Origin of the sequence: Nostoc sp. JL23 (assembly GCF_017115065.1) — a bacterium.
Taxonomy (GTDB): domain Bacteria; phylum Cyanobacteriota; class Cyanobacteriia; order Cyanobacteriales; family Nostocaceae; genus Nostoc; species Nostoc punctiforme_A.
Map to the genome: position 1 here is coordinate 1 of NZ_JABXKN010000026.1, position 114,868 is coordinate 114,868.

Genomic DNA, 114,868 nt, shown 5'->3' on the forward strand with positions numbered 1-114,868 from the left:
TTTCATTTTGAGTAGCAAGTAATGGCAACAGAAGACGGAACTCTAGGATGGAACTATCGAAGCCGTGTAGCAGCAGAATTGGTGTGCCTTTACTATCTTTGTGAATATAGGTTGTGGAGATTGGGTGTTGGCTCAAGCTGGTTGCAAGGGCAATTCTCTCAATACTTTGGACAAAAGCGATCGCTGTTGGGTCTATTAGTTGATTAACTTGTGATGGTAGAAAATTAGGAAACACTGGTGTTCAAAGCTTTAATCAAATTTGGAACTGAAACGAAACCAGAAATATTATAAGAATTACTGTAGGAAAAAAATAGCTAATCTAAAAGTCGTGTTGAGTATTTATTATTGTTGGTTGTTTGTTGAATTACTGATGGAATACCTTCTCAACTCTTAAAGAGGCTGTGCCCTAAGCGTACTCCTAAGTCGAAGCAAGCGGGAGCGTAGCGTCTCTAAGAGTTGCTATGCCGCAGGCTTTACGAGATACTGCGCGAATGACTTGGACTTGGCACAAAGGATTGTGATTACCATTCGGCACAGTGCTTAGGGCAATAGCTTTTGTAACGAATGCTAGCATTGTATTAAGTGATACATTTTTTGCTATCCATTGGATATGGTTATAGACTGGGATCGCTTGTAGATAGGTGCTGTTTTTCTGGTTTGTAGAACAAAGCCAGGAATATACTGAGTTGTTCAAGTATGTAGCTATCTATTTAAAATGCAGTTAAATTGCACTCCCATTTGTGAAATGCTGTAATAAGTGCGATATGTAGGGAGAGGATCTCCATGACATCAAAAGGCAGGAAGAAGACCTCACGACGTGGTTTTCTTCAAGGGGTAGCTATTAGTACAGCTGCTGTAAGTGCAGCAGAGTTACTAAAAAAAGAAGTGGCAGATGCTGCAAGTATTGGGGACGATCGGGCAATCCCTCTCCAAAGTACTGAATTTGATTTTATTCAGAAATCGGCTGCCTTAGAGCCAGACAAGATTGTAAATAGTGCTTGCCAATTCTGCAATTGTCTGTGCCGATTGAAAGTTCATCTTAAAGACGGGCGGATTATAGATGTTTCAGGTGAAGCCAATGACCCAGTACAGGCTGGTGGCTTTTGTATTAAGGGGCCAATGATGACCCAGCTAGTTTACAATCGTTTTCGCTTGAAAAACCCAATGAAGCGGGTTGGTGGAAACAAAGGTGAAGCTGATTCTAAATTTGAGCCAATTTCTTGGGATGAAGCACTTTCGATTATAGCTAGCAAGTTTTTGGCACTCAGGGATACAGGTGAAGCCAGAGCGATCGCGAACAAAACCTCTGGCAGACTCCCACGGGGGACAGGTTCTCTGGTCGGGCGCTACTTCAGTCTGCTGGGCAGTCCTAATAATACTGATGTTGGACCTGTATGCAACGATGCTGGTGGCAATGCTTTGGCATGGACGTTTGGCTTGGGTAATTTTACAAACGGTTACGGAATCGATGATGTGACCAAAAAAGAAGACTTGGGAAGTGCCAAATTCTTTCTATTTTTAGGTACGAATCAAGCGGAAACGCATCCTGTAACCTTTGCCTATCTTCTCAGAAGTCGTGTTCAGACCAAAGCCAAACTAGTAGTTATTGACCCGCGCTTGACTCCTACAGGAGCGCAAGCTGATGAGTGGATTGCACCGAAACCACACACTGACTTGGCTTTGGTTTTGGCAATGCTTTATCACATCGTAACTAACAACTTATACGATGCTGCTTTTGTAAAAGAGTGGGTACTGGGTTTTGATGAACTGAAAAATCACCTCCAGAGCAAGGGCTACACACCAGAGTGGGCAGCAATTGTAACGGATGTTCCAGCATTAAAGATTAGGCTTCTAGCTGAGGCTTATGCCAAAACTAAGCCTGCTGCTATTTTCTGCAACGCTGGGATTTCTCATCAATTAGGGGCTTTTGACACTTACCGTTGTTTGACATTCCTAGCTGCAATTACAGGCAATATTGGGATTAATGGCGGTGGTTGCAATTTCATGCACAATACTTGGCCAGGGGAATTGAATTTGCCAGCTATTATTGGTAAAACACCTAGCAAAGATATTGCACTACCAGTTGGGCCAGATTATTTTGCCCAATCGATTATTTCAGGTAAACCTTATCAGCTTAAAGCGATCGTTACTCAGGGGAATCCTCTGTTAGCTTGTTCAGACACAATTAAAGTACAACAGGCTTATCGGCAATTAGAATTTTATGTTTACACTGGATTGTTTATGGAAGAGTCAGCGTACTATGCTGATATTATTTTGCCCGTAACCAGTGGTTTTGAAATGGAAACCGTTTATATGCGACGGGACGATCGAGCAATCCGTTGGCAAGAACAAGTGGTTACTCCGGTAGGTGAGTCCAAACCAGATTGGCATATCTGGATTGATTTAGCACACGCCACAGCGAAATTAGACAAACGCAATCCGCCAGAATACTGGACAGATAACTTTCCTGATTCTTGGAAAGACTATAGCAATCTGTGGGCAACTTTTTTAAGGAATACTCCAGGAATGGGAGGCATGACTCAACAAAGGCTATCTCAAAGAACAGAACCTTTGCGCTGGCCTTGCCCAACAGTGAATCATCCTGGTGTCAGCACACTTTACTTGGATCATCCCTCTTGGTATGAAGCCGCATCAGCTCTTAATCCTAATAATATTGGTAAGCGATTCCTGACTCTTAGTGGCAAAGTAGAAATTTACACTCCCGAATTGCAAACTCGGCTAGCTGAAGCTGGGCACTCTGCTCTGCCAAGCTTTTATACCCATCCAGAGGTAACAGGTAAGCATCCTACTATTGAGTATGCATCTGAGTTGGTAAAAAATCCAGTGAATCCGCAGGCTCTAACTCAAAACGTCAAATTAGGAAAAATCTCTTCTGGTGAGGTACACAAGCAGTACCCACTGATGGGAATGACTGGTAGATCGAGTGTAGTTCATTTTCACTCTGTAACCCACTGGACTTATACAGGCAAGCAAATAAATGGTGTTCGCCTAGTACAAATCCATCCACAGGCAGCAAAAAAAGCAGGTATTAAAAATGGTGATGAAATCATAGTTGAAAGCCCCAGAGGCTCAATCATTGGCACTGCATTGATTTGGTCAGGAATTCGAGAGGACACTATTTTTGTTCCTAATTGGTTTGGACCTGGGCAAAAAATGGCAGAAGAGTTGGGAACACCTTATTATGAAGGAGCTAATACTTTGATAGATCAGCAGTACTACGATAATCTTTCTGGACAGCAAGCTTTTAAATGCTTTGCCTGTCGGCTAAAAAAGGTTAATTAGAAATATCTAGGTGAAACGTTCATACTTTTTTAAACTAGCTTTTAGCAGAGTGCGTCACGGTTTCCGTGCGCCCAACTTTTCAAGACAAGACTTCAGGGTGATTTATGAACAAAGGCGAATTAGTGGATGCTGTAGCAGCAAAGACCAACATCATAAAAAAGCAAGCAAGCTGATGAAGTCATCAGTGCTTTTTTGTCAGTAATTATTGAAGCTGTAGCCAATGGAGAGAAGATAACGCTGGTAGGGTTTGGCTCATTTGAGCGGCGCGATCGTTCCGAACGCGAAGGGCGTAATCCCAAAACCAATAAACCAATGACTATCCCAGCTACCATTGTGCCTGCGTTTTCTGCTGGGAAACAGTTTAAAGAAAAAGTAGCGCCATAGATAAATTGCTTTACCACTAGCAATCCAATCACTGCAAAGCCGTAGCCCTCGCTCTTATAAAGACAGGGTATGGCAACGGCAGGGAGAATGTGAGTGTTGAATTGCAGATGTAAAAAAAGCGCGATCGCTGCACCAACACCTGCCTTCGTGATGCCTTTTCTTGGAGCATCTCCTGTTGTTTATCAAAATGATCCAAACCTTACTATTAACTTCTTTCTTATTTATTTCACAATTGCCTACTTTCGAACCAAAATTTATTAATTTAAAAAACCAATTAGAAAATCAAGGGTTCCAGATAATAATTGAGCTACCACCAAAGCGAGGAGCTTATGGATTATTGAGAGAGGCTGACAAAAAAATTTGGATTAGCCCAGTAGTTTTTGAGCTACATATTGGTACTCAGACTCTAATTCATGAAGCAGTTCATGCTGCACAAGTATGTGCAGGGAAAGGGAAAATAAAAACTTTAGGTCTAAATCTTCAGCCGAGTAATTATGCTCGACCTTTTTTATCGCTACTCTTAGCCATAGCCCAACACAGCGTGTTATGACAAAAATTGCTAAAGATATCCTTAACTCCAAGGCAACAAATGCACAGTCAAAACCTTTTGGACAGGGGAAAAGAGCCTTCTGGGGAGTCATAAATCCGTCTCATTATTTACCCGGTACTAGTTCTAACAAAGGCACTGTATTTATTGTTGATCCAGCTAATTCCGACGCAGGTACAATGTTTGTACCTTCAAATGGATTGCAATACTACAATAACTTAAGGTAAGAAGCAAATTTATTTAACTCAGTAAAAAGACCGAGCTTGTTGAGCTAAATAATTTATCTACTTCATTGCATCAATGATTTTCCCTATTTGGAAAAGTAACTTCTCCACATTTGCCCTTGACGCACCTATTCGAGTCGAAAACTCGTTCAGATATAATCCGTTGCATACCTCATTTAAAGCATTGTTTATAATTACCACTTCTTCTTGACTCAAACGAATCGTGGTTATCTCTTTTTCTACCTGCTCTATCTGCATAAAGTTACATTTCTTAGGTGTATGGACAGTATCTCTTAGAGGATGATGTACTTTTAATTTTAAGCTGTCGCTGCCCTCACTTACGGTAGAATTCGTGCAGAATTATTCGCAAAAGGTACTCCAATAGGCCCTAATGATTTCCAAATAGCTGCGATCGCGTCCCATCAAATGGGAACCATGTTATGTAATTGCGTTCCTGGGCACCATGAAATTATTGAATTTTCTCAAATCCAGACCAGTCATTATAGTTTTAGCAATTGCAGTAAACATCACTGTTATTGATATACATTCTTCTAGTTCAAATCTTCCTATAGACATGAGTAAAATTACTCAGTCCCAACCACAGATTCAACTTGTTCACACACTGACTGGGCATAAAAAAGTGACTTTTGGTGTTCGAGCAGTCGTGATTAGTTCTTCGGGGCAAACCCTGATCAGTGGAGGTAGAGATGATACAATTAAAGTCTGGAATTTACGTACTGGAAAATTGTTGCGTAGTTTAAACGCTCACTCAGATGGTGTTACTTCAATTGCGATTAGTCCAGATGACAAGAGGATTGTAACTGGTGGGATAAGCACCCCAACAATGAAGGTTTGGGATTTACGCACTTTCCTTATGCTAAAGGGCGACAGTGGGCATACCCAACCAGTAGAAACCATTGCGATTAGTTCAGATGGTAAATTGATTGCTAGTGGCAATGACGATGGCACAATCAAGCTTTGGGATTTACACACGCTTAAGCTGCTTGATAGTATTGCTGCACACTCAGGATTTGTGAGTAAAGTTGCATTTAGCCCTGATATGCAAACCCTTGTAAGTGCTGGGGGTGGCGATGATAATACAATTAGGCTGATTGATTTGCAAACTAAAAAAACACGCCATATTCTCAAAGGGCACAAAACCGGAGTTGATGCTATTGCCATTACTCCAGATAGCAAAAAGCTTGTTACTGGTAGTTTTGGTCAGCTAGTTTCTCGAAATCGTGCAATCAGTACCCTGAAGTTATGGAATCTTCAAAGTGGAAAACTGCTGCATGAGTTTACTGATAATTTTAGTTCAGTTGAATCGCTTGCCATCAGCCCCGATGGGAAAATTCTGATTTGCGGCAATTATGATGGCACTATTAAACTGTGGAGCTTAGAGACTTTAAAACTATTGCACACATGGAGAGATGGTTCCAGTTCGGTTTTAGGGCTTGCTCTGAGCCGGGATGGTAAAACCCTTGCTAGTAGCAATGAGGATAGTACTATACATATTTGGCAATTTAAATAACTGCATTGTTTAACTACAATATAAAACTTAAGAAAAGTGTCAAATCTGAATTCCTGTTTTCCGGTCTAGTTTTTTAAAAGCGCTCGCATGGTGGCGGATATGATCTTCAATAAAACTGGCGATGAAATAATAACTGTGGTCATAGCCTTCTTGGTAACGCAAGTTTAGCGGCTGGTTAACATCTGTACAAACTTGCTTAAACACCTCTGGCAGTAATTGTTTAGCTAAAAATTTATCACAAGTCCCTTGATCAATAAGAATTGAACTGTGATAACCTACTTGCTTGACTAATTCACTAGCATCATAAGCACGCCAATTTTCTTGATTGCTGCCAAGATAACCACTAAAAGCCTTTTGACCCCAAGGACAACGCATAGGTGCAGTGATTGGTGCAAAGGCTGATACTGATTTGTAGAGTTCTGGGTTTCTCATTGCACAGACAAGTGCCCCATGTCCGCCCATCGAATGACCGAAAATGCCTTGTTTATTAGGTTGGGTGGGGAAATTTGCAGTAATTAAAGCAGGTAATTCCTGGACGATATAACTATACATTTGGTAGTTTTGACGCCACGGTTCTTCTGTAGCATCAACATAAAAACCTGTACCAGTGCCAAAGTCCCAGTCATCATCCTCACCTGCAATGCCAGTATTACGCGGACTGGTATCTGGTGCGACCAATATCAAACCGTACTCAGCGGCAAAGCGTTGCACTCCTCCCGCCTTCGCCATAAAATTCTCTTCCGTGCAAGTTAATCCAGAGAGGAAATAGAGAATCGGTACAGGATTTTGAGTTGCTTGTGGTGGTTGATAGATGCTAAAGCGCATTTCAGCGTTACAGGTGGAGGAGTGATGACTGTAGAAACCGAGTTTGCCACCAAAGCTTTTATGTTCTGAAATCAGGTTGAGGTTAGCCATTAGTTATATTCTGCTTTCCTGAGCGGCTGCGGAGAATGGTTATTTTAGCGTAGTAGTTCGCTTTCGTGACGAAAGCGGGGAAAAGGGTAAGGGGGAAGGTGGGGCCCCCACGAAGTAAAGGATTTGGGGCAGGGGAAAAGGGGAAGGGGGAAGAGGTAAAGGGATAGAATTTTCCCTTCCCCTTTAACATGCACCCCAACCGGAAAGCAAAAGTAACTTTTGCCAAGATGTCTTTTTAACTAGGCAATCCCGATGCCCCCTGTTACACCATAAACTTCTCCGGTGATGTAGCTGCCTTCTTGGGAAGCAAGCAACACATACACAGGAGCAATTTCCACGGGTTGCCCAGGTCTTCCGAGGGGAACTTCAGAACCAAATTTCTCGATCTTATCCTGGGTCTGACCACCACTCGGCTGTAGCGGTGTCCAGAATGGACCAGGTGCGACTGCATTAACGCGCACTCCCTTGTGGATCATCTGTTTGGCGAGAGATTTACTGAAATTCTCAATGCCAGCTTTGGTCATCGCATAGTCAAGCAGACTCGCTGAAGGTTGATATGCCTGAATCGAAGTGGTGTTAATAATTGATGCTCCAGGCAAAAGATGTGGAATGGCAGCTTTGGTAATCCAAAATAGCGCATAGAGGTTTGTCTTCATCACTTTATCGAAATGCTCAGTCGTGATATCGCTAATTGATGGGTAAGATGTCTGTGCGCCAGCATTGTTCACCAGAATATCTAAACCGTTCAAAGATTGCACTGCATCTGTCACCAGCTTTTGGCAAAAATGCTCGTCGGTGATGTCACCCGGAAGCGCAACCGCTTTGCGCCCTGATTGTTCAATCAATTGGATCACCTCTTGAGCATCAGCCTCTTCGCTCTTAAGATAGCCGATAGCGACATCAGCACCTTCCCGCGCAAATGCGATCGCAACAGCACGCCCGATACCAGAATCAGCTCCAGTGACCAATGCCTTCCGACCTGCAAGCTTTCCACATCCAATGTAGCTCTGCTCACCGTGATCCGGTTGGAGCTGCATCTTTTGAGCAAGTCCTGGTACGGGCTGCGGTTGTTGAGGAAAGGGCGGAGCGGGATATTGCTGCCGGGGGTCTTGCATCTCTAATCGATCGGATTTCATCACTTAGTTGTTTTAATAGTTTTTGCTATTCTTGACTCAAGTATCAAGCATTCGGGAAAACGATTCCTCACCCTTTGAGCAGAATAATGTTCACGCCAAGCCTGTGAACAAAAGGCTCGTGAATTGCGTGAGCGCCAAGCTCGTCCACTAAAATTTGAATTTTTACTCGCTCTGCGGTAAGCGAACGCGAGTAGCGTCTCGTAGAGTAGAGAGGAAATCCAAGCGACACCAATCGTCTTAGACATCGCATACAAAAAAGCCCAGTCATCTCATAACTGGGCTTTTAGCTATTTCAATGAATCATTGGAGGTAGAGTAGTTTCACTCTATGCAGCAGGTTGTTCAAGATTAACCTTGACAACTTTGTTCTTTTCTTGCTCAGTTTTAGGCAATATTAGATTCAAGATACCATTTTTATAATCTGCCGTAACCTTAGTGTTTTGAACCCGAACTGATAGAGGAATTACGCGTTTAAATTTCCCGTAATTAAACTCACTTCTAGTAACACCTTTTTCCTCTGTTTTTGTTTCAGACTTGCGCTCACCGCTAATGTGAACAGCGTCTTCGGTGACTTGAATATCTAAATCTTTAGCTTCCAGCCCTGGTAGTTCTAGCTTCAAATGAATAGCATCATCAGTTTCTTGTAGTTCAGCCGCAGGAACTCTGATAAAATCTCTGTTAAATCGTGCAGATGGTACTCTGGTATCTCCAAATAAGCCGTTGATGTGACGTTCAAAAGCGTTCAATTCTTGCCAGGGGTTGTAACGAACTAGTGCCATAACTCTTTCTCAGAAAAATTCAGTTCTTGTTTTATCGTTTTTGCACTTGCTTTGGTGCTTATGTATTCATAATAAATATGCTTAAAACTCCTGTACATTCGGTTTTTATCACCAAATAATTGATGATTGCCGTACCATTGTAGGCATTAAAAAAGATTACGGTTTCCTCTAATTTTTTGGTTCGGCAAACCCGAATAATAACTATTAATACCAATAATAATCAACTAATTATTCTGCTATTGAAGGGGATAGTACAGTTAGGTAGGCGAGCTGATAATGGCCAAGGTGGGGCAGAGAGTTCAGCTTCTGTGTCTCGAACACGAGTAATCAACAATAGTGTTCCATTTGGAGCAATGACAGAGGTAACTGAAGAAATAACTGGAGAACGCACATCTGACAATTCACCATTGGGTACAGTTGTGAATCTAGCTTCTAGCGTGCAATAAAAAACTGCCATAGACGTAAGCTGGAGGAGTTTAATTATTTCATATTAACTTGACATAAAGATGACAAACTTATAACAAAAGTATGACTAAAATTTTGAACTGAAAAGCTTGTTTAAAGTCAGGAAATGAAAGAAATTTATCGAGACAAAGGTGATAAAATTTTGACAATCAAGACTCATAAATGAGAATGAGGAAATTTATTATATGAATCGGATTTTTTCTCACAGCTTACTAGGGTTAGCAGGTGTATCATTTTTGCTTTGTTCGTCTCAATTAGCAATGGCACTTGTACCCTTAAACGTTGCAATTATCGTCAATAGTGGTTCTACAAATACGATTGGATACCGGATTTACGTATCACCGACTGGAGAAGTTAATTATGTTGATGGGAAAGGCTCTCATCAAGGTAAATTGTCCCAAAAACTCACAAAAAAGTTCTTTCGTGACGTGAAGATTGCTGAACCTTTATCTAATTTACCAGTTCAACAAAGTTGCGTAAAATCTGTTTCTTTTGGTACAATAACTACCATTAAGTTAGCCGATCAGCAGTCGCAAGACATCAGTTGTCCTGGCAATCCTAAAGCTCAAATATTAGATAATGACGTTATTGCAATTGCCAAAGCTTTAAACGTAGTTAATGTTCCAAAGAGCCAAGGGCAGCCACTCCCACCGCAGAATTTTTAGGTAGTCTTAGATACAAGATAGCCAGGAGAGCAACGCGAAAAAGTGAGATCCTCGTGAAATAGGCAGTTCTTGCTGGGGAAGTAAAGAGATAAATAAGCGTATTTTTTACTACTGAAATAGATTACTTATACACTTATTTATTTCTCTTCCCTTACCTCAAGAGCCTCCCTGCTTGTGCGAGGAATTATATACAACCGAAAATAACAGAAACTTGTACTCTATAAATAGACTGCTGAGGATGCTATTAAAGAAAGTACAATCACATGGCTTCATTTGATAAATTTCTGTACCATCGGAGTGTGCGCCCTCTCGATATGGTGCAAGGTGTAGTTACTTCTATCCTGCTACACTCTATTTTTTTAGTGGGGAGCAAATATTGGTACAGAGCTTTGATGCATGAGCCGAAGCAAGAAATTAGCCAAGAGATTCCAATCGAGATAGTTGAAGTTCCTCCTCAGAAAACAGACATAACTTCTCCTTCCTCATTGAGGGCTACCAAAAATTCTCTTGCTGGCGGTAAAGCTTTGCCAAAAAGACCTATTTCTGTGGTGAAGTCAGCGAATCTGGTAGGACAGAAAGCCGATAACGAGCGTTCTTTTGACTTAACAGTCTCATCTCCTCTCAAGGTATTCCAGACAGGACGGCAGCAGCAGAAAACGGAATTACCAAATCGATCTGGTCAACAACCGCAATTCAAATCTCCAAAAACGGCATCAGCATCTGCAAGCAAGACACAAGTATCTAACTCTCAAAAAATTGCAGTAGTACCAATGACCACACCACTGCCAGTTCCATTTTTTAAAACAGCACCCAATCCAAAGCAAATACCTTCAGCATCTGCAACTACAGCGCAAGTATCTAACTCTCAAAAAATTGCAGTAGCACCGATTACTACGGCACAGCCAGTTCCGCATCTGAAAACAGCACCTTTGACAACACCTTTAGTACTTAACCCAAAACAAATACCTTCAGCACCTTCAACCACGGCACAACTACCTAATTCTAAGAAAATTGCAGTAGCACCCGTGACTAGACCACAGCCAGCCCAGTTGGGAAAAACAGCATTTGAAAGAGCTACGACACTACCAGTACCCAAGAATCCGAAAAAGTTAAGGCAGTCGAGAGTTGGATTCAGTGGGCAAACACCGACTCAAGCTCAGTCATCTCTAAAAACAGGTGCGGCAAGTTTGTTGGGTGGTACTGTGGGTGTATCTAGTCAGAATTATCGCGGCGATCAACTTGCAGCTGTGCCTAATTCCAACCGCGATCGCATTGGGACTTCTGGTGTTGATGCCAGCAGTCAAGATGTAGACCTCACCTCTTACTTAAACAAATTAAAGAAACGCGTTCAGCAGCAGTGGCTACCAGGAATGAGCCAGTCTAATCGGCGAACGGTGCTTAACTTCACTATTAATCGTTCAGGTGAAGTTAACAATCTCAATATTGTACAAACCTCTGGATTTCGTGTGACTGATGAAGTAGCAATGAATGCGATACAACGAGCTGCACCTTTTGCACCTTTGCCCACAGGATATCGCAAGAACTACATTGATATTGAATTTACATTTGATATCAATGTTTATGGCGAACTAAATTTATGGAGGGATGGTGGCTAACAACAGGAAAACAAAGGCAGCAGCACAAAATATCGGGGGGGGGAGCAATGCTCTAACAGTGAAATGGGTAAGCTGGCGTTGCAAAGGAGGCAGGGGAATCAAACTTTAATTAGGAATTATGAATGATAAATTAATAATTATTTTGAATTCCGCCTTGTGGTACTAGTGGTATCTAGCGGTTCCTCTGAGCGCTAAAGTCTGATATGACTGTAATTGTCCAAACAGGGGAGTACGGATAAATCCTGATGTTTTTTGAGTCGTCAAAATGGCTTCAGTAATGAAGGAAGTTTCTTTTTTGCCGATAGCTAGATTGATAATTGGTAACAAGAAGCTCAGTTTGACTATATTTCCTCCAATGTCAGGGTTTGGTGGTTTGCTAATAATTACCGTCAGTAGTGTACCAATATCAGTATCTAATGTCTGAATTTGCTCGCCACTAAAATGCTGGTAAATGTTTTGTGTTCTGTAATCAAGCTGTGAAACTTCATTGAGAATTGAATACTTTATCTGAGTGCTTTTGCCCTCAAGCTCAAACTCATTTGGTCGTTGCACAACAATTGCTTGTGCTGGTTTTGTGGATTTAGGCATCAAAAAAGAAACCAATGATGTCGTGCTTCCGCCAGTCACAAAGGTAAGAGCAGTTTTGAGAATTTGACGGCGGGGAGAATTTGGGGGTATATCTTTGAGGTTAGGGTTAAGGTTCATAATTGAGAAATACTAGAAGTAAAATTCAAATGATTATTTTTTTCCGACTCAACTGTGTGTAATTAAGTCAGTTAAGTTTTTGACTTATTCGAATTCCAATAGATTAGTTCATTAATTAAGAGTTCTTTCTTTTTTAAGATTTTATTTACACTTATGTCAATGTTGTGTGATAAATATGTCAAAACTGTATAGTTTTACAAATTGATGCCTTTGGATTTGTGAGGGGGTTGGATTGGCTCAGTGCCTAATTAAGACATCTTGCAAAAGGAACTTTTGCAAAATGTCAGGGTGCAGTATTTAATAAACTCTCTGTAAATAAAGCCCTGGATTTTTCTCAGGGCTTTTGAAATCGAACAGCAATTGTCCAGTTAAAAATATACAAAGAATTTTTTTTAAGTGTATCATTTTACTGACTATTGCTCTAACCAGTTAAGCAGCCCAAGGGAAGTAGCGCCTCCGACAAAGTGAGCGCCAATCAGATTGACATTTGCCAAAACCACAAAAATATCTAGAGACCGAATGACATTTTCAGGTCTATAGACTGCTATTGTTTGAGGCAGAGCTAGGGTTTTCGCTAATACAGCAATAACAGTCACTTCAGATGCTAAAAAAGCTAACAATAGCCCTATAAAACTGACAATTAACCCAATTTGTAATACTTGAATTACATCCTGTTTACTTGGATGTAATTCCCGATTAGGCGACTGTAAAAGCTTGTCTAAACGTCTGTAGCGGTTCATCCAGTAAAGTCGGAAACACAGCACTAAAATTCCAATAATTCCCAAAAATACTCAGATAAATCTTGAACAAGTATCTAATTGCTGAGATGAAAGGAGTAAAGCATATTCATATATGGGTATATTCAAAGATATACTCTTACTGAATCTGCTAATACAAATAACACTGTTTACTCGGACTATATACTGCAAAACCGTAGCGCTTGCTGTTCTTAAGGCAGGATATGGCAACGGTAGGGGGAAGGTAAATATTGAGTTATAAATATTACACAAATAACGTGCTTTACTGGCAACAAGATGAAGAAACTGGACATTCAGTAATTAGCTTGGCTGAGTTAGGAGAACAGTGGTTATGGTGTTTTTTGGATGAGCAGGCAAAAAACTATTAAAGTGAAGCGCGTTCGCCTCACTGCCCTTTGAGCGTGATTGCTGTCTTCCCAACGTCTCAGTCAATAGCCCTTTTAGGGAGACAGCTTTGACTTGTCGCCCAAAAACAGTATCATCTGAAATTTTATGCGAAAAATTATTATTGGGGTTATGGGGAGAGGAGAAAATGCGACAGCAAATGATTTACAAAATGCTTATATATTGGGTCAAGTAATTGCCAAACAAGGATGGGTTTTGCTCACTGGTGGTAGAAATGTAGGGGTAATGGATGCAGTAAGTAAAGGTGCAAAATCTGCTGATGGTTTAACTATTGGTATTCTTCCGGGTGAGAATCAGGATGGTATGTCCTCTTGGGTGGATATTGCTATTTTCACAGACATGGGTAATTCTAGAAACAATATTAACGTTCTCACCAGTGATTTGGTAATTGCTTGCGGAATGGGTGCAGGAACCGCTTCAGAAATTGCTCTAGCTTTGAAAGCAAATAAGCAAGTAATTTTGTTGAATAATGATGAAGAAAGTCAACTTTTCTTTAAAAAACTGTCGCCAGAAAATATTTATATTGTGGAGAGTGTGGAGCAGGCGATCGCCACTGCCAAAACAATTTTATCTTAGTTACGAATTACTGAATCAGTAAAGTCTTCTCAAATTGGAAGGCTCTCGAATTGATTGGGTTTGAATCCCCATCTGTTGCGTTAGCTTCCCGAAATTTAAATTATATTCCGGATCAGACTGCTCCAAGAGAGTGTATGTATAAAAAAGAGAACTACATTCCCAGATGATTAACCAAATTACCGCCTTAGAATCCTGTTGGCATATTTCTCCTTGGTGGGGTAAGGAAATGCATCCACTAGCAGTGAGAATGTTAGAAAAAGTTTTGTTGCCAATCTCAGACTTATCAGGTTATTGCTGTGGTGTTGAGTGGTCAGGACAAGAATGGATTTATGCAATTGTTTGCCAGAATGAAACTCTCTACTTAGCTGAACAAGAATTTCATACAACAAATGTACTAGAAAAGTCCACTGTTTCTACTCCAGCTTTTAGATTGGGGGACATAGTTGAGGTTGATTTCGGTGAACGACCGACACGCCGTATTATTCAAGGAATTTTTAGTCTCAAAGATAATTGGCTTTATGGGGTAGAGTGGCGCTCCCCAACTTTAGAAGAAGTGTCTACCCAAAGCAGAACAATATGGCTTGCTGATGTTGATTTAGTTAATGTTAGTGTATAACTATTGTCATTTGATATTCAAGAGTAAGGCTATAGGTTACTATCACCCGATCGTCATGGTTTTGAGTGAGTTTAAGATGTCATCACTATCCAGGGAATTTTCCATTGGTTGAGCCACATCTTCAGCATTTCCTACGAGTTGGGGTTCTGCTGCATCTGAAAGTGGCGATACTACAATGGTAGATGTTTCCGATTTTACCTCGTTTTTCTTAGGCATTAGACCGACCATTAACTACATCAGAACAAGCATATATAAGTAGTTTATCGAGCCGTGTACAACTGAGTGCAACAAACGCAATTTTTACCTACAGCTATGGAGACTTTCGAGGTGAACCCAAGGAAGTTCTAGAAAAGTATTTCGACATCATGTTATAGATGGCGAATTGGGGGACGCGACAATTAATGTTTCGTTTCCTTAAAACTGTAGTTGCTCCATCAGTTTTTGAGCCTTATTGTTTAGCTGATAAAATTACAGTATCAAGTAGCACAAACTATGTAATTGTGGATATCAGTATCCAGGATGAAGAATATGGAAATTGGATGGAGTTAATGAGCAACTACAAAAGCAGTTAGAACATCTCAGCCAACAGTTTTTCGCGCAGGATGTAGAAACCAAACTGAAGATTCGTATGGCTCTTGGTGGTAAAGCATGGCGGGGATATTTCCCCGTGGGTAATGAGTTGACATCAGGTAGACCGGACTTAAAAGAAGGTATTTACTTTGGTACAGAACTAGAATCAGACCACCCACTTGTGAAAACTGGTGTACCAATGCACGGTCAAAATCTTTTTCCATCTAATATTCCCCAATTTCGGGAAACAGTGCTGGATTATATAGACTCAATGACCAGACTTGGACACGCCCTAATGGCTGGTATTGCTCTAAGTTTGGGGTTAGAAAAGTCCTACTTTGCAGACCTTTATACGAAAAACCCATTGATATTATTTCGGATTTTCAATTACCCTCCTAATTCATCATTATCTGAATCTAAATGGGGCGTTGGCGAACATACAGATTATGGAGTATTGACTATACTAAAACAAGATGATGTCGGTGGATTACAAGTCAAATTAAAGTCTGGTTGGATAGATGCACCTCCTATTCCTGGTTCATTCGTATGCAACATTGGGGATATGCTCGATCGTATGACACAAGGACTGTATCGCTCAACACCCCACCGCGTTCAGAACCGATCAACAAGTAATCGCTTGTCATTTCCATTCTTCTTTGATCCCAATTTCAACATTGAAGTCAAACCCATTGAACTCAACGGCATAGTAGTGAATGACGATCAAAACGATCGCTGGGATAAAGCTAGTGTCCATGAATTTCACGGAACTTATGGCGATTATCTTCTGAATAAAGTCTCCAAAGTATTTCCAGAACTGCGCCAAACAGCGTTTTAGAGTGCTGTACATGGATAGCACGACGTTGAGCCAATGCTGAGTAAAAGTTACTGCTCAAAAGAAACTCTAATTACGTCAAAAAGTTTGTTAGCAACATCTAAGGAAGGTGACTGCGGGGGTTGTCTGTTTCATTCGATGTTACGTTGATGTGAAAGCTCTGCCAGTCAAGCCAAATCGCAATTAAAGAAGTCGCAAGTCAGAAGTACAGTTTTGTAACGGGGATAAAGACAAGAGCCACAAGTTTTGTGGCTTGTTAGAAGCCGGGGACAAAAAAGCGCCGAATTTGGTTAACGCTATCGCAAGTTTACCCTGACTGAAGTCGGGGGCTTGTCACAAGGACGTTTTATGTCTGGCACGGAGTGTCTCGACATAATTCTTTAAAGTGGGTAACAGACGGGAGCAATGCGATTTTGTGAGGTGCTAAAATCAAGAACGGAAATAGGGTATTTCGGGATGCGATCGCGACGAAATAAACCTGTTTTTATTGAGAATATGGCGATGAGGCTGAGTTGCAGCGTTTGGGAATTCCGGTCGTGCAGCACCTTCCCGGTGTGGGGCAAAATTTTCAAGACCATGTGGCATTTGATTGTGTTTGGGAATATCAGGAGAAGCGATCACACCCCGAAACAACCTGTCCGAAGCCATCTTTTTCAAGGGCGACCAGTCCGGGCTGGACAGTCCAAATCTATTTGTCTGTCAGGCTGAAGTGCCAAAATCCACTGCCGAGAATGTCGCCCGGTTTGGCTTACCCGATGCAGGCTGGACGTTATTCGGGGCAGTCGCCCATCCCAAAAACCGAGGTCGCTTGCGCCTCACGGGTTCCAATCCGTCCGACCCGATCATGATTGATGCCAACACGCTATCTGATCCGGATGATCTCAAGGCTGCGATCGCGCCTTGCAAGGGCGGTCACTTTGCGGACTGGGAACAGCCGAAACTCTTTGCCGAAGAGATCCGCGTGGCATTTAGGTCACTGCGTTAGTGTGGAGAGAGAAGCCGATTTAATTAAAGCCAGTCGTACTCGACAAACTGTAATGACCAACTATCAACCGAGGTAACAATGGAAACAGCAGATGTGATTGTGATTGGCAGCGGTCAGGGCGGAGTTCCCCTCGCAGCTGACTTTGCCAAAGCAGGGAAGAACGTCGTTCTGTTTGAGCGCGATGCGTTGGGCGGCAGTTGCATCAACTATGGCTGTACACCTTCTAAAGCCTTTCTAGCTGCTGCCCACGCCGCAGGTCGCGCTCGACAAGCCGCAAAGCTAGGCATACACGCGCTCCTTGAAGTCAATTTTTCTACAGTGATGGAGCGTGTGCGTAGCATTCGCAGCCAGTTTAACCAGGGTGTCAAACGGCGACTAGACAGTGCAGGAGTTAGAGTTGTCTGCGCTGAAGCTGCTTTCACCGGAGAGCGAACTGTAAGCGGAGGAGGTGTGGCTGTGGAGGCTCCGATCATTGTTATCAACACAGGAACATCCTCTACTATTCCTGATATTCCTGGTTTAGCTGGAACGCCTTATCTGACCAACCGAAATTTCTTTGATTTGCAGCAGATTCCGCCCCGCTTGCTCGTAGTCGGCGGTGGCTATATTGCCCTAGAGTTAGGGCAAGGAATGGCGCGTTTAGGGAGCCAAACCGAATTGATTGTGCGGGGCGATCGGCTGCTGGCTCAAGAAGAATCCGATGTCAGTGCTGTGCTTGCTGATGCCTTTGAGCAAGACGGAATTGGACTGCATTTCAATGTGACGGTTCAGCAAGTTGCTTATACCAACGGTGTGTTTACCCTAACGCTGAATAATGGCGAAGTACTCGATGGAGAAGCATTGCTGATTGCGACTGGACGCAAACCGAATACTCAGGCATTAAATTCTGTGGTGACAGGCGTTGAATTAGATGCACAGGGTTTTATTAAAATCGATGATCAGTTTCAAACGACTTGCCCTGGAATTTATGCGATCGGGGACGCTGCCAAGCAGCCTGCTTTTACCCATGTTTCTTGGGAAGACTATCGTCGCTTGAAAGCCATTCTGTGTGGCGAACATCGGACACGCAACGATCGGGTGTTAGGCTATGCCGTTTACACAGAGCCACAAGTGGGCCGGGTAGGGATGACGCTAGAGCAGGCTCACAAACAGGGCATTGCTGCCCGCGAAGTCACCCTACCAATGGCTTACATCGCCCGTAGCATTGAGTGGGGGCACGATCTGGGTTTCTACCGCATGGTCATCGACACCGATACAAATTTGATTTTAGGAGCAACGCTGGTTGGATACGAAACGGCTGAACTCGTGCATGTCTTTTTGTCGCTGATGGAAGCTAAAGCAACGTGGCAGGTACTCGAACAATCGGTTCACATTCACCCAACTTACGGTGAGGCGTTGCCCAGTCTCGCAAGGCTACTCGTTGGAGATGATATGCCAACCTGTCCCAATATGTAACAAAGGAGCAACCAATAACTACTAACTTGAATATGAGCGAGCGCTTCAAGATATCTGCAAGGGGTCGCTTTTCCCCATGCTGAACTATCCAATCAGGAAAAAGAACTGATCGAGTTTTCTATACTCATGCGGAGGCACTAAAAATCACACAATCATCTCCATTGCCTAGCTAACTTTAAATCTAAAAATGATGAAATTTTGTGCAATCAGCTATATATCAAGTTGAATCTTTGCTGATTCAAAATGAACAAGCACATGCCTTCGTTGCATCCAACTTGTCACCAAGCTCCCCCGGTGTGCATTCCTCTGCCTGAAGCTGTTGTTCGTATTGAAACTTGCGGGATACATCGGTTTCAATAACCAACGCTGTTCGTCGATTTGCAACTTTCTGGCTTTGAAGGGTGTAGGCTTTTTCGAGTGAGTCTCTTTTAGAAAGCGATCGCTGGCGTTGATTCTGGGATTGGACTGAATTACCTGATACCGCCGTCTGCTGCCCAAGGTGAATGTTGTAGATGTCGCCGCCAATTTGCCCAGCATTCACTGTGTCAGTGTTAATCAACCCACCGCCAAACTGGGAATTGCGTAAGTCGTTGCTGGAGACTTGCTTTGGGTCTTCTGAATCGGGCATGGGTTTGACTTGAGAGCCATAGAAAGGCTTTGACTGTTTTCGGAGATGTCTTTTGAATTAGAGCGAAGCGACATATTCATCGACTATAAGCACGCTTTGATCGAATCCAGTTTTTTTGAGTGTTTCTAATACCATTTCCTGGGGAGCAACTATGTAAATATCCGCAGCCGCATCTATTGTTTGTTTGGCAAAAATAAGTACCCGCAGACCCCCACTGGCCATATATTCTAAGTCTTCCATCAACAACACGAGGTGTTTTGGATGTTCAGCTACTGCTTTCTCTACCTCTATCTTGAAAATCGGTGCAGTCATGGCATCCAATTCTCCAGACAAAGTGATTTTAGCGACATCATTGCTAATTTTTAGTGTGGCACTGAAAGCCATAATCTTTTCCTTATATCAATTCTACAACTGCAAATTCTGAATCACTCGCGATCGATATTGTTCCAGCACTGAAAGACTGCCTTCTAATATGACACTTAGGGGTGTAGTTAGTTCGCAGAACTGACTTTCGTCATTAGCATCAAAGGAAGTATCTCCTAATTTATTGGTTAAAAGCACCACTGCAAACACTCGATTTCTGCTATTGAACATCGGCAAACAAAGGATATTACGAGTATGATATCCAGTGACTCGATCGATTTCTCGATAGAACCGAGGATCGTTCTGAGCATCAGTTACATTCATACTTTCACCCTTTGTGGCAACATAACCAGTAATGCTACCATTCATCGGTAGGAAAATTTCTAATGCTTCTTCGTTTTCATTGGGGACAACCTTAGCCCAGAGCTGATTTTTTACCTCATCAACGACAAAGATAGTAGCTCGATCCGCAGCCATAATTTGGGCGATTTTCAAGGCTAAAGCCCTAATCACTTCCTCAATATTTGCTTCTAGCATTTGCTCGCTGAGAATATCCATTGCTTGCAAAACTTGTTCAAATTCTTCTTTGAGCTTTTGAAGCAAACTCAAAAATTGAGGGATGGTTAATTCTTGGATCTTGCGGCTCAATTCCTCTTTCTTTGCTTTAACTAATGAGGTCGTTGTACTCTCAATGTCTAGAATTGCTTGCTCTGTAGGCGATGCTAAACGGCCATCTTCTAGATGAACAATCCGATCGGCAATATCTAAAATCCGATTGTCATGGGTTACTAGCAAAATTGTACAATTCTGCTGCTTTGCCAGTTTTTGCATCAATTCCACCACATCTCGACCACTGGCTTTGTCTAGCGCTGCTGTTGGTTCATCTGCCAAAATCAGTTGGGGTCGATTTACCAAAGCCCGTGCGATCGCCACTCGTTGTTTTTGTCCACCCGATAACTGGTGCGGATAAGAATGAATCCGCTTTTGCAGTCCCACTTGCTCTAATATTGCTTGCGATCGCTCTTGCGCTTCTTCCATTGCGATCGCATCATTCAGCACCAAAGACATTTGCACATTTTGGTTTGCGGTTAGGGAACCTAACAAATTATGAGCTTGAAAAATGAACCCTATCTGCTTGCGGACATTTTCCAGCAACCGATTACTCACTCCGCTTAACTCGTGTCCTAGTACTTGAAGGCTACCTTCCTGAACAGAACGCAATCCCCCAATTAAAGTCAGCAGTGTTGTCTTCCCAGACCCGGAGGGGCCGGACATAATCACAATTTCTCCAGGATAAATCTTCAAAGAAATATCAAATAATATTTGTTTGCGTAATTGACCCTTTCCATAATAGTGATTGATGTTTTCGATTTGAATAATTGGTTTGGTAGACATCAGTTTAAATCAACATCTATTTAAAAATTTTATTAATAAATATCAGCCGGATCTATCTTTTGTAGCTTTCTGGTTGCTATCAGTCCAGAAACAACACACATTAAAACTGTTAAACATAGTACGAAGCTGATAACGTTAAAATTCATCTCTAATTGCAGCCCTGTAGCCGTAGAAATTAACTGATAAAAAAGAAAGCTTAAGCAAAAACCCGGAAAAAAACCAAAAAATGAAAGAATGATGGATTGGAGAAAAACAATACCAACAAGATAAAAATTAGAATGGCCAATAGCTTTCAAAGTGCCATATTGAGGTAGATTATCTGCAACATTACTATAGATAATGTTGTAAACTACGACAATACCAACCACAAAACCGATGATTGTTCCTAGTCCAAAAATAGCCCCAATTCCAGATGATTGCGTCCAATAATCTAGTTCTTTGGCAATAAAATGTTGTTTCGTATAAACAACTATATCAGATGGTAAAGATTGATTCAAAAACTTTTCTAGGCGATCGCTATTCGTTTCTGGAGTCACTTTGATTAGACCAATATCAACGTCGTTGAGCGATGAACGAAGCTTGGAATCAATGCCAGAAGGTCTAGTTGCAAAGATTCTCAGAAAATTAAGATCGCTGACAATTAAATTACCATCAGTTACAAAGTCAGCACCCAGTTCAAAGGTTCCAATTACTTTGACTTGGACACCAGAAAGCTCAGTTGTCACACCCGGTTGCATAGAACCATAATCTTTGCGAGACCTGCTATCGGCCAATAGAGTGTTAGGCATTTGGAGGGCAAATTCAGCCGCTTGGATCTCAGGTAAGAGAAAAACAGGATCGTCTAGATTAAATCCAAACACTCGGATAGACCTTTCCTCAGCAGTTCCATAACGTCTCCAACTACCAAGAGTGATATAAAGTGGATAAGCTGCTGCAACGCCTTCAAATTGTCTAACTTGATATAATCGACTTCGATTAAAAGTTTCGTCAATAACGGTAACATAGCGCCGCTGACTGAGCATGATTAAATCAGCATTGAATGCCTGAATAAACGCAACGTTACTATTCAACATTGCATTCTGAAATCCGAGTTGGGAAAACATGAGAAAAACTGCAAACGCGATCGCGGCTAATGCTGTGAAAAACTGCGATCGTTGCTGGAGTAGGTTGCGCCAAGAAAGGGACAACTTAAAGAGGGCAAATCGAACCTTTTTCCTAGAAAACATCGGCGGGATCTGCAACTAACACTTTCCGAGCAACAACAAATCCAGATGCACTACATGTCAAAATCGTCAGACCAAATACTAATAACATCCGACTAACAGTCATAGCGACCGGTAGTCTTGTGGCAATAAAAATGGCATGATACATCCCCAAAGCCAGAAGGCAACCAGGAATAAACCCCAGCGTCGCCAGCACGAGCGCTTCTTGGATAACGACCGTCAACAAACGCAAATTAGTATATCCAATGGCTTTTAAGGTTGCGTACTCATGCAAGCGTTCATTGACATCAGAACTCAGGACTTGATACACAATCACAGTCGCAACTAGAAAAGCCATGATCACAGCAACACCAATGATATAACCGAGCGAAGTAGACTTAACCCAATATTCCCGATCTCTGGACATCGCTTCTTGACGACTGAATACTTTAATCGTTGCTGGCATGATTTGGCGTAAGTTTTGCACTACTTCATCAACCTTTACACCAGGCTCAACTGTAATCAACCCCAGACTTATATCATCCAGCGATCGCCCCGGATTCAGACGAATAAAATTTTGATCGCTAACAATTGCAGTGCCATCAGCACGGATAGTGTTATTTAAGCTAAACAGCCCTACAATCTCAACTTGTCGCCTGTTCAGTTCAGTTTTCAGACCCACTTCTCTCGGGCCAAATTCGGAGCGTGAGAGGCTATTCATTAACAAGGTATCTTGACGTTGTAGGGCTGATAAAGACTGATAAACTTCTGGCACGCGCAACACAGGATCTCGATAATTAAACCCCAAAAGCAAAAGCGCTCGTATTCGCGTCGTTTCTACATTGCGCCACGAGCGAAACGCGAGGTAAAGTGGTCTGGCAGCAGCAACGCCATTCGTCCCTCCCGCCTGATACAAATAACGTCGGGGAAAGGGTGGAACATAGGTGGACTCCGGCGACTTGGATGAAATCAATACAATGTCAAAATTGAGGCTGTCGTAGAGCAGCGTTGCTCCCTTCATCACTCCGCTAAAGAGTCCTAGTTGCATAAATACTAAGGAAACCGCAAAGCTGATGGCTGATACTCCCGCCCCTAAGCGAGCTTTACTCTGAATTAAGTTTTGCCATGCTAATGGGGGTCCTTTCCAGTGTTTGCGGTGCTGACGGTTAGTCACATTACCTAACTCCTGATAATTTAGATACGAATGGCACTAAGAAAAGCCCAAAGGCTTGTGTCGTCTTGTTCCCAGAGTATTGGGGCGGGTTCTATGTGATTTCGATACCTAAGAAAAGCCCAAAGGCTTGTGTCGTCTTGTTCCCAGCCTCCAGGCTGGGAATGTATTTAAAGTGGGCTTCTGCCTCAATTCAAGCTACTGGAGGGCGGCAGCCCTCCCAGAATGGGTTCCCTGCCTATAGGCTGGGAACCAGTCAGAGCAAGGGCTGTATCTTTTCTTAGTGCCATTCAGTTTAGATACCTTTAAAAATTGTTCAAGTCCAAGTTCCCTATTCCCTTTTCAAAAACCTTTAGCGAATTAATTTAAATCAATCTCGGTATCTACTTGCAGATTACTTAGATCGGAGACAAGTTCGCTTCGATCTAAGCGGATTTTCACTTCTACCACTCGGACATCTGATTTTGCTGTCGGATCGTCCCCAATAATGTCGTTTTTGAACACCAATTGACCAATTTTGGTGACAGTGCCAGTCATTTTTTCTGAAAAAACCGGACTGCTAATTGTTGCTCGCTGTCCGACCTTAATCAACTTAACGTCTGTTTCAAACACCTCTGTCACTACATACATATTACGTGTGTTGCCCAGAGCCAGAAGCCCGCGATCGGAAATCACTTCCCCAGCCTGGGTATAAATCTTCAGGACTTGACCGTTTTTGGGCGCACGGATAATAGTTTGCTCTAACTGTGCCTGGGCCAGTTTTAAATTTTGGATGGCTGAAATCAACCCACTATGGCTAGCGACTCGCTTTAAATTCATCTCTGAGCGTTTGAGGTTCTCTTGAGCTACTTTGATATCTGCTTGACGGGTGTTGGTTAATTGCTGTAACTTTGCTCTGGCTTGACTTAAATTCTCCTGGGTTTGTACAACCAGTAACTTCCTAATCTCATAATCTTCTTTAGGAACTGCACCTTCAGCATAAAGTTTTGCATAGCGATCGCGTATGATAATTGCCTGTTGTAATTCTGCTTGCGATCGGCGAACAGCAGCCTCTTGAGAGCTAATTTCTTGCAAACGAGGAGTAGAAATCTGACTAATCTGTGCTTGTGCCTGACTAATCTCAATCTGATTGACGGAGCTATCTGTTTGTATCTGTTTTTGTACCTCCTTTACCTGGCTAGCAACCAAATTTCGTTTAGCCAGCATTTCTTGGTGACTTTTTAGATAAGCCAAAACTTGCCCTGTTTTTACCCAATCACCCTCAGAAACTTTTAATTCATCAATCTGTGCCCCCACTGGAACTGCAACCTTGCTAATCTCCCCCTCTGGTTCCAACCGCCCCAATGCCAGGACTTTTGTTTTTTCAGGCGGCAACGATAACGAAGATGATGAGGCGTTGTTGGCGGGTGACGGGCTAGATACTTTAAACAGGAAAACGTATCCAGCCCCGATACTTAAGGCAAGTAGACCAGCAAAGATACTAAGATTGCGAGCAGTAACATTAGGGGTCATCATAAGTAGTAAAAGTTACTAGTACAACACGGCGGAAATAAACCAATCATTCCAAATCAACAAAACCCTTATGTTGTATTCATTTTTAATTTTTAATTTTTAATTTTTAATTCCGCCTTGCGGTACTAGTTCTTATTCGTTCTTCAAGTTCAGCCCCGATCGCTGAATTTCACTTTTAAGTTCGTCTAGAGATTGTTTGAGACTACGAATTTCTTCAGATGTCTGTTCTTGAACTCCCCGTATTTGTTCTTCGGTAGTCATCACAATCCCAGCTTCCTGTTCCTGAAGCATTTCTTGTAAAAAGATGCTGAGAATTCCTCTAATCGGTTGCCACAACTGATGCCACCGTTTTTTGTCTTCTTCTAGCAGTTGAATGTAGGTATCGAAGCTGTGAGGGAAAGGAACACCTCCCATAAATTCTGCCGCTCCCCCAAAATTCAGAGAGACACCGTGATTTCCCAGCCCAATTACGTGATGAACTTCTCCCGCATGTTCGTAATTGCCTAAGTAAAGTTCCCCCAATCTCAAGCCATTGCCAGCAACCATACTTAAAGGGAAAGGAAGGCTAAAGGGTACCAGGGTAAACAGATCCAGTTGATTTTCGATGCGGTAACTAAATCCTTCTCCTAATTGTTCGTTGTAGTAATTGGCAAAATGCCGATTGCCAACTTTCACAGATCCAAAGGTGTATACTTTGACTCGTAAAGCTGACTCTCCTAAAGAACTAAAACGGCGTTTTAAGAACAGAGCGCCGAGTTGAGCTAAACCACCGCCCAAACTATGGCCCCCTAGGTAAACCTCAAGACGGCTGGTATTTTTAGGTATCTTAGATATAGAATTTAAGCTAGCACCAGCCCTGCGACTATTCGATAACTCACTCATTTCTCTAGAGATGTCTTCAAAGTTCAAGAGTTCATCGCGAGCAAAACTCCAGGCTCGATTCAGGTTGCCGATCGCATCATAAGAGAAGACTTCCGAAATTAGTTTTTTTAATCGGCGCTCAAAGGCCAGTCCGAATCGGATTCCTCCAGCTGCCGCAATGGCATGGGCAATAGCAATTTGTTTGCCAGAATTCAAGGTTTGAAATATCTCAAAATCTTGAGCATTAATTTGACCTAAGAGAACCTGAAAAAAGGCAGCCAGTTCATCTTTAACGGCTTCAAATCCTTCAAAAAATCCCCGTGCGACTTTGACTCGCGTATCTGGTAAAGAACCATAGTTAATTAATGACCAATTGAGATCGGTCAAAATATCCGTTAATTCAATTTGACCGCGATCGGTAACAATAGAGCCTCGAAAAATCACCGCAAATTGATTACTTCCTTCTCGTTTAAAAATGAAACCTCGGATATTAGTTTCATTATTCTGCAAGCTATGAACTAATTTCCAGCCCTCATTCTTATACAGAGAGTTATAAATATCTTGGACTTCGGCATCCTCAACAGAGCCTCCTCCAACTTGAAATATCTCATAACTCCGTTTGGAGAACTTAGCCATTAAAATCGCTTCGTCAAAGCTAAAACCACTGCGAAGCTTTAAAGGTATACTCATAAAAAGTAGGTCGGTGTGAATATTGATTATTGGGATAAAGCAGAAAGCAGAAGGAAAAAGGGTTTAAGCCTATTTCATTTTTCTTTACATAGTTTGGTTTTTTGAAGTCGTTCTACTTATGTTTGACTTTTATCCTCTGAATATAGATGGGGACTTGATAGGATAATATCAGTTAGTGCTGTTTTATAACTATCAGTAATCAAAGCGAACATTTTGGTTATTATTTATTTTTATAAATCTCCTTATAGTCTTATCAAGCTAATACAACCCTCCTAGAAAAGGTAAATCTACAACACCTCCATCTTTTGAACCTGCACGCGATCGAGACAAGCTTTTAGCTTTTCGGCAAGTACCTCTACATGAGGTGGGAGAACTAAATTCAGATGGTTTCCTGGAATTTGATGAATCTCAACTCCGCCGATTGCGAGATCGCCCCAGCCAAGGGTTGCATCTTGGGGATTTTTTCCAGTTTGTTTGCTCGTCCGAAAGAGAGTAACTTTACCTGGATAAGGCTGTGGCTTGTATTTGAGGAGGGCTGAGTTGTTAGCTTGTATGACTTGAAATAGCCGTCGCGCAGCTGGTTGGAAAAGCTTACTCAGTTTAGACTGGTGGGCGACAACCTTAGCTATGCTTCCTGGCTCAACCAAAAAATGCAATGGCTTCGAGGTCTTAGTTCCAATCTGTTGGGTAAGTTGTCGTTCTTCGACAGCAGTCAGAAAATGGTCTACTGTTTCATCCAGATAAGGGCCAAGATTGCGAAGCACGGAATTCACCAGAAATTTAGCCATCTGGAAGAAATTCTGAGTGCGATTGTCGCAAAAGGCGGGAGTATCAATTAGTGCCAGTAATACAATGGTCTGTCCTGCTTGCTGTAGCTGTTGGGCCATTTCAAATGCCACCAGCGCACCAAAAGACCAACCTCCTAGACAATAGGGACCTTCTGGCTGCACCTGTTGGATACCGTGGATGTACTCAGCAGCAATGTCTTCTATACAATCTTTTGATTTGCCTTCGCCAGTAATCCCCGCAGATTGTAGTCCATAGAAAGGTTGTTCTTGACCCAATAACTCTGCTAGGTCGGAATAAACGGAAGCGACACCCATCACCGGATGAATGCAGAAAAAGGGTAGCTTTTCGCCTTGCTGCTGAGAATTTACTCCAGTCAATTGTCTGAGAATTTGAGCAGCGAGATTTGCGATCGTCACACCTTCGAGAAACTTGACCACAGGAACATTCACTTCTAGATCGACTTCGATTTGATGTTTAATCTCGATTGCCGTCAAGGAATCGAGGCCTAGCTGATGCAAGGGTTGTTGGGGATGGAGTTTCGCCAAGTCAACTTTCAGTCCCCTTGCTAGTTTTGCTTGAATGTAAGACTCTAAGTGCTGCTGTCTTTCTGTGGGAGCGATCGCTAACAGTTCTGCTACTGTGAGTTTATATTCGCTATCTCTGCCATCCCATTGAGGCAAGATGTCAGCAGCAATAATGTCCAAACTCTCTGTTTGAAATCGATTGCGGCAAGCAGTACGGGAAATCTTACCACTGGAAGTTTTGGGAATGCTGGCAGTTTTGAGCAGCAACACGGCATAAACTGATAACTCATGAACCTGTGACACCGCTTGGCGAATCGCCGCGATCGCTTCATCTGCATTAAGCTTTCTTAAGTAGGTTCGCTCGATTTCTTGAGCAACGACGATTCTTTCTTCCCCTTCTATCTCAATGGCAAACACTGCTCCACAGCCGTGCCGGAGAGCTGAATGACTTTCCTGCACCGTCAGTTCAATGTCTTGAGGATAGTAGTTGCGACCTCGAATCACAATTAAATCCTTGAGTCGCCCGGTAACAAATAATTCACCATTATGCAGAAATCCCAGGTCGCCCGTTCGCAGAAACGAACCCCCGCCTGTATCGTCTAAACAGGCATAGAATGTTTCTTGCGTCTCTTGGGGTTTCTGCCAGTAGCCTTGAGCAATACTCGCTCCTGTTACCCAAATTTCTCCGACTGTACTATCTGGACATCTCTTGAAAGATTGCGGATTGGCGATCGCAATTGTTTGACCTAACCCCGTCCTCCCCTGCCCAACAATCTTTATACTATTCTGCTGTTGCTCTGCACACAGCACAACTTGGTTTTGTTCGAGAGCAGAACTTTCTACATTACACACCGTTGGGTAGCACTCTTTTATCCCCCCGGAAATCAACAATGTGCCTTCAGCCATCCCATAGCAAGGATAAAAAGCTTCAGGGCGAAAGCCGTAAGGCTCAAACTTGGTAACAAATCGCTCTAGGGTCTGGGCACGAACTGGTTCGGCACCATTGAAAGCAACTTTCCAACTGCTCAGATCAAGACCTACTAATTGTTCTGGCTGAATTTTCTGCACGCACAAGTCATAGGCAAAATTCGGCCCGCCGCTAATCGTCGCTTGATAGCGGGAAATTGCTTCTAACCAACGATAAGGCTTCTGCAAAAACGCAACGGGCGACATCAAAATTATTGAGGAGCCGACGTAGAGAGGTTGGAGGATGCCGCCGATTAAGCCCATATCATGATAAGGGGGCAGCCAGGATACGTCTAATTGGTTGGGAGCAGTTTGGAAAAACTGATGAATCAGTTCTAAATTGTGTAGTAAGTTGCCATGACTGACCATAACCCCCTTGGGTGTCCCGGTTGAGCCAGAGGTGTATTGCAGAAATGCGATCGCGTTTGCATCGAGTAAAGGTTCGTGCCATAACTCTGCTTGCTGATTAGTGATGGTGTCTGTAGTTAAAATCTGTTTTGTAGCCAGGTCTGGATGATGCGTAAACTGAGTAGCGATGGTAGTGAGTAGGGAGGTTGTAGTTAGGGCAACCCTAGCCTGGGCATCTGCCATAATTGCCATCAGCCTAGAGATGGACTGATTTTGTCGAGGCGGATAAGCAGGAACGGCGATCGCACCAGCGTATAAGCAGCCAAAGAAGGCGGTAATGAAATCGAGACCAGGCGGGTAGAGAAGCAGGACACGCTCATGCTTGGCACTGACAGTTTGCAGTTGCACCGCGATCGCTCGTGCCGATAGATCCAGTTCTCGATATGTGAGACTGATTACTTCCTTTTCTCCATCCACCACAAAACTATAGGCGAGGCTATCGGGCTGTTGTTCGGCGCGATAACGCGTCAACTCTACTAAATTTTTGATTGACAAACTGGATGTTAACAATTCATTGAATACCATATTTATACCAATTCACGAAATCACTGATACAAATCACTTCCTCTGCTTCCTCTGCTTCCTCTGCTTCCTCTGCTCCCTCTGCTCCCTCTGCTTGCCCATCTGTATCATTTTTAAAGTGAAACGGTATTAGCCCTCTCCAAAACCCGATCTGCTTCTGTTTTTTTACCCGTCTCAATTATCAACTGAGGCTAAAGTGTTAACTCCTCTATTTCCTCAACAACATTAGCAATCTGAATAGTTGGTATCAAATTTTTCAAAATTAATTGTTCGTGGCAAGCTTGAGCTAATTCCGCAATGCTAGGACTAGCAATAAACTGTTCGATTGGCAGTTCAATCTTTAAATTGGTGACAATGTGATTTCTGAGACTCACAGCCATCAGAGAATCGATGCCCATACTATTAAGTGGCTTTTGGACATCAAGTTGAACAGGCTCACACTCTAAGGCTTGGATAATTTGTGCTTGAATGTAAGTGCTTAATAAATCGGTGCGTTGGCTATTTACCGCTACTGACCATTGCTCTACAATATCAATCTGTTCGGCAATCTTAGAGCCAACCACACTAGAGGCTTCAACATTATTAGATTCTCCTAATCTATCTTGCCGTGAGGCTTCTGATTCCTGCCAGTAACGCTGTCGTTGCCACGGATAGGATGGCAAACGCACAAAACAACCACCATGAGGATAAAGAGCATTCCAATCAATGGAATCTTCTAGGGTATAGCACTCTGCTAAGGAATTCAGCATTTGAGCGTATTCAGTAGCAGGATTTTCCTCTACTCTACTGTTTTTGTGTTGCTCTATATAGCCTGAAAACATTGAGGGACGGCTTTCTTGTGCGAGAAAACCCACCAAATACTCGACGAGTTGTTTCTTAGAATCAACTACCATTGCTAAACGGTAGGAATGATGGCTACGGCACAGACTAGTTGTATAGCAAATGTCTGCCAATGAAATTGCCGCGTTATCCTGGGCAGTAAAAAACTCAAAATAGGCTTTAGCAAAGGCTTTCAAAGCCTCTGGACTACGAGCCGACATTAAAAAAATTTGTGGTTGATTGGCGATCGCCGCGTCAATTGGCAAGGATTCTACACCTTGCAGAATCACATGAACATTCGTGCCCCCCAGTCCAAAACCATTCACACTGACGATCGGTGGTTGATTATCCTTATTTGTTAGTGGTTCCAAAGATTGTGGCACGCGCAACCGTAGTTCTTGCCAAGGAATTTTGGGATTGGGGGTTTGAAAATGCAGATTGGGTGGAATTTGACGATGGCTAACTGCTAGCGCAGCTTTAATGAGTCCGCCAATGCCGGCAGCCGCTTCCATGTGTCCAATATTTGTTTTTACAGATCCGATGGCGCATTCATTGCCCAAAGAGCGATCGCTGCCGATGACAGCCCCGATCGCTTTAGCTTCAATCTCATCCCCCATCGGCGAACCGGAGCCTTGAGTTTCTACATACTGCACCTGCTGAGGGAGAATTCCTGCCCGCTGATAGGCTTTTTGCATGACTGTCTGCTGCGCCAAAGCTTCGGGGGCTGTAAAACTGCTGCCGCGACCATTCTGGCTGACAGCACTGCTGCGGATCGTTGCATAAATAGCATCACCGTCAGCGAGGGCATCGGATAGCGGCTTCAGAACAACAACCCCCACTCCTTCAGCCCGAACAAAACCATCTGCTGCTGCATCAAAACTCTTGCAACGACCATCCGCAGACAGCAAAAATGCCTTACTCATGGCGATGCTGACTTCTGGCTTGAAGATGACATTGACCCCACCTGCTAGGGCAAGGCTACATTCCCCATTCCAGAGACTAGAACAAGCAAAGTGAACGGCGACTAATGACGAGGCACAGCCAGCGTCAATCGGCAAACTGGGGCCTGTGAAGTCAAAGCAATAGGAAATGCGATTTGGTACCAAGTTGAGGTTTGAGCTAACTATGGTATGGGCATTAATCGCATCGCGATTGCGCTCATCCATTTGAATGTAACTGTAATCCCGGTTAAGTACCCCAATAAAAACCCCGGTATCGCTGCCAGCCAGATGTTCCGGCACAAGTCCTGCATCCTCCAGTGACTCCCACGCCGTTTCTAACAAGAGTCGTTGTTGAGGATCAATCCGAGCCGCTTCCGCGCTGGAAATCCCAAAGAATTTGGCATCAAACTGATCTATTCGGTCGAGAAACCCACCCCAACGGCTGTACATTTTACCTGGTTCTACTGGATCGGGATGATAAAATTTGTTGACATTCCAGCGATCGCTAGGGATTTCTGTAATTGCATCCCTGCCATTTTGCAACAGGTTCCAGAAGCTAACTGGACTGTGGACACCACCAGGAAAGCGACAACCAATACCAACAATTGCAATGGGTTCTGAAATCATAAGCTATTAACTCTTCTGTGAATCTCAGGTAAAACCTGAACGCCTGCTTCAAAGTCAACAGCTCTAGCAGTCAGGTAAAACATGTACATTGTTGTCAGCCAGTTGGTAAACTCCTGCTTAGAACCTAAGTGCCGCTCCATATTCAGCATAATCCAGCCAATCTGTGACCAGGTTTGGTAACAGGTTGAGCAATCGGGATGTTCACTGGTGCAGCATGTCCTAGTTGATTTGGCATCAGGATTGTAAGCACGAAAGTGAAGATTATAGGGTTTACCATTTTGGAATCGGGCTGCATTCTCTAGGCGATTTTCACTGATGCAAGGACAGACATCATAGCCCCAGGTTTCATCATACATTTGCCCTGTAGTAAACACTTGATTCATGTATGAGGTCATCAAGATGCGATCGGGATAGCGGGCAATCATCCGGTCGATTTCATGACGCACATCTGCAAACCCGCGATCATCATCATAAACACCCCCTAACCCCGCTTTATCACCGTAAAAGTTAAATATTATAAAGTTGCCGTTTTCCACACATTGTTCAACAACTCGTTCTATTTCATGGGCGTTACCAGCAGTGGTAGTGTAGTACCAAAAGACTCGGCGATCGTCTTTGTAATTTTTGAGAGCCTTGCTGAAAACATCTAACTTCCCTCCTCCGCGTAGCTTTTTATCGGTTTCGCGATCGCCCCAAAGAGAAACACTGATTGTTATATTTTCAAACCCCTCATAAGGGATTTTGATCATCCCGTTTGTGACGACAATCATCCAAAAATTTTGCGCCAGCTTTCGCAATCGATCCAGCATTAGAGTAGGCTCACCCCCAACTGCCGTAATGTAGTTAGTGCCTCTAGCTTTTTCTTGTGCAATTAATGCCTCAAATTCAGCATCGTCTTTGGGTGCTGCATTTTGATCCAGGTCGTCGGTGAAAAAACAACAACCCTCACACCGCAGATTACATAGATGAGTTAAGTCTACAGAGATTCCTTTAATAGCGCCCGCTTTTCTAACCTGGGTGAACAGGTGATGTAGAAAGGGGTCTTCTAAATACTCCATCAAGGGATCTTGTACCTCGGTTTCTATTACCTGAGTAGCCATAGCAATTTATTTCCTTTGCGAAAAACCGAGCAATATAGAAACGAATTGATCGTCAGTGATTAACAATTTACTCGTTGATGAATTTCCGGCAAAAGTTGCACACCGGATTCAAAGTCAACCATGCGGCACATCAGGTAAAACAGGTATGTCGTAGTCAGCCAGTTAGTAAATTCTTGTTTGGAGCCGAGGTGTCGTTCTAGATTGATCATGATCCAACCAACCTGCGCCCAAGTTTGGTAACAGGTTGAGCAATCTTGATTATCACCTGTGCAACAACGCCGAGTTGATTTCAGATCGGGATTGTAAGCGCGATAATGGGGGTTATAACGTTTACCATTTTTAATCCGGTTTTGATTAATTTCATGATCTACAGTGAGGCTGGTGCAAACCTCATAACCCCAAGTTTCATCGTAAAGTTGGCGTGTGGTAAACACGTTGCTCATGTACGAAGTCATTAAAATTTTGTCAGGGTAGCGGGCGATCGCTTTGTCAATTTCACCTCGCACATCTGCAAACCCCAGATTGTGATCGTAAACTCCTCCTAAGTCAATGCGATCGCTGTAAAAGTTAAACAAGACGCGATTACCGTTGGCTACGCACTGCTCGACAACGCTAGCGATTTCATGGGCGTTACCCGGTGTGGTAGTGTAATGCCAAATAGCACGCGGATCGTCTTTGTAATTTTTTAAAGCTTTGCTGAAAACATCGAGTTTGCCACCTCCTCGGAGTGTCTTGTCAGTTTCATGATCGCCCCAAAGAGAAATAGCGATCGGCATTGTTTCAAACCCCTCATAAGGGATTTTGATCAGGGCGTTGGTAACAACCATTAACCGAAAATTCTGGTAAAGCTTCTGCAATCGCTCTAGCATCAGGCTGGGTTCTCCCCCAACCACTGTAATAAAATTTGTTCCTCTGCTCTTTTCGTGGGCAATAAATGTATCAAATTCGGCTTCATCTTTGGGTGCTTTGAATTGATCCAATTCATCTAAAAAGAAATAGCATCCTTGACACCGAAGATTGCACGCATGGGTTAAATCAACTGATATCCCTCTAATTTGTTCAGCTTTTTTGATTTGTTTAAAAAGGTAATTTAAAAACGGATCTTCCAAGTATTCAATTAATGAATCTTGGACATCGGACTTGACAACTTGAGTAACCATTTCCACCTGCTTTTATAAAAAGGATTGGGGACTTTGTAAAGAGCAGAAAATCGTCCTTGCTTCAATCCCACGTTTTTAAGGGTGGGTTCCTCCTGCCTTCTGCCTGGTTGTTGAGCGTAGTCGAAACACTGCCTCCTGGCTCCTTCACCGATCGCCCTTTTATTGCGTAACTTTAACTTCTTGAGAAGCTTCGTCTTTAAACTTGGCGAACAATTCCACCAAGTCATTGATTGTCTTAAAGCTAGAAACTTCTGTTCTGGGAATTTTTATTTTGAGTTCTCGCATACAAGCAGAAACAATTTCTACGCCGTCAAGACTACTGGCTCCATATTCTCCGATGGTTTTATGCGGATCTATTTCAACATTTTCCAGTCCATCTACGTTGAGCTTGATATGTTTAATTACGACATTTAATACTTGCTCTCGATCCATGATGTCTTGTCTCCTATATTGAAAATCAAAAAACAAAATCTAGGCTAAATAAGCCGCTTCTATGTGTGCTAATGTCCCTGGAACCCCAAAACAGATTTTGTGCATTAGGTGTTCGCGGGACAATGCTGCTTGGAGAGCTTGACGCCGGGGTAATGACAAGGTGTCTTTTACCATCTCCAAAACATGTCTGGGTTTTTCAGCGATTCTCCGTGCCATATCCAAGGCTAAAGTCATAACTTCCTCAGATGGAACTATGTAGTTAAATAAACCTCGTCCCTTGAGTTCTTTGCCTTTGTAGAGCTTGGCGGTGAGGAGCATCTCGCTAGCAAAGTGATGTCCAACCATTGCTGGTAAGACAGATAAGATACCCATTCCAGGAGTAAATCCCAAATCTGTAAAATTAACTCCGTACCGACTGTTTTCGGATGCGATCGCCATATCGCAGTAGAGCGCTAACGCTATGCCACCTCCCACAGCATGACCCTGCAAAGCTGCAATAATTGGTACGGGAAAGCTAAGTAGTTGGTTGGGCAGTGATAAATCTTTGACATCTGCATTGCCACTCACAACTTGTTTGATGGTGTCCAAGCTTGCTCCGGCACAGAAGACATCCGATCGCCCACTCAAAATCAAGACTTTCAGACTCGGTTCTGTTGCTAGATGAGTGAGAGTTGTCATTAATTCATCACACAGTTCTTCGCTCAAACGATTTTCGTTTTCAGGGTCATCGATTTGCAGTTGGAAGATGCCGTCTTCTAGATTGGTGAGCAAAATTTTAGACATGGGTTTTTCCCCTGTACTTTTGAAACCAAGGTGGCGAGAATCCCTCGGTGAAACTTTGAATTCCTTCTAAGACCTCCGGTTGGGCTAACCATGAAACAAGTTGATTAAGGGCAATATTGGTTTGTCGCTGTAAATCTGACCCATAGAGTTGTTCAAAATATTGTTTACTGGCAGCGATCGCTTCTGGAGAAGAACGAAACAGCCGTTGTAATTGTCGGTTCAAGGTGTTAGCCATACCTTCAGTCGCCACTTCATCTACTAACCCAAAGGTCTTGGCTTCTAGGCTGTCAATTCCCCGACTGCTGAGGGTTAAATACTTGAGCTGTGCTATGGTCAGACGACGCAGTAAGAAGGGTGCAATCAGAGCTGGAATCATGCCAATGATCACTTCTGGCAACATAAATTTTGTGTTCTCGTTGGCAATGACGAGATCGCAAGCCGCAACTAAACCTAGTCCTCCACCTGTAACATTACCTTCAACGCAGGCGATTACAGGCAAGTGGGAATGACAAATTAATTGCAGACAATTTATAAAAGCTTGAAACAGTTCTATTTGAGGTTTTCCTCCCTGCTGTAATATCCATTCCAAGTCAAGTCCTTTGCAGAAGTCAGTTCCCTCAGCCCGAAGCACGATCGCCCGACAAGATGAATCAGCGATCGCAGCTTGTAAGGCTTGACTAAGTTGATTAATTAAAGATGGATTGAGCGCATTACCTGTTTGGGGCTGCACCAAGGCAATCTGGGCAACTCCTGAATCGATTTTATAGCGGACGGCCTCTACTATTAACTCCATTTATATTGCCTATAGTAATTTTCAACATTACTTAATACAAGTAAACCTTGGCCTCGATAGCGTTTTTCATAGCGTTCATCTAAATAGTTTTCTAAGTTAAAGTCGCGGCGATCGCTATATTTTTCACGCGTCAATTCACTAGCTTCATAATCTGCAACAGACAAACGAAGTCGCTGATTAAGATGTTCGTCAATGTTGAGCGATCGGACAATTTCAGTTGCAGCCTTTCCAATGGTGGCGCTGTAGAATTCTGCTTGGCAGCCACCACCATAAGCAAACAGGGAAATGCGATCGCCCGGATTAAGATCCTTGGTATAATTTAAAAGACTTAACAAACAAATAAAATTGGAACCCCCATAGGAACTACCAATTTGTTGAGCAAAATGTATACTCTCTGCAACTTTTGATTGAAAACTTAACTTAGCAGCCGCTTTCCCTACCGCCTCAAATCGGTTGAGTATGGTGCGATGTGCCTGAAATGTCATTGCTGGAAAGGGTGCATGATAAATGTGTTTTTTGAAATCAGCATCATAGTCTACAGAACCCACGATTTTCTCGTAGTGACTGAATGCTCCCTCCAAAGCATCTAAATAAGAGTAAAGACTCGTTTCACTTTTGATCACTTCGGTGTTGAAAGTGGGGCGCAGGTAGTCAGAAATCTCCTTTGTCCAGTAACCCGCCTTATCCAGTTCAATTTCGAGAATTTGTGGATTATTGCTAACGAGCATCGCCACTGCACCACCTCCGCAGATAAACTCCTGGTCAGTATTGAGCGTGACGCTGCTGAAGTCCGTGTTAATTACCAATGCCTTTTTCCCAGGTCTAGCCCCTGAAGCTACCCACGAAGCTGCCATTTTGAATGCCGCAGTGCCACCGTAACAAGCATGTTTCACCTCGAAATTACGGCAATTAGGAGACAAATTACAAAACCGATGTACCCAGGTGGACAAGGATTTGCCACAATCAACCGCAGATTCTGTACCAACAATTAGTAGTTCAATGTCTTCTAGGTCTTGAGGTGATAAGAGTTGTTTGGCTGCATTCACCGCCAGAGTAATAGCATCTTCATAGACTGGATAAACCGATCGCGTTTTGCACATTAAACTATCGGCAATCTGCTGGAAGTTTTTACCACGCGCTGCGGCAAGATCGGCAATATCTAGATAGAACTGCCCTGAGTACAGATTGAGTTTCTCGATTCCTATAGGCATAGAATGTTGGCTAATTGCTGACTGGGAACAGTGGGATATTTTTTATTTGAAAGTCCCTCAAAGGGAGTCAATCCAACAGCGTTGGCGCTGGAAAGGATAAGTGGGCAGAGCAACTCGTTGTCTGGGAGAATCTCTATGAAATTCTGACCAATTAATGTTTATACCCTTCATGTATAAGGTAGCTAGGCTGTCTAGGAGCGATCGCCAGTCATCGTGCCCTTGTCTTAAAGAAGACAACCAAGTAGCAGTGTTTTTAGGTAGACAGCGCTTACCCATACTTGCCAGAGTATCTGTTGGCCCAATTTCCAGGAAAATTTCATACCCCGCCTCTGCTAAGGTCTGGATACCTCCATCGAAACGCACGGGCGATCGCAGTTGAGAGCGCCAGTAGTTAGCATCTAATATCCCTGCCTCGAATTCTCCCGAAAGATGAGAGATAAACGGCAGACTTGGGCGATGAAACTGCATTTTCCTCAAAGTCTGTTCAAAGGCATTTTGGATGGGGTCTACTAAGGGTGAGTGAAAGGCGTGGGCAACATTTAGCTCGCGAGTCATAATGAAATCCGATTCCAGACGAGCGATCGCTGCTGAAACCGCTTGTTTATCCCCCGCAATCACAGTTTGGCTAGGGCCGTTAAAGGCAGCAATGGCAACTGCATCCTGGTAAGATGCGATCGCCTCCTCTACAATCTCCTTAGCTGCAAACACCGCCACCATTTGCCCTTCTCTGGGCTGCGTTGCCATCAGTCGTCCCGGTTCGGCACTCAAGTACAGTCCTTCCTCCAAGCTGAATACACCTGTCACACAAGCAGCTACATACTCTCCGACGCTATGACCCATCACCGCATCAGGTTCAATGCCCCATGACTGCCACAATTTCACTAAGGCATACTCTATGGCAAATAGAGCAGGTTGGGCGTAGGCAGTTTCATCTAAAAGATAAGGCGCTGAGTTTCTTTCCCCTAATGGATACAGTACTTCCAGCAGTGGCCGATCCAAATAAGAGCGTAAGATGCGATCGCAATCGTTTAAGGCGGCACGGAAAATAGGTTGGCTGTTGTAAAGTTCCCATCCCATACCAATGTATTGCGAGCCCTGTCCAGCAAACAAAAATGCAATCTTCGGCCTATTCTCCGGCTGTAGCCGTCCTGTTGTCTGTTTGCTAGTGGCGAATGTCCTCAGTTGGTCGGTTAAATCAGGTAAATCGCCTGATGAAATGATGGTATAACGATGGTTAAAATGTGACCGACCGATATTAGTTGTAAAACAGATATCGGGAATCGATTGAGCGCCGTAGTTTTCTAAACTATCTGCATAGCAACTTGCTAGTTCCCGTAACGCTGTCTCAGTTTTTGCTGAAAGCGTCAACAGCGATTTGATATGTGAAGCTACTCCCTGCCCCTCTGCCCCCCTGCCCCTCTGCCCCCCTGCCCCTCCGCTCTCCTCTGCTGCTTCCAGTACTACATGAGCATTGGTGCCGCCAAAGCCAAAGGAATTAACGCCAGCAAACCGAGGCTTGATATCTATCGGACGATCTATTGTAGGAATCAAGAATGGTGTTGACTTGATGTCAATATGGGGATTGATGGTTTTGAAATGGGGATGAGGGGGAATTTCTCCCTGTTGCAAACACAGGACAGTTTTGATAAATGCGGCAATTCCACCAGCAGCTTCGAGGTTGCCAATATTAGTTTTCACAGAACCGAGTCCGCAGGGTTGGTAAAGGGTTCGCCCCTGTCCTAGCACCCCCAAGATTGCTTGTAGCTCAATGGCATCCCCCATTGGAGTACCCGTACCATGTGCCTCAACATAGTCAATTTCATGGGGTGCTACCCTGGCATTTGTCAGTGCTTGCCGAATCACTGCTTGTTGAGCCAATCCATTTGGTGCAGTTAGTCCAACACTGCGGCCGTTATGATTTACGGCGGTTCCCCGCAGTAACGCTAAAATGCGATCGCCATCTTTGACTGCATCTGAAAGACGCTTCAGGATAACTACCCCACATCCTTCTCCTCGGACGTAGCCATCAGCTGTAGCATCAAAGCTTTTGCAACGTCCATCAGATGACATCATACCAGCCTGAGAAAAGGTAATATTCACCTCCGGTAACAACATAATATTCACGCCGCCCACCAATGCGAGATTTGACTCTCGATGCCGCAGACTTTGGCAAGCGGTATGTATGGCAACCAGGGACGACGAACAAGCAGTGTCGATTGTGACGCTAGGGCCTCGCACATCCAAAAAGTAGGACAGGCGATTTGCCGCCATACTATTGGCAATACCGGTGCCGGCTCTCGTGGGAATTGCGGTCATGGCTTTGTAATAATCACAAGTGGCAATTCCCACAAACACGCCAGTCTGAGAACCAGCCAATTGTAAGGGGTCGTATCCAGCGTTTTCTAATGCCTCCCAACTTACTTCCAATAGCAGCCGTTGCTGGGGGTCAATAGTAGCTGCTTCGCTCGTGGAAATTCCGAAAAAACCGGGATCGAATTGATTGATATTTGCTAAAAAGCCACCCCAACGGGTGTTAGTTTTGTCATAACTACTTAAATCAGGATCGTAGTAAGCATCTACATCCCAGCGATCGCTAGGAACTTCTGCGATCGCATCACCACCATTTTTGCATAACAGCCATAACTCCTCTGGAGAGTTAACTCCTCCAGGAAAGCGGCAACCAATACCGATGACTGCAATGGGTTCATTTGCAGCATGTTCGAGGGTATTGAGCTTTACTTGTAGGGCTGATAGCTCCAGCAATGCGTTCTGCATCAATTGTCCATAATCTCTGGTTTCTGAAGGACGACTCATAGCAGTTTTCCCTCTCTGATTGATGCTAGTTTTGCAGCCAGCAAATCTGCAATTTCGTCAAGCGATTGGTCGGGTGATGACAATTTCACTCTCTTTTCTAATGATGATTCTTCCAGTAAGGCTTGTTGCTGGAAAGTCTCAGAATTAGAGTTAGCCTTGTGGACTGATTCTTGTGGATCTAAGAGCGACAACACTTGCGTTTCCAGATAATTCGCCAACGCTGCTACCGTCGGATAATCAAATAATGTGGTTGGGGAAAGGGAACAGCCTAAACTATTTTGCAATTGCTCTTTCAACTCCGTAGCAGTTAATGAATCCATCCCTAATTCAAAGAAACCTTGCTGCAAACCGATGGACTGTGGTTGCTTTAAGCCTAAAACTTTGGCTACTAATGAGCGGACATGAGCGATTAATTCCTCCTGTCGCACTCGTACAGGCTTGGCTATTAGCGATTGGAGAAATGTTGATTGTTTCGTATTGATGGTGGCAGCAATGGGCGATGGAAGATGATTGTGGTTAACTGGGTTATTGGTACTGATGCTTTGAGCCAGGATGACAACTTGTTGGAACGAATCGCCGATCGCCTCGCAATCTGGTGCCAGATACACAGCCTCTTGAAACCCACAATCAGACAACAATTCCAGCCAGTCAGTCACTGCTAACAAAGGGTAGAATGGTCGCAACTCGTAGTCTGAGAATTTCCACCACCCTGGCGTTAATCCAAAGACCAAATCTAACCAGCGTCGGGGACTTGTTCCCTCCAGCAACACTAATAATCCTCCTGGCGCTAACAGGCTGCGAACGTGACGTAAGGTTTGCTGTAAATCCTCGGTTGCGTGCAGGACATTTGCTGCCACAATGATGTCGTATTGATGGTTAGTAAATCCCTGAGATTGGGGGTCTTGTTCAATGTCTAAAGACTGATAGCGGATAAATGGGTAATCCCGGAATTTCTCTTGAGCCTTGGAAGTGAACCACGTTCCTAAGTCTGTGAAGACATATTCAGTTCGATCTGCTGGGAGATGAGGTAGGAGGTAAGCAGTTGTGCCGCCAGTTCCGGCTCCAATTTCCAAAATGCTGACTGTAGCGGTGGAAATCGCGGTTGAGATTGCTTTTTGGACTAGCGCGTTCATCAGCTTTGCGCCGGGGGAATCCTGGTAAAGCTGGGTTAATGCTGTCAAATCGCCTTGGGGAAATAGCAACTCCAGTGGGCGAGTTTCACCTTGGAGTACTTGAGCCAGGTGCGAACCGCAACGCTCTAGCAGCGTCAGTTCTGCATTTGCTTGAGGATATTGCGATCGCAAATTATGTAGTTGCGCTTCTGGTGTGGGTAACTCTAGTATTCGAGTTACTTCCCACTGATTACCAATTCGCTGAAGAATCCCTTCTTCAACCAGCATTTCCAACAGGCGCAAAGCGAGTTTCTGATGTTGCTCAATGACTCCTAGTTTGGTGAGTTGGGGGATGGAATAGCGATCGCCTAGCTGCAAATTCCACCCCATTTCCCGAAATGCCGCCACCACATAAAGGATACTTAGTGATTCCAAAGTACTTAGGGCTTCCCCATAGTGTTTGAGACTGAGTTGGGCTGTCAATTCAGTCAACTGGGGTACGAGCAAACGCTTGATTTCTGCTGGTGAACAGAGCGATTCTCTAGCAGTCACGCCACTAGATGCAGTTTCCATCCAGAAGCGCGATCGCTCAAAGGGATAATTGGGCAATATGACCCGACGATGTTGAGAGCCATGATGAAAGCCTACCCAATCGATGGATATTCCAGACTCGTACAAAGTTGCCAAACTGGACAACATCTGCTGTGAATTTGATTCCTTTTTGAGGCTGGGAAGCCACACATACTCGTTACCCGATAAGCACTGGCGACCCATTCCCAACAAAATCGGTTGCGGTCCTACTTCCAAATACGCTAAGGCTCCTAGTTCTGCTAGAGTTGCCATTCCATCAGCAAACCGGACTGGCTGCATCACATGTTTTACCCAATATTCAGGCGTGGCGATCTCTGCTTTTGCCAGTTGACCTGTGAGATTAGAAATAAAGCGAATATCGGGGTTTGGCGGACAGTAGTTTACTTGCTGGACAATTTGTTCAAACTCCGCCAGCATGGGTTGCATCAATGGCGAATGAAAAGCATGGGAAACCTCAAGCGGTTTTGTCTTCACTCCCTTTGCTTCTAACCTGGCCACAGCCGATGTGATAGATTGAGATCCACCTGAGATGATCAGATGTGCGCCGTTCATTGCTGCGATCGCCACATCTGAATATTCATCAATGATGGTCGATACTTCTTGCGACTGGGCAAATACCGCTACCATTGCTCCTACAGACGGTAACGCTTGCATCAGTTTCCCCCGTGCGGCAATCAACTTCAGTCCATCTTCCAGACTGAACACTCCTGCTACACAAGCAGCAACATACTCGCCGATACTGTGTCCCATCACCACACTCGGTTTGATTCCCCAGGACTGCCATAGCTCAGACAATGCATATTCCAATGCAAATAAAGCAGGTTGAGTATAAGCAGTTTCATTAATAGAGGCTTGAGTTGGGTTGTCTAACTCACTCGTTGGATATAGAACCTCTAACAGAGGTTGATTTAAGTATGGCTGCAAGATTTCAGCGCAGCGTTCTATAGCTTGCCGGAAAACGGGTTGCGTGTTGTAAAGTTCCCGTCCCATACCAATATATTGCGAACCTTGACCAGTGAACAGGAAAGCAACCCCCTGACAACGATCGCCTATTCTGGAAGGTGAGTTATAAATGAAGGCTGCTAGTTGTTCGCAAAATTCCTCAGAGGATTCTGCAACCAGAGCTAGTCGATGATCAAAATGCGATCGCCCGACATTGCTCGTATAACAAATATCCCCCAGAGATACTTCTGAATGAAACTCCAGAAACGCCACATATCGCCGAACTAATTCCCGTAACGCTATTTCACTTTTTGCCGAAAGCGTCAACAGCGATTTGACGTGTGAGGCTACTCCCCTGCTCCCCTGCTCCCCTGCTTCCCCTGCCCCCCCTGCTCCCACTGCCCCCCTTCCCTCTTCCGGCGCTTCCTCCAGAACAACATGGGCATTCGTACCGCCGAAGCCAAAGGAACTTACTCCTGCAAAACGTTGCTTCCCAAAACCAGACCACTTCTGAGTCTCGCGGGGAATTGAAAAAGGCGTGTCTTGGATGGTAATCTTCGGATTTAGCTCCTTGAGATGAAGCGTACCGGGAATCTCTTGATGTTGCAAAGCCAGTACAACTTTAATTAACCCTGCAATTCCCGCCGCTGATTCTAAATGACCGATATTTGTCTTTACTGAACCGATCGCACAAGGTTGGTTTGGGAAACGACCTGACATCAGCACTGATTGCAAGGAATTAACTTCAATCGGGTCGCCCAAGGCTGTACCTGTCCCGTGAGCTTCAACATAACTAATCGCTGCGGGTGCGACTCCAGCATTCACAAGCGCCTGATGGATGACGGCTTGTTGGGCAATTCCTCTAGGAGCAGTCAGCCCATTGCTATGACCATCCTGATTGACTGCCGAGCCGCGAATCAGCGCCAGGATATTATCCCCATCTTTGATAGCATCAGTAAAACGCTTCAGCACTACGATTCCACAACCTTCTCCCCGGACATAACCATCTGCATCCGCATCAAAGGTTTTGCAGCGACCATCCCCTGACATGAATCTTGCTTGGGAGAGGGCAATTGTCATTTGGGGGGTGAGAATTAAATTAACACCACCTGCCAAAGCCAAGTCACATTCACCTAACCGTAAACTCTGACAAGCCTGGTGAACTGCAACCAGAGATGAAGAACAGGCAGTATCGACTGCCCAACTGGGCCCGTGCCAATCGAACTGATAGGATAGGCGGTTAGCAGCAATGCTCAGAGCGTTGCCTGTGCTGGCATAGACATCAATATCAGATAAGCGATCGAACTGGAAGCGAGCATAGTCATTGGTACTGATGCCGATAAATACACCACTGTTGCTTCCTGTCAAGCGATCGCTTGCTAATCCAGCATTTTCTAATGCCTGCCAACTCACTTCTAATAACAGCCTTTGCTGCGGGTCCATCCGCTCGGCTTCACGAGGAGAAATGCGGAAAAATTGGGTATCGAATTGGTCAACTTGCTCAATAAATCCACCCCAACGAGTACTCATTTTCCCTGGTTGGGCGGGGATGGGGTTATAGAAAAGATGAGAATCCCAACGATTGCCTGGAATTTGGTCTATGGCACTTTTACCATTTCGTAGTAATTGCCAAAAGGCTTCTGGGTTATTAGCTCCGGGAAAGCGGCAGTCAAGACCAATAATTGCGATCGCCTCGACAGATTTGAAATTTTGTCTGGGTTCTGGAGATTCTCGCCGTTGCGATAAAGTTTCTGTGAGATAGGCTGATAGAGTTGCGATCGTTGGGTAATCGTAAGCCAAAGTAGGCAACAACTGACAACCTAACCAATCCTCTAAATCTGCCGACAGGCTGACTGCGGCAATGGAATCTAACCCGTAGTAGGCAAATGATTCATGCGGATCTATCGAATGCGGTGCAATGTTTTGTCGTTGAGCAATCTTATTTATCAACCAAGCTTGAATTTCCGCCCGTCCCTTTTCTCCAGACTTGCGACTTATCAATTCTCCCTGCTCCCTTGCTCCCCTGCTCCCCTGCTCCCCTGCTCCCCTGCTCCTCTGCTCCCCTGCTCCCCTGCTCCCCTGCTCCCCTGCCTTCCTCCACTGTCCCACCACTTCCAAAGTCCCCGACAAAAATTCTGCGCGAGTGGCATAGCGCTGAATCTTCCCACTGGAAGTTTTGGGGATACTGGCTGGTTTCAACAGCAAGACGGCATAAACTTCTAATTCGTGCTGTGTTGTGACTGCTTGTCGGATGGAGCCAATTACCTCACTTGCATCAAGCTTCCGCATAGCAGTTCGCTCGACTTCACATGCCACAACGAGTTGTTCTTCACCGTCTACTTCAATAGTAAATGCGGCTACTCCCTGCGTTCCCAAAGCCGAATGACTATTTGTAACTGTGAGTTCAATGTCTTGAGGATAATGATTGTGTCCTCGAATAATAATTAAATCCTTAAGTCGTCCGGTGATAAATAGCTCGTCATTTTGCAAAAAGCCTAAGTCTCCTGTGCGGAGAAACGGCCCTTCCCCAGTGTCAGCTAAATAAGCTGCAAATGTATGTTTTGTTTCCTCTGGTCGCTGCCAATAGCCTTGGGTGATACTTGCTCCTGCGACCCAAATTTCGCCGACTTCATCCGGTAAACATCGCGTCAACAATTCAGGATGAACGATCGCTATTTGTGTATCGCTTTGCCTGTGATTGCCACATCCAACCAAAAGCCGCACATTGGGATGGTCTGCTGTTGCTGGCACTACTCGATTTTGTGCCAGCGCGGTTGCCTCAACCTTGCTAATAATTGGCTCGGCTTGTGTTTGCACGGCAGTTACTTTCAGTGTTGCCTCAGCTAGTCCGTAACCCGGACAGAAAGCAGTTGCTTGAAACCCACAACAAGCAAATGCTTTGGCAAACCGTTCCAACGTTTCTGCTTTGACTGGTTCAGCAGCATTTAAAGCCATCTGCCAACGACTGAGATTCAGGCTGGCACGTTGTTCTGGGGTAATTTTACGGATGCACAGATCGTAGGCGAAGTTTGGCGCACTAGTATGTGTTGCTTGATAGTGAGAAATAGCTTGGAGCCAGCGAATTGGACGCGCAATAAAGGCTACAGGTGGCATGATGTAACAAGGAAATCCCTTGTACAAGGGTTGGAGTACTCCATAAATCAGCCCCATATCGTGAAAGAATGGAATCCACGTCACCATCACACTATCGGATGTGTGTTCCCAGCCGCGATCCAGATAAGCTAAATTGTGCAACAGATTACTGTGACTTACCATCACTCCTTTGGGCGTTCCCGTGGAACCGGAGGTGTATTGCAGAAACGCTAAAGTATTTCCATCAATATTAGGTGCTTTCCATTCCTGTGCTGCATCTACGCCCGTCGTAGACATCGCCTCAGAAATCGCATCGCTGGCCAACAGTTTTAGAGATGCTAGTTCTGGATTGTCTGCAAAGTAGTTCTTAACGATCGGTAATAGTGCTGTTGTTGTCAGGATGGCAGTTGCTTGGGCGTCGGAAACGATCGCACCCAACCTAGCAATCGACTGATTTTGCCGAGGCGGATAAGCAGGAATCGCGATCAAACCAGCATATAAGCAGCCGAAAAAGGCAGTAATAAATTCTAAACCAGGTGGGTAGAGCAGGAGTACGCGATCGCCTGGCTTTGCAAATGTTTGCAAGTAGGTAGCGATCGCTCTTGCCAGTTTGTCCAATGCTCCATACGTGAGTTTACTTCCCTCAGATTCACCATCCACCAAAAAGGTATAGCCTAGCGTCTGAGGTTGCTGAATAGCTCTGTAGCGCAATACGTCTACTAGCGTCTCACTAGTATGTTGTTTTTCCATGCATGGCTACTCCTAAAACCTGGAAATTATTCAGACCGCTAATCTCTAGCACATTGACAAGCAAAGCCAACATCTGCGAGTAAATGAAGGTATTAAAGATTTATCAGACTGATGAAGCCATCAGTTTGATAAATTTTGGTGTTCTCCGAGAAAATCTTGGTATTGTTTAGAATACCAAGATTTCACTCTTCACGCACAAATTTTATAAATTCTCAACTGTTTAAGGGATGACTTTTATATCAAAATAACTTAATAGTTATCGCGGGAGACTTGTGGAATTTCTATCTAATTAGCAGATGCATTCAATCAGTTAAGGATTGCCATGCTGAATCTTACCCCTATAATAAAGCGACAGGTCTATTTATGATCCAAAAATCTTATGAAGAGAATGGCATAGCAGAGAATCAACAGCTAATTGAGGAACTGAAGTCCCTGCGGCGAGAGGTAGCTGAATTAAAAACAGAAAAAGCTGCTTTCCAAGCTCAAAAAAAGCTGCTGGAGCATTCAGTAGCGACAATCATCCGCGCTTCACCCGAAGAAGAGATGCTGAAAGCTACTTTACAAGACACGTTAGATGTTTGTAGTCAGCTTACTGGTGCCCAGAAAGGCAGTCTGTTTTTACTCGATCGCCAGGGTGCTGTCACCGATAGTATTCTCACGCAAAGGGAGACAGCACTCAAGGAGCGCGATCGCCTGATTGGTTGTGTTTTAGCACAGGGGCTTGCTGGTTGGGTATACAGACAGCGCCAGATCGGATTGATCGTAGACACTGAAACTGACGATCGTTGGTTGCAGTTGCCCAATCAGCCTTACACTGTACGTTCAGCATTAGCTGTTCCCATTCTCAGGAATGAAGAGGTCTTAGGTATTCTTACCTTGCTACACCAAGAACCAGGACACTTTAGCCCAGAAATTGCCCATCTGATGCAGCTCACTGCTGACCAAATCGCTATAGTTTTAGAAAATGCCCAGCTCTATGGGAAAATTGAAACCTATTCCAAAGCGCTCAACTACGAATTAGAAAAAGGCCGACAAATCCAGAGAGATTTTCTACCCAACGAAATCCCACAGCTACCTAATTTAGAGATTGCCACGTTTTTCTCTCCTGCCCGTCAAGTAGCTGGCGACTTCTACGATGTTTTTATGCTACCTGGCGATTACTTGGGGCTAGTTATTGCTGATGTCGCCGACAAAGGTGTAGGCGCTGCGTTATTTATGGCTTTGTTCCGAAGCTTAATCCGTATTTTCTCAGGACAAATTAGTTTGGGTGGACTCTCTATTATTGCCAATGAGGCAGAATTATCGATTTTACTTGAGTCAGAGATGGCAACCAATTTATACCAAATTAATCCCCTGAAAGCGGTAGCGCTCACGAATAACTATATCGCCCAGCAGCACGCGCAGATGAGTATGTTTGCCACGCTGTTTTTTGGCGTGCTAGATCCGGCAACTGGCATTCTCACCTACATCAATGGTGGACACGAAACTCTGTTTGTTGTCGGCGACACTGGTATCAAAGCCAGTCTCAACTCAACCGGGCCAGCGGTAGGGATGATGCCTAATATGAAATTTAAAATTCAACAAGTACAGTTGGAACCAGGCGATATCTTAATTGGCTATACCGATGGGGTAACTGAGGCACGTAGCCCCAGCGGTAAGTTTTTTACTGAAAAGCGACTGCGATCGCTCCTAGATCAATCTGCACTTTTGCCATCTCCCCTGCTAGAGCGCATTACAACTGATTTGTTCGCTCACATCAGCAACGCACCTCAGTATGATGACATCACAATGCTGATTGTGCAGAGAAAGGCATCAGACTAAAATTTCATCCTTTCACTCACCCCCAATCCGTAAAATATGGAACCTTTAACTGTGCCTGGAACACTGGACTCTTTAAAGGCGATCGCAGAATATGTGATGGCAGCAGCAATGGTAGCAGGTTTGAATAAAAAAACCTCCTACAGACTGCGTTTGGCGGTCGATGAAATTGCTACAAACATCATTAATTACGGTTATAAGGCAGCAAATCGCGAAGGCATATTGATTTTAAAAGCCGATCTTGACGATCACTCCTTGACGATTGCGATTAAAGATACTGGTGTTCCCTTCAATCCTACCCAGAAGTTAACTCCAGATGATTTGAACAAGTCGCTACAGGAACGACAGATTGGCGGTTTGGGAGTTTATCTAGCTCTTAACAGCGTAGATCGGTTTATTTACAAACAAGACGGAAACCAAAATTGTAATATTTTAATTGTAAATCGTGACAACGGATTGGGAACCAGTTAAGTAAATTCGCAGGAATATTAATTATTAAAAACAAAGAATAATGAATTTAACAGGATACAACAACAAGAGTTACAAGTTAATTTATTTTTATTTACATAGTTTTGTTTTTCGACACCGTTGCACTTAAAACCGAGTGAATTTTGTCCAAAAATCTTCCTAAAACTTGCTAGCAAATATTTACAAACCTTTAAGTCCAATCCTTCCAGATTCTCTTTTTACGTCACTTGTTACAAATGGTCACGAAGTTAGTAACTACGAAAAAATTTCATGTATTCTCAATATTCACAAGGTAGCGACCTTAAACAGCAAATATGTCAAAAACGGCCAAAAAACGCATATATAGCAGTTGCCTTCGTAGGTTAGGACATCAACGAAGAGGCAGCGGGAAGGGGGCAGGGAGCAGGGGGAAATGACCCCTGACTCCTACTGTGTAGCGGAGCGGAACATGGGTCTGAGTCCCCCACTTCTCCACCAGTGGTTCTTGTACCCCTACGGGGAAGCAAGAACCACTGGTGGGGTTGAATACCTACCTGAATTATCCCCCTTGCTCCCTGCTCCCCTGCCTCTTTTTCAACCGATCGTCAAACCCCGACACCAAGGACTTTTAAGCCTGTTGCCTATTAGCTGTTGCCTGTTATATAAAACCACCAACTAATAGGGTTGCTTGTAGAAGTAAAGACATCCCGCAACAGCAAACGTGTCTAAGTTAGTTTGGAGCTTATGAATGTTGGAGAAAATTAGTACCCTCAATGGTTTTCAGGCAAACTTAGCAGACCAAGCAGCTCTGCAAGCAGCACTGGAAACTGCACTCCTGACCCATCCAGAAATTGAAGAGTGTCGGGTATTAATCCGAGAAACAGAAACCGCAGATATGTGGTTAGTTGCCTACATAATTGCATCAGGAAAATGTTCGTTGGCACAACTAAATGCATATTTGCAGGTTCATTTGCCAAACACTATCCTGCCTCAATCCTACATTTGGTTATCCAGATTGCCGCTTACCAGTGAGGGACTGATTGACGATCGCCGTCTAACTGATTTGGTGGCGATCGATATGGATTTGGTTAATCGATGGGAATCGTCTTTGCGATCGCTCCCCTCGATTAACCAAGTCGCAGTTATCGTACAAGACCAGACGAAACAACTACCACCATTACACGTTTGGGATTTGCTAGGGAATCCACAAGCAACAAAACTCAATTTTCAATTAGAGGATTCTGGAGAAAAACTAAAATCAGATGGCGTAAATCAACAATTTGAGTGTTCAAAATTTCAAATTTCTCACCCAAAAGCCAAAGCAATTAGTCATGGTGAACCTCTACAACTGGAAATAGACGCAACGACTAACTTAGCGAAACTACTTCAAAGGGCAGCGTTACAAAGCTCAAAAGGAATTAGTTACATCCAATCCGATGATACTTGCCAAAACCAATCCTATGAAAATTTATTAGACGCAGCTCAACGCATTTTGGCGGGTTTAAGAAAGTTGGGGCTTGTGCCTCAAGATAGAATTATCTTTCAATTTGACCAACCTCAAGATTTCATTCCTGCCTTCTGGGGCTGTATTTTAGGCGGATTCATCCCAATTCCTTTATCCGTTCCTCACGCCTACGATCGCTCTGATGGTTTCGCTAATAAATTAGCTCAAATCTGGCAAAGACTAGAACCCAGTTTGATGCTGACTAGCAAGCGATTAGCACCTGAACTCAAACTTTCCCTGGCAGATTTACCACTTGACAATTTGGCGATCGCTACCCTCAATGAGTTGCAATCTCACCATCCCGATCCTAACTGCTATGTTGCTGCCCCAGATGATTTGGCAGTACTGTTTCTTACTTCGGGTAGTACAGGTACGCCGAAAGCAGTTATGCAAAGCCATCGCAGTCTCATCTGTCGGTCGGCTGCCAGTGTCCAAATGAACGGGTTTACCCAAGAAGATGTTTCCTTAAACTGGATGCCACTCGATCACGTTGCCGGATTAGTATATTTCCATATTCGGGATGTGTATGTGGGTTGCCAACAAATTCATGCCGTCACCGATTGGGTGTTGCAACAACCCCTGAAATGGCTTGATTGGATGTCTGATTATCGTGTGAGTGTTACCTTTGCACCGAATTTTGCGTATGGGCTAATCAACGCCGCCGAAGCAGAACTTTCTCAGGGGCATTGGGATTTATCATCAGTGCGATACATCTTCAACGGAGCCGAAGCCATTGTCGGCAAAACTGCGAGAAGATTTCTAGAATTGCTGACAGCGCACGGACTCCCGACTACGGCAATACATCCGGCTTGGGGAATGGCTGAAACTTGTTCGGGAGTGACTTACTCTCACAACTTTTCTGGAGAATCAACTACTGATGAAGATGCATTCGTAGAAGTTGGAGCGCCCATTCCCGGATTTTCTCTGCGGATAGTTGATGCTCAAGACCAGCTCGTTGAGGAAGAAGCCATCGGACGACTGCAAGTCAAAGGATTGACAGTAACATCAGGTTATTTTGGTCAACCGGAACTGAATTCGGAGATGTTTACAGAAGATGGCTGGTTGAAGACGGGAGATTTAGCTTTCTTACGACAAGGACGTTTAACAATTACAGGCAGAGAGAAAGACGTTATTATCATCAATGGCCTGAATTACTATAGTCATGAAATCGAAGCAGTTGTGGAAGAAATTGCAGGCGTAGTTGTTTCCTACACTGCCGCAGTGGCCGTACATGATGGAGAAACTTCAGAACAACTAGCTATCTTCTTCCATGCAGGTGGCGCGAATGAAATGCAAATTTCAACGTTGATGCAAACCATTCGCCAAAAAGTTGTCCAACGTTGTGGCATCAATCCTAGCTATGTGATTCCAGTTGAGAAAGCTGTGATTCCGAAAACGGCCATTGGCAAGATCCAGCGTTCGCAACTGGTTAAACGCTTTGAATCAGGTGAATTTAAACCTATCCTCCGTCAGTTTGATATCCTCAGTGGCAATGCCAACACAATACCTGACTGGTTTTATCGCCGAATTTGGTGTGTTAAGCAGTTAAGTCACAAACATCGGGAGCCAGTTAAACTTCCGACTCAGAAATTCCTCGTGTTTCTCGATGGTCTAGGTTTAGAAAATTACCTGTGTACAGAACTCGAACGCCATAACCAATCTTATATCTGCGTTGTAGCAGGTACGGATTTTATCAAATCTGAGCGGGGCGATCGCTTTACCATCAACCCCGAAAATCCCGATCACTATCGGCGGTTGCTAGAGTCTTTGGCATCGGATATTCCCACTCAGATTTTGCATTTGTGGACATATAACGAGTTTAGGGGTCAAGTGTCTAGTCTAGAGGAACTAGAAGATGCCCAATACTTAGGATTATATAGCATTCTATTTTTAGTCCAAGCCTTAGCAAATGCCAAGGAAAAACACCAACTACTAGATATAGACATTCAGTTACAAGTCATTTCTAACAACGTCCAGTTAACTAAGAGCGATGATGCGATCGCTTATGAAAAATCTACACTTATCGGATTACTGAAAACAATTCCTTTAGAACTATCTTGGTTGCACTGTCGACACATTGACTTAGAAATTGGGTCACTGGAAACAAATGCCAACTATGTTTTTAAAGAACTAAATATTACTAAAGGTGATAGTGAAATTGCTTATCGTCAAGGTCAACGGCTAGTCTCGTCACTCGCCAAAGTCGATATGCTTGCTAGTCCAACCCAAGAAATACCAATTAAACCAGGTCAGACTTATCTGGTAACAGGCGGATTGGGTGGAATTGGGACTTCAGTTTGCCAATATTTACTTAAGCAATGTGGTGTGCGATTGCTGATTGTTGGCAGAACAAACTTACCACCAGCAACAGAATGGTCGCAGCATCTCGATCAGAATACAGCGATCGCCAAGCGATTGAAAAATTATCAAACGCTCTTGGCTGCTGGTAGTAATTTATTATACAAATCTGTTGATATCTGCAATCTAACTTGCTTGCAGCAGGCTGTCACTGAGGCAGAGTTGAGATGGAATCAACCCTTGGCAGGAATTATTCATCTCGCAGGTGAAGGCGATCTCAAACACCACTGGACGGTGATGGAAAATCACTGGATAGCGGTGGCTACATTAGAAAGCTTTCGTACTATGCTGCGCCCGAAAGTTCAGGGCACTTGGACGCTTTTTCAACTGATTCAGAATCGACCAGATGCCCTTTTCATCGGCTTTTCTTCTGTAAATAGTGTGTTTGGGGGAGCAACCTTTAGTGCCTATGCTGCTGCCAACAGTTTTTTAGATGGTTGTTGTCAGTATCAGCAATACCATTACCATCCTGATACTTACTGCTTTGACTGGAGCCAGTGGGATGATGTTGGTATGAGCGAAGGAAACCCCATCCACAGCCGGGAAGCAGCTCATCGCTTGGGGTATCAGAGTATTACTCAGGAACAGGGTTGGCGTTCCTTACTGGCAGGTTTATCGCGTCATCAATCGCAGCTGATTGTCGGTTTAGATGGCAGTAATCCCCATATTCGTCGATATCTGAAGACAGAAGTCGATAATGCCCAGAAATTAACCGCTTATGTCACCACTGTGGATGGTGCAGAGGTGCATGGTTGGGAGCAAACTTTGAGGGTTAGCGATCGCTTTGGGACTCCTAGCCATTGTGAAATTGTACAGCTTGCGGAAATGCCCTTAACACAAACGGGTACGATAGACATTGCCAAAATTATTGGCAGCAATCAGAAGCACAACCAACCTTGGCAAGTCGTTTTACCCCAAACTGACATTCAACGCCAGATAGCTCAAATATGGCAAGACGTGCTGGGCATTTCTTCAGTGAGTATCGATCGCAACTTTTTTGAACTGGGTGGCAGTTCGCTTACCTTGGTTCGGGTTCACGATCGGTTACAAAAACAATTTGGGCAACATCTGTCACTGATTGACTTATTCCAATATCCAACTATTCAGACGCTAGCAGAGTTCCTGAATCAAGCTCAAATGCCATTGCCGGAGCGATCGCAATTATCACCATCGGATCGTTTGGGTAAGATGAAAAGTACCCAGCAATTAGAAATTGCCATCATCGGCATGTCCGGGCGTTTTCCAGGAGCCAAAACACTCGATGAATTCTGGCAAAACTGCTGTAATGGCGTGGAATCGATTTCATTTTTCAGTGATGAAGAACTGGAGTTAGCCGGAATCGATCCCTCATCCTTTAATGATGCCAATTATGTTAAAGCTAGTGGTATCTTATCTGACATTGATTTATTTGATGCCGCGTTTTTCGATATCTCTCCCAAAGAAGCCCAAATCATCGACCCACAGCATCGCCTATTCCTAGAGTGTGCTTGGGAAACACTCGAAAATGCTGGTTACGACCCTGCAACTTATACAGGATTAATTGGGGTTTATGCAGGCATGGGCATGAATCTTTATGCAGGTCGAACCTACTGGAATCACAATCTTTACCCAAATCGGGAGCGACTAGAATACGTTGATGACTCGCAACTGGCGATCGCTAATGGTGCGGATTTTCTCCCTACGCGGGTTTCATACAAATTCAACTTGCAAGGGCCCAGCGTCAACGTGCAAACCGCTTGCTCAACTTCCTTAGTTGCCGTTCATCAGGCGTGTCGGAGTTTGATTCAGGGAGAATGCGATATGGCTCTGGCTGGTGCTGCGGCGATCGCAGTACCCCAAAAATCTGGTTATCGGTATCAGCCAGGAATGATTCTTTCACCCGACGGTCACTGCCGAGCATTTGACGCTAACTCCCAAGGAACAGTTGGCGGAAATGGCGTTGGCATTGTGATGTTGAAACGATTGGTAGATGCGATCGCCGATGGAGATAATATTTACGCCGTCATTAAGGGTTCTGCGATTAATAACGATGGCTCCCAAAAAATCAGCTATACGGCTCCCAGCGTTCAGAGACAGGCAGCAATGATTGCCCAAGCCCAAGCGATCGCAGATATTAATAATCCAGAAACCATTACTTACATCGAAACCCACGGAACCGGAACGACTCTCGGCGATCCGATTGAAATTGCAGCTTTAACCCAAGCATTTCGTAGCAAAACACAGAAGCAACAATTTTGCGCCATCGGTTCTGTGAAGACTAATATCGGACATTTAGATACGGCTTCAGGCATAGCAGGATTGATTAAAACAGTTTTGGCACTCAAACACCGATTGCTACCGCCTAGCCTAAATTTTAAACATCCCAATCCCAAGATTGATTTTGCTAACAGTCCATTTTATGTAAATACAACTCTATCAGACTGGCAAACAGACCAAACGCCTCGGCGGGCTGGCGTAACTTCTTTGGGTGTTGGCGGTACAAATGTCCATGTCATTTTGGAGGAAGCGCCGGAAGAGAGTAGGGGGGCAGGGGGGCAGGGGGGCAGAGGGGCAGGGGAGCAGGGGAGCAAAGAAGTAAATTTCCAACTCAAATCGCTGTTGACGCTTTCGGCAAAAAGTGAAATAGCGTTACGGGAATTAGCTGGGCGATATGTGGGGTTTTTGGAGTCTCATTCAGAAGTATCTTTGACGGATATTTGCTATACGAGTAATGTGGGGCGATCGCATTTTGACTATCGGCTGGCCTTGGTTGCCGATTCACCCGCACAACTCAGACATCAACTCACAACATTTATTGCCGAAAATCAGCGCACTCGCTCTCAGGCTCTAGGGGTAGCTTTCCTGTTCACCGGACAAGGTTCGCAGTATATTGGCATGGGACGAGAACTTTACGAAACCCAACCTGTTTTTCGGCAAGCCCTCGAACGTTGTGCTGAAATTCTGGACTCATTATTAGAGCAACCATTACTAGAAGTGCTGTATCCAGAGTTCGGGGAAAGGGAAAAGAATTTAGGGCATCACATTCTGGATGAGACTGGCTATACTCAACCTGTCTTATTTGCCTTGGAATATGCATTGTCTGAGCTATGGCAATCTTGGGGTATTAAGCCTAGTGTTGTTATGGGTCATAGTGTGGGCGAATATGTTGCTGCAACAGTTGCAGGTGTATTCAGTCTGGAAGATGGATTGAAACTCATCGCCGCACGGGGTAAATTGATGCAAGTATTACCGCAGATAGGGACGATGGTAGCGGTATTTACTGATTTGGCACAAGTCTGTGCAGCGATCGATTCATTGCCGGAGGTGGCGATCGCTGGAATCAACGCACCAAGGCAAATCGTTATCTCTGGTGCAGCTGCGGCGATCGCATCGGCTGTGGCTATCTTAGAAGCCAGAGGAGTGCAAACAAAGTCACTGAAAGTTTCCCATGCTTTTCATTCGCCGTTGATGCAACCAATGGTGGCAGAGTTTGAGCAGATTGCCCAGCAAGTGAGCTACCGTACACCAAATCCGAATATTCGCTTTATTTCCAATATCACAGGGCAATTGGCAGGAGTGGAGATTAGCACGCCTGAATATTGGGTGCAGCATATTTTGCAGCCAGTGCAATTTGCCAACAGTATTGTCAGCCTGTCAGCGTTAGGAAATTTGGCTTGTTTGGAAGTGGGACCACACCCAATTTTAGTAAGCATGGGTCGTCAGTGTATGCCAGAATCGGGACATCTGTGGCTAGGGAGCCTCAAATCCCAGGAATCGGATTGGCAGCAGATGTTGGGCAGTTTAGCGGCGTTGTATGAACAGGGAATATCGGTGAACTGGTCGGAGTTTCATCAGGGATCTGGGCATCGGCGCGTGGCGTTGCCGAATTATCCCTTTGAGCGATCGCGTTTTTGGCTTGAACCAAACAAAGATAGTAGCCAAAAAAATGTTCAACTCTCCTCTGCAAATCTTAAATCTTCTCATCCTCTGCTCGGTTCTAGATTGCACTTGGCAGACTCGAAAGAGATTCGTTTCCAGACGCAAATTAATTCTCATTTCCCCACTTTTTTAGCTGACCATCGCGTTTACGGAAAAGTAATCTTGCCAGGAACGGCCTATCTAGAGATGGTTTTAGGGGCAGCAGCGAAGGTTTTGAAATCCAAAAATTTAATTTTAGAAAATGTCCTCTATAAACGGGCATTAGTTCTATCAGAAAATGAAGTTAAAACACTCCAGCTAATTCTTCACCCAACGGAACAACAGGGATATTCCTTTGAAATTTTTAGTTGTGAATTAGATGAGGAAGATTCTTCACCCTCTTGGATGCTGCATGTTTCTGGAAATGTCACCGCATCCAATCTCAAACCATCAATGGAACTTTCTGCAACGCACTGGCTCCCCAAAGAAGTAGCTTCCCACAACCAAGCCGAACATTACCAACAGTTTCTTCAACGGGGAGTTGATTATGGTGCTAGTTTTCGGGGAGTTAAAAACTTGTGGTTGGATTCAGAAGTAGTGACAGGGGAAATTGAGTTACCCCAAATATGCGTTTTAGAAACAGACGTTTATCAGTTTCATCCAGCATTCTTGGATGCCTGTTTTCAAGTTTTGCAAGCTAAATTCCCACAAGATGGTAGCAAAGAGGCTTATGTGCCGATCGCCATCAAGCGATTGCAAGTTTGTGATCGCCCCAGCAACCGACTATGGAGTTATGCCAAAGTACATCCTAGCCAGAACAGTAACAAAACACTCATTAGCGATTTGCAATTAGTTACAGATGATAGTGAGATTCTAGCCGTTGTTGAAGGTCTGCAACTTCAAAGGGTCGCTTCGGCAACATTGACAGTCTCTCCTCAAGTTCCGCCAGACTGGTTTTATCAAATTGAGTGGCGACCTCAAGCCCGAATGGGGCGATCGCTCTCACCTGATTACCTGCTCAATCCCAAGGACATCAGCCAAAACCTGATTCCTCAATTGGCTGAACTCCTAACAACAACCTCATTAAACGACGAATTTTTACCCCAACTTGAAGCCCTCAGCTTGTCTTATGTAATCAGTGCTTTGCAACAACTAGGATGGGACTTTCAACTCGGATTGCAGTTCTCCTTTACAGAAATAGCAGAACAGTTGGGGGTGATTAGCCAGTATCACCAACTGCTACATCGGTTTCTGGATATTTTGACTGAAGCAGAGTGGCTCAGACCTCTTGATTGTGCCAACGGTAGACATCATTGGGAAGTAATTAGCGCCCTCGATCGCCAAACGCCGCAACCAGACCGACTGTTAGTCCAATTCCCTACCGGAGACACTGAGATCGCCCTAGTAGAACGCTGTGGTGCTAGCTTACCAGAGGTACTTCAGGGAAAACTTGATCCGCTACAATTACTGTTTCCCAATGGTGATTTCACCCTGCTGACGCAACTGTATCAAGATGCCCCAGCTGCTAGAGTGATGAATACATTGGTGCAAAAGGCAGTTTCCACAGCACTACTGCGAGTACCACAGGGGAGCAAGATCCGCTTGCTAGAAATTGGGGCGGGGACTGGCAGCACAACCGCTTACATTCTGCCGCAATTGAATAATTACCAAGCTGAATACACCTTCACAGACATTTCACCGCTGTTTGCAGCTAAAGCACGGGAGAAGTTTCGGGATTACCCATTTGTCCGCTATCAGGCTTTAGATATCAGCCAAGATCCAGCGACTCAAGGCTTGGAAGGCCAAAAATATGATGTGATTCTGGCAGCAAATGTGTTACATGCTACACCAGATTTACAACAAACATTGGCCCATGTCCACAGCTTATTAGCACCAGGTGGAATTCTGGTGTTGTTAGAAGTCACCGATCGCCATTGTTGGCTAGATTTGAGCTTCGGTTTGACCCCAGGTTGGTGGTTGTTTGCCGATCGCTGGTTGCGACCGAATTACCCGCTCTTAAGTAGTGCCAAGTGGCAAGATGTGTTGCAAGCGAATGGATTTACGTCGGCGGTGGCGATCGCACCTAAAAATCAAGTCATCGGTTCCCTGGCTCAGGCTGTGATTGTTGCCCAAAAAGGAACTGAGAACCACGTACAACAAAACTGGCTAATTCTAGCAGATAGTCAAGGTATCAGTCAGAAACTTGCTCGACGGTTTCAAGAACGAGGAGATACCTGTACTCTAGTTTTTCCCGGACAGGAATACGAACTGTTGAGTGAGTTCGAGTTTAGAATTAATCCTCAGAAACCGGAAGATTTTCAGCGGTTGCTTTCGCACATACTTAGCAAGCGATCGCGTCTCTCAGGGGTGGTACATTTGTGGAGCCTGGAGACTGGAGAAACCGCACCAACCTTAAGCGTCGAAGATTTGCAAACAGCAACCCGTATTGGCTGTGGCAGTACTCTGTACTTGGTGCAAGCGCTAGTTAAAAAGATGGGTATAACGCCACCTCAGTTATGGGTAATAACTAGAGGAGCAGTTGCCGATGGAGCTGGATTAGTTCAATCGCCCCTATGGGGAATGGGGAAGGCAATCGTCAAAGAACATCCAGAATTACAGCTTCGTTTGATAGATTTAGACCTCCAAGAAAATTATCGGCTAACTCAAAACCCCCTTGATGGACTATTTGCAGAGTTGACATCACCAGATCAAGAGAATCAAATTGCATTCCGTAATGGGATGCGTCAGGTGACAAGACTGGTTCCTTACCGTGGAAAACAAAATCCCAATCAAGCAGATATCCCCATCCACCCAGATAGTACCTACTTAATTACTGGTGGATTAGGGGGACTGGGACTGCTAATTGCCCATTGGTTAGTAGAACGTGGGGCAAAGCACTTAGTTCTCATGGGACGCAGGGGGACAAACGAACAGAGCGATCGCCAAATTCAGCAACTTCAGGCACAAGGTGTATCGGTGATGGTAATGCAAGCTGACGTGTCTGTGCAGTCACAAGTGGCGGAGGTATTGGCAGAAATTGACCGCAGCCACCCGCCTCTGCACGGCATTATCCATGCAGCCGGAGTTTTGGATGACGGTGTTTTACTCCAACAAACTTGGGAGCGCTTTCATCGAGTCATGGCACCGAAAGTACATGGTGCTTGGAATCTGCACGCATTAACCCAAGCTTTACCGCTCGATTTTTTCATCTTGTTTTCTTCTGCTGCTTCTGTTTTGGGTTCTGCCGGTCAAGCTAACCACTGCGCTGCCAATGCATTTTTAGACGCTCTAGCACATTATCGTCATCAATTGGGGTTATCGGGATTGAGTATTAACTGGGGAGCTTGGGCTGAAATTGGTGCAGCAGCCGAGCGTCAATTCGGTAAGCAACTCCAACATCAGGGAATGGAAATGATGTCGCCATCCCAAGGTTTACAGGCTTTGGAGCAGAGCTTTTCTTGGGAGGTTGCTCAAGTAGGTGTGATGCCACTCAACTGGCTGACATTTATGCAGCAATTCTCACCGGGGACTTGTCCGGCATATTTGGCAGAGTTTTCTCAGGTGGGGATTGCTCAATCGGCATCACCACCGCCGATGGAAATTCAGCAACAATTGCAAACTCATGACTTTGGCGATCGCTTACAGATTTTAACCATCTACCTGAAAGAAAAGATTGCCAAAGTGTTGGGTTGTTCTGTGGAGCGAGTCGATGCCAGTCAAGCACTGAGCAAAGCCGGACTAGATTCTTTGATGGCGATCGAAATCCGCAATCGCATCATCACAGAACTGGGAATTGACCTTTCTTTGGAGAAGTTTGTTGAAGGTTCCAGCATCAACCAACTAGCAGACCTGTTATTAAAACAGCTAGCCTTACAGGGACTCAACGAAAATTCGGCAACTGAAATTACTGAGGATGTAGAAGAAATAATACTATGAACCTAAATGCCCTTTTAGCCGAGCTTTCAGACCGGGGAGTAAAATTATTAGTTGATGGAGAACAACTCCGCATTCAAGCACCTAAAGGAGTTATCACTCCCGATCTACGGAATGCTTTAGCTAACAATAAAGTAGAGCTAATCCGGTTACTACACCAGAACAAAATCGGCGCTGCTTCCATCCCTTTGGTTCCGGTTTCACAAACGCAAAATGTGCCGGTATCCTTCCAGCAGGAACGCCTGTGGATTTTGGCCCAGTTAGCTGCTGTAGAATCTGCTCATAATATTGCTCAAGCCTTGCGGTTGAATGGGGATCTAGATTTAAACTGCCTGGAAAAAAGTATTAATGAAATTTTCCGTCGCCACGATGTCTTTCGGACAACGTTTGGGGTGTGGGAAGGGAATCCCGTGCAAAATATCGCTGCACCAGAACCTTTTACATTATCTGTTTTCAGTCTTGAGCATTTAGATGCAACCGAACAATTAAAAACTTTCTGGCAAATTGCCGATGAAGCAGCCGAAGCTCCCTTTGATTTAACAATCGCTCCTTTATGGCGGATTAAACTTATTCGCTTAAATGCACGCGAGCATATTCTCTTGCTCGTTATTCACCACATTATCAGCGATATGATCTCGATGGGTTTATGGATTCGAGAACTGGCGACAGCCTACAGTCATTTCTACAAGGGGCAACCTTCCCCATTACCAGAACCTGCGATCCAATATCGAGACTTTGCCGTATGGCAACGCCAGTGGCTCAACAATGATGCACTCAAAAGCGAACTAGCTTACTGGAAACAGCAACTAGAGGGGGCATCGTTTGAATTAAAATTACCCATCGACCATCCCCGACCGCCACTCCAGAATTTCCAGGGTCGGCGAAAGTTTTTTAAACTCGATCCTGTTCTGTGGGCTGCAATCAAACAACGAAGTCACGAACAAATGGGAATTACTTCCTTTATGACTTTCGTAGCGGCGTTTAAAGCTTTGATTTACCTGTGTTCTCAGCAGGAAGATATTTTAATTGGCTTTACCGCCTCTGGTCGAGTTCATCCGCAAGTGGAGTCGTTAATTGGTTTTTTTGGCTACCCTTTGTTGCTGCGTACAGATTTGTCTGGCAATCCCACTTTTGCGGAAGTACTCAGCCGAGTGCGATCGGTGTTGTTATCTGCCTATGCTCACCAAAATGTCCCCTTTGGTAAAGTCGTTGAAGTCATGGGGTCGAGTCGGGTTGCACAAGATACTCCCTTTTTTCAAACATTCCGCACCGGATTAAGCTATGTTAACAGTCAATTACCGAGCGACTTGACAAATTTACCCAATCTGACGTTTTCATTAATTGACGAAGGGATTTGGGGGCCTACTGATTTAGATTTATATACCTATATTTACGAAGTCGGAGCAGATTTACAAATAGGAATTGCATATAACACTGACATATTTGAAAGTGAAACAATCGACGCTTTTGGTAATACTTTATTCCAAATTTTAGAACAATGGGTGAAGTCAAAAGATATTCGCCTCAATGAATTTAGACTACCAACAGACCTTGATAGAAAAGCAAAATTAGCCAGGAGTCGATACCAAAAACAAAAGCTGGCGATCGCAGCTACTTTTACCGCCGATTTAGTTGCAGATTCTCTAAATTTCTGGATGCAGCAACTCAATTTACCCTCAGAAATAACCTTTGCCCCCTATAACCAGGTTTTCCAACAACTGCTGACTCCTAGTAGTCTGTTATCGCAAAATGAAACAGGAGTCAATATTGTTCTAGTGCGGTTAGAAGATTGGGTTAGGTCTGAGGATTCACAAGAGTTATCTAGTAATGAACAAAAGAATTCCATTGAGCGCAATGCTAAGGATTTAGTTATAGCATTACGTCAATCCTGCGAACAGACTCAAATTCCCCATTTGCTTTGTTTATTGCCAAGTAATTCAATAATTACTGATGCAAAAATAGCAACTTTTTTACAACAAATAGAAGCAAATTTATTAACAGAACTTGCCGATATTATTGGACTGCATATTATTAATTATCAGGAGTTAGCAACAAGCTACCCAGTAACTAACTTCTATGATTCTTATAGCGATGAAATCGGACATATTCCATTTACGCCAGCATTTTTCACAGCATTAGGAACAATGTTGGCGAGAAAAATTCACTGCCTACATAGACCGCCTTATAAAGTAATTGTCTTAGACTGCGATCAAACCTTATGGCAAGGTGTTTGTGGCGAGGATGGAGTTGAGGGCATTGTCATAGATTCATCCTATCAAGCATTGCAAGAATTTATGATTCAGCAGTGCGATCGCGGGATGTTGCTATGTCTGTGCAGTAAAAATAATCAAGCAGATGTCTTTGCTGTATTAGACCAACGTTCCGATATGCGGCTAAAGCGTCACCATTTGGCAGCTTGGCGAATTAATTGGCAGACTAAATCAGAGAACTTGAAATCACTGTCTCAAGAACTAGGGCTGAGTTTAGATAGCTTCATATTTATTGATGACAACCCCATCGAATGCGCTGAAGTCCGGCATCACTGTCCAGAAGCCTTAACCCTGCAATTGCCGACAAATGCTCCTGAAATTCCCCAATTCCTGGCTCATATCTGGGCATTCGATCGTCTAAACATCACTGTAGAGGATCGACAGCGAACGATTGTTTACCAGCAAAATCGCCAACGTCAGCAAGCGGCAAACGAATCTCTCACGTTGCGAGATTTCCTCAATAGCCTCAATCTGCAAGTGGATATTATGGAAATGCAGCCCTCCCAGCTAGATCGTGTTGCTCAACTAACGCAGCGAACAAATCAATTTAACACCACCACCTTACGCAGAACGTCGGCTGAAATCAAAGCCTTTTGCCTGTTAGACACTCATACTTGCTATGTTGTGGATGTGAAAGACCGCTTTGGGAATTATGGTTTGGTGGGAATGATGATGGTACAAACCACAGCGTCTGCACTGGTGGTAGATACCCTATTACTCAGCTGTCGAGTGTTGGGCAGAGGAGTTGAGTATCAAATGCTCAATTTCCTGGGTAAAATTGCCCTGGCACGCGGTCTGAAGCAGATCGATATTATTTACAAGCCCAGTTCTAAAAACCAGCCTATTGGGGATTTTCTAGAACAGTTGGTAGCCATTGACAAGGAACGTTTAGCAGAAAGCTACTGCTATAAGTTATCAGCAGATGTTTGTCGGGCGATCGCTATTGCTTCTGAAGGATTAGACAAAAAAGCAAAACATTCGGCATCTGAAGGGAATTTAACGCAAAGCGATCGGGCAATATCCCAGCAATCTGCCAATTACACCGCCTTATTCCAAAAAATTGCTTCAGATTGGCATACATCAGAGCAGATTCTCCAGTATATGGAGGAGTCTCAAGTTCAATACCAACAGCATCAGACATTTGTTGCACCCCACACCGAAACCGAGAAACACTTAGCTGACCTGTGGCAAAACTTACTTCACAGATCCCCACTCAGCATCTACGATAACTTCTTCGATTTGGGAGGCAATTCTTTGTTAGCAGTGCAACTGCTGTCTCGGTTGCGAGAAACCTTCCATGTAACCATACCCATTCATCAATTATTGGAAGTCCCAACAATTGCGGGAGTGGCTCAAGTAATTGAAGCGATCGCTCAGACTGGAGTGGCTGCCAATTTAGCGATCAATTTGGCAGCAGAGGCTATCTTAGATCCGGCAATTCGTCCAACGACAGCATTCAATTTTATCGCCCAACCCCAGGCGATTTTCTTAACTGGAGCAACCGGTTTTCTCGGTGCGTATTTAGTAGACGAACTCTTGCAACAGACCACGGCTAATGTTTATTGCTTAGTGCGAGCGCAGAATCTAGAACAGGGCATCCAACGTATTCAAAGCCATTTGCAAGCACATGGACTTTGGCAAGAAGAATTTCGCTCTCGCATCATTCCAGTCATTGGCGATTTGGCGTTGCCGAACTTAGGCCTGAATGAGTCACAATTCCATCAACTTAGCCATCAAATTGATGTCATCTATCACAATGGTGCTGTCGTCAATTTTCTTTATCCTTACAGCAAACTCAAAGCAGCCAATGTCCTGGGAACTCAGGCGATTTTGCGTCTAGCAGCTCAAACGAAAGTCAAACCCGTGCATTTTGTTTCGACGCTGGGCATCTTTTCTGCTCCTGCCTATGCAAATGCTAACTCCATTCAAGAATCCGATGGATTGGCAGAATTTGAAGGGTTGCAAGGGGGTTATTTACAGAGTAAATGGGTGGCAGAAAAGCTAATCATGCAGGCACGCGATCGCGGGCTTCCTGTATGCATCTACAGACCAGGTGCAATCTCCGGACACAGCCAAACGGGAATCGCCAATGTGGATGACTTCTTTTGCAGCCTGACTAAAGGCTGTATCCAACTAGGTATGGTCCCGGATTTGGAATTCCCTCTCGATTTGACCCCCGTTGATTATGGTAGCAGGGCGATCGTCCACCTCTCTCAAAACCCTGACTCCTTCGGCAAGGCATTTCACCTTGTTTCTCCTGATTGTCTGTCTTGGCGTAATTGGTGTGACTTAGTTCGGTCTTTGGGCTATTCGCTAGAGCAAGTTTCTTACCATGAGTGGTATGCTAAATTGCTACACAATGGGGAACACAATATTCCAAATGCTTTACATGCTTTCCTGCCATTGTTAGACGAACAATTATTAAAGAACGTGCAGTTACCAGCATTTGATTGCCAAAATACATTGACTGGACTTGCTGACACCAATATTATTTATCCAACTATAAACACCAAATTACTCAATATCTACTTTGCATACTTCAAAAAAAGTGGCTTTTTGATTGGAGTTTAGCTTTCTCTTGCCTCCTGCCTTATCCCAACGACAAATATTTACGCTTACCTACTTAAATCTTACTAAGAATTACTTTTATCTCAGAACTTTTAGTAGTAAAGCAAATATAAAATACCCCATCTTCTATTGGTTTTTCTAAAACTTTAGCATAAATATCAACGCTTAATTCTTTTGAAGAATTTAGTGATAAAACTAATTTAATATTACTGAATAAAGAAGGGATGATATCCTTTTCTATATCATTGGGACGTACCTCGGCTCCCTTCGTGGAAAGTTTAACTAAACTGCCTTGAAAAAGGGTTTTTTCAATGTGCTTTTCATCTAGAATTGTATATTCTATTGGTATTGCTTCAGCTAAGGCTAGTAATCTTTCTTCTTCTTGAGTTAGAAAGAGATTGTATTCTCCAATAATCCCCCTAACTTCATAAATATTTATCGGTAGTTTGATTCCTTTTACTTGTACTTGCTTTTGTCCACCGACTTTAACAATTGACTCTACTTCTCTAAATGTCGATTCTGAAATAACAATTTGTCCTCCAATTGTATAGGATTCAATACGATAGGTGAGATTCACCTGACTACCGACTACACCATATTTTGTTCGGATATAAGAACCAATATTTCCAACAACAACTTCGCCTGTGTTGACAGCTATTCCCATTTCTAATGGCGGCAGATTCCACTGTTGCATCTTTTCATTTATACTCGTCATTGCTAACTGCATAGCAATGGCACAAGCAATAGCCCTTGTAGTGTCGTCTTCTTTGGCAGTAGGCGCACCAAACAACACTAAAATACCATCACCCGTAAACTCATCAATGGTTCCTTGATACTGGGTAATGATATCTGCCATTGATGATAAATAAAAGTTGAGAACTTGAACAACCTTTTCCGGGGGTAATTGTTCAGAAATACTGGTAAATCCTCTTAAATCAGAGACGAGTATGGTGATTTTGCGCCGTTCGCCCCCAAGCTGTAAACCTTTTGGACTTTCTAATAAGGTAGTGACTACTTCTTTGCTTAAGTAACGCCCAAATGTATAACGAATTTCTCCAGCAGTACGGGCGATGTGGACTGTAATAGCGATCGCAGATCCCAACAGAGCTAATAATGGTGGTACTACAGGTATCCACCAACTGGCGATAAAGGCTGTATATGTACTAGCCAATAGCACACCTGCTGCCAAAATTGGGCTAGTTATTTTCTGGAGGGACAAAAATTTTACCCCGCCTGCATATCGCCACTGCCAAGTTAGACTTGCACCCACAAAAGACCACAGAAAAATCCATCCTATTTCTATTGGCTGCGACCAACTGTTAATTAGTGGGCGACCTACTGTAGCTGCACTGATAATTTGGCTAGCAATATTCGCGTGAATTTCTACCCCAGGCATAGGTTCTGGGGAAGTCAACAAACCACTACTATAGGGAGTGAAGAATAAATCCTCAAAACTCTCGCTGACGTTACCAATCAAAATAATGCGATCGCGTCCCCATTCTGGTGGTACTTTGTCTTCCAAAATATCTGTCATCGTGACTGTAGAAAAGCGTCTGGCTGGCCCCCTGTAATTAATTAAAATTTGGTAGCCACGGTCATCAGCTCGCACATAGCCACCATCATTAGCGGCAAAGGGGATAAATCTTGTCTTTCCTAACTGCCAATTTTTTGTCTGTCCAGAAGTTTGGGGTGCAATACCTTCGGCATCAAGATAAAGTAAAGCTAAATATAATGCAAAACTGTAAATAGTCTCTCCATTTTTATCTGTTAAGTAGAGCAAACTGCGTCTTACCTTTTTATCTGGATCTAAAACCAAATCATTTGCACCTACTTGCCCTTTATCTTTGAGTGCTGGTGGCGGGTCAATTGGCTCGCGTTGGTTATCCCCTACCACTCTTTGAATCCCGACTAAATTGGGGGTAGATGTAAATACTTTGGTTAATTCTTGATGTCCTGGTTCTACAGGTAAATCGCGGTAGATATCTAAACCAATAGCTCGTGGTTTCCTGGCTTTTAATTTTTGCAACAATTGAGCATACAGACCATCTGGAACGATTGGCTGACGAATTTTTTTCATGTCTGCAAGATTTACTCCCACAATGACAATCCGGTCATCAGGTGCTTCTTGGGGTCGCAGACGCATATATTGATCAAAAATCGCCAACTCCCAAGGCTGCATTAAACCAGCAAAGCGTAATAAGATGACTACACCAGCCACACTAGGAGTAGTAATCAAAACACCGCGCCATTGCCACAGCAGCTTTTTCCACTTTCTCCACATCATCTTTTTTGCACCAAAATTAATTTTTCAGGGTAGCAAAGTAGCCGTTTTAACTTTGCCGATATTTAACTGTACTGAGGTTAGCGATCGCTCGTGCAGCAGTCAAGGAAAGGTTCTTTGGCGATCGCCCCTAGACCGACTGATTGTAAAAGTTCTTCCCATTCAGTTGGCTTCTCGCGGCGCAATTGAGCAACGGTATTCAGTGCTTCTTGCCAAATTTGAGACTCTGCATAAATTTTTGCCTGTTCTAGAATTCCTACCCCAGCTAGCTGACTTTTCAGGGATGAACTGACTTCGGTACGCTGGAGTAATCCCTTGACAGATTGATCCTGAGCGCGATCTTGAAAATCGCAAATCATCGTGAAGTACCATCGATAATACTTGCCAATTTGGAGAGAAATATTTGCTGGTAAGTCCAGTTTAATGATGCCAGGAGTACTAGGCAGTTTAAAAGTTGTCAGATAAACCTGATTTCCGGCTTCATCTGTCAAAGCCAATTCTCCAGATTGGGCAGTATTTTGAGGAATGTACCAATATAGCGTTGGATTGGCTGCAACCGTTTTCCCAAAATTATTTTTTGACGGCATCAAAGGCGTTATCGGTATTCCGCTGCCATCGATACAAGAAGAGCCACGCGTTCCTCCACCCAATGTTTGAGAGGGCGCTCCTCGGTCATCTACAGGTGGGAATTTGAGACTAACTTTCCACTCCAAGTCCGATGCCGATCGCTGTGATGGCAAGCTAGCAAAAGTGACAATGGTGGGAGAAAGTGCGCTAACAAGGATCGCTAAAAACAGAAAAGATTTTGGTAAATTCATGATCCGCGTAAGGACTTCTATTGAATGTAAATCTTTGAAGGAGTAAATCAGTCTTTTCAGAAGTATCTGAAAAATGCACTCTCTTAGGGACTTCCAATTAAAGAATATCCCGTTGCTGTGTAGGCAGAGTGCAGGGGGGAGACAGAAAAATATGATTCCAGCAAATTGGATAATTTATTTTCTGGAAGTCTCTTACCAGGGATTGCCGACGATCGTGAAACCGCTCCAATAATAAGGATGAGCAAATTCTTTGTCTCCTATCTGTGCTAACTCCGGCGGTAAAGGAAAGCTCTTACTCGCTGTTACCAACCGACCCTTCTCTAGTCGCACCTGACCCTTAAGCATCGCTACCTGTGCTTGCCGGAGAGCCTCGGCTTTAATCGGAGTTTCTTTCAATTTCTCGTAGAAACTTGTCATTAGTCCCATTGTGCTTTCATCGTTGACAGACCATAGACTGCCCATCGCTGATTTCACTCCTGCTAACACCGCCAAGCCTGCAAATCCCAACTCCGCTTCTGGGTTCCCTAATGCTGTACGACAGGCACTCAAAACCAATAGTTCCACTGGTGGCTGACTTAACTTCAACTGCTGTAATTGGCTAATTAGTAATTTGCTATACCAAAACTCAATATAGGATTTATTGATATTACCAGGCTGAAAGTTGGCATGGGTAGAGAAATGGACAATACCAAACGTCTGTAAAGCGCGGGCTTGTTTAAGCTTTTCCACGGTGAAGTTTTCGTTGAGGAAAGACTTGCCAGACCACAATTGACTAACGATTAAAGACAACTCTACTGAAGCTGCTGGTAAGGGCTTTTGATCGGGGAAGCGATCGGCTCCCATTGCTAAGACTTGCTGATTTCTCACATCCGCATAGCGAGTATCAGTAAGTGATAGGCTGGGCATGAGACCAACACTGTATCTTTCCACAATAAACCCTTGCCCGTCATGCAGAGCGGCGATCGGCAGGGAGCGTAAACCTGCGTCCATCAAAAAGCTGAGATTCGTGATTTTTTGAGCTTGTAAATCCTTCTCCAAAGGTTCAAGCAGCCACTTATAGAGCTTTTGAGCCAAAGGCAGGTAAGGGGGAGAGCGTTGAATGTTAGTGATAGCTGCTTGGAATTCTTGAGCGTTTTTGAGGACTTGCTCTCGTGTCGCTCCCTTAATCTGCCGTCTGATTGGTGTTCCAGAGGAAGTGACCATCACTAGTTCGAGCTGGTAGTTATCTTGAGCTTGTTGCTGAGTGGATTGTACTTGCTGTCGGCGCTGCTCCAAACCTTGAGAATGGAATTCCCAAATAGGTTTCGGTTGCTTGGCAGTCTCATCTTGTTGAGATTTGGAGTCTTGCTCGGCTTGGGGTTGAAACAAGACATAAATCAAGGCAGGTTTAACGCCAGTGGCTTGTTCAATTCGGCGCAGTATAGCCTGGGCTTCTTTTAAGGTTTTGATGCGGACATTGCTGATACCCAAATGATTCTCAAAGGTCTTGGTGAAGACTTCCTCCAGTTCTGGCATGTTAGTGTCAGTTGCTTTTGTGGAGGCGAAGGTTACTTCTGGTTGCTGGGTAAGAGCAAAGGGATTGGTGAGATCAACGGGATTAAAATTAATAAGTGGAGTCTCAGTTGGAGGTGGAGAGGGGATAATAGAAATTTTCCCGCCAACGATCGCACCAGCTGTACCATTTACCGAGGCATTGCCAATCTGAAATGGATTTAAGCTGCCTCCTCCATGCCGGATCGTGATGTCTCCGCCACTGTTACCGCCAAGGCTGGAAATGCTAGCCAGACCGCTGTTGCTGTCGGTGAAGGTGTCTGTGACTCGGAAAAATTGTCTAGCGGTGATATCTATGTCACCACCTCTACCGTTTTTCCCACCTTGGACGTTAATCTGGGTAGCTTGAATGTCACGGCTGGAGTCAAGGGTGACATTGCCACCGTTGCCGAAACTACTGCTGGAATCAATTGCGCCAGTGGTAATATTGGTGGCAGCTTTGGCGATGATGGCACCACCGTTAACTCCTGAACTGTTAAGGTTGCCCGTGGAGATGGCATCGCCGCTTTCTAGAGCGATCGCTCCCCCATTCCCAGTTGTAGAACTAGTGTTGAGAGTTCCCGCACTGGTATTGATATTGCCACTGGTGCTGGTTATTCTAATCTCTCGACCTTGATTTACCACATCGCCAGTGGTAATGTTTTGGTTGGCTTGCAGGTTAAGGGTGGCATTGTCAGCTCCAGTGAGTTGAAATCCACTAGTGTTGATGGAACCTGAGCCAAAGGGCGATCGCAAAGTAACCGGGTCATTGAAAGTCACATCACCAGCTAAGGTAATTGCACCGCTGCTGTTATCTCGCCCGATCAATATTTGAGAAAAGCCATTTTGCCAGGTGTTTAATTTACTGGCATTTAGATTTAAACGGGCATCGTTAATGTTGCCACCCAAGGTAATGCCTAAGCTAGGAGTACGAGGCTGCAACTGAAGGATACCAGTACCTTTGATTTGGGTAGAGCCAAGGAAGTTCATTTCATCAGCAGTGAGGGCGATCGTACCACTACCTGTTCCAGTGGGGTTAATCGAACTGTTCTTAATGCTAATTCCTTCTGTACTGTTACTACTAGCGCCTTCTAAGGTTATATTTCCTGTTCCCGTCGATTCCATCTCTGCGCCGTCTTCCAGTAAAATACCGAAGTTACGATTTCCCTCTCCATTACCGCCAGTACCCATGAGGCTGATATTTCCATTGGCTGAACGGACTCTGGAATTGCGACCGATATATATCCCCTCACTAATATCAGTTCCGACTCCGGCAATCCCCTTTAGAGTAATTGTCCCCGTTTTAGTCGCGGTGATGATGCTACTGTTTACTTCAATGCCGTCGTTGTCCCTACCTCCCCTGGCGTTACTAGTACCTTGGAGTGTAATCCTTCCAGTGCCACTGGAACTCACCAGGCTATTGTTAAGCTGAATCCCGTTGTTGTTGTTTCCATTCCCGTAGCCTATGCCTGTTAAGCTGATATCTCCATTTACGGTCATGATGCTGCTATTATTCAGCCAAATGCCCTTCTGCTCGTTAGCATCAGCATTGTTTCCCTGACCTTTAATTGAAATATTGCCAGTACCAGAATTGAGAGTAGCTCCATTAAGGTTGACTCCAATGGGATTTGCTGCTGTTCCTTGTGCTGGCTCGTTTAAAGGGTTACTACTACCACCCAGAACTATATTGCCTCCATTAGAATTGATCGCAGCACCGCTTTTGAGGGCGATCGCTCCTCCATTGATCCCGTCTCGATTTGCATTGAGGGTGACATTCAACTTCCCCGCGCCACTGGCTGTTAGCTTGGCATTTGAGTTGATAAAAATACTGTTATTAGCTTCTAGCGTTAGATTTGCATTGCCAGCAGCCGTTGTACCGATGTTGGCATTGATGTTGAGATTGCGATCGGCAGCTAATTTCAAGAAAGAACCACTGTTCCATGAGATCGGATTGCTGAGTGTAATATCTCCTTTACCAGCCAAACCCGATGTTGTCGAAACGGTAACATTACTTAAAGCTAGTTGATTTTGTAGCGTAGTCGAGTTGAGATTAGAAGAAGTTGTAGTGGTGTCAGCAAATATCCCCCTACCGAAGGTCATACTAGCTGTATCCATCGCGCTGCTGATGGTGATATCAGTCGGATCTAGCAGGAGCGTGCCGACTTCACCCGCAGGCGACACGCTACGTGATCGCAAATCAACCAAGCCTTGAAATAAGAGCAATCCTTTGCTAGATACTTCTACTAACCCGCCATTCCCAGCATTAAGCCCCCCGATGGCATCGATCTTACCAAAGAACTGAGTGTTATTATCTGACCAAACGATCGCCCGACCGCCATCACCGTTTAGCAGCGCGTTAGCATTAATTACCGAATCACTGCTAACAAACGTCTGTGAGGCATTGGGCAAGATACCTTGACCTTTGTAATCTCCCCCAATCCGAACGATGCCGCCACCAGCTGTGCCAGAGGCATTAATGTTAGCACCAATCAATCCGACGCGATCGCCCAAGACGTTTACTGTACCACCTGTCTGCATAACTCCTGTATTGGAAACATCTAGGGTTCCAGAAGCGATGGTAGTTCCTGCGGCAGTTGGGATAGTTGTACCATTTGTTAACTGCACTGTGCCAGCATCTAAATTAGCTCTCACACCAAGATTTAGTCCCTTAGCCCCTTGGGTTAACAGGGTTGGCAAATCCAGAGGGTTAATTGCTAGGTGTTGGTCTGTTGTATTTCTTGGCAGTTCTAGCTCTAAACTCAGCAGGTTTCCCGCTTGAGAGATCCGAATCAGGTTTGTCCCCAGCACTGCTGCAAGAGTGATATTTCCGCCGGGTGCGCTCAATGTAGCCGTATTGATGATACTCCCACCGATTAAAGTCAGATTGTGTCCTTCTAAAACTGACAAACTACCAGCATTGATAATAGTCCCAGGATTGGCGAAATCAAAGGCAAACCCAGAGGGATTACTATTTAAATTTGAGTAATCATTTTTACCGACTGCATTAAACCAAAGGCGATTGTCAAAGCCAATTGCTGTAGCAGTCGTTACCGTAAAGTCAGCTGGAAGGTTAATTTGGGCATTCGGCCCAAAGATGACTCCGGCTGGATTCATGATGAATAAGTTGGGATTTCCTCCAGTTACCTGAATCAGTCCATTGATGGTTGAAGGATCTCCGCCGACAACTCGTGTGAGAATATTATGAATATTGGGATTCGAGAGAAAATTGGCAATCTGCTCCTGATTGAGTCCAAATTTCTCCAAGCTGTGAAATAGGTTCGCCCGATCGCCAGAAAGCTGACCCCCTTGGATATCAATGCGATTGCCCTCTTGAGTGACAACTGTCCCTGTCCCATCATTAGCTGGAACGATGGATTGTCCAAGTACGGGTTTGGCAGCAATGCTCCCTAACCATAAACATAGGGTAAGCACGATTGGCAATGAAGCATCCTGACTTTTAAACACCAGTTGCTTCTGCTGGCAAAGACGCTGTAAGAAGAAGTGCGCAACTGCCTTGCCAACGTACTGCCTTGCCAACGTACTATTTCTTTTTGACTTTTGATTTTTGCTGTTCACTGCCAATTCCCCAAGCTTAAAGTTGATAATTCACTTGGAAATAAAAGCCATCATTTTGAGCCTTACTGCTATGTGCGATCGCCATAATTCTAGTGGTGCGCCACACAAACTTTGCCTCGTAGCGAGCAGAGGGGAAAGAACACTTGCGAACTATCTTCTTTTTGTCCAAAGTCCAAACAGTAGATATCTCTAGAATAGTATCATTTTGTGATAGAAGAACATTATAGAGCTTTTTTTACACAGAAATATGAGCGACATACTTAATTATATTGAAGACAATCCTAAAAAACAAAGCCTTTGATTGGTTTGGAATATGAACAATTACAACAATTAATCTTAAATACACAGCGATTGTATCATGAGAAACAAGCTTTATTAGAATTGAAAAAAGTGAAAATTATTGTTATATGAGGAGGTCGTAAACCAAAACTATCTATTAAAGAACAAATCATTTTAAGAGGCTCGACCTTAACCTCTTACGAATACATACTGCGTCGTCTTGTAGTTTAAAGATTTACTTTATAAATGGTCTCTAGGCAGAAATATAGAAGACTATTTAACCAATAATAAGATTTCTAGCTCGAAAGTAAGGATCGCATTTTAGGAACAGTTGATGGGGCGATCGCTCTCAGTCGTTGGTTCAACTATTTAAGCACTCAATTGCCCACATATTAACATTGTATTTGAGTAATTTATAATGCAGATAAATTCTTCCACTTTGAATGTAAATAGAATACTGTCTCCTGACGAACGCGTGTTTGAAATTGCAAATCAGCTTGGGGGCGCATTAACTAACGTTGTCATTAACCGTATTAGAGGACCCCTGAGTGCAGCCATTGTGAGACAGGCAATTGACTTGACCCAACGTCGCCACCCACGTCTAAATTGTCGGATCGTTGGTTCTACCGATTCCCCACGCTTTGAAGAGGGAGGCGTGACGATCCCGTTGCAACTAGTAAATAGCCAAGATGATAATCAGTGGCAAAATATTGTTTTGCAAGAACTAAATCAAAAAATTGAAAGCGACAAATATCTCATGCGTGCTGTGTTGGTTCAACCTGTCGGCGAACCCAAGGAATCAACAGTCAGCTTTTTGATTGTCACCTTACATCATGGTGTTGCAGATGGTACATTCTGCATCCGACTGCAAGCAGATATCTTGACGTACTGTCAAAAGATAGCAGCAGGCGAACCTGTCGAAGCAGTGGTGCGTTTGCCTGTGCTGCCTGCATTGCCAAAGCTTTTCCCTCCCTCAATGCAAGGATATAGTGGTGTGGTAAATACGATCGGTTGTCTGTTGCGGCTTGTCAGCCAATATGTCGCCCATCGTCCCGAAACTTTAGGTTTTGAGCAGTATCAAACACCGGAATTACGTCGTGCTAACGTGGTTTATCGCCAGCTTGATGAAACTTTCACCCAACGGTTCAATGAAGTTTACAGAAAGGAAAAAGCGAGCGAACAGAGTGCTTTGTGTGCTGCTATGATGCTTGCAGCCGCAAATAAAATAACAGGTGGAAAAAAGCGAGATATCTGTTTGAGTTGTCAGTCATTTGCAGACCTGCGTCGCCGCATCCAACCAATAATTAGTGATGAGCAGATGGGGTCCTTAGCTTCATCCACTGTTACATTTCACACCTTAAAACCAAGTATGTCCTTTTGGGATTTAGCACGCGATGTGAAACAAGAAATCGCTACGAATATCCAGCGCAACGATCTATTTAGCATGATGCTAGCATCTGGACTGGCAGTGGCAACGAAGGGGATACTCCTAAATCAAGTAATGGCTAGCGTTGGAGTCACTAAGCTTGGTTTAGTTAATATTTCTCATCAGTATGGGGTATTTGAACTTGAAGAAATTAATGCTGTAGCTTCAGCATCGGCGTTTCCAGGTGTTTTTGTGGTTGAGGCATTAAGGTTTCAGAAAAAGATGTTTTTGAATTTTCTATTTTCTGAGCCTTCACTCAGTCAGGAAACGATCGCCGCACTCGCTGACGATGCTACTGCCTACCTAGCTGATGCTTGTTCGGATTAAAGTTTTTGCCAGTGTGCCCCCTTCGGGAATTAAAAATTAAAAATTAATATCCCTAAAAATCAATAAGGTTCAGTTAAAGCTCAAAAGCTTATGAATGAGGTTAAATTTCGGAGCTTCGACTCGTTGTCTAGTACCTCTGTGTTTTGGCTTTTTAGAGTCTGATGCTAATTCTATTTTAGTTTTATTTTTATCTCCTTCTTTTAGCGTCCCTTTTGGTTACAAAATCCCTAACAATCTGATACTACGATTCTCCAAGTCGATTGACTCAAACAGGTTTTGTCTTGCGGTAACTTTATCCTTTAAGCTACATATATTGATTACCCTTGTGGAGGTCTAGATGGCGATAGTCAAGCGTCGTATCGGTCTGGAGCAAGAATTTTTTCTGGTAGACGAAGCTGGTAGCTTAAGCGATCGCGCCGATGAGTTTTTAAAGAGTTGTCACTTCAAAGCTCAAGCACAAGGTTTAAACCCCAATTACTTTGTCGCAGAGTTCGTTAAAAGTATGGTAGAAATTAACACACCTCCTGCCGACACTGCCAAGGAACTAGCGAGAGTTTATCTCAAGAATCTCAAATTGGCGATCTCTGTAGCGCAACAGATGGGTTTACGCCTTTACCCTCTGTCTAGCTATCCTTTGCCTACTATGCCAATTATGCGAGATCACCCTAATTACCATATCCAAGCGCGGACTGTCGGCATTTCAAAATTTTTGCACGCCGGAAAATGTACAGGTACACACCTGCATTTGGAAGTCCCGCCTGGGGTAATTGACGCTCGTGTTGCAGTATCTTACAACTCAACATCAATTGAGCGAGAAGAACTATTAAATATCTATAATTTAGCTACAGCTTGCGACTCGGCACTTATTTCTCTGACGCGGGCGTGTCCCTTTTATGAAGGACAGGCGTTAGGACTAGCCGCACATACAATTCGTTATCGAGGTAGCGAAACCTTCGGTTGGGAGGGAGTTTATACTAATTTACAAGCTGTCGGTGGACTCATGCCTTATGCCGAAAGTGTTGAGGGTTTAGTTGAGCAGCAGTTCGCTCGTTATTATGCTTGGCTGCAAGCGATGGAAAAAGCCGAAATTCAACCGAACCTGTTCAAGGAATCGGGAGTTAGCTTACTCAAGTCAGCTTGGAATCCAGTTCGACTCAACAAACTCGGCACAGTAGAAATTAGGTGTATAGATAGCAACTTTCCCTCTGTAATTTTACTTGTAATGACTTTGCTGGAAAAATTGGCTGATCGAGTCAGGCACGAGAAGTTAACAGTAAGACCATCTAAAGGAATGCAGATATTTGAACTAGTTGGCAATCGCTTGTATATACCAGATTTTGAATATCTTAATGGGGAATTGCTCTTAGCCTCAGCTACAGAAGGAATTAAAAACCCCAAAGTTAGAGCTTACGTCGATTCCATTTTGCAGTTTGCCAGCGCTGTTGGTGGGGAAGGAGCAAATTTTCTGGCAAAACTCAGCAGAAACCTCGATCGGTATCAGACGATAGAAGCCAGCATCTTGCAAGAGCTTACCCCAACAACTACTCAACTTTCATTAGATGCCGGTTTGCGTTTAGTGCGCTCAAGTTGTGACAAGCTAGAAGCACAGGTTTCATCGATAGATATAGAAAATCCCCTCGCAGCTTTGGATACTGATGAAGGATTGTTGCTACAGCAGCATTAATCGAATCTGACAAAACTGCTAGATGAAATAGTGAAATAGTATCAAGATGAGTAGAAAATCTCGAAAACCATTGATTGGGATTACAACTTACGGTCGCCTTGCAGCATTACCATTTTCTCTGCCAAGTGAATATATAGATGCAGTCCGTAAAGCAGGTGGCATTCCCATATTATTACCACCAGGAGAAGTTGAGCCTGCCATACTTCTAGATTCTTTGGATGGTTTAATCATCTCTGGTGGTGGAGATATTGACCCTGCTTGCTACAACGGTTTTGCTCATCCTACTATTTATTCTGTCGATCGCGAACGTGATGCTTTTGAATTGCAGCTTGGCAAGTTTGCTCTTGAACGTCATCTGCCGATATTGGGTATTTGCCGGGGTTTACAAATTCTCATCGTCGCCTGTGGGGGTACTCTAATTCCTCACATTCCAGATGTTTACGGTACATCTGCATTACATCGTCTAGAACCTGAACCTGGACGACGTTTACCTACAGAACATCTCGTCAGGATAGATGTAGAAAGCCTTTTAGCTAACTGTTTACAAAATTCTCACATATCTGTAGTTTCTTGGCATCATCAAGCGGTAGATAAAGTACCACCTGGTTGGCGGGTTGTTGCTCATGCTTCGGATGATGGAGTCATTGAAGCTGTGGAGCATGAACACCATCCTTGGGCAATTGGTGTGCAATGGCATCCTGAGCTTTCAATTCTCGATCCCAATCATCAAAGAGTTTTTCTAGCTCTCGTTCAGGCTGCACATACAAAACAATAAGACTGGCAAGCCTATTTACCAAGCTATGCAATTATTTACCAGTAACCCAGCCAAAGCGATTAATGTATTTTGCGATCGCGGTAGTTTGGAGGTAGGAAAAAGAGCTGATGCGATCGCTGTTCATGATTATGGTATCATACCCCGTTTGAGTGCAACTATCTGCCGAGGCAATCGTATTTCTTAAGTTAAAAATATTACATATAAATGTAACCTTTATGCTTACAATTGCTTCTAGAGCAATGCCAGCTATCTACATCTTTCATCTTTTGAGGTTCTATTTGGTTTTGTTCATTTCTAGCCAGTTGTAGAGCATTAACTGAACTCCGTTGAGCGCTGTATCAATTATGTAGAGCGATTCTACAGCACTCACGCTTACAACTGGCATAGCACGGGACACCAGAAGCGGAAAGTTTTATCTTATTCCTCGTACAACTTCTTTGCTGTCTTGTTGCGTTGCTAACTCCATTGAAACTGCAACCCAAAGACATTGGATGCCAAATGATTAGCTGTATATCTGACTACGTTAGAAAGAAGGCGGGTCCATGTCGATTTATTTACATTGTCAGACTGTAAACCCTGTAACCCACAGCGTACACCCGATCTAAGCCCCAGCGATAGCCGTTTCTACGTCTAAAGATACAAGTTTATTTAATTTTGAGAGATTAATCACAGATTAATGAGATATTAAGTTGAAAAACTAATTCAGATAGAAACTTATGACAACCGAGCAAGAGCTTCAATCTCTTTTTAATACCTTAGATAGCGATCAAGACGGCAAAGTATCCATTAATGATCTTTTTTTAAGTCCTGGCTTAAGTGCAATCATTTCATCAGAAACAAATACTACTAGTCCCCAGGAATTGCTAGTAAATTATGATTCAGACAAAGACGGCAGTATTACCTTTGAAGAGTTAAAGGAAGCAGTTGAGAAAGCAAATAATTTAAACTAGCAACCCAATCCCTAACACCCAATACCCAATACCCAAAAATCCCTCTCTAGTACACGCTTTGAGGGATTTGCAATTTTCATGGTCATTGGTAACTCACTAGCACAAAAGAGATGACCACACAAGTAATTGACACAATATCCTTTGACATTCCCCAAATACTCACCCAGGTGGAAAGTGCTACTATTCAAGGTTGGAAAGGGAAAGGGCTGAAGCTGAAAATGCAGCTTGGGCTGGACAGTGTTGGCAAGTTCTACAGCGAGCTAGTCATCAATTCATGTACAACACGAAAGCTTATGCCGCAGCCAGTGCAACATCACCACTCTCCTCCACCAAGATAAAGCGTCGCGATCCAATCGTACTGCCGGCCCTGGAAGAACTGGGAATCGGGCTTGTGCCGTTTAGTCCTTTGGGTAAAGGCTTGCTGACGGGCAGTAAGCGAATACAGGGTTATGGTAGCAGCTGCGCTCAATGTCGGAGTAACGCCGATTGAAATCAAGGAGAGCCTATATCAGTCGGTACCCTACGTGGTTTCATGTATTATTCCCAGCGATCGCACTCTTCCAACTCTTCAAAACTCTGGCATAATCAGACATGGCTGCGCCTAAAGAGCTAATTAAAAGCTTTACGCCGAATGGATATTTTAATAGAATAATCTCATCAAAAGATTCGCAGAAATATAAATGGACTGGATTACACTACTGCGATCGCTACAGTCTGATTTTATTAAAAGGTTAGCATCTGGTTGTCTGCTTCATTGTGAAACAGAAGGTCAATATAGTGAATTAACTATAATTTCTGGAGAGAGATTAAAGGCACTACGGGAATTTTGCTGGCAGATGGCTGAAAAATATAAGCGTGTTTTACCAGTGCGTGATGTTTTTCTTAGCTATCTCAAAGGGAAGTTAGGTGAGGAAGTTGTCAAAGAACGTTTAGCTGATTTTATTACCGAAGTCGATTATGAAAAGCGATTTGGCGGCGATGGCAATATAGATTTTACCTTGACTTCTGACCCATCTATTGGTATTGAGGTTAAATCTCGTCATGGTCGCATTGACAGAGTTAGATGGTCAATTAGTTCTGAAGAAGTTGAAAAAAATGCAGTTGTAGTTTGCATTTTAATTCAAGAAGATGTGAGTGAAGCACAATCTGAATATCACCTTTTTTTGGCTGGCTTTCTCCCAACTCGGATGATTAAGTTGAAGACTGGTAAAATCTCTTTTGGAATAGAACAATTACTATATGGTGGTGGTTTATGGTGCTATCTAGAACAGTTACAATCTTCTATAAATAATTCTTCTCGCCAACAACCACCTATTTATAAATATCTTCCGAAACAGGAAATTATATCTAAGCAAACTAATTATCATGTACTCAAATCTTCTTTTCAGCCTGAATCTCATAATGAAGATTTAAATATACTTTATGTAAAGCTGGGTGATGAATGCTTTCAAAAAGGAGAATATACAAATGCCATTAATAAGTATAATCAAGCACTACAAGTTAATCAGAGCGACATTGATATTTTATATTATAAACGAGGTTTAGCTCACTATCAAATAGGAGATTACGAAGCTGCGATTGCAGATTATTCTCAGGCAATCCAGATGAATCTTCATGATGCTAAATCTTACAATAAACGAGGTTTAGCTCTCTATCAACTGGGGCGATTAGAGGAAGCGATTAATGATTATACTCAAGCTATTAGAATTAATCCTAATGTTGCCGTAACCTATAAAAATCGGGCTGAAGCTCGTTCTCATTTTGGAGATAACCAAGGAGCAATTGAGGATTATACCCAGGCTATTAAAATCAATCCTCATTATGCTGATGCTTATAAAAACCGTGGTATTGCTCGTTATTTATTAGGTTCTCAGCCAGGATTTCCTCAAGCAATCAAGATTAATCCTCAAGATGCCATAGCTTATAAAAAACGTGGGAATGCTCGTTCAGATTTAGGAGATTTTGAGGGTGCAATTGAAGATTATTCTCAGGCAATCCAGATTAATCCTAGTTATGCTGATGCTTACTACAACCGTGGGAATGCTCGTTCAGATTTAGGAGATTTTGAGGGCGCAATTGAAGATTATTCTCAGGCAATTCAGATTAATTTTAATTATGCTGATGCTTATTATAATCGTGGGAATGCTCGTTTAGAAATTGCAGATAAACAGGGAGGAATTGAAGATTTTCAAAAAGCAGCAGACATCTATCGTAAAGAAGGTAAACTAGAAGCACTCAAAGATACACGAGAAATAATATTAGATTTAGAAATAGAAGAATCATTAGATATTTTAAACTTCTAGATAAATACTATATTAAGTAACCTCCAATATGAAAACTAGCATTATCTAAAATTAAAATAATCTTGGGGCCACATTCCTGAAAATCTTCGCTGCTGAATCCAGAGCTTATCTACTTTTCTCTTATTAATTTATTAATTTATTAATTTATTGAGTTGTTGTAACTGTTCATAAAAGATATCTCCCTCACCTTTTTTAATAAAAAAATATACTCGTTTTCGATCTCCTTCCCGAATTCCTCCCATGACATTGACCCGTCCACCTCGCCGTTGTCCTGTAAAATTTTTGCGCCGTCCTCGCTTATCCCAATTTTTGCGACGAATTACGCGTAAACTGAAACCACTCTCGTCCCAAAACCATACTTGTATTTGCCTAAATCATCGCATATTTATGCAAAGCTGCAATAGACTTGTGATGGTTAATACACTAAATTTTTTGGATAGAGTATGACATGAGTAGCAAAACATCCAAGGTCGGGGTCGTTGGCGCAGGAAATGTAGGTGCAAATGTAGCAAATGCTTTAGTGCTACTCCATAAATGTGTAACAGTTGTCCTTTTTGACCGAACCTTATCAAAAGCTGAGGGGCAAGCATGGGATATTGAAGACACCATTCCTCTACTGAAAGAAATGGAGATTACACCATCAAACCAGTATGAAGATTTAGCTGATTCTGATGTCATTGTCGTGACAGTTGGAGTGCAGTATAAACAAGGACAGACCCGATTAGATATGTTGAGCGACAATGCACAGATCATACGTTCGACGATGAAAGAATTGGATCGAGTTGCACCGAATTCAATCGTACTTATTGTTAGCAATCCAGTTGATATACTAACACGGATTGCGATGGACAGTTCCACTAGAGTAGAAAATCTAATTTTCGGTTCAGGAACCGTTCTTGATACTGCTAGACTGAGATATCAACTTGGTAAGCGACTGAATGTTGCAAAACTTGACGTTCATGTTTATGTGATTGCAGAGCATGGAGACAGTGAATTTGTCGTTTGGTCTAGTGCATTTATTGGGGGAACTCCATTAGCTGAATTTCCCATACCACAAGGAGCAATGCTGGAACAAATTCAGGAAGAGTACGCAGAGTTAACCCGTAAGCGAGGCTATAACATTTCTGAACGGAAAGGAAATACTAGCTATGGCATATCAACAGTAGTTTGTCAGTTAGTTGATACTATTCTGCGAGATGAAAAGCAAATATTTCCAGTATCGGCCAGAGCAGATTCTAACTATGGAGTTGGCAATCAAGTTGTTCTTGGACTTCCATGTATCATTGGTTCGCAAGGTATTGAGCGCCAACTGTTGTTACCAAGAAATGCTCATGAACAAAGCTTATTAGAAGAGTCAGCTACCAAACTGAATGAAGCCTACAATTCTTTGCATAATTAAAATAAACCTACCGAAACTTGCCTGATTTCATACCTGTGGCTGTCATATTAACAAACTATATCAAGTTTGGTTAATCACTTATGATTACTACTAAGTAAATAGGCATAAAAACCAAACTAAGTGGTGTTATCACAATTAATCAGGTGGGCTACTACGCCCAAAGGAATGTCAACGATTCTGCTAGGCAAGATGGCACTCAAAATGGCGATCGCATCAGCCATCTCTTTAATTATTGCTCAGGGGTTGCAATGGGAATATCCGTTTTATGCGGTCATAGCAGCAATTATTGTGATGTCATCTACCCACGGTAGTACACTCAAGCTAAGTATTCAACGATTAATTGGGACGGCTATTGGTGCGATAGCTGGAGCCATCTTTGCGATCGCATTAGGTAGCAATTCATGGTCACTAGGACTATGTGTTTTCCTGACCATCTTTTTCACTTCTTACTGGAAATTAAATGAAGCAGCGAAACTAGCAGGGTATGTTGCAGCGATCGTGATTTTAAGCCACAGCCAGTCTCCTTGGCTCTATGCTTGGCATAGATATTTAGAAACCTTTTTGGGTATTGCTGTGGCCTTATTGGTGAACAACTTTATTTTTCCGGCTCGTGCGGACACAGAATTGAGGCGTTACCTATCTCAAACGCTAGTTCATTTAGAGCAATTTTACAGGTTAGTCATAGACTGCGCCTTTACAGGCAACTACGATCGCCCCAGTATAGATGTATTGAAACTAACTATTATTAATTCATTGGTAGCAGAACGAGAGTTATGGCAAGAAGTCAGACAAGGACAAACAAACGAACCAATAGAAACGCGAGTGAATGAGGCTTGGGAGTTCCTGATTCGGAGAATTTGGGAACATATCTTAACTATGGAACATACCGTACTTGCTAGGCAACAGGATACTTTCTGGCAGATTCTCTCGCCCCAAATTAACCAACTGGCACTAGAAACTCAAAACACGATGCTGATTTTAGCAACAGCAGTTCAATCTTACCAGTCTCATTTAGCTTTGCCAGATATAGAAGTGGCGATCGCTAATGCAACGGAAGAATTGAACCAGCTAAAAGAAGTTCAGCAAGCAGATTATTCAATGGATGAATTACTGCGGTTTTTCACATTCTTTTACACGATAGAAGAGATAGGTAGAAAGTTGCAAAAAATGGCAACCATGCTAAATTATTCGGCGTTGCATAATAGGGTATGAACATGAACATTGCCGGGTAGTGGTAAATATCAGTTTTTACTACATATTTACCACTACAGCTATTTTCAGGTAAATAGATCGGGGGAGTAGGGGCACAGCATTTGCGATCGCTCCCTCACAACCCCAAATTTAGCATTAGCGTTTGAAAAGGATGTCATAAAGTGACAGTAAAACCTCTACCACAATCAAAATCACCACATACCACTCTACTCGCTGACTACTACTATGCTGCATGAACTCCAGCACCGTTTGGGCAGTTTGGGCAATTAGCTCTAGTTTACGTTCCAGGGCATGGTGACGCTCACGGATTTCGTATTCATCTTCCAAGCGCAGATATAAGTTTTCTAGCTGTGGAGATTCCCAGAGCAACTCTGGCTTATCGATAATCTCTACTTGACCTACAATCTTATGTTGAACTAATAGGGTAGTCCCAAGTTGACGCAGTAATTCCCGGCTTTGTTGTCTACTCCTGTTTTCACGCTGGAGACTAGCTGCAAACGGTTCAATTTGATCAAATACGGTTGCTAGGCTGGTTTCATAGTGAGACAGCACAACACTCTTAGCAAGAATATCAGCCACTATCTGCAAGCGTTCTATACTCAATTCATGCAGTAAAATTTTTCCTTCCTTAGCTCGTTCACTCTCACTAATACTGAGATGAACTTCCACCTCTTCTGTTTCAGGGTCGGCAAAAGGGCCGCTAATTTGAGAGGATAGTTTGCTCAAAAAGGCTACCTTTTCTACAGGCTCAAGATTAAACAGGACAACTGCACCATAGCCCAAGAGTACTGCGTACCCTTCTTCACCGGCTTTAACCAATACTGGCATACTCGCCAAGCAAACGTAATTCTCCAGCGTCTTTAAATTAATACCTTTACCAAGGAATAGGGCCTGCGCTCTAAATCTATCTTTGTCATTAAAAAGGAGTTTTTGCATTGTTGCCCGGAAGCTATATTCTGCCTGCTTTACTGCTCTGGTAGCGATAGTAATTTATGCCTGTTGTCAGAAATAACTACAATCTCAGCTTACCATTTCGTCTTTCCCCTACACCCCATACCCTGTTTTAGATACTCTTGCGCCCTGAACAAATTACAGCGCTTTTCAAGTAATTGAACGACACTCCCTCCAAAATTGTTAGAGTGAATAAAGTTATGAGGACGCAAATATGGCTGACAAAAATCGTTCTCAATGGGACTTAGGCAGGTTTATCGAAACCCTGACTTACTTTGAGGTAATTCCTTTCCTTAACTGGGTACAGCAATTAATCCAAGGTCGTCCTAAGGATAATCAATATAGACCCAATGGAGGAAGAAACGTGGGTGTAATATTAGTAGCAGGTGCAACAGGTGGTGTCGGTAAACGAGTCGTGCAGCGATCGCTCCAACAAGGTTATAAAGTTCGCGCCCTAGTTCGAGATATTGACAAAGCGCGGTCAATTCTTGGTAATGATATCGATTTAGTAGTTGCGGATATCACGCAGCCAGAAACTTTAACTCCTTTAGTTATGGCTGATATCCAAGCTGTAATTTGTTGTACAGCAGTGCGCGTACAACCAGTTGAGGGAGATACAGCAGACAGAGCCAAATATTATCAAGGTGTTAAATTTTACCAGCCAGAAATTGTTGGCGACACTCCCGAAAATGTAGAATATCAAGGAGTCAAAAACTTAGTCGAAGCGGCGGCAAAATATTTGCCCCAAGCAAAAGAAAAACTAATATTTGATTTCACCAAGCCATCAGCAGAATTAAAAGATAACTGGGGAGCGCTGGATGATGTCGTCATGGGTGGCGTGAGTGCCAGTAATATCCAATTAGTAGAAAATACAGCTTTATTTGCTGGTAATGTCTCCACCGCTAACTCTGGCGGATTTGCTTCTGTCAGAACGAAGAATTTTGATCCACCCTTCAACTTATCTGGTTATGAAGGAGTGAAATTGCGCGTCAAAGGTGACGGTCAGCGTTATAAAATATTTCTGCGGACAGATACAACATGGGATGGTATTGGCTATAGCTATTCTTTCGATACTGTAGCTAATACCTGGATAGATATTCAGATTCCCTTTGCAGATTTGATTCCCGTATTTCGAGCAAAAGTTGTTAAAGATGCACCGCCACTTGAAGAAAGTAGAATTCGCTCATTCCAACTGATGTTGAGCAAATTTGAACATGATGGCGCTTTAAATCCCAAATTTTCCCCAGGTGGTTTTACTTTCCAGTTGGAATCAATTAAAGCTTATGGGGGGACAGCTTTACCACAATTTATTCTCGTCAGTTCAGCAGGTGTTACTCGTCCCGGACGTCCTGGCATTAATTTAGATGAAGAACCCCCAGCAGTAAAATTAAATGACCAATTGGGAGGAATTCTAACTTGGAAGTTGAAGGGAGAAGATAGTTTAAGAGAAAGCGGAATTCCTTATACAATTATTAGACCTTGTGCTTTAACTGAAGACGCAGGTGGTAAGGAATTAATATTTGAGCAAGGTGACAATATTAGAGGCAAAATCAGCCGTGAGGATGTGGCAGAACTTTGCGTGCAAGCGCTAAAACTAGGAAAAGCTTCTAACGTCACATTTGAGGTTAAACAGGGAGAAAATACTGTCAATATCGATTGGCAGAGTTTATTTTCTAACTTACAACCAGACGAAAGATAAAAAATTTACAGATTTTTAGTCTGTAAATTATCTCAACCAAATCTGCTTAGATAGACTGTTCTAACAAGTCAGCTATTGGTATGAAAAAAATCAGGGTGCTAGTAATCGCCGGGATTTTAGTAACAATTATCTGGGGCAGTTTTTTTTCTAAAACTGCCTCATCGCAACAAGTAGAGTCCCGTATCTACAATCTGGAAGCGGATTTGAATCGTGTTGAGTCGCGGTTAAATCAGCTAGAGTCTCAGCTAGGTAAAACTCGACAGTCTCCATCCTCAAGAACAACACTTACCCCACGACAATCAACTCGTTCTAGAGGTAACTTATCACAGCAAGATCCGATGTTTGATCGGCTTGCAACTTTGGTGGTTGAATTGAAGCAACAAGTTAATAAATTAGAGCAGCGAGTTGCTAAATTAGAATCACGCTAAATATTTAATCAAATTTCAAAAGGCTAGTATCGTAAGGCAAAATTAAAAATTAAAAATGAACACATTGAGGCGAGAGACGCGATGAATCGCCGTCTCTACAATAATCAGTCTTTCGTCTTGACAGCAATTTTCAACTTCAATTGTTGTAAAAGTTCAGTGCTAATGGGTGATTTTGCTAGAATTGGATGCTTAATACCTCCCCAGACACTTCCAGTACGGATACGATGGGAAACTAATATTTCAGGAATTTGACTAGAGATTAGAACCTGAGGTGGTGCGAGTTGACCGAGCGATCGCGCTCTCTTGTAATGATATGATTCTGATAGAGCCAGATCCAGTTGTTGAGCGATAATTTCTGGGCTTTCTTTTGCCGAATCTAGTAATAAAATATAGTGTGGAGGCTCGGCAATGGGCATCAAACTTTTAAAATTAGTTTCTTGCAAGTTCAATAGAGTCAGAGCATTATTTACAAAGGTTTCTTGCAACTTTTCGCCCACCAAATCGCTCACAGCTTGATGTCGTCCGAGAAACTCTAAACAGGGAGTGTGGCGATAGTAATGAGTTACCCGGATGCGATCGCCAATTCGATAACGATATAATCCACCTTTCTGGGATAAAATAATCGTGTATTCCTTGCCAATGTTGAGTTCGTGTAAATCATGCAAGGAACCAGTCTCATCCTCGAACTCGAAAAAAACTTCATCCAGAACCGGCACACATCCCCCAGCTACAATCAAGGGAATCGTTATTGGGGCTTCCGTTGCTAGTAGTCCTTTACCTTGAATTAATACATCTGGAAATTTTAATCTTAATCCCTGAGCTTGATCTGCTGCATTGGCGCTATCCCAGCAAGAAATCAGCTTCAAATTTGGCCAAAGTTGCATCCAGGGAATATTACTTTCGCACAGGTGTTGCAGACGATGATGTGAAATTTGATTGTGTAATTCTTTTCGCAATAAATCCTGATTTTCTTGAATATATTTTAAATGTACTTGTAGAAAACTAGGACTCCAAATAGAAATAATTTCTAGTTTTTCAGCCTCTAATAATGCCAAAGCCAGTTGATGTTTAAACAAGTTCGCGTCATGCAGGCGATTAAGTTTATTTGGCATCACCAACCAAGGACGCAAAAACCAACGCAGCCAGCCATCTAAATAATCTAAATCATCCTGTAAAGCTTGGCTATCAGCTACATTTAATTGCGGCGAGATACAAGCATAAAGCTTGCCTGTGGAAAATTTCGGGCCATGTACAATCAAATCATGCGCCCATACACAAAACATCTGATTAAACGATCGCCGCAAAGATTGAGTATAAGGAATCCATTTTACTGCTCCACTGCTACCAGAGGTTTTTTCATAGAACAAAATCGGTTCGGGAGTGAGGGAAATTTGTTGAGGTTTTTGATTTAAGTAGGGTTCGAGCGCATCATAATCTACAATTGGTACACGCTGCCAATCGTCTACAGAATGAATCCCCAAAGTTTTACCATACTCACTCTTGATTAGGCGATCGCAAATCTCCCTTTTTACAGATGTCTGCATTAACTCTGGGTTATCCAAAGCTTGATAAAATCGCCTCGCAGTTGGTGCGAGGATTTGCCCAAAAAGCTGAATAATCGGACGCATTATTGCACCTTTTGATTAGGATAAAGCTTGGTGGCTGCTGGTAAATAAGAACCATCGCCAATGACTACACCAGGAGCAAGATTAGATCCGGCCCCCACAAAAACATTGCTGCCAATCTTGACTTTTTTGATATACAACATTAAATTTTGCTTGCGGGGTTTAATGATATGAGAATAGATACCGACACCATGCCCGATAACGACGCGATCGCCAATTTCTAATAAACTGCGATCGGCAATCTCCAATCTTGTTGTCCAGTATACATCTCGCCCCACTTTAGCACCCCACAATCGCAACCAACAAGAAAACACCCCCGGAATCAACCGCAGCACTGCTTCTAAGGCTGGAATAGCAATATAAATTACCTGGATTTGATGACTACCCCACCAGGGATTATATTCTTTATTTTGTAAATAATTAATACCTTCCCGCACAGGATAAACCCATTCATGCAAGCGGTAAACTAGCACTGGTAGCCCATAAATAGAAAGTAACACCGCCAGAATGCTGAAGATGTTAGGTGAATAGGCGAGGTAGACTATTGCTGCCCCAGTTAGCAATAATATAAAGGCGGGAAAAAACGAAAGAATTTTACTTAGAACTGTCATTAAAATGGGAAGAAAAGTTTTTGGAACAAGTTTAATGAGCTAGGAATTCCTATTGTAGACGGCAATTTTGTGCTTTCATAATATGTTCCATGTAACTTATCCCAAATTTTCAGATTAGCCCCATAGTTATAATTGTGGACTTCACGGCAATGATGCCAAGTATGATCCTGTGGTAAGATTAGCCAAGAAGATAAAAATTGATAAAGCCAGCTACTTTCAGGAATTATCAAGCGGCTATGTCGCCATAAATCTAAGGCAGAAGTTAGACTTACTCCGAGTAAATAACCTGTTGGATCGGCTAACAGATACAAAAACAAAGTGTGTATCCATAAATAAATAATTAATAAACTTGTCCAAAGTGTGTTGCGAGAAGTTCCTAATACATCCATCTGAGTAACAGTATGATGGACTTGATGAACTTTCCACAAAAATTTAGTATGTAATAAACGATGATTCCAATAATATAAATAATCAACCACAACAAAACTAATAATAAAAGCCGGGATTAATGATACTTCTAAATATCCTTGTTGAGTGGGTAATAAATGTTGATAAAGCCAATAAACTAAAGTAGCTTGTAGTAAGGGAATCAAAATTCCTTGAATCGTTAATCCAATGCCATCTAGAAACCAATCTTCACAACTTTTAACTTTAAGTTGAGTTCGTCCAGCTTGATTGGTAATAGTCCAACCAACTAATCCGATAAAAGAGCCAAAAATTAGTAGTTGTGAAAAGTTTTGTATTCCCACTTTTGATTGCTCACACTGATATTGATTAATTACGAATTACATCATGTCTGCTTGATTACTTATTAAACCCGAAGAACCCCACCCCGCCAAAGCTACGCTTTGTCTCCCCTCCCCTTAGCAAGGGGAGGGGATTAAGGGGTGGGGTGTAATGACTGTGGAAATCATGACTAATTTATGCGGAGATGATATTATTTTTCAAACCCAAAATGTAATTTTTACTGATTGATTTGGCAATAAACGCGGATCTTCTCCACGAGATATAGCTGCCCTAATTGACTCTACAAATATATGAATTGTGTCCGCAGGCGTATTATAAAATTGTGTCCCGTATTTAGCGATCGCTTCCCCCTGAATACCCAAAATTTCCACATCTTGGTGGATAATGTGTTGAGCAGTCCACCGCACAAAGGGACGTGCTAACTTATTCCAAATACCATAGTTATAGGTGACATCAGTGTAAACCAGAGTTGAATTATCGGTTTCTGGAATAGATTGACTGGTAATGAACAAATGACGATTATGTGCCATATTATACTCTACAGAAGTAATATTTGGCATATAAAAGCGATCGCTATGTTTAATCTCTGCACCCTGCAAATTCAGAAAACGGCTGTACCATCCCAAATTATTGTTTTCGTTGCGATACTCCACCAAAACCGAACCATGACAGCGTTCAACAGTCATCTCTAACTTTTGTTGGCGGGAAGTACGGAAAACACCAGGATGAACAAAAGCCGTATGGGGAATATCAATAAAGTTTTCCGCACAATTAGTAACATTGTTAGCAAAACGGTTAATTACCCGTACCGTCTCCCATCCTGTTTGCCCGTAGTGAGGCATAGAAAAGGGTTCAAGATCAACACTTGGGGTATCAGCTAACCGCACATAAACATAGCCATCCTGTTCTTTGGTAGCGTAACACTTGGCTCGACGCTGTGGGGAAGGTTTGAAATCATCACCTTCGGCTGGAACAGCAATCACGTTTCCAACCCCGTCATATACCCAACCATGATAGGGACATTGTAAAGCACCGTTACAGATTTTACCTGATGATAGACGGCTATTGCGGTGTAAACAGCGATCGCGCAAAGCTACGGCTTGTCCATCTTCACCGCGAAATATCGCCAACCATTCTCCTAAAACAGTGCATGATAATACTTTGTTAGGTTGTAACTGTTCGCTGAGTGCAACAATGTACCAGAAATCTGCAAATTGCATGGTGGGTAGGAGCGATCGTATTTAAATTATGGCAATGTCTTGGCTAGAAGTGCATTGCTGTATCTATCGAATTCCGAAAAGAGCTAATTTACAATTAAAAGTGAGATAGCCTGAGATGGGAAAATGATTATGACATTAGAACAATTACAAAAGCAGGTATTAGAGTTACCAATTAGCGATCGCTGGACATTAGTGCAGATTCTTTTGGAGTCGCTACAGCAAGAAACTAGTTCTGAATTGAAAAAGGGTAACTTGTCTCGACTACGAGGGATTGCAAAAGGTACAGAAATATCAAGTGAAGATGTTGAAGTAGATTATATTAACTATCTGACTGAAAAATATCAATAATGCGAATTTTAATTGATACAAATATTGTGCTTGATTTTTTACAAGAGCGAGAACCTTTTGTAGAGGATGCGGCAAAACTGTTTGCAAAAATTGATGCTGGTGAAATCGAAGGGTTTATTGCAGCAACAACAATTACAAATATCTATTACATTGTCCGCAAAGCATCGGGTGCGAGCGCTGCTCAAGATGCCATAGCACAAATTCTGACAGATTTAAATATTTGTGCAGTCGATAGAGGAATTTTGGAACAAGCGATCACACTTAATTTTCAAGATTTTGAGGATGCGGTGCAGTGTGCTTGTGGAATAACACATGGGGTTGATGCGATCGTAACTCGTGATGCCTCTGGATTTGTCAGCGCGGGAATTTTAGTAATTGCACCAGAGGAGTTAGAAAATATTGGTAGTGAGTGAATGAAGCGATGTCTACGACGGGCTACGCCTACGCGCAAAGCTACGGGTTGTCCATCTTCAACGCGAAATATCGCTAACCATTCTCCTAAAACGGTGCGTGATAATACCTTGTTAGGTTGTAACTGTTCGCTGAGTGCGACAATGTACCAGAAATCTACAAATTGCATGGTGGGTGGTGGAGGGGAGAGAACATTGGAAGAGGTGCTTAAGGATGTTTAGGGGTAAGCACATTTATTTTATTGATGAGGTGGTTAAGAAATGTTGAAAAACAATGTAGTCAAGTAGTAAAACTAGCATGATTAATTATGAATAATAAAGTAAAATAACATAGTTTAGATGTAGAAGCTAATGAGCGAGTCAAAACAAACAAAGTATTATGATTAATAGTGATGATTTGTTCATCTGAATTTTCTATAAAACCCAAAAAATCCGCTTATGCGAAACACTATGGATGAAAATGAAATTAACCCAGGGGAAGAGTTAAGGGAAGTTCTGAAAGAGCTTTTCCCTGCTGATGTAAAAGATAATTCCTTTATTTCAAAAATTGACTATATTGTGCAAGCCGATGGAGAATTGATAGATTTAGTTTACAATAGCACGATAAATTATCTATTACGACGGCTTATATTAACTGCTGATTTTTTAAAAAGGCAGGGTGAAAAAGATAATAGACAAAATGATGTGTTCATAACTAAATTGAGAGCCTTTCTTAAGGATGATATGCACTTCCAGGAGAAGCATATTGGACGAATTAGTGTTTTAATTCTTGAGTGTTTAGACAAGCGAAAAAAAGAAGTTCCTTCCAGTACTAAAGATAAAATAAGAAAGAAAGCCAAAAATGACAATAAGCCTTGCTATATATGTGGTAGCGAACTAGAGTTTGATTTAAAGAAAGAAAGATCACACAACTTAGTTCAAGTAGAGCATAAATGGCCGAGAGCAATGGGTGGTGCAAGTAATGATTTCAATCTTGAAGTCGCTTGCTCAACTTGTAATAGTAAAAAGTCAGATTATATAGATGCTAGCGATTTTCATTATGAAAAGATATGTCTCGTAAGTGATGAGAACGATGAATATTTTTCGACTGAAATGAAGAGGGAATATGAATTGGCATTATGGGCTAAAAGAGAATTTAAGTGTTCTATTTGTGGAAAAACATCATCCGTTGGTGGAAAGTTAAAATTTGCACGCAAAAATCCCAATGATAGCTGGCATTTTTTAAATATAGATATTTTTTGTGAAAAACATTCCAAAACAAGTAAAACGAAATAGTTATGACAGAACACAGATGTTATTTTGGTAGTTTAGTATCACAGCGCAGAGATGAGAAGGCAACTCGTTTTTTTGTTTTTAATGCACAAGCAAAAGATTTGAAATCTTGGCTAGGAATTCGACGAATAAAAGATGTCCAAAAAGGAGCGCAGCGTATACTAAGGCAAGCTAGAGTTAATGCAGTTAAAAAATTTATTGGAGCTAGTTCAATTAATATAATTCCTAACAGTATACTTATAGCTTTTGACCCAAATAAAGCAATTTTTACACCTCTAGGACAAAAAATTAACGAGTATATTATTCAAGCAAATAGTTCCTTAGAAAAAAATATAGACATACTCAATGGTTGTAGGGAAAATCAAGTCACCTGGGGAATTATTGAATTTTCATTTGAACAGAGTGAGCAGGAATATCTTAAACCAGCACTTATTGTAGACGGGCAACATCGTCTGTATGGTATGTCTGATTTCAACGAAGAGGATTTACCTATAACCGTTGTCAGTTTAATAGATGCTACTCCTCAAGAACAGGCTTTTCAGTTTATTGTGGTAAATAATAAAGCAGTACGAGTTTCAACTGAAAATGTCAAATCTATTGTTGCAGATTTTAATGAAGATGAACTTGAGAAAAGACTTGTACTAGCGCGTGTCAAATATGGTGATAAACCACTGATACTTAAGTTTCTCAGCGATTCTCCAACAAGCCCATTTCAAAATTTATTAGAATGGTCTTATAACAGAGAAAGTACAGAAGAAACTCAGCTAGTGCCAATTACTGCAATAGAACAAGCAATGCGATATATACGTAAGTGTTTTACAGTGCTTGAAAATGATGAAGATTCCTTGATAGAGTTTTTTTGTGCAACCTGGAGAGCGGTAAAAGGGAATTACCCGGAACTTTTTGGAAAAAATAATCAGTTTATGAGGAAAGCTAATATTAATGCCTTCAATGAGTACATAACTGATCGTTTACTATATTTTTGGGAGATGGATTTACTAGATATATTTGACAGTGATGAAATTGCAGAAAAAGTGTTAGATATTATTAAACGTTTACCTAAAGAATTTTGGCTAGAGGACTGGAAGCTTAGAATTCAAGACACTCCCAATTTCAGAGAAATACTAAAAAATGATTTCAAGATTATAATAACTAATTGTAAATTAGGTAAACAATGGAGTGACGGGTTAGAGTTGGTTCAAACAGAGGAATAAAGAATGTCAGTAGCTTCCCACTAAATGCTAGGACTGGGTGCGATGGATGACAAGCGTTATAGGATGGGATAATTTAATTATTAAAAGTCCCTTAAATGTAATTCCCTATTAACCGGATATCCTGTTACCATTCCAATCTAGGGCGTAGGCGTGGCCCTCACACATAGCAATCCTATCTAAGTTGTGAAAATGAACAAACCACTTTTTCTGCGAAATGCCAAGAAGAAAAAAAGAAGTTTTCACATCTAATTTAGGACTGCTATAGTTGCGAAAATCAGGCATGGAGATTTGCTTGTTCCTGCAACCACGGATCTACAGGTTGTCCATCTTTGCGGCGTAATTCAATTTCCACAACCATCACTTCTTTGGAACCAGGAGGTGCAGGTTTTTTATGGAAAATAATGTCATAATCTTCTGGATTATGTTTACGTTCTTTCAACCATTCCTGTACTTTGGTTGTGGCAAAAAATGATTGCCCTTGCTCAAACATTCGGGTAATCTGTAATTGCAGTGTGTAAGGATTTATGCGACCCATTTTCTACCGCCTTTGTTAAGTTAATTTGAGAACAAGTAATCTACTTACCGTAGATAATCTAATGTTAATGCGAAGTAACCACACCTGACACTTCCCATACAGGTAGAACTTCCAGTTTCAACGCCTTGTTATCTATAAAAACAAAGTCTGAACCTTGTTGGATGGATTGTCTAAGAAAGTGCCGATGCTTTCGCAATTTGTCTTCCACTAGTTGATAAATTATTATTTTACTGCTTGACTTTCACCATCTTTAGCAGTATCCACAACATAGTAATGTTATACTAGTACATCACCATAAAATGTCACAAACTTGACTGCACTCTACCACTAAAGTTGTACGTACACTCAGGACGAGAAAACGGATTAGTTAAGGATTGCTCAGAATTTTACACTGCCTCTACAACATTTAACCACTTAATTCTGTTATAGATTGGAGAGAGGCAAGCCGCTTCAAAAACTGACCAACAGACTCAGATGGTTGTTATGCAGAGCAAAAATCAAGCTGTTTTCGCTTTAATTGTAAAAAGCACGATTGTATTTTTACCCTTATTGTTATCCATTGGAATCGCCAGTGGACAATCTGCACCATCACCCAACCCAGCACTAACTCCGACTCCGGTGTTATCGAATTCAGAACGTGAAGAATTAGCACGACTACGAGCAGAAAAGCGAATTCAACAGCAAGTTCAATCTGATTTTAAAAGCACTTTTAGCCGCACAACTATATTACTCGATGTTTGGCTAGTTATACTAAGTCTCTTTCCAGTTGCAGTCATTGCTTTGTTATGGCTGTTGCGACGGGTGATAATCCGGGAAATTGTTGATAGGGCAATGCAACAAGTCCAAGGAATGGAAAAATTACAAAATCAGCTAACCACCGTTAAACAAGAGGCTGAAAATGTTATTCAAGATGCGAAAAAAATAAATTATGAATTAGAACAGGAAACGACTGCTTTACAACAAAAAATTAAAAATGAACAAGAAAATGTATCTATTCTGATATCCGATCTAGATTTAGCTAAAGCACAGGTATTAAGTAGATTAGAAGCGGAACTAAAAAAATCTCAAGAAAATATAGAAAATTTAGAGTCAAAATTTGCTTCTGGGTTATCTAAGTTAGAGTTTGATGCTCAACAACAAAAAGATATAGCACTGGAAAATTTAGGAAAATTAGCATCGGCGATCGCAAATGAATTGTCTAAGTTAAAGTTAGGTGTGCAACAACAGCAAGAACTAGCCGTTACCGATTTAGAAATATCAAAGTCTGAGTTCACATCTCAACTTTCTGGATGGCAGTCTGATGCTCAACAGCAAAAAGATATAATTTTTGAAATTTTAACAAAATTACAGTCAGAATTTGTAGAAAAGTTATCCGAATTACAGGTTGATGCTCAAAAGCAAAAAGAGATTGCCGTTGACAGTTTAGGTATATTTGATCGGGAACTTAAATCTCAATTATCGGAATTACAGATAGATGCTCAAGAACAAAAAAATAAAATTCTTGCGAGTTTAGAAGCATTGCAGTCAGAATTTAAATTTCAATTATCGGAATTACAAGTCGATGCTCAAAAATCCAAAGAGCTAATTATTGAGAATTTAGAAAAATCTGGCTCTGAGTTTACTTCGCAGTTTTCAGAATTACAATGGAATGCTCAACAACAAAAGATTCTCATTTTAGAGAAGTTAGAAAGACTAGAAACTGAGTTTGTCTCTCAACTCTCTGAGTTACAATTGGATGCCCAAGAAAGAAAGGATCTGATTCTTCAAGAACTAACTGAAATTACGCCAGAATCGATTCTAGAAGTGGTGAATTTTGAAGTTGAGCAAGAAATACAGGAACAGCCACAACAACCGGAATTCACTGCTGATGAGTATGTAAAACAGGGAGATGATCTGTTTTCTGTAAGGCGTTATGAAGATGCGATCGCAGCTTACAACCAAGCAGTAAAAATCCAACATGAGGAACCTGTGAGTTGGTTAAAACGTGGTCTAACTCTGGGAAGATTGAAACGTTACCAAGATGCGATCGCATCTTATGATCAAGCGATTGCGATTCAGCCAGATTATCATCAAGCTTGGTGCGATCGCGGCGTTGCTTTTGGAAATTTACAACAACATCAGCAAGCCTTTGCCTCATTTGATAAAGCTACACAAATCAAACCGGATGATGCCGTTGCCTGGTTAAATCGCGGTCTTTCCCTAGTAGCATTAGAACAATATGAAGAGGCAATAATCTCCTTTGAGAAAGCGCTAAAATTCCAACCCAATTCTCCCAAAATCTGGGATAAACATGGTTATACATTGGTAAGATTGGGACGCGATGATGAAGCGATCGCTAGTTTTAACAAAGCCTTAGAAATTAAGCCAGATTATGCTAGTGCCTATTACAACAAAGCAGCCTGTTACGCACTGCAAAGACAAGTTGACCGATCTCTGTTAACTCTACAACAAGCGATTGAACTTAATCCCAGGTATAAAGAAGACGCAGCAACTGACCTAGATTTTGATGATATTGCCGACGATGAGCGCTTTAAGCTGTTAGTTGCAGAATAAAATGTCATTTGTCATTTGTCATTTGTCATTCTCCCCTCTGCTCCCCTGCTCCCCAGACATGGCTTTGAGTTTAGATGTAAAAGAATCAGAGCGATCGCTTTTTTCGGGTGTAAATTGTCCGATTGGGGCATGAATAGGAGCAGGTGGGAGCAGTTTTGGCTGTCGTTGATGATGGTTTGGTGATGGGGAAGGCGCTGGACCTTCTTGTGAAGTTTGCCTCTGGCTGACAGCAGATAATCGCTCAAGGGTTGCCGAAGAGGTAAATTTCCTAGAAAGCGGAGACTTTAAGACAGTTTTATTATCTCTATCTTCCTGCTTTCCATCTTCTTCACTCAAAGATGTCTTTGGTTCATAACTTTTCAGTTGGAGAGTCGCAGTATTGCTGTGTTGATAGCCATTGCGAATCTTAGCTGGTGGTAATTGAGGACTCGTCACTTGCTCTAGAGTGGGTTTTCTCTTGGCTGGCGGTAGAACTGGTGCAGCCGATGACGTTAAGCTTTGGGGAAATTTGCTACAAATCATCCGTTCAAATTCCATGTTGAAATGATATGTAGCCTGATCCCGGCGCTGCCAAAATACTAAAATTTGCTGCACGGAAACCGCTTTATAACGACCTTGATATAGTGCCTCAATCACTGCCAGGTGTAGCCAATTAAGGGGGTATTGCGTTTGCCAACGCTCAACTAGCTCATTGGCACTATACCCACTGAGATCGAAACTATAGTTAATTAATAAGGCGATCGCCAAGTTGGCAGAGGTGTCTGGAAGTGTTGTTAACATGAGGCTATTAGCTTTAGGCAATAGGTCTTAGATTTGTCACCCATCGCATATTAGCCTAGCGTGCTTTTAACTACATGGTTTATTTTTCCAAGAGTTGCCAAGACGATAGGCAGTGTTCCTTATTCTACTTGCCAACTTCTAGAATGCAACCCCACATAGACTGATTTAATCGCAGATGTTCGCCGAATGGCGACTAATGCCTGATAAACCATCGCTGCAACTTCGGCGCGTGTTGCCAAACGTAAAGGTGCAAGTATTTTCGGATCTGGATAGTTGACAGCGATTCCCCGTTGTGTAGCAGTGGCAACGGCTGTCCGAGCGTAGTCGGGAATGGTATGACGATCGCTATATAGTTCTAAAACACCGCTATCAACAGCTGGTAATCCCAGTCCGTTTACTAGGGAGACAATCACCTGTAGCCGCTGCACACTTTGATCGGGGCGGAAGGTGCGATCGCTAAATCCGCCAACAAAGCCACCGCTAGCTGCGATTTGGATAGCGCTATAAGCCCAAAAATCTTTGGGTACATCTGTAAAATCAGGTGCCGGGATTTTAGGAAATGGGTTAAAAGCGATCGCCACCAAAGCTGCATACTGGGCGCGAGTCATGGGTTTATCTGGCTGATAGCTACCATTGGCAAAAGCATGAGTTAAATCCATGCTCACTAATGCCTGAATAAATGGTTCTGCCCAATGTCCATCTAGTTCGGAAGACGCTGGGACAAGGGGATAAGGGGACAAGGGGGGTTTTTGAAGTGGGTATTCTGTCGAGGTATCAGAGAAGCTGGTGTCAAATGTTACTAAATTGTTTGGGAGTAATTCTACTAAACCCTTGACTAGAGACGAATTTAATTGATTACCTACGGAAACTAGCTTTTGTGTAGTGGCATTATATAAATCAAATTCACTATGATCGCGAAAAATATTATCACCTGGATCTTTGGTATTACCTAAATCAGGGAGTGCATTGCCATTGACTAATAAACCACCTTGGGTATTTTTAGCAATGAGATTTTGACGTAGCACCGGTTGGGCATTGCGAGAAAGTGCGATCGCCGTGCGATTTTCTGATAATTTATTATTGGCGATCGTCGGAGTGGCAAAGTCACTAATTGCTATGCCTAAAGGGTTTCTTTGAAATACATTCCGCAGTACTTCTCCCTGGCTATGACCTGCCATCACTAACCCGCTAGCAGTATTTTGCACAAATAAGTTATCTAAAATTGTGGATTTGGCAGCACCAGTGGTAAACACACCTTCCCGCCCACAGTTGCTCAGAGTATTGTTACTTAAAGTAGGTGCAGCAGATTCAATCCAGATACCAGTACCTTTGGCTGAGGGATTGGTAATAGTTACACCTAAAAGACTGGCATTATCTACCAAGAGCAGGGTAATATTTTGTATACCAAAACTGGGACTTAGATACTCACCACTCCCGGAAATTACAATTCCTGCACCTTTGTTAGCTTCATTACCCACCACTGTCACCCCTCCAGGGACGATTAGTGGAAACACTTCACCACTAGCGGCGTTGTAAGTCCCCGACTCCAGATGAATTATCGTCAGGATTTTGGTTCCTTTTAAAGCACGGGTGAGGCTTTTAAAAGGACTAAACCGTGAACCAATATTGGTATCATTCCCTGTCATAGGGTTGACATAGAGTGTGACGACGAGGGTAGAGTTCACCATTGATAGTTGAGAGTCAATTGTTTTAATTATGACAATCGTAAATAACAATACTTGTAGCAAACTTTTTCACAGTAATATCCTTGTGTATAGAAAATATATCCACTTGACTTTTTCTGACAAGCAGATTGTGTGTACACAAAGGCTATAGACTTTTATCAAACAGAATTCAGGAGTCAGGAGTCAGAATACAGGAAAGGTATTCTGACCCAAAAAGCGGATAGCAAGGCAAAAACCGAGTCAGAAGCTCCTGCGTCGCTCTAAGCGTTCGCGCTAGAGTCTCTAAGAGTTGCCATGCCGTTGGCGCAGCCTCTCGTTCGCGTAGCGTCTCCCTTTGGGAGAAGAGAAGGCTTTACGCTGCGCTATCGAGCGTCAAGATTGCTGACTTCTGTTAGCGGTAGCGGGGCGTTTAGCCCATTTTGACTTCTGAATTCTTCTTCAAGCAATATTCCAAGTTCTGATCTCAATGGTATTGTCAGCTGCAACAATCGCATTGTCAGTCAAAACAATGCCATTGCACCTCTAAAAAACTTGTGTGTAAGCTGTTGCGCCTGCGGAGAGGAGATTAATCTCGGTGTTCCAAGGTACTGTTTTGGTTAATGTATTGAGTCAGCAACCCAGAACCCTTGCTCTGTAAGAAAATGAGATTAAACATTCTCATCCAGAATAGTTCCTTCTATATTGGCTCCATCCAAATTGGCTCCGCTCAAATTTGTCTGGCTCAAATCTGCTTGAGTGAGATTTGCCTGGGATAAGTCAGCTACAGTTAAATCTGCACCACTTAAATCCGCTCCATCTAGATTCGCCGCCATCAAGTTTGCTTCCTGCAAATCCGCCTCACTCAAATTAGTTTCAATCAATTTAGCAACCGTCAAATCAGCGTGACTCAAATTAGCTCCATCCAAATCTGCTCCATCCAAAATTGCTCCATCCAAAATTGCTCCGCTTAAGTTGCTACTACTGAGATCCGCATTGCTCAAATCTGCTCCATTTAAGTCTGCTTCAATCAAACTGGCGTGGGCTAAATTAGCGTGACTCAAATTAGCTCCATCTAAAATTGCTCGATCTAAAATTACGCCACTGAGATCGGCTTCTCTTAAGTTGGCCTCGCTCAGGTTGACACCAGTAAAGTCTCTGACACCTGCGGCATAGTTTTTCAGGAGTTGATCTGCTTTCATATCTGTCGCTGTGCTAAGGAACGTTTAATTGAGGCTATCCAGCTTACCCAGACAGGCAGTAAATTCTCAGCACGCGCAACTGAGAATTATTGTGGTGAATTAAACCAGAGTAAATTTTGAATCACTTCAATCTAGATTAGCTATCCTTAACTACTGACGCTACTACCTAGAGTTATGAGTTAATTTCATACTTAGGAGGGATGTTGCCCACCTGAAAAATTTCAGCATTAGTGCAAAGCGATCGCTATACTCAAAAGACCAATTATCTACACCAATAACCCTTAACCCAAGCGCATTGGATTATTTAGGATGAAGCAGGAAACTCCTTATTTGAAGTCATTAGTCATTGGTCAATCGGAAGTCCACTGCGATACTAAGTATTTTCGGTATCGCAGCGGATAGTTCATGTTTCCCCGCCAACCACTACATCTCGAATTCGGAGGCTAGGACCACCACAACCCACTGACAGGCCATTTTGCCCTCCCTTACCACAACCACCAGATTCATCCCAGTAAAAATCATCACCAAGTGCCTCAATATCCGCTAAAGTTTGGAATACATTTCCCGAAAGCGTTACATCCCTGACAGGTTCAGCAATTTTGCCGTTCCTAATCATCCACGCTTCCCCAGCGCTAAAGGTAAACATTTCCCCATTCGTCATCCCACCCAACCAATTACGGGCATAAACTCCTTCTTTGATATCGGTGAATAAGTCTGCAACTGGTGTTTTACCCCGTTCAATCCAGGTATTTGTCATCCGCACAATGGGAGTAAAGTGATAGTTAAGACAGCGGGCGTTACCCGTAGGCGCCTCCTCCAATTTGCCAGCAGTTTCACGAGAATGTAAACGTCCCACTAAAACTCCATCTTTAATTAGTTGAGTAGTAGTGGCAGGTGTGCCTTCATCATCGTAAAAATAGCTACCGCGATGTCCCTCTGGAGCCGCACCATCAAAAATTTGCAGTTCTTCTGGGCCAAACCGCCGTCCGATGGTCATAACTTCCAGGAGATCGGGGTTTTCGTAAGCCATATCAGCCTCAGAAAGATGTCCGAAGGCTTCGTGGACGAATAAACCCGTGAGAATTGGGTCAATTACTACAGTGTAAGTATTGCCTTTGACTGGTGGTAGAGATAAAGCGGCGATCGCTCTTTGAGCAGCCCCTTTTACCTGTTCATCCAAACTAGTTAAATCTTCGTAAGCTTTGCGAGAGCCAGTAGTTTCCCGTCCAGTTTGTACAGTTTCGCCATTTCTGGCGGTGGCGGCAAAGCGCATTTCCATATCCACCCAAGATTGCTCGATCAAAGTACCTTCGGAAGTAGCAATGATTACTTTTTGGGCACTGTCACCGTAACGCACCGAGGTAGTGGTAATTCGGCGATCGACGCTTTTAAGCAATTGGGCATAGCGATCGCACAATTGTTTTTTCTGCGAGAGTGAGACATTTCGGGGGTCAGTACCTTTTAGGGGTAGAATGCATACTGCTTGCACCGGATCAATGGGTGCAAGTAAAGTTTCTTCATCACCAACCATCCGCGCAGCAGCGATCGCTTCTTCTATGCGATCTTTGATTGTTGCTAGCTGGTTAAAGCAGCTCAACCCCCATCCGCCTTTATAACAAGCGCGAATATGCCCACCAATGGAGATGCCTTCACTGAGGGTTTCTACCTTGTCGCCACGCAACAAGATATCAGTCCCTTCTGCTTCTTCAAGGCGAATCATCAGATAATCTACACGCTCACGGTAGCGGGCGATCAGGTCAGAAAGTAAATTTTGTGCGTCAGCAAGTGTAGTCGGCATTTCCAATTAGTAACAATGACGAACTGCATTTATTTTGCAATTATTTGGGGAATTTCTGCTAATCAATATTATGAGGGGACTAGGTACTGGGGGAGATGATACCATTTTAGATTTTAGATTTTCGATTTTAGATTTTGGATTGGGAATTGCCTTGGTGCGTCTGGCTTGGTGTGAATCCATCTGTCGCAATCATTTTTCAAATTAGTATGAGTGAGTGGAAAAACAGGCGAGAAGTTACAGTAAATTTTTCCTCTGTGCCCCTTTGCAATTCTGCCTCTTGTGCCCAATCTCCAATTCCCAATCTTGAGTTACTGTGGGTAAGAACTCAATGATGTGCTAAGATAATCAAGTGAGAATAAAATTCGGTTACATTCTTTGTTTTTAGTATTGACAGGCTTTTCCCTTTTGGTCTTAACAAGCTTGCCTCCGAAATCTAAATCTCTACACACCTATGATTTTGGAGATAATGCATGTCAATTTATGTAGGTAATCTATCCTACGAGGTCACACAAGATGACCTCAATTCTGTGTTTGCCGAACACGGTACTGTAAAGCGGGTTCAGTTACCTACTGACCGTGAAACCGGACGTCCACGCGGCTTTGCCTTTGTAGAGATGGGCACAGAAGCTGAAGAAACAGCTGCCATTGATGCTCTTGATGGAGCTGAATGGATGGGACGCGACCTCAAAGTGAATAAGGCTAAACCAAAGGAAGATAGAGGTGGTTCTTTTGGTGGTGGTGGTGGCGATCGCCGCGGTGGTGGTGGTGGTGGTGGATACAATAGATCACGCTACTAAGCTTTAAAATCAAAAATTAAGTTTTAACGTCTAAAGGGCAGAATCATTATCTGCCCTTTTTGCGCTCCGGTCTACTGGATAGCTTAAATTGCCCAGTACCAATTAAGTAGGAGATGATAAATGACCCAAGTATTTGTGGGCGAAAATGAAGGAATTGAGTCAGCCTTACGCCGATTTAAGAGGGAAGTTTCCAAAGCAGGTATTTTTCCAGACATGAGAAAGAATCGTCATTTTGAAACGCCTTTGGAAAAACACAAGCGCAAAGAAGTCGCTAGACACAAACAACGCAAGAGAAATTTCCGTCGTAATTAACTATTAGCGATACCTCCGGTTAGCTATGCTAACACACTCTCTCATTAGATTCTTAGCTGTCGAAAAGGCGATCGCTGTACTCCAAAGGAGAATCTAATGAGTAAGTTTTGAACATCGGCAACCTTTCCTGATATAAGCTATCTATCAAAATTATTATAAATTTGTTTAAGTTACTGCTGTTCTGTATCAATCAGAATTTTCAGGGGTAACTAAATTAGAAAATAAGTCAAAAATATTCTTAATAATAAGCTGTACCAATCAATGCCAATAAAAAGCCCTCAAGCAAAGATGAGGGCTAGGCAGTTTTTTTTGTTAGAAATATCAAGCTCAATTCCTTCTAAGCACGAGTACGCGTAATCTGAGTAGTATCAAAGTCTTGCAGCCGAGTCATATTTCCACTGTCCTTATCAACAATATACACAGCATTAGGTGTCTCATATCTCATAGCTCCAAAGGCGAGGAGTTGACCTGTTGCAGAGCAAACTAAGCTTTGTAAACCATTATTCCATGCTTGACCATTCACTTTTAATTGTCCTAGTCTGATGGGCTTTTTTTGATTTGAATTTAGCCGCACCAGAGTTGTATCACCATACGCACCAACTATAGAGGTATAAAGTATTCCATCTGGGCACTCAGCTAGATTGCTGACCCGCTCATCTTCCAGAAATTTAATCTTACTAATAAAACTTATCTCTCCTGTTTGAAGGTTAATATCTACCAATCTGATCGGTGGTGTACCGTTCTTCTTACCTACTAGACCAATGAGCCGCCCATCATTAGTACCTAGCAAGCTCCCAAGCTGTTGATTTGGTTTAAGTCCTGAGACTATCAAAGTTTTTACAGGCGTACCCAAAAATGTAATGCGAGTAGGTGTCGGCTGTCTCCGACTAAGCGCAACCGGAGTAATGGCTACAACAAGTGTGCCATCGCTTAAAGAGGTAAAACCACTCAATATCTCATTAGGCTCTAATAGAGGTGTACTTTTCTCAGTAAGTACCTGAGCCTTTCCTGTCATTAAGGATTGCAAAACTAGTCCTACAGGCTTAATATCTGTGCTTACACTGTTTAAGGCAGTGTTCTCTACTAATTCAGTGGTGTTTACCTCTGTAATAGCCGTTTGGTCAATATTAACGAGTGGGCTAGAACCTATACCTACAATATTTAAACTTGGTGTTTCTGCCAAGGCTTTCTTGGTTAGATAACTAAGTCCAGATACTACAGTTCCAGCAAGTGCCAACTGTCCAAACCGTCGACGTGATACCTTGTAATTCATATTTTCCTTCCTAGAATGAATGACTTTTATTAGGTAGCAGTGTGAACGTAAACAGATCAGGCTAATATATTTGCGTCCAGGTTGCTACTGAGGGTGTTCCATTTTTGTCACTAATAAAAAGCATGTACCAGCCTGGAGGTGCGATGTTTCGATTGTTTATGACCGTGACCTTAAGAGAAGTAGCATTTCTAGAAATAATGGGTGCATCCACTAACCTTTGTTCTGTATCGCAAGAATGGGTAGTTGCCATTGGTCTAATCAGACTCACCCATTTAATATTCGCAGCTTGGGGTGTCTGAATCGTAAATTGCTGCCCGTAGGTAACAGTTTGAGGAGCGCTCTGAATAACTGGTCGCGATCGCGACATATATGCAGGACTGTAGATTTCTAATCGCAGTTCATTGACCCGCCGTTGAGGGTTCCCCCCAGCTGTGACGACCCTACCATCTGGTAGCAGCAAGGCCACCGAGTGATATACGCGAGGGACATTTTGTTTAGCTACTACTGTCCAGGTATTTGTAGCTGGATTGTAGATTTCTGCTGGCAGCATTGATTGTGTTGTGTCCTCATTCATTTTGCTACCATTGCAAACAAACACTGTGCGATCGGGCAATAAAACTGCGCTGTGATGCATCCGGGCATAGTTTAAAGGCTTTGCTGCTACGTAAGTTGGATTACTAGCTTTTAAATCGACAATATTTACCCTCTTTGTTGCTGTCTTACCACTACCCCCACCGAGAATCATCACCTTTTGATCTTGTGCAGGTGGTAAAAGGAGACTGGCAGCTTGATCGCCAAAACCTATGTCTTGTAGCCCTGTCACCACTGTTTCTGTAATGGATTGTGTAAATTTCTCTGGCAGGGTTAATATCCTTGGTGTCACTCCAGTGCCACCCATCTGCGCACCTGAATAAAAAATTTTCCCACTACTTAGTAGAAACAGATGCGCGTATGCTGGTAAGGCACTAGTTCTTGGAAAAGCGTTCCAACCATTTGGAAAGAAAGCAGAATAAATTTCTGGTTGTCTATTGAGCTTGCCATCTTTATCCGGCCCAGACACTGCTAAGACTCGACCGCTGCCTAGTGTTAACACAGTAGGATACCAGCGGCCATTATTCATTGATAGTATCTTGACCCATTTCTCAGCAATGGGATCAAACATCAGAGCATAGGGTGAACCATAAAATGGGTCATAGCGCAAAGTTCCACCTGCAACCAGCAACTGACCATCAGGGCGGAAGGAATGACCAGCGCAAAAAATATCCATAGGTTGATTGTTACTATCCAATGGAGGCGCTTGACGCGAAAAGGTTCCCTTTTTTACATCCCAGACCACACTGTCATAAGGAGTATTTAACCGATTGGGATCGTTACCTGAGCCACAGAAAAAGAATACCTTACCAGTACGAAGTAGAGCGGCATGTATAGGTAGGATTGGAGCATTGTACGACAATACTTGCCATTTATCTGTAGTAGTAGCTAGAGCTATGGAAGTCCCTAAATCTGTTTCCTCTTGAAGGTTGGTCTTGTTATTAGGCTGAGTCACTTTATTTACAATTCTTTCTACGTGAACTTAATTTTTTGCACTTTATTTTATTAATTTATTTCTCCATTTATATCTATACTTCTTTAGGCTTATTTAGCGTTAAGATATGATGTGTTTCATAATAAGGAAATGTAAAATTAGTTTTATCAATAGTAATTGCGCTTTCAATCATCCATGCTGTAGAGTATCTAAATTAAGCCTTAAATACATTGCTGATATCAATAATACTACATCTTGTTCATGAAGTTTTCTCATAGCATATTTTCTCATAGAAGAAAATCAACATTTTTGATTTTGCGGCCTCAATTTGTGAAAATCATCGAAAATCTCTATTCACTTTTGGATAATCAGATAAATTAATAAAATGCTTGTATAGTAAAGGCTTTCTAGGTTAAAACTAGCAAAATTAATTTGTGAACAGATATTAATCAAGAATAATTATCCAAGACCATCTGTATGCCTACAACTATTTAATGTGGCTTAATGTGGCGGATTACTTCGGCAACTGACCAAGCTTGAGCGATCGCTCCTCTGGGTGTGTGAGGTGAATCGCCATCAAAAATCTCCGAAATAGAACCAAGACAAGCGTCAAAGAAAAAGTGATCTAGCAAGGGTTGCCAATCAAAAGGCAGCGATTGTTGTGGATAAAAACGTTGCCAAGCCCGAATATATGGCCCAATTAGCCAAGTCCAAACAGTGCCTTGGTGATAAGCGCGATCGCGTTGCTGTTGATTGCCCTCATATTTACCTTTGTATTCGGGATCTCCTGGATCGAGACTGCGAAGACCATAAGGTGTGAGCAAGCTGGTAGTTGCCAAATCTAATATCTGACACCCTTGCTGTTCCGAAAACCCACAATGGTGTAGCGACAGCGCCAAAACGGCATTCGGACGTATTTGAAAATTCCGGCGATCGTCCGGCTCAATAGTATCGTACAGATAACCTAACTGAGGATTCCAGAATTTTTGCAGTGAGGTTTTCACGTGTTGTGCTTGGTTAGCATAACGCTGTGCTTGCTTAGTGAGACGCACTGGTGAGCCATACTCCATTTGGCTCAAGCGCTCTGCCCACTGACTCAGCCAACATAAAGTAGAATACCACAGCGCATTGATTTCCACTGGCTTCCCGTAACGGGGTGTGACGGGTTGTGCCCCAATTACCACATCCATCCAGGTGAGAGCTACACCACGAGCATCCCAACTAACTAGCCCATCGGTAGCATCGACCTGGATATTGAAACGTGTACCACCGACAAAAGCTTTATAGATTTGCTGTACTACAGGGAATTGCTCTGCCAAAAAATCCCAGTCTTGGGTAGCTTCTAAATAAAGTCCTAAAGTTTCAATCCACCACAATGCCGCATCAATACTGTTATAAATTGGTTCGCCATTGAGATCGGGAAATACATTCGCAATCAAACCGTGGCGACAATAATGCCCAAAAGTTCGCAATACTCCTTTGGCTAGGTCAAAGCGCTGTGGAACTAGTGCCAACCCCGGTAAAGCGATTAATGTATCGCGTCCCCAGTCATTAAACCAGTGATAACCAGCAATGACCGTGGGACCTGCAATTGAGGCTCGATAGACGATAAACTGATCGCTTGCTTTGAGTAGTTGTTGCCAGATTGGGAATTGGGCATTGGGAATTGGGCATGGGGCATTGGGTATTGGATATTTGTAGTTATTCCCCTGCTCCCCTGCTCCCTTACCTCCCTCTCTCCATCCAAAAATCTGTGAGAGCCTTTCTTGCTCTGCCTCCACCGCTTCTGCAAAGGTTTTGAGGGTGAGAACACCTGGCACTGAGTCGGGAAAACCGACTCGTGCTTCTAAAGTCACCGTATCTCCTGGTTGAAGTGTGACTATTAAGTAACCAGGACTGTGGAGGTTTTCCTTGTCGCCTAATCCCCGTTTTGTCTCCTCAGACAATCTATAATCCCAATACCAAACTGCATCTGGTTGATAATTTCCTTGTGTCCAGCGTAAGTGCCAAGGTATGCCGAAGCGCCCAGAATTGATTGCTTGTAAACAGACTTGCTGTTCCCCTAGCAATTGTGAAAACTGTAATTTTTGAGCAGTCTGCTGGTGGTGAAAGTCACGTTCTGCTATCAACACTCGCAACCGTAAAATCGCTGTTTCAGTTCCCTCGTAGCGATACTGGATTAAAATTCGATGGCAAAATTGGGCATTGGGTATAAGAGGCAGAGGGGAAAAACTTTCTGCAATTTCTCCCCTGCTCCCCTGCTCCCCTGCTCCCCTGCCCCCTTGTCTCCTTGTCCCCTTATCCCCAATCCCTAATCCCCAGTCCCTAATCCCCACCAAACCATAGGGCATCACCAATTGCCTGGTTAATTGCCAGTTATCTTGACCCCAAGTCCATTTAGGAACTGGGTTAATATCAAAACGGCGTAGCTGTTGGTAGCCTGTTCGCTCAATCTGACCGTTACCCCAAACATTTGTCCCCAGTGCCACAACGCTCCCTAATATTTCCAAGCTAGCTTCTAGGTGCGAAAACAGCAGAGTCCTTTCAGAAGGTGGGTTTGTCGCGGCAAACAGCCAACCATGATAAGTACGTGTACGGACATCAGAAACTGTACCACTGGCAAAACTTCCTAAGCCATTGGTAAGCAACCATTCTCTTGTATCTAAATCAGGCATTTGCTACTCAAAATCGTTATGAGTATGATATAGTCGTAACAGATCGTAATTAAACTGTGAGAGCGTGGATGGGTAAATTTTATTTGACCCAAATTCCAACGCTACTAAACCGATAAAGGAGAATTAGGTTAATGTCCCTTACTTACGGAACCGAAGGAAGCCTCCGCGTTGGTCAACAAGCTCCCGATTTCACAGCAACTGCTGTGGTAGATCAGGAATTTAAGACAATCAAACTTTCCGATTATCGCGGTAAGTATGTCGTCCTGTTTTTCTACCCATTAGACTTTACCTTTGTTTGTCCTACTGAAATCACAGCATTTAGCGATCGCTACGAAGAATTCAAGAAAATCAATACTGAAGTCCTTGGGGCTTCCGTTGATAGTGAATTCTCTCACCTCGCTTGGATTCAAACAGATCGTAAATCTGGTGGCGTCGGCGACCTGAATTATCCTCTAGTCTCCGACATCAAGAAAGAAATTAGCGCCGCTTACAACGTTCTTGACCCAGCAGCAGGCATTGCCTTGCGTGGTCTGTTCATCATCGATAAAGATGGTATCATACAGCACGCCACCATTAACAACCTAGCTTTTGGTCGTAGCGTTGATGAAACCCTGCGGACATTACAAGCAATTCAGTATGTTCAGTCTCACCCTGATGAAGTTTGCCCAGCTGGTTGGCAACCTGGTGACAAGACAATGAATCCTGATCCAGTGAAGTCTAAAGTCTACTTCTCTGCTGTCTAAATTTCGCTAGCCAAAAAACTCTAATCCAGCTTTTTGGGGTTGAAAGCAAAATCAATGAAAACCACAGATAAACAGAGATACACATTAAACAATGTCAACCTCCGTAAATATCTGTGGTTTTTTATAAAATAGTATTTAAATAATCAAGGTTAAAAATATGCTGACTTCAACTGACTTTAGTGGCTTATTAAATGAAAGATTTTTCCGTAATTTTTTACCAGTTCCAGCTAGCAATCAACTCAGATTGGGAGTGGGAACACCAGACTTTCAATTGCCAGATATTACCAACGGAACTTTAGTAAGATTGTCTGATTATAAAGGCAAACAACCAGTGTTACTCGCCTTGACTCGCATTTTTACCGAAAAGCAATATTGCCCTTTTTGTTTTCCTCATATCAAAGCTTTGAATGAAAATTACGAACAATTTAAAAATCGCGGTATAGAAGTTTTAATGATTACTAGTACCGATGAAAAACAGAGTCAAATAGTTGTCAAAGATTTAGGCTTAAAAATGCCACTATTGAGCGATCCTAGTTGTCGAGTATTTCGTACATATCAAGCAGGACAAGCGCTGGGAGCGCCTTTACCAGCACAGTTTGTATTAGATAAAGAAGGAAAACTGCGCTATTGGCATTTATTTTCTTTTTTGGATCACAATGCCAGTGTTGAGACATTGTTAGAACAATTCAATTGACTATAAATATTCAAGGTTTTAGCGATCGCAACAAAAATCCCTTAATTCTGATTATTTCTCGTTACCCACATCTTTTTTATCTTTAGCTTCGTTACTATTGTGCCTCGGAATACAATTCCAAGGCTAATAGTTCAAGTTCTCTTAACTGGACTAAACAACAATTTATCTCAAGTTCGGTTAAACATTCACCCGAACATGATTCAAGTCCACTTGAGTGAACAGTAGCTCTGAGATGCAGAACTTAAGTTCTAGATAGGATGTGGTTTAGCATAATACTTTGACTGTTACCAAAATGTGGGTAATGACGAGATTTTAATTATGGGGATTCTCTTTTTGCTTGTTAAAGCCTGAATTGGTTCAAATGACTACGGGGATTATAAGTACGTATAGCCCGGATTTTTTCATAATATTCCCGCTCTTGTTGGCTGAGGTCTTTTGGTGGAACGATCGCTACTTTCACTAACTGGTCGCCGCGTCCACCTTTGGGGAGGGGCCAACCTTTGCCGCGTAAACGTAGAGATTGACCAGAACGCACTCCTGCTGGTAGTTTGACATTCACTGAACCATCGGGAGTGGGTACATCAATAGACGCTCCTAGAGTAGCTTCATCTGGTGTGATTGGCACTTCGCATACCAAGTTATCGCCTTCCATTTGGAAGAACGTATGTGGCTGAAGTTCGACTTTTAAGTATAAATCTCCCCGTTGTTGAGTCATGGGGTTAATCTGACCTTTGCCCCGCACCCGTAGGCGAGTACCAGTTTTAGCCCCAGATGGGATGTTGACATCTATTGTTTCATTACCTAAACTGAAGCGCTTTTTCACACCATTAAATGCTTCAGCAAAAGTTAGAGCGATCGCAGCTTCACTATCCTGGGTACTACGCGCACCTCCATCTTGAAACCCAAAATCGTTAAAGCTGTTGCTAAAATTAGTTGAGCTACCTGGAGAATTGCGGAAAGACTGACTTCGTGCGTGACTTTGGCGCCCCGCACCATGAGGAGGAGGGCCACCAAAGCGTCCTAGCAACTCATTAATGAACTCATCAAAATTGCCGTATTGACTGAAGTCAAAGTTACCCATATCTGGGCCAGCGCCGCCAGATGGGAAACCTTCACCAGCTTGTCTCCAATATTGACCGAATTGGTCGTATTTTTTGCGTTTATCTGGGTCTGATACAACTTCGTAGGCTTCGCTAACTTCTTTGAAGCGTGCCTCTGCCTGTTTGTTGTTTGGGTTGACATCAGGATGGTATTTGCGGGCTAGTTTACGAAAGGCTTGTTTAATTTCCTCTGAACTGGCAGTCTTACTGACTCCCAAAATAGCGTAATAGTCCTTGAAGTCGGTTGCAGCCATCTACCAGCCTCCTATAGAAATTCCCGTTATGTTTTTTTGAAGATGAGAGATGTTTAGTTTGCCTGGTATAGTGCCAAACAAAAAGAATATGATTTTAAATTAACAAAAAATATAGAAAATCAAGTGTGGTTCTCGCTCACCAAGGAATCGCAATTCCCGTACTCCGATTTTTCTGATAAGCGGCTGAGGCTGTCTAATCCTTCTTCCCGACTTGGGGGAGCATCCCGGAGTTGACGGTGCATCCGCAAAATAATTTCTTCTGGAACTTGGCGCGATCGCCTTTTATTCCGTGCCAAACACAGCCAAACTGGTGTATCCACCCAAATTCCCCTAATGTCGGTAAAGCCCAAGTTACGGGCTAAAGCAATGACTTCACGACGATGGCGGCGCTGGGCATTGGTGGCATCAAAAATAGCTGTATTAGTTGTGGAAATAGCTTGCTGAAATTGCCGCTCAATTTCGCGCCAAATCAGTAGCCACGACCCTTGAACGGCTTGGGAACCGAACAATTGCCCCCGAATGGCATCTGTAGAAATTAGCGCCATTTGGGGGGATTCTGTCAGTAATTGTTTTGCCAAGGTTGACTTCCCGCTTCCTGGAAGACCAATCAGCAAAATGAGCGCTGTTAGCGGTAGCGGGGCGTTCAGCTCGTGCTGAGTGCTGTTAGCGGTAGCGGGGCGTTCAGCCCGTGCTGAGTAAGAAGTTAGGAGTAAAGAGTGATTAGAAGTTTTATTCATAACTCACAACTCATAACTCAGCACTCACAACTCAGCACTACTAAATGATTGTTCCATCAGGAATTACAGCATTTTTCATCACGACAACGATGCCACTACGGATGTAGAAACCTTGACTTTCTCGGTCAGCTTCTTGCACGTTATCTTTATTGATAATTTTGACATCGTGACCGATACTAGCGTTTTTATCGATGATGGCACCGCGAATAATCGAGTCAGTACCAATACCTACAGGTATATCACCTTTTTCTACGTTGCATTGGCGTTCTACAGAAGCTTGGTAAAAATCTGCACCCATGAGTAGGGACTCTTCGATGACACAACCAGATTCAATTCGCGATCGCACTCCTAAAACTGAATGTTGAATGCGGCAATTTTTCAAAATGCAACCTTCACCGATAATTGATTCTGTTACCTGGCAATCTAATAGTTTACTTGGAGGTAAGTACCGAGCGCGGGTATAAATTGGTGCTTTTTCATCGTAGAAACTAAAAGGTGGCTGGGGCTGCTGAGTCAGGGCTAGATTTGCATGATAAAAGGCCTCAATTGTTCCAATATCTTCCCAGTAATCATCAAAAAGGTAAGCTTGAACGTTGTAATCTTTAGAGGCATCTGGAATAATTTCTTTACCGAAATCAGTCCTTTCTATACCTTCTCTCAACAACTTGAACAAAACATCTTTTTTAAAGACATAAATCCCCATTGAGGCGATGTAAGGCTGTTGCTTGGCTTGTTCCTTTGATAATCCCAGTACGCTTGTATCAACTTGCATTTGGGTTAACGCTTCGCCTTTAGGTTTTTCGCTAAAATCAATTACCCTACCGGAGTCATCGATTTTCATCAAACCAAAATCTGAGGCGCGGCGCTCATCGATGGGGATGACTGAGAGAGTAATATCAGCCCCCGTTTCCCTATGGCGCTGGATAAAGTGGCGATAATCCATGCGGTAGAGGTGATCGCCTGAGAGAATTAGATATTCTTCTACATCCCATTCTTCCATTAACCATAGATACTGACGTACAGCATCGGCTGTACCTTGGAACCAGTTAGGGTTTTCTGGTGTTTGTTGTGCCGCTAGCACTTCCACAAACCCTTCGTTGAAGCCAGTAAAGTTGTAAGTACGTGCAATATGGCGATTCAGAGAAGCTGAGTTGAATTGTGTCAGGACGTAGATTTTGAATATTTCGGAATTTATGCAGTTACTAACAGGGATATCGATTAGGCGATACTTCCCGGCTACTGGTACTGCTGGTTTAGCACGTAGTTTGGTTAGTGGGTAAAGTCGAGTACCCGCGCCACCACCAAGAATGATTGATAATACTTTTTTCACAAAATTTCTCCCGACTGCCTTTCAACTCTCATCTTCAGTTTAGGACTGTCTGCCACCACAGGTAAGGGGGATCGTCTGATTCTTTGGGATGAATTTTACAGAATGCTGGTAGTGTATGGATGCTGTGGCTTATCAGTAGAAATATAGAACATTTGTATTAATTGGGATGAAGAATGAGGGGCGATCGCTATACCCGAAACATTCACAGAGAATTGTTTTAGACTCATCCACAAATGGCAAATGCTCACGGGGACTGGGTTTGAGAAACTTGGGTACAATAGGCGATCACTAAAAGGAGCTACGAAAAAATAAGTATTTGAGAGCATTCAGAGGCAAAAAATTAAAATTAGGGTG

The 114,868-nt window shown here is 43.0% G+C and carries 81 protein-coding genes and 7 pseudogenes; 38 read left to right on the top strand and 50 right to left on the bottom strand.

The genetic code is table 11. The features are described from left to right. Window positions 1–235, bottom strand: a pseudogene (locus HWQ42_RS03850) (alpha/beta hydrolase); the annotation flags it as partial. A 548-nt stretch (window positions 236–783) separates the two neighbouring features. Here HWQ42_RS03850 and HWQ42_RS03855 point away from each other — a divergent pair. From HWQ42_RS03855 to HWQ42_RS03880, 6 genes and pseudogenes are all read left to right on the top strand, one after another. Then, on the top strand, window positions 784–3,303 hold the full coding sequence (locus HWQ42_RS03855; protein ID WP_292809482.1) for a molybdopterin-dependent oxidoreductase: 2,520 nt from the start codon (window positions 784–786) through the stop codon (window positions 3,301–3,303). 104 nt (window positions 3,304–3,407) lie between these two features. Further along, window positions 3,408–3,687, top strand: a pseudogene (locus HWQ42_RS03860) (HU family DNA-binding protein). Between the two features lie 232 nt (window positions 3,688–3,919). Beyond that, window positions 3,920–4,237 (top strand): hypothetical protein, encoded by a 318-nt coding sequence (locus HWQ42_RS03865; protein ID WP_292809484.1) that lies wholly within the window; start codon window positions 3,920–3,922, stop codon window positions 4,235–4,237. Then, window positions 4,234–4,461: a hypothetical protein gene (locus HWQ42_RS03870; protein WP_292809485.1), complete on the top strand. Its 228-nt coding sequence runs from the start codon at window positions 4,234–4,236 to the stop codon at window positions 4,459–4,461. The genes HWQ42_RS03865 and HWQ42_RS03870 overlap by 4 nt, the downstream gene beginning before the upstream one ends. A gap of 324 nt (window positions 4,462–4,785) precedes the next feature. Further along, window positions 4,786–4,875 (top strand): annotated as a pseudogene (locus HWQ42_RS03875) (type II toxin-antitoxin system VapC family toxin); the annotation flags it as partial. Window positions 4,876–4,921: 46 nt separating this feature from the next. Further along, a complete protein-coding gene (locus HWQ42_RS03880) occupies window positions 4,922–5,989 on the top strand; it encodes a WD40 repeat domain-containing protein (RefSeq protein ID WP_292809486.1) in 1,068 nt (355 codons plus the stop codon). 39 nt (window positions 5,990–6,028) lie between these two features. Here HWQ42_RS03880 and fghA read toward each other — a convergent pair whose 3' ends face one another. The 4 genes from fghA to HWQ42_RS03900 form a co-directional block, all read right to left on the bottom strand. Continuing rightward, window positions 6,029–6,904: an S-formylglutathione hydrolase gene (gene fghA / locus HWQ42_RS03885; RefSeq protein WP_292809488.1), complete on the bottom strand. Its 876-nt coding sequence runs from the start codon at window positions 6,902–6,904 to the stop codon at window positions 6,029–6,031. Window positions 6,905–7,143: 239 nt separating this feature from the next. Next, the gene (locus HWQ42_RS03890; RefSeq protein ID WP_367119036.1) at window positions 7,144–8,040 is read right to left on the bottom strand and encodes an SDR family oxidoreductase; all 897 of its coding nucleotides are present in this window, start codon (window positions 8,038–8,040) and stop codon (window positions 7,144–7,146) included. A 325-nt stretch (window positions 8,041–8,365) separates the two neighbouring features. Further along, window positions 8,366–8,818 (bottom strand): Hsp20/alpha crystallin family protein, encoded by a 453-nt coding sequence (locus HWQ42_RS03895; protein ID WP_292740595.1) that lies wholly within the window; start codon window positions 8,816–8,818, stop codon window positions 8,366–8,368. A 220-nt stretch (window positions 8,819–9,038) separates the two neighbouring features. Beyond that, on the bottom strand, window positions 9,039–9,275 hold the full coding sequence (locus HWQ42_RS03900; RefSeq protein WP_292809490.1) for a hypothetical protein: 237 nt from the start codon (window positions 9,273–9,275) through the stop codon (window positions 9,039–9,041). A 193-nt stretch (window positions 9,276–9,468) separates the two neighbouring features. Here HWQ42_RS03900 and HWQ42_RS03905 point away from each other — a divergent pair, with 193 nt between their 5' ends. Next, window positions 9,469–9,948: a hypothetical protein gene (locus HWQ42_RS03905; protein ID WP_292809492.1), complete on the top strand. Its 480-nt coding sequence runs from the start codon at window positions 9,469–9,471 to the stop codon at window positions 9,946–9,948. Window positions 9,949–10,211: 263 nt separating this feature from the next. Continuing rightward, window positions 10,212–11,564 carry a TonB family protein gene (locus HWQ42_RS03910; RefSeq protein WP_292809494.1) on the top strand — a complete coding sequence of 451 codons (1,353 nt, stop codon included), beginning with the start codon at window positions 10,212–10,214 and terminating at the stop codon, window positions 11,562–11,564. A 162-nt stretch (window positions 11,565–11,726) separates the two neighbouring features. Here the strand turns inward: HWQ42_RS03910 and HWQ42_RS03915 are convergent, their stop codons facing one another. Continuing rightward, window positions 11,727–12,269, bottom strand: a complete 543-nt coding sequence (locus HWQ42_RS03915) for a hypothetical protein (protein WP_292809495.1) — start codon at window positions 12,267–12,269, stop codon at window positions 11,727–11,729. Window positions 12,270–12,682: 413 nt separating this feature from the next. Next, window positions 12,683–13,060, bottom strand: a pseudogene (locus HWQ42_RS03920) (DUF3611 family protein); the annotation flags it as partial. Between the two features lie 197 nt (window positions 13,061–13,257). Here HWQ42_RS03920 and HWQ42_RS03925 point away from each other — a divergent pair. The 3 genes from HWQ42_RS03925 (at window position 13,258) to HWQ42_RS03935 (ending at window position 14,624) form a co-directional block, all read left to right on the top strand. Then, window positions 13,258–13,395: a hypothetical protein gene (locus HWQ42_RS03925; RefSeq protein WP_292740609.1), complete on the top strand. Its 138-nt coding sequence runs from the start codon at window positions 13,258–13,260 to the stop codon at window positions 13,393–13,395. 124 nt (window positions 13,396–13,519) lie between these two features. Beyond that, window positions 13,520–14,008, top strand: a complete 489-nt coding sequence (locus HWQ42_RS03930; RefSeq protein WP_292809497.1) for a TIGR00725 family protein — start codon at window positions 13,520–13,522, stop codon at window positions 14,006–14,008. A 163-nt stretch (window positions 14,009–14,171) separates the two neighbouring features. Next, window positions 14,172–14,624: a DUF1392 family protein gene (locus tag HWQ42_RS03935; protein WP_292809499.1), complete on the top strand. Its 453-nt coding sequence runs from the start codon at window positions 14,172–14,174 to the stop codon at window positions 14,622–14,624. A 42-nt stretch (window positions 14,625–14,666) separates the two neighbouring features. Here HWQ42_RS03935 and HWQ42_RS03940 read toward each other — a convergent pair whose 3' ends face one another. Then, window positions 14,667–14,840: a hypothetical protein gene (locus HWQ42_RS03940; RefSeq protein WP_292740612.1), complete on the bottom strand. Its 174-nt coding sequence runs from the start codon at window positions 14,838–14,840 to the stop codon at window positions 14,667–14,669. A gap of 319 nt (window positions 14,841–15,159) precedes the next feature. On the opposite strand from HWQ42_RS03940, the gene HWQ42_RS03945 reads away from it, so the two are divergent. Beyond that, window positions 15,160–16,029, top strand: a complete 870-nt coding sequence (locus HWQ42_RS03945; RefSeq protein ID WP_292809501.1) for a 2OG-Fe(II) oxygenase family protein — start codon at window positions 15,160–15,162, stop codon at window positions 16,027–16,029. Window positions 16,030–16,455: 426 nt separating this feature from the next. Here the strand turns inward: HWQ42_RS03945 and HWQ42_RS03950 are convergent, their stop codons facing one another. Further along, on the bottom strand, window positions 16,456–16,674 hold the full coding sequence (locus tag HWQ42_RS03950) for a hypothetical protein (RefSeq protein WP_292809503.1): 219 nt from the start codon (window positions 16,672–16,674) through the stop codon (window positions 16,456–16,458). 61 nt (window positions 16,675–16,735) lie between these two features. Between HWQ42_RS03950 and HWQ42_RS03955 the strand changes: the two genes are divergently transcribed. Further along, complete coding sequence (locus tag HWQ42_RS03955; RefSeq protein ID WP_292809505.1) at window positions 16,736–17,011, top strand: hypothetical protein; 276 nt, start codon at window positions 16,736–16,738, stop codon at window positions 17,009–17,011. Window positions 17,012–17,089: 78 nt separating this feature from the next. Next, the gene (locus tag HWQ42_RS03960) at window positions 17,090–18,466 is read left to right on the top strand and encodes an FAD-dependent oxidoreductase (RefSeq protein ID WP_292809507.1); all 1,377 of its coding nucleotides are present in this window, start codon (window positions 17,090–17,092) and stop codon (window positions 18,464–18,466) included. 238 nt (window positions 18,467–18,704) lie between these two features. Here the strand turns inward: HWQ42_RS03960 and HWQ42_RS03965 are convergent, their stop codons facing one another. The 19 genes and pseudogenes from HWQ42_RS03965 to HWQ42_RS04055 all read right to left on the bottom strand — a co-directional run bounded on the left by HWQ42_RS03965 (window position 18,705) and on the right by HWQ42_RS04055 (window position 46,665). Beyond that, window positions 18,705–19,094, bottom strand: a complete 390-nt coding sequence (locus tag HWQ42_RS03965) for a hypothetical protein (RefSeq protein ID WP_292809509.1) — start codon at window positions 19,092–19,094, stop codon at window positions 18,705–18,707. 57 nt (window positions 19,095–19,151) lie between these two features. Then, a complete protein-coding gene (locus tag HWQ42_RS03970; RefSeq protein WP_292731024.1) occupies window positions 19,152–19,478 on the bottom strand; it encodes an anti-sigma factor antagonist in 327 nt (108 codons plus the stop codon). A 21-nt stretch (window positions 19,479–19,499) separates the two neighbouring features. Further along, entirely contained in the window at window positions 19,500–20,015 is a 516-nt protein-coding gene (locus HWQ42_RS03975; RefSeq protein ID WP_367119037.1) for a GAF domain-containing protein, read from the bottom strand. Between the two features lie 165 nt (window positions 20,016–20,180). Further along, a pseudogene (locus HWQ42_RS03980) lies at window positions 20,181–20,852 on the bottom strand (DevA family ABC transporter ATP-binding protein); the annotation flags it as partial. 32 nt (window positions 20,853–20,884) lie between these two features. Beyond that, complete coding sequence (devC, locus tag HWQ42_RS03985) at window positions 20,885–22,078, bottom strand: ABC transporter permease DevC (RefSeq protein WP_292809511.1); 1,194 nt, start codon at window positions 22,076–22,078, stop codon at window positions 20,885–20,887. Continuing rightward, on the bottom strand, window positions 22,068–23,228 hold the full coding sequence (devC, locus tag HWQ42_RS03990; protein ID WP_292809513.1) for an ABC transporter permease DevC: 1,161 nt from the start codon (window positions 23,226–23,228) through the stop codon (window positions 22,068–22,070). The genes devC (HWQ42_RS03985) and devC (HWQ42_RS03990) overlap by 11 nt, the downstream gene beginning before the upstream one ends. A gap of 357 nt (window positions 23,229–23,585) precedes the next feature. Continuing rightward, entirely contained in the window at window positions 23,586–24,740 is a 1,155-nt protein-coding gene (locus HWQ42_RS03995; RefSeq protein WP_292809515.1) for an efflux RND transporter periplasmic adaptor subunit, read from the bottom strand. 129 nt (window positions 24,741–24,869) lie between these two features. Beyond that, window positions 24,870–26,288, bottom strand: coding sequence for a hypothetical protein (locus tag HWQ42_RS04000; RefSeq protein ID WP_292809517.1), 1,419 nt, complete (start codon window positions 26,286–26,288; stop codon window positions 24,870–24,872). Between the two features lie 287 nt (window positions 26,289–26,575). Further along, the gene (locus HWQ42_RS04005; protein WP_292809519.1) at window positions 26,576–29,500 is read right to left on the bottom strand and encodes an AMP-binding protein; all 2,925 of its coding nucleotides are present in this window, start codon (window positions 29,498–29,500) and stop codon (window positions 26,576–26,578) included. After that, entirely contained in the window at window positions 29,487–29,675 is a 189-nt protein-coding gene (locus tag HWQ42_RS04010) for a hypothetical protein (protein WP_292809521.1), read from the bottom strand. Before HWQ42_RS04010 ends, HWQ42_RS04005 begins: the two co-directional genes overlap by 14 nt. A 13-nt stretch (window positions 29,676–29,688) precedes the next feature. Then, the gene (locus tag HWQ42_RS04015) at window positions 29,689–31,884 is read right to left on the bottom strand and encodes a beta-ketoacyl synthase N-terminal-like domain-containing protein (protein WP_292809523.1); all 2,196 of its coding nucleotides are present in this window, start codon (window positions 31,882–31,884) and stop codon (window positions 29,689–29,691) included. Beyond that, window positions 31,881–32,984 (bottom strand): hypothetical protein, encoded by a 1,104-nt coding sequence (locus tag HWQ42_RS04020; RefSeq protein ID WP_292809525.1) that lies wholly within the window; start codon window positions 32,982–32,984, stop codon window positions 31,881–31,883. Before HWQ42_RS04020 ends, HWQ42_RS04015 begins: the two co-directional genes overlap by 4 nt. A gap of 59 nt (window positions 32,985–33,043) precedes the next feature. Continuing rightward, window positions 33,044–34,144 carry a radical SAM protein gene (locus HWQ42_RS04025; RefSeq protein ID WP_292809527.1) on the bottom strand — a complete coding sequence of 367 codons (1,101 nt, stop codon included), beginning with the start codon at window positions 34,142–34,144 and terminating at the stop codon, window positions 33,044–33,046. A 159-nt stretch (window positions 34,145–34,303) separates the two neighbouring features. After that, window positions 34,304–34,576, bottom strand: a complete 273-nt coding sequence (locus HWQ42_RS04030) for a phosphopantetheine-binding protein (protein WP_292809529.1) — start codon at window positions 34,574–34,576, stop codon at window positions 34,304–34,306. A 39-nt stretch (window positions 34,577–34,615) separates the two neighbouring features. Beyond that, the gene (locus HWQ42_RS04035) at window positions 34,616–35,359 is read right to left on the bottom strand and encodes a polyketide synthase (protein WP_292809531.1); all 744 of its coding nucleotides are present in this window, start codon (window positions 35,357–35,359) and stop codon (window positions 34,616–34,618) included. Beyond that, on the bottom strand, window positions 35,352–36,152 hold the full coding sequence (locus HWQ42_RS04040) for an enoyl-CoA hydratase/isomerase family protein (RefSeq protein WP_292809533.1): 801 nt from the start codon (window positions 36,150–36,152) through the stop codon (window positions 35,352–35,354). Before HWQ42_RS04040 ends, HWQ42_RS04035 begins: the two co-directional genes overlap by 8 nt. Then, on the bottom strand, window positions 36,143–37,363 hold the full coding sequence (locus HWQ42_RS04045) for a hydroxymethylglutaryl-CoA synthase (protein ID WP_292809547.1): 1,221 nt from the start codon (window positions 37,361–37,363) through the stop codon (window positions 36,143–36,145). The genes HWQ42_RS04040 and HWQ42_RS04045 overlap by 10 nt, the downstream gene beginning before the upstream one ends. Window positions 37,364–37,420: 57 nt before the next feature. Next, entirely contained in the window at window positions 37,421–40,177 is a 2,757-nt protein-coding gene (locus tag HWQ42_RS04050; RefSeq protein ID WP_292809549.1) for a type I polyketide synthase, read from the bottom strand. Further along, window positions 40,174–46,665: a type I polyketide synthase gene (locus HWQ42_RS04055; protein ID WP_292809551.1), complete on the bottom strand. Its 6,492-nt coding sequence runs from the start codon at window positions 46,663–46,665 to the stop codon at window positions 40,174–40,176. Before HWQ42_RS04055 ends, HWQ42_RS04050 begins: the two co-directional genes overlap by 4 nt. 363 nt (window positions 46,666–47,028) lie before the next feature. Here HWQ42_RS04055 and HWQ42_RS04060 point away from each other — a divergent pair, with 363 nt between their 5' ends. The 4 genes from HWQ42_RS04060 to HWQ42_RS04075 all read left to right on the top strand — a co-directional run bounded on the left by HWQ42_RS04060 (window position 47,029) and on the right by HWQ42_RS04075 (window position 65,463). Continuing rightward, a complete protein-coding gene (locus HWQ42_RS04060; RefSeq protein WP_292809553.1) occupies window positions 47,029–48,486 on the top strand; it encodes a GAF domain-containing SpoIIE family protein phosphatase in 1,458 nt (485 codons plus the stop codon). A 51-nt stretch (window positions 48,487–48,537) separates the two neighbouring features. Further along, window positions 48,538–48,954 (top strand): ATP-binding protein, encoded by a 417-nt coding sequence (locus HWQ42_RS04065; RefSeq protein WP_292809555.1) that lies wholly within the window; start codon window positions 48,538–48,540, stop codon window positions 48,952–48,954. Between the two features lie 724 nt (window positions 48,955–49,678). Continuing rightward, window positions 49,679–60,625 carry a type I polyketide synthase gene (locus HWQ42_RS04070; protein WP_292809557.1) on the top strand — a complete coding sequence of 3,649 codons (10,947 nt, stop codon included), beginning with the start codon at window positions 49,679–49,681 and terminating at the stop codon, window positions 60,623–60,625. Continuing rightward, entirely contained in the window at window positions 60,622–65,463 is a 4,842-nt protein-coding gene (locus HWQ42_RS04075; RefSeq protein WP_292809559.1) for a thioester reductase domain-containing protein, read from the top strand. The genes HWQ42_RS04070 and HWQ42_RS04075 overlap by 4 nt, the downstream gene beginning before the upstream one ends. Window positions 65,464–65,515: 52 nt before the next feature. Here HWQ42_RS04075 and HWQ42_RS04080 read toward each other — a convergent pair whose 3' ends face one another. From HWQ42_RS04080 to HWQ42_RS04090, 3 genes are all read right to left on the bottom strand, one after another. After that, on the bottom strand, window positions 65,516–67,744 hold the full coding sequence (locus tag HWQ42_RS04080; RefSeq protein ID WP_292809561.1) for an adenylate/guanylate cyclase domain-containing protein: 2,229 nt from the start codon (window positions 67,742–67,744) through the stop codon (window positions 65,516–65,518). A gap of 77 nt (window positions 67,745–67,821) precedes the next feature. Further along, complete coding sequence (locus HWQ42_RS04085; protein WP_292809563.1) at window positions 67,822–68,559, bottom strand: DUF928 domain-containing protein; 738 nt, start codon at window positions 68,557–68,559, stop codon at window positions 67,822–67,824. Between the two features lie 192 nt (window positions 68,560–68,751). Continuing rightward, window positions 68,752–73,665, bottom strand: coding sequence for a CHAT domain-containing protein (locus HWQ42_RS04090; RefSeq protein ID WP_292809565.1), 4,914 nt, complete (start codon window positions 73,663–73,665; stop codon window positions 68,752–68,754). A 697-nt stretch (window positions 73,666–74,362) separates the two neighbouring features. On the opposite strand from HWQ42_RS04090, the gene HWQ42_RS04095 reads away from it, so the two are divergent. From HWQ42_RS04095 to HWQ42_RS04125, 7 genes are all read left to right on the top strand, one after another. Then, window positions 74,363–75,697, top strand: a complete 1,335-nt coding sequence (locus HWQ42_RS04095; RefSeq protein WP_292809567.1) for an alcohol acetyltransferase — start codon at window positions 74,363–74,365, stop codon at window positions 75,695–75,697. A 337-nt stretch (window positions 75,698–76,034) separates the two neighbouring features. Then, complete coding sequence (locus tag HWQ42_RS04100; RefSeq protein WP_292809569.1) at window positions 76,035–77,381, top strand: glutamate-cysteine ligase family protein; 1,347 nt, start codon at window positions 76,035–76,037, stop codon at window positions 77,379–77,381. 46 nt (window positions 77,382–77,427) lie between these two features. Continuing rightward, window positions 77,428–78,156 (top strand): gamma-glutamyl-gamma-aminobutyrate hydrolase family protein, encoded by a 729-nt coding sequence (locus HWQ42_RS04105; protein WP_292730970.1) that lies wholly within the window; start codon window positions 77,428–77,430, stop codon window positions 78,154–78,156. Window positions 78,157–78,181: 25 nt separating this feature from the next. After that, window positions 78,182–78,340 carry an amidohydrolase family protein gene (locus tag HWQ42_RS04110; protein WP_292809571.1) on the top strand — a complete coding sequence of 53 codons (159 nt, stop codon included), beginning with the start codon at window positions 78,182–78,184 and terminating at the stop codon, window positions 78,338–78,340. 532 nt (window positions 78,341–78,872) lie between these two features. Continuing rightward, window positions 78,873–79,106, top strand: a complete 234-nt coding sequence (locus HWQ42_RS04115; protein ID WP_292717504.1) for an EF-hand domain-containing protein — start codon at window positions 78,873–78,875, stop codon at window positions 79,104–79,106. Between the two features lie 190 nt (window positions 79,107–79,296). Then, window positions 79,297–79,596 carry a hypothetical protein gene (locus tag HWQ42_RS04120; RefSeq protein ID WP_292809573.1) on the top strand — a complete coding sequence of 100 codons (300 nt, stop codon included), beginning with the start codon at window positions 79,297–79,299 and terminating at the stop codon, window positions 79,594–79,596. Window positions 79,597–79,786: 190 nt separating this feature from the next. Further along, complete coding sequence (locus tag HWQ42_RS04125; RefSeq protein WP_292809575.1) at window positions 79,787–81,409, top strand: tetratricopeptide repeat protein; 1,623 nt, start codon at window positions 79,787–79,789, stop codon at window positions 81,407–81,409. Window positions 81,410–81,437: 28 nt separating this feature from the next. Here the strand turns inward: HWQ42_RS04125 and HWQ42_RS04130 are convergent. After that, window positions 81,438–81,750 (bottom strand): annotated as a pseudogene (locus HWQ42_RS04130) (transposase); the annotation flags it as partial. 107 nt (window positions 81,751–81,857) lie between these two features. Here HWQ42_RS04130 and HWQ42_RS04135 point away from each other — a divergent pair. Next, a complete protein-coding gene (locus HWQ42_RS04135; protein WP_292809577.1) occupies window positions 81,858–82,808 on the top strand; it encodes an L-lactate dehydrogenase in 951 nt (316 codons plus the stop codon). Between the two features lie 165 nt (window positions 82,809–82,973). Next, a complete protein-coding gene (locus tag HWQ42_RS04140) occupies window positions 82,974–84,020 on the top strand; it encodes an aromatic acid exporter family protein (RefSeq protein ID WP_292809579.1) in 1,047 nt (348 codons plus the stop codon). A gap of 135 nt (window positions 84,021–84,155) precedes the next feature. Here the strand turns inward: HWQ42_RS04140 and HWQ42_RS04145 are convergent, their stop codons facing one another. Continuing rightward, complete coding sequence (locus HWQ42_RS04145; RefSeq protein WP_334813132.1) at window positions 84,156–84,956, bottom strand: RMD1 family protein; 801 nt, start codon at window positions 84,954–84,956, stop codon at window positions 84,156–84,158. 229 nt (window positions 84,957–85,185) lie between these two features. Here HWQ42_RS04145 and HWQ42_RS04150 point away from each other — a divergent pair, with 229 nt between their 5' ends. Together HWQ42_RS04150 and HWQ42_RS04155 are read left to right on the top strand one after the other, a co-directional pair. After that, window positions 85,186–86,670 (top strand): CIA30 family protein, encoded by a 1,485-nt coding sequence (locus tag HWQ42_RS04150; protein ID WP_292809583.1) that lies wholly within the window; start codon window positions 85,186–85,188, stop codon window positions 86,668–86,670. Window positions 86,671–86,750: 80 nt separating this feature from the next. Beyond that, window positions 86,751–87,098: a hypothetical protein gene (locus HWQ42_RS04155; RefSeq protein WP_292809585.1), complete on the top strand. Its 348-nt coding sequence runs from the start codon at window positions 86,751–86,753 to the stop codon at window positions 87,096–87,098. A gap of 104 nt (window positions 87,099–87,202) precedes the next feature. Here the strand turns inward: HWQ42_RS04155 and HWQ42_RS04160 are convergent, their stop codons facing one another. From HWQ42_RS04160 to HWQ42_RS04175, 4 genes are all read right to left on the bottom strand, one after another. Then, window positions 87,203–88,726 carry a GH3 auxin-responsive promoter family protein gene (locus tag HWQ42_RS04160; RefSeq protein WP_292809588.1) on the bottom strand — a complete coding sequence of 508 codons (1,524 nt, stop codon included), beginning with the start codon at window positions 88,724–88,726 and terminating at the stop codon, window positions 87,203–87,205. Continuing rightward, entirely contained in the window at window positions 88,726–89,334 is a 609-nt protein-coding gene (locus HWQ42_RS04165; RefSeq protein ID WP_292809590.1) for a DapH/DapD/GlmU-related protein, read from the bottom strand. The genes HWQ42_RS04160 and HWQ42_RS04165 overlap by 1 nt, the downstream gene beginning before the upstream one ends. Continuing rightward, entirely contained in the window at window positions 89,334–90,083 is a 750-nt protein-coding gene (locus HWQ42_RS04170) for a sterol desaturase family protein (protein WP_292809592.1), read from the bottom strand. Before HWQ42_RS04170 ends, HWQ42_RS04165 begins: the two co-directional genes overlap by 1 nt. Before the next feature lie 195 nt (window positions 90,084–90,278). After that, window positions 90,279–91,301 carry an aromatic ring-hydroxylating dioxygenase subunit alpha gene (locus HWQ42_RS04175; RefSeq protein WP_292809594.1) on the bottom strand — a complete coding sequence of 341 codons (1,023 nt, stop codon included), beginning with the start codon at window positions 91,299–91,301 and terminating at the stop codon, window positions 90,279–90,281. 129 nt (window positions 91,302–91,430) lie between these two features. On the opposite strand from HWQ42_RS04175, the gene HWQ42_RS04180 reads away from it, so the two are divergent. Together HWQ42_RS04180 and HWQ42_RS04185 are read left to right on the top strand one after the other, a co-directional pair. Next, window positions 91,431–91,649: a hypothetical protein gene (locus HWQ42_RS04180; protein ID WP_292809596.1), complete on the top strand. Its 219-nt coding sequence runs from the start codon at window positions 91,431–91,433 to the stop codon at window positions 91,647–91,649. Further along, window positions 91,649–92,062, top strand: coding sequence for a PIN domain-containing protein (locus tag HWQ42_RS04185; RefSeq protein ID WP_292809598.1), 414 nt, complete (start codon window positions 91,649–91,651; stop codon window positions 92,060–92,062). The genes HWQ42_RS04180 and HWQ42_RS04185 overlap by 1 nt, the downstream gene beginning before the upstream one ends. A gap of 89 nt (window positions 92,063–92,151) precedes the next feature. Here HWQ42_RS04185 and HWQ42_RS35425 read toward each other — a convergent pair. Further along, window positions 92,152–92,229 (bottom strand): annotated as a pseudogene (locus tag HWQ42_RS35425) (hypothetical protein); the annotation flags it as partial. A 280-nt stretch (window positions 92,230–92,509) separates the two neighbouring features. Between HWQ42_RS35425 and HWQ42_RS04195 the strand changes: the two are divergent. Next, window positions 92,510–93,334 carry an HNH endonuclease signature motif containing protein gene (locus tag HWQ42_RS04195; protein ID WP_292809602.1) on the top strand — a complete coding sequence of 275 codons (825 nt, stop codon included), beginning with the start codon at window positions 92,510–92,512 and terminating at the stop codon, window positions 93,332–93,334. Window positions 93,335–93,336: 2 nt separating this feature from the next. After that, window positions 93,337–94,545 (top strand): DGQHR domain-containing protein, encoded by a 1,209-nt coding sequence (locus HWQ42_RS04200; protein WP_292809604.1) that lies wholly within the window; start codon window positions 93,337–93,339, stop codon window positions 94,543–94,545. 274 nt (window positions 94,546–94,819) lie between these two features. Here the strand turns inward: HWQ42_RS04200 and HWQ42_RS04205 are convergent, their stop codons facing one another. Further along, window positions 94,820–95,080 (bottom strand): hypothetical protein, encoded by a 261-nt coding sequence (locus tag HWQ42_RS04205; protein ID WP_194043036.1) that lies wholly within the window; start codon window positions 95,078–95,080, stop codon window positions 94,820–94,822. A 483-nt stretch (window positions 95,081–95,563) separates the two neighbouring features. Between HWQ42_RS04205 and HWQ42_RS04210 the strand changes: the two genes are divergently transcribed. Further along, window positions 95,564–97,633: a tetratricopeptide repeat protein gene (locus tag HWQ42_RS04210; protein ID WP_292809606.1), complete on the top strand. Its 2,070-nt coding sequence runs from the start codon at window positions 95,564–95,566 to the stop codon at window positions 97,631–97,633. An 18-nt stretch (window positions 97,634–97,651) separates the two neighbouring features. Here the strand turns inward: HWQ42_RS04210 and HWQ42_RS04215 are convergent, their stop codons facing one another. From HWQ42_RS04215 to HWQ42_RS04230, 4 genes are all read right to left on the bottom strand, one after another. Continuing rightward, window positions 97,652–98,413 (bottom strand): hypothetical protein, encoded by a 762-nt coding sequence (locus HWQ42_RS04215; protein WP_292809608.1) that lies wholly within the window; start codon window positions 98,411–98,413, stop codon window positions 97,652–97,654. A 119-nt stretch (window positions 98,414–98,532) separates the two neighbouring features. Then, entirely contained in the window at window positions 98,533–100,101 is a 1,569-nt protein-coding gene (locus HWQ42_RS04220; protein WP_292809610.1) for a DUF1565 domain-containing protein, read from the bottom strand. A 644-nt stretch (window positions 100,102–100,745) separates the two neighbouring features. Further along, complete coding sequence (locus HWQ42_RS04225) at window positions 100,746–101,276, bottom strand: pentapeptide repeat-containing protein (protein ID WP_292809612.1); 531 nt, start codon at window positions 101,274–101,276, stop codon at window positions 100,746–100,748. A 403-nt stretch (window positions 101,277–101,679) separates the two neighbouring features. Continuing rightward, the gene (locus tag HWQ42_RS04230; protein ID WP_292730932.1) at window positions 101,680–103,074 is read right to left on the bottom strand and encodes a TldD/PmbA family protein; all 1,395 of its coding nucleotides are present in this window, start codon (window positions 103,072–103,074) and stop codon (window positions 101,680–101,682) included. A gap of 470 nt (window positions 103,075–103,544) precedes the next feature. Between HWQ42_RS04230 and HWQ42_RS04235 the strand changes: the two genes are divergently transcribed. Beyond that, entirely contained in the window at window positions 103,545–103,871 is a 327-nt protein-coding gene (locus HWQ42_RS04235) for an RNA-binding protein (protein WP_292730931.1), read from the top strand. A gap of 120 nt (window positions 103,872–103,991) precedes the next feature. Further along, the gene (gene rpsU, locus HWQ42_RS04240) at window positions 103,992–104,183 is read left to right on the top strand and encodes a 30S ribosomal protein S21 (protein WP_069073774.1); all 192 of its coding nucleotides are present in this window, start codon (window positions 103,992–103,994) and stop codon (window positions 104,181–104,183) included. Window positions 104,184–104,520: 337 nt separating this feature from the next. On the opposite strand, the gene HWQ42_RS04245 is transcribed toward rpsU, so the two are convergent. From HWQ42_RS04245 to HWQ42_RS04255, 3 genes are all read right to left on the bottom strand, one after another. After that, window positions 104,521–105,456, bottom strand: coding sequence for a hypothetical protein (locus tag HWQ42_RS04245; RefSeq protein ID WP_292809613.1), 936 nt, complete (start codon window positions 105,454–105,456; stop codon window positions 104,521–104,523). A gap of 61 nt (window positions 105,457–105,517) precedes the next feature. After that, window positions 105,518–107,002, bottom strand: a complete 1,485-nt coding sequence (locus HWQ42_RS04250) for a galactose oxidase-like domain-containing protein (RefSeq protein WP_292809615.1) — start codon at window positions 107,000–107,002, stop codon at window positions 105,518–105,520. 470 nt (window positions 107,003–107,472) lie between these two features. Beyond that, window positions 107,473–109,656, bottom strand: coding sequence for an amylo-alpha-1,6-glucosidase (locus HWQ42_RS04255; RefSeq protein ID WP_292809617.1), 2,184 nt, complete (start codon window positions 109,654–109,656; stop codon window positions 107,473–107,475). A 131-nt stretch (window positions 109,657–109,787) separates the two neighbouring features. On the opposite strand from HWQ42_RS04255, the gene HWQ42_RS04260 reads away from it, so the two are divergent. Both HWQ42_RS04260 and HWQ42_RS04265 read left to right on the top strand, forming a co-directional pair. Further along, window positions 109,788–110,399 (top strand): peroxiredoxin, encoded by a 612-nt coding sequence (locus HWQ42_RS04260; protein WP_069068387.1) that lies wholly within the window; start codon window positions 109,788–109,790, stop codon window positions 110,397–110,399. Between the two features lie 157 nt (window positions 110,400–110,556). Then, window positions 110,557–111,093: a peroxiredoxin gene (locus tag HWQ42_RS04265; RefSeq protein WP_292809619.1), complete on the top strand. Its 537-nt coding sequence runs from the start codon at window positions 110,557–110,559 to the stop codon at window positions 111,091–111,093. Between the two features lie 340 nt (window positions 111,094–111,433). Here the strand turns inward: HWQ42_RS04265 and HWQ42_RS04270 are convergent, their stop codons facing one another. From HWQ42_RS04270 to HWQ42_RS04285, 4 genes are all read right to left on the bottom strand, one after another. Beyond that, the gene (locus HWQ42_RS04270) at window positions 111,434–112,447 is read right to left on the bottom strand and encodes a DnaJ C-terminal domain-containing protein (RefSeq protein ID WP_292809621.1); all 1,014 of its coding nucleotides are present in this window, start codon (window positions 112,445–112,447) and stop codon (window positions 111,434–111,436) included. Window positions 112,448–112,566: 119 nt separating this feature from the next. Continuing rightward, a complete protein-coding gene (locus tag HWQ42_RS04275; protein ID WP_292809623.1) occupies window positions 112,567–113,184 on the bottom strand; it encodes an AAA family ATPase in 618 nt (205 codons plus the stop codon). Window positions 113,185–113,224: 40 nt separating this feature from the next. Continuing rightward, complete coding sequence (locus HWQ42_RS04280) at window positions 113,225–114,514, bottom strand: glucose-1-phosphate adenylyltransferase (protein ID WP_292809625.1); 1,290 nt, start codon at window positions 114,512–114,514, stop codon at window positions 113,225–113,227. A gap of 95 nt (window positions 114,515–114,609) precedes the next feature. Further along, window positions 114,610–114,741 (bottom strand): hypothetical protein, encoded by a 132-nt coding sequence (locus tag HWQ42_RS04285; protein ID WP_292809627.1) that lies wholly within the window; start codon window positions 114,739–114,741, stop codon window positions 114,610–114,612. Between the last annotated feature and the right edge of the window lie 127 nt (window positions 114,742–114,868).

Coding starts and splice junctions, on each gene's coding strand:
- HWQ42_RS03855 (WP_292809482.1), top strand. CDS start 784: ATGACATCAAAAGGCAGGAAGAAGACCTCACGACGTGGTTTTCTTCAA.
- HWQ42_RS03870 (WP_292809485.1), top strand. CDS start 4,234: ATGACAAAAATTGCTAAAGATATCCTTAACTCCAAGGCAACAAATGCA.
- HWQ42_RS03880 (WP_292809486.1), top strand. CDS start 4,922: ATGAAATTATTGAATTTTCTCAAATCCAGACCAGTCATTATAGTTTTA.
- fghA (WP_292809488.1), bottom strand. CDS start 6,904: ATGGCTAACCTCAACCTGATTTCAGAACATAAAAGCTTTGGTGGCAAA.
- HWQ42_RS03890 (WP_367119036.1), bottom strand. CDS start 8,040: ATGAAATCCGATCGATTAGAGATGCAAGACCCCCGGCAGCAATATCCC.
- HWQ42_RS03895 (WP_292740595.1), bottom strand. CDS start 8,818: ATGGCACTAGTTCGTTACAACCCCTGGCAAGAATTGAACGCTTTTGAA.
- HWQ42_RS03900 (WP_292809490.1), bottom strand. CDS start 9,275: ATGGCAGTTTTTTATTGCACGCTAGAAGCTAGATTCACAACTGTACCC.
- HWQ42_RS03905 (WP_292809492.1), top strand. CDS start 9,469: ATGAATCGGATTTTTTCTCACAGCTTACTAGGGTTAGCAGGTGTATCA.
- HWQ42_RS03910 (WP_292809494.1), top strand. CDS start 10,212: ATGGCTTCATTTGATAAATTTCTGTACCATCGGAGTGTGCGCCCTCTC.
- HWQ42_RS03915 (WP_292809495.1), bottom strand. CDS start 12,269: ATGAACCTTAACCCTAACCTCAAAGATATACCCCCAAATTCTCCCCGC.
- HWQ42_RS03930 (WP_292809497.1), top strand. CDS start 13,520: ATGCGAAAAATTATTATTGGGGTTATGGGGAGAGGAGAAAATGCGACA.
- HWQ42_RS03935 (WP_292809499.1), top strand. CDS start 14,172: ATGATTAACCAAATTACCGCCTTAGAATCCTGTTGGCATATTTCTCCT.
- HWQ42_RS03940 (WP_292740612.1), bottom strand. CDS start 14,840: ATGCCTAAGAAAAACGAGGTAAAATCGGAAACATCTACCATTGTAGTA.
- HWQ42_RS03950 (WP_292809503.1), bottom strand. CDS start 16,674: ATGGCTTCGGACAGGTTGTTTCGGGGTGTGATCGCTTCTCCTGATATT.
- HWQ42_RS03960 (WP_292809507.1), top strand. CDS start 17,090: ATGGAAACAGCAGATGTGATTGTGATTGGCAGCGGTCAGGGCGGAGTT.
- HWQ42_RS03965 (WP_292809509.1), bottom strand. CDS start 19,094: ATGCCCGATTCAGAAGACCCAAAGCAAGTCTCCAGCAACGACTTACGC.
- HWQ42_RS03970 (WP_292731024.1), bottom strand. CDS start 19,478: ATGGCTTTCAGTGCCACACTAAAAATTAGCAATGATGTCGCTAAAATC.
- HWQ42_RS03975 (WP_367119037.1), bottom strand. CDS start 20,015: ATGGATATTCTCAGCGAGCAAATGCTAGAAGCAAATATTGAGGAAGTG.
- devC (WP_292809511.1), bottom strand. CDS start 22,078: ATGTTTTCTAGGAAAAAGGTTCGATTTGCCCTCTTTAAGTTGTCCCTT.
- HWQ42_RS03995 (WP_292809515.1), bottom strand. CDS start 24,740: ATGATGACCCCTAATGTTACTGCTCGCAATCTTAGTATCTTTGCTGGT.
- HWQ42_RS04000 (WP_292809517.1), bottom strand. CDS start 26,288: ATGAGTATACCTTTAAAGCTTCGCAGTGGTTTTAGCTTTGACGAAGCG.
- HWQ42_RS04005 (WP_292809519.1), bottom strand. CDS start 29,500: ATGGTATTCAATGAATTGTTAACATCCAGTTTGTCAATCAAAAATTTA.
- HWQ42_RS04015 (WP_292809523.1), bottom strand. CDS start 31,884: ATGATTTCAGAACCCATTGCAATTGTTGGTATTGGTTGTCGCTTTCCT.
- HWQ42_RS04020 (WP_292809525.1), bottom strand. CDS start 32,984: ATGGCTACTCAGGTAATAGAAACCGAGGTACAAGATCCCTTGATGGAG.
- HWQ42_RS04025 (WP_292809527.1), bottom strand. CDS start 34,144: ATGGTTACTCAAGTTGTCAAGTCCGATGTCCAAGATTCATTAATTGAA.
- HWQ42_RS04030 (WP_292809529.1), bottom strand. CDS start 34,576: ATGGATCGAGAGCAAGTATTAAATGTCGTAATTAAACATATCAAGCTC.
- HWQ42_RS04035 (WP_292809531.1), bottom strand. CDS start 35,359: ATGTCTAAAATTTTGCTCACCAATCTAGAAGACGGCATCTTCCAACTG.
- HWQ42_RS04040 (WP_292809533.1), bottom strand. CDS start 36,152: ATGGAGTTAATAGTAGAGGCCGTCCGCTATAAAATCGATTCAGGAGTT.
- HWQ42_RS04045 (WP_292809547.1), bottom strand. CDS start 37,363: ATGCCTATAGGAATCGAGAAACTCAATCTGTACTCAGGGCAGTTCTAT.
- HWQ42_RS04050 (WP_292809549.1), bottom strand. CDS start 40,177: ATGAGTCGTCCTTCAGAAACCAGAGATTATGGACAATTGATGCAGAAC.
- HWQ42_RS04055 (WP_292809551.1), bottom strand. CDS start 46,665: ATGGAAAAACAACATACTAGTGAGACGCTAGTAGACGTATTGCGCTAC.
- HWQ42_RS04060 (WP_292809553.1), top strand. CDS start 47,029: ATGATCCAAAAATCTTATGAAGAGAATGGCATAGCAGAGAATCAACAG.
- HWQ42_RS04070 (WP_292809557.1), top strand. CDS start 49,679: ATGTTGGAGAAAATTAGTACCCTCAATGGTTTTCAGGCAAACTTAGCA.
- HWQ42_RS04075 (WP_292809559.1), top strand. CDS start 60,622: ATGAACCTAAATGCCCTTTTAGCCGAGCTTTCAGACCGGGGAGTAAAA.
- HWQ42_RS04080 (WP_292809561.1), bottom strand. CDS start 67,744: ATGATGTGGAGAAAGTGGAAAAAGCTGCTGTGGCAATGGCGCGGTGTT.
- HWQ42_RS04085 (WP_292809563.1), bottom strand. CDS start 68,559: ATGAATTTACCAAAATCTTTTCTGTTTTTAGCGATCCTTGTTAGCGCA.
- HWQ42_RS04095 (WP_292809567.1), top strand. CDS start 74,363: ATGCAGATAAATTCTTCCACTTTGAATGTAAATAGAATACTGTCTCCT.
- HWQ42_RS04100 (WP_292809569.1), top strand. CDS start 76,035: ATGGCGATAGTCAAGCGTCGTATCGGTCTGGAGCAAGAATTTTTTCTG.
- HWQ42_RS04105 (WP_292730970.1), top strand. CDS start 77,428: ATGAGTAGAAAATCTCGAAAACCATTGATTGGGATTACAACTTACGGT.
- HWQ42_RS04110 (WP_292809571.1), top strand. CDS start 78,182: ATGCAATTATTTACCAGTAACCCAGCCAAAGCGATTAATGTATTTTGC.
- HWQ42_RS04115 (WP_292717504.1), top strand. CDS start 78,873: ATGACAACCGAGCAAGAGCTTCAATCTCTTTTTAATACCTTAGATAGC.
- HWQ42_RS04125 (WP_292809575.1), top strand. CDS start 79,787: ATGGACTGGATTACACTACTGCGATCGCTACAGTCTGATTTTATTAAA.
- HWQ42_RS04135 (WP_292809577.1), top strand. CDS start 81,858: ATGAGTAGCAAAACATCCAAGGTCGGGGTCGTTGGCGCAGGAAATGTA.
- HWQ42_RS04140 (WP_292809579.1), top strand. CDS start 82,974: ATGTCAACGATTCTGCTAGGCAAGATGGCACTCAAAATGGCGATCGCA.
- HWQ42_RS04145 (WP_334813132.1), bottom strand. CDS start 84,956: ATGCAAAAACTCCTTTTTAATGACAAAGATAGATTTAGAGCGCAGGCC.
- HWQ42_RS04150 (WP_292809583.1), top strand. CDS start 85,186: ATGGCTGACAAAAATCGTTCTCAATGGGACTTAGGCAGGTTTATCGAA.
- HWQ42_RS04155 (WP_292809585.1), top strand. CDS start 86,751: ATGAAAAAAATCAGGGTGCTAGTAATCGCCGGGATTTTAGTAACAATT.
- HWQ42_RS04160 (WP_292809588.1), bottom strand. CDS start 88,726: ATGCGTCCGATTATTCAGCTTTTTGGGCAAATCCTCGCACCAACTGCG.
- HWQ42_RS04165 (WP_292809590.1), bottom strand. CDS start 89,334: ATGACAGTTCTAAGTAAAATTCTTTCGTTTTTTCCCGCCTTTATATTA.
- HWQ42_RS04175 (WP_292809594.1), bottom strand. CDS start 91,301: ATGCAATTTGCAGATTTCTGGTACATTGTTGCACTCAGCGAACAGTTA.
- HWQ42_RS04180 (WP_292809596.1), top strand. CDS start 91,431: ATGACATTAGAACAATTACAAAAGCAGGTATTAGAGTTACCAATTAGC.
- HWQ42_RS04185 (WP_292809598.1), top strand. CDS start 91,649: ATGCGAATTTTAATTGATACAAATATTGTGCTTGATTTTTTACAAGAG.
- HWQ42_RS04195 (WP_292809602.1), top strand. CDS start 92,510: ATGGATGAAAATGAAATTAACCCAGGGGAAGAGTTAAGGGAAGTTCTG.
- HWQ42_RS04200 (WP_292809604.1), top strand. CDS start 93,337: ATGACAGAACACAGATGTTATTTTGGTAGTTTAGTATCACAGCGCAGA.
- HWQ42_RS04205 (WP_194043036.1), bottom strand. CDS start 95,080: ATGGGTCGCATAAATCCTTACACACTGCAATTACAGATTACCCGAATG.
- HWQ42_RS04210 (WP_292809606.1), top strand. CDS start 95,564: ATGCAGAGCAAAAATCAAGCTGTTTTCGCTTTAATTGTAAAAAGCACG.
- HWQ42_RS04215 (WP_292809608.1), bottom strand. CDS start 98,413: ATGTTAACAACACTTCCAGACACCTCTGCCAACTTGGCGATCGCCTTA.
- HWQ42_RS04220 (WP_292809610.1), bottom strand. CDS start 100,101: ATGGTGAACTCTACCCTCGTCGTCACACTCTATGTCAACCCTATGACA.
- HWQ42_RS04225 (WP_292809612.1), bottom strand. CDS start 101,276: ATGAAAGCAGATCAACTCCTGAAAAACTATGCCGCAGGTGTCAGAGAC.
- HWQ42_RS04230 (WP_292730932.1), bottom strand. CDS start 103,074: ATGCCGACTACACTTGCTGACGCACAAAATTTACTTTCTGACCTGATC.
- HWQ42_RS04235 (WP_292730931.1), top strand. CDS start 103,545: ATGTCAATTTATGTAGGTAATCTATCCTACGAGGTCACACAAGATGAC.
- rpsU (WP_069073774.1), top strand. CDS start 103,992: ATGACCCAAGTATTTGTGGGCGAAAATGAAGGAATTGAGTCAGCCTTA.
- HWQ42_RS04245 (WP_292809613.1), bottom strand. CDS start 105,456: ATGAATTACAAGGTATCACGTCGACGGTTTGGACAGTTGGCACTTGCT.
- HWQ42_RS04255 (WP_292809617.1), bottom strand. CDS start 109,656: ATGCCTGATTTAGATACAAGAGAATGGTTGCTTACCAATGGCTTAGGA.
- HWQ42_RS04260 (WP_069068387.1), top strand. CDS start 109,788: ATGTCCCTTACTTACGGAACCGAAGGAAGCCTCCGCGTTGGTCAACAA.
- HWQ42_RS04265 (WP_292809619.1), top strand. CDS start 110,557: ATGCTGACTTCAACTGACTTTAGTGGCTTATTAAATGAAAGATTTTTC.
- HWQ42_RS04270 (WP_292809621.1), bottom strand. CDS start 112,447: ATGGCTGCAACCGACTTCAAGGACTATTACGCTATTTTGGGAGTCAGT.
- HWQ42_RS04275 (WP_292809623.1), bottom strand. CDS start 113,184: ATGAATAAAACTTCTAATCACTCTTTACTCCTAACTTCTTACTCAGCA.
- HWQ42_RS04285 (WP_292809627.1), bottom strand. CDS start 114,741: ATGAGTCTAAAACAATTCTCTGTGAATGTTTCGGGTATAGCGATCGCC.